Origin of the sequence: Streptococcus parasanguinis (assembly GCF_032163505.1) — a bacterium.
GTDB classification, from domain to species: Bacteria; Bacillota; Bacilli; order Lactobacillales; family Streptococcaceae; genus Streptococcus; species Streptococcus parasanguinis_V.
This window is the reverse complement of record NZ_CP134147.1, coordinates 784134-899476: the sequence shown is the minus strand read 5'-3', so window position 1 is coordinate 899476 and position 115343 is coordinate 784134. Positions and strand designations below refer to the sequence as shown.

Below are 115343 nucleotides of genomic sequence, written 5' to 3'. Positions count from 1 at the left end.
GTACCAGAGTTAGAACTTCTTCTGTCTCACCGCTGACACTTAGAGCAATAACCAAAACATCCTCCAAATTAGAATGATGCAATTTCAGAGAATAAAATGGATTAGTAATAGCAAAGCTAAGAATACCGATTCCAGAAAAAAGATATGAGCCATATTCTGCCAAACTTAGACTAGTACCCACCCCTAAAAAGATAACTTGTTTGGCTTGAACGATCAAGTCTGCTATCTCTGATAGTTGTTTTTTTAAAGCTTCATCTTGGACACTAGTCTGTAAAAATTGTATTGCTGGAATATCAATAGGAAAGTAGTGACGATGTTTATTTTCCTTATCTTCCGACCTTGACAAGGCATATTTTAAATCATTGTAGCTATCAAATCCCATCTTTTTCGCAAAACGAATGATGGTTGTTGTCGATAGATTTATAGATGTCGATAGCTCTCTGATAGTCATCGTAGCAACTTTATCTCTATGTTGCAATATAAAATTATACACGCTTAATTCACTATTATTTAGCCCTTTTGCTTTATGATAATCAAATAAATTCATAGACACCCTTATGCTTTTGTAGTATATAGTTGTTTCATTAACATTTCAATAATGAGAATAACAGGTACCTGCGTCGTAATATTAAACCCATTTAAAAATAATTGAGGAACATGATAGGTTATGGAGCAATCAGATAGCCTTGACAATGTTGATTCCAATGTATTTGTGATGGCAATAACTGGACAACCTTTTTCCTTTAATTTTTGTACAATTTTCAATGTTTGAGAAGTCTCACCAGATTCGGATAAGGCAATGACACAAGTTTTTTCCATACTGTTTTGTAGCACTGGTTGCCAAGGATCTTCAATACACATACTAAATTTGCCAATATTTGAAAAATAGCGCGCTCCATATCGACCTAAAGTTCCAGAGGAACCAATTCCGACAAAAACAATCTGTTCAACGTTCTTTAAGATTGCCACAGCCTCCATAATCAGCTGCAAAAAAGTATCTTGCTCAGTATAATCAATGAATAGCTTCAAAGAATTATTGTCTTGATTGTTTAAAATAATTTGCTCATTTTTTAAATATTCTTTATAAGCAATCTTAAAATGGCTATATCCATCAAATCCTAGATGCTTGCAAAATCGTTGTACGGTTCCAACTGATACATGTGCAAGTTGGGCCAATTCCTTGATTGTCATAGAGGATATATTTTCATTTTCTAAAATAGTTGTATAAATAGCATTTTCTAAGTCGTTAAAACTTGCTACAACCTCATAACTAAACATATAATCCCTTTTTCTATCTCTATTGATTTGCTTACAATGTAACAAAAAACTAATAACCAAAGTGTTCTACACTAAAATAATGGAGAGCATAATGGCTATAAAACCAAGTCAGCATTAAAATCTATTAGAAAACCAGACGAATCAGATTTGTCTAACGAGACATGGTTAAGAGAAAATACTTTAAAACAGTATTGCCTTATGTTCTAGATTATATCATATTTTTGAGCATACTTTGAGTATTGTTAGTTTATTGACTTAAAAGAAACATAACAAGAGCTTATCTCTATTAAATTGTCTCAATTTCAATCGTCCATTCTGGAGATATGTAAGGTGGGGACGTTTCTATTCCCATAAACTCCTTGTCAATGGAAACAAACACGTACCCACAGGGTAAATGGAAATAGAAACTGATAATTTCTAGCTATCACTTCTATTCATTCCAAAAATTTTCTCACTCTGATACTTCCCCACGCCAATACAAAAAGCCTTGCAATCAAGGCTTTTCAAACTCCCTTGCGTTCAAAGGTTTCTAGGTTTTTACGAGCAGAGCAACACACTCCACGTGTGCTGAGAGCTTTCTTCTATACTAATAGACGAAAGGGTGTGAAAATGATTTTTAAATGATACTGTGGAACGGAACAGTAGCCCTAGTATTGACTACTGTCGTTTCTATTCATATTGGCTATTCTAGGACTGAGATGAAAAAATCTATAAATGCTCAGAATAAAATTGAACCCGCAAATCTCCCCAAAACAATGGTGAGTCATGTACTTGTATTATTCCGAAAAAATACACCTCTGGTGCAGTGAGACAAATTGGTGTATCTTATAGTGGCTTCGTAGATGAAAGCTATACTCTACTATCACTCTTTGATGATGTAGAACAAATTGAAAAAGATAATAGACTTCAGACAGCTATTGATGTTGTCAGAGAACAGTTTGGTTTTTTAGCCATACAAAAAGGAACCGTCCTAACTGAAGGTTCCAGAAATATTGAACGCAGTAAACTTATCGGTGGTCATTCCGCGGGTGGATTGGAGGGATTAAAATGAAACAAGAAAAAAATACAGTACAATTTTCAGAAATCCGTAGCAAAGGATGTAATGATATTGAAATGCTTGAAAGATTTTTACATGGAATCGTTGAAACAGCAACTTCAAAACTTCGTCAGAGAAAACTCAAAACAACTGAAATATCGATACGACTAGTACATGCTAAATCTGAAAACCGATTACCATTGGAATTTACATTTAGCATTAAGCCAACAAGCTCATCTGTGATAATCTATACTGAGGTAATCAATCGCTTTAAAGAATGTTACACAGGTGGGGGAATTCAAGGTTTTACGATTCAATTTGATAAAAATACCCTTGCCTCTGCATAGAAAGGATTTGATATGATTGACCGTTCATATTTACCATTTCAATCAGCAAGAGAGTACCAGGATACAAAGATGCAAAAATGGATGGGCTTTTTCCTATCTGAACATGCATCAGCACTCTCTGATGATACAAACAAAGTAACGTACATGTCTGACTTATCACTAGAGAAGAAATTATTACTCCTCAGTCAAGTATACGCCGGGCAGCTACGCACACGCATTCAAGTGATTGAAAAAAACAAGCGTGTTTCCTACACTGGAACAATACCAAGTCTGACCAAAGATTTCATTTTGATAAAAACTACAACAGGTCACATCAATTTGAAATTAAAAGACATTATTAGTATTGAACTTGTCGAGGAGGTGCTCTATGAATCAGCTTGAGTTTCAGCGTAATCACCTACAAATGGACTATTATAGCGAGAGCTACCAAGATTTTGAACGTGACTTCTACCGCTACTCTAACATGAATATTCCATTGACCTTCCTAACTGATGATATCCTAAAAACAATGGCGACTTCACGTAAGAATTACTTTGTCCTCAATAAGGAAAAGTCCAGAGATAACCGCGATCACTTCTTCATATTTGAAGTAAGTACCGTAGATGAGAATCCGCTAATCTATCATTATACATATAAGAAAACTACAATATATTTAGCAGAAAAATAGGAGCAGTTCAATTGACTGTTCCTATTTTTAATATTCATAAAATCTAAAGTCTTTATACTCTTTAACAATGGAGTCGCCAACCAGAACAGACTATACTGACCAGCGACTACCTTAAATTTAATGTTTCAGATTTATTTTCTTATCTCTAATTTCATAAACTACATCTGCTACATTTTCGAGTAATCGTTTATCGTGGGTGATAAACACGATAGTTCCGGTGTACTCCTTCATTAGTATTTCCAAAGCCTCTAAACTTGGTATGTCAAGGAAGTTACTGGGTTCATCCATTATTAGGATGTTATATCTACCCATGAGCATTTTAGCAAGCAACAATTTTATAATTTCTCCACCGCTTAAAACAGATAAACTTTTTCCAATATCGTTCTGTTTGAACCCCATAGATGCTAGCACTGAACGAATTTCTGATATATTGTAGTCACAATCCTTCTGCATAAACTCCATAACATTCTGATTACTGTTGTACTTGTAACCATTCTGTGCAAAGTAACCTATTTTTGCCTTAGGCGAAATAGAAATTCCTTCTTCATGGTTTAAGATCATTTGGATTAAAGTTGTTTTTCCGATTCCATTACCACCAGTTAACGCCACTTTTGCTCCTAACGGAATTTGAAAAGATGCATTTTCAAACAGAGCCTTATCCCCAAATACTTTATTAATTTCTGCACCGACTATAGGGTATGGATTATGGAGCTCCAATGCTTTACTTTGCCTGAAACGAATTCTGCGAATGCCTTCCGGAGCTTCTACTTTTCCTAAGGCCGCAATCCTGTGCTCTAGGGTTTTAGCAGCATTATACATCTTTTTTTCCTTACTTCCTATTGATTTTTGATGAGCTAAACGCCCTCCGTCTTCAGTACTTTTTTTCTTTGAAGAACCTTTTGCCTTCTGTTCTATTTTACGAGCCTGTTTTCGCTTTTCCTCCGCAGCCCTTTCCAATCGGGCACGTTCCGCAATAAATTGTTCGTATTCTGCAGCTTGGCTCTTACGTTCTTCCTCTTTCTGACGAAGATAATCAGAATAGTTTCCCCAATACTCAGTGATTTTGCCATCTTTCAGTTCCCATATTTTATCTACTATTTCATCAAGAAAATAGCGGTCATGGCTAATAACTAACAGTGCACCTGTAAAATATTTTAGCTGTCCTATTAGAAAATCAATTCCTTCACGGTCTAAATGGCTCGTAGGTTCATCCGCTAAAATACCATGAACCTGTGCCGATAAGGCCTGTGCTATTTTAAGCCTTGTTTCTTCACCACCGCTCATAGTCTGTATATTTAATTGCTCAACACCTAGCTTGCCTACAAGTGCAAAATCTTTTTCCTCCTGCAGAGTTACTTCGTCCAACTGGGGAATATAGGCAAGTTCACCCAGACGATTCATTTTACATCCTGGGGGAGTTAATTCTCCTAAAAGTACCCTGAGTAAAGTGCTTTTTCCAGCACCATTTGCTCCTACTAAACCAATACGGTCATAATCATATACTTCTAATTCATTTATATCTAAAACATCGCGTCCTTTGAATTCCACACGAATGTCTTTTGCTTTTAATATTAATTCCATAACATTTCCTCCTGTCTATAATCGCATGCTTTCATTTGCTTGTATGCAGGGAAAACCCTGCGATTTTAGCAGGAAGAGTTACATGAAAATAAGATACATAAATATTCCTCCAATATTGTTTATTTTAAATCTAATTTTCTAACCTCAGTTATCATTTGGCAAACTATAGCAATGCCAATAATTAAAATACCTGATAGTAAAAACCAATGATTTACACCGATTTTATCAGCAAAGAATCCAGAAAGAATTAACCCAATTGGCATAGCAAGTGACATGATACTTCCGATCAAAGAAAATACACGTCCTAAATATTCAGGCTTAATTTTCTCCTGAAAAAGAGCTGTTTGCACACCGCTATAAAATGGCACCGAAAGCCCCATTATTGCACAGCAAACTACGAATATTACAAATCCATTTGGAGGAAGTATTCCCGAAACGGCTAAACTGGTCCCCATTATAAAAAATGAACTTGTTATTAGTAATACATGCTTTTCGAAGCCCCCTAATCTTCCTAATAATAAGCCTCCTGCTAGCATCCCAAATGCAAAGGAAATTTCCGTAATAGAAATATGCACAGGCGTTCCATTAAAGTGTTCCATGCTTATTAAAGGAAATAGTGCATTGATTGGCATATAAACAAAAGTATATAGTGTTCCTAAGAGTAATAAGGCAAACAATCCTTTGTTTTGTCTCAGAACCACAACTCCTTCTTTCATCTCCCTTATGAAATTTGGTTCTAAACTTTGCACTTGATTACCCAGCTTAGGTATACGTACAATTGCTACCGTAATAGATGCAATCACAGCACCCAATACGTCGATGGCAATAATAGCATTTAAATCCCAAACGGAGTATAAGAGTGCTGCAACTGCCGGACTAACAATATAGCTTATAGACTGCAAAGACTGACTATAGCCTGCGCATTTCGTTAGCTGTTCTTCTGGTACTAAAAGTGGTGTAACCGCATTGAGTGCTGGGGTATGAAAAGCTGTTCCAATGCTACGGATAAACAATACTATCATAATCATCCAGACAGGTAGCTCCATACAGAATGCAACAATAGCAAGCACTGCACCAGCTGCTGCGATAATTAAATCGGCACCAATCATTATCTTCTTCCTATCATGACGATCCACTAGCACACCAATGGCAGGTCCCAAAATCGCATAGGGTAAAAAACCTACTAATGAAGCCATAGACAAGACCATCGCAGATCCTGTTTTTTCTGTAAGGTAAAAAATAATCGCCATTTGCAGGATGGCACTAGTGATTAATGATACTGCTTGCCCTGCCCATATTGCATAAAATTTTCGTTTCCAATTGTTGTATTTTTCCATTTATATTATCTCCTGCATATTATTTTGCTTGAATTTCTATTTTGAATAGCATTCTAGGCAATAAAAAATGCAGGCCAAACCCCACAATGTGGCTTTTGGTCTGCATACATACAATTTGGAAACATTCATATTAAAGACATAGTTAAATAAAGGTATAGTTAAATAACCAATATCCTCACCGTAACTAATGAATGCTCAATATCGTATAAATAAGCACAACAAAAAAGCCTATCATCGGGTATAGATTCTGCTTTTTTTATTGCCAGCTTATCTTAAACGCATTGAGGCTGTCATAGTTTCGGTTCCTCCTACATCTTTGTTTATATCAATTTATAGTATAACACAACAAGATGATATGTTCAATATAAAAGTTATGGAATGAGACTCATACTTCCAATTCGATGCCAGATTTAAAGGATATGACGAAGTTTTCTTCATAGACTGTAACGCTCTGGATTATCTTCCTTAGTAGCAAGCGATTAGCTTTCACAAAATCTTCTGTTTGTAGTTTTAAAAATTCATCAGGATTTTCTAACTCAACCTCAAAATATTTCATTTTACATTCCCTCATTTCATTTATTGATAAATTGAGTTTGCAAAAAAGAGTGGACAATTTTTGTCTACTCTTAACCTTTAAAATAGTTTTTTTTAATCGATTTGAAGTTGCCTAAATTATTACTTATTCGGTAAAATGAAGTATTGCTTTCAACAGATTTCCTTCAACTACACTTCACTTGATTCAAACAAGGTGGGTACATTTCTATTCCCACAAACTCCTTGTCAATGGAAACAAACACGTACCCACAGGGTAAATGGAAATAGAAACTGATAATTTCTAGCTATCACTTCTACTCATTCCAAAAATTTTCTCACTCTGATACTTACCCACCATAAAGCAAAAAGCCTTGCAATCAAGGCTTTCATTATCCCTTTCGTTCAAAGGTTTCTAAGCTTTTACGAGCAGAGCGACACACTCAGCGGTTCGCTATCTCCGTTCTGTCTGCGTGCTAGCACTTGTCAATCACGGACAGCTATCGCATGGGCGGAAGTAAATGCTAATCTTCGTCGTTTTACTCCTTGACTAGCAAACTTACCGCCTCAACATGATGCGTTTGTGGAAACAAATCCACCGGCTGGACTTTCTTTAATTCGTAGCCCAACTCTTGGTAGAGTTTGATATCACGCGCCATGGTGGCGACGTTACAGGAGATATAGGCGATACGGTCAGCTCCTGTTTGGGCGCTTGCTTTGATAAAGCTTTCGGTCAAGCCCTTGCGTGGCGGGTCAACTAGGATGGCGGTTGGTTGGATGCCTTCCTTGAGCCAATTCTTCATGGCATTTTCAGCTGTGTCACAGACATAGTGGGCATTGGTGATATTGTTTAATGCAGCATTCTTCTGGCTATTCTCTACCGCTTCTGGGATGACTTCGACCCCGTAGACTTCCTTGACATGCTTGGCAACTGATAGGCCAATGGTCCCGATTCCTGAGTAGGCATCAATCACCACATCATCTTCTCTTAACTCCGCAAAGTCAATGGCTGTCTGATAGAGCTTCTCTGCCATTTCGGTATTGACCTGATAAAAGGCTGGTCCAGAGATTTGGAAGCTATTGCCCAACATTTGATCCGTAATATAGTCTTGACCATAGAGAACCCGCCATTCTTTTCCAAAAATGGCATTGGTATTCTGATCATTAATATTTTGCATGACGGATTTGATGGCTGGGAATTGCTTGATCAACTGCTCGATCAACTGGTCCACACGGAACACCTTGGGACGAGTGGTGACCAAAATGACCATGATTTCTCCTGAATGATGTCCTCGACGAACCACAAGATTTCGAATTAAGCCAGATTGTTCCTGCTCATCATAAGGCTTGAGGTCAAAACGACGAATCAAATCCCTAAGTGCCAAGACCACTTGGTCAATGACGGGATCTTGGATATAAAAGTCTTCAATCGGCATCAAATCATGAGAGTTCTTCCGAAAGAAGCCTGTTTCGACCTGACCATTGACACGACGGACAGGAACCTGAGCCTTGTTGCGATACTGGACAGGATGGTCCATCCCCAAGGTCAGGGGTACTTCGATATCAGAGATTCCTGCCATCTTGTAGAGGCTATCCTTGACCTGTTTGGCCTTGAATTTCAGCTGCTCCGGATAAGCCAGGTGCCCCAAATCGGCAATGCCGCTTCGCAAGTAAGCTAGGTCTAGCTCTTCATTGCGGTGAGGTGATTTTTCCAAGTACTCCTCTACTTTTCCGTAGCCGATCTTCTTGTTGACCTTGAGCACGCGCATGCGGATGACTTCTCCTGGCAGGGCATTCTCCACAAAAAAGACCAGGCCATCGACCTTAGCCACTCCTGCTCCTTCGTGTGTCAAATCGACAATTTCAACCGTTACAATTTCATTTTTCTTTAACATCGTTTTCTATCTTTCTACAAATTAAAAGGGGTGGAGTCCAAAACTCCTATCCCCTTATTATATCATCTCAGTCCCATTTGGTACAATTTCTTTTTATAAGCATCGAAATCGACCAGCAGGCCTTGGCCACCGTACATATCGTAGGAATCGACCCAATCCCCATTTTCTGGGATGGTCACTCGTTCAATTCCTTTTCCAGCACTTCCGACTAGTCCAAGTCCATTGGTCAATAGGAAAGAGAAAGGAACATTGGTGGACGTCATAGCAAAGACTTTCCCTAGGGCTTCTGATCCCGTAAAGAGTTTGGTTGGATCCTTGATCTGATGCATGATAGCGGACATGACCTCTTGCTGGCGACGGGTCCGACCAAAGTCTCCTTCATCATCCTTACGGAAACGCGAGTAATTGAGAAGGGTCCGGCCATCCATCCGTTGTTTTCCAACCTTGATGGTTTGTTGCGGAACGACACCGTCTTTCATGTTCAAATCATCTGGTACTTCTACTTCACTGACCTTTTCGCCGTCAACCGTTGAAAACTGCGCATTCATCTCGACCCCATTTGGGAAGAGGGTATCGATCGCTGTCGCAAAGGTCTTGAAATCGACCATAGCGTAATATTGGATATCAATGTCAAAGTTGTCTTTGAGCATCTGACGCACCAATTCAGCCCCTTGGTTGTTATTTTGCTCCCCGATGGTGAAGGCAGTATTGAGCTTCTGGTCGTAGTAGCCATCATATTCAGGAATATTTTGCTGGCTGACACCATCGATATGGACCAATGTATCCCTCATGAAGCTGACCATCTTGATCTTGCCTTCTTTGTTATTGACATTGACTACCATGATGGAGTCTGTCCGGGTCTCATCTGATTTCTCACCGATCCGACCATCTGTCCCCAAGATCAGGATATTGACCCCATCTCTTGACTTCTTGCCGTTAAATTTCTCAACGACAGCCGGTTTGGCATCTGGACCTGTCGGCTTGCTGTTGAGGCCTTTTACAAACATGAAGACCATGCCACCGATAATGAGCAAGAAAAAGAGAGCAATCCACTTGAGAATCCGCTTGACGCGAATTTTTTTCCGTGGTTTCTTAGGTATATCGCTCGTCGCAGCAACTGCTTTCTTCTTAGACTTTTTGCTACGTGATTGGTAAACAGGGAGATCCCCAATCGGTTCAGCAATCTCTCCTTGCACTTCTTCTGTAGCGTCTACCTCAGGTTGAAGGGCTTCTGCTTCCTCATAAGCTCCTTGGCTCTTCTTGAGCAGGTAATTGTATTCTAGTTGTTCTCGTTCATTTAAATAATGAAAATTTGAGTATAAGTACTCTAATCGCTTTCGCTCGTGGTGAGATAGAAAGTTGGATTCGTTACTCATCTTTTCTCCATTCCGTTATCTTTTAAGGTATAGACCTGATACTGACCCAAGACTTTTGTCTGAATGCCCAAACTGTCTAATTCTTGATAGGCAAATTGCAGAAGATCAGGCGCTTCGTTTAGGAGGTCAATAATGAAAAAGTATTCTCCTAAAGCTGTTTTTAGGGGGCGACTTTCAATCTTGGTTAAATTGATCCCCCGCCAAGCAAAAGTAGACAAGCCCTTATAGAGGGCTCCTGCCAAGTTACTTGGTAAGGTCAAGGCCAAGCTAACTTTTTGAAGGGCTGGACTTAAAGTTTCTGAGATCGCTGGCTCTTTGGCCCCTAAAATCCAAAAACGTGTATAATTGTCCTCGATTTCTTGGATGTCTTTGGCCTGGACTTCCAAGCCGTATTCACTGGCTGCTGCCAGAGGGGCAATCGCTGCAATTTCCAAGTCTGGATGCTCTGCTACATAGCGAGCCGCATAGGCTGTTGAAGCCGTCATTTCCATAGCCGCATCTGGATAATGGGCTCTTAAAAAAGCCTTCCCTTGGGCCAAGGCCTGTGGATGCGAATAGACCGTTCGAATGGGCCGGTCTTTTTTAGCCACCAAGAGCTGTTGCTTGATGGGATAGACCACTTCTGCAACGGCCTGGATGGTCCCTTGGTGAAAGAGGTAATCAAGGGTCTCATGGACACTGCCTTCAATCGAGTTTTCAACTGGGACGACTGCAAAATCAATTTCTTGATTCTCATAAGCCTTGATGACATCTGTGATCGTCTGATAGGCGATGCGTTCAGAAGTTGGAAAGCTATGAGTGGCCACATCATGGGTAAAAGATCCCTTAGGACCAAGATAGCCTACAAGCATCGAATGATCTCCGCAATTTCTTCAGGTGTTTTGTCCTCGACATCCACAATATGGGTAGCAATCGCTTCATACAAAGGCAAACGACCATCAAAAATCTTCTTAAATTCTTCTTTTGTGTTGTTTAAAAAGAGGGGACGTTGCATAGCTTTGTCATTTTGAATTCGTCTGTACAAGGTTTCAAAATCTACCCGCAGATAAATGTTGTGAGGATTTTTTTCCAAGAGCGCACGGTTATGAGGATTGACCACAATCCCACCTCCGGGGGAAATGATGGCCACTTCATTTTCCAATAAACGCTCTAACATTTCAGCCTCGCGACGACGAAAGGCAGCTTCTCCTTCCACTGAGAAATAATCATTGATCGACATGCCGATCTCTTCAACAATTAATTCATCCATATCATGGAATTTTGGATCAAGAATGCGACCAACGGTCGTTTTACCTGTTCCCATAAAACCAAGTAAAATTTTAGCCATGCAGTAAGGTCTCCAAATCTTCAAAAAAACTAGGGTAACTGGTGTTGATGGCCTCTGCCCGATCCAACACCACATTTCCATCTCTCACCAATAAGGCAGCAATGGCAGCCATCATCCCAATCCGGTGATCTCCAAAGGTCTCTAAGTCAGCTCCATGTAGAGGAGTCGGTCCAGTGATGATCATGCCGTCTTCCGTTGGCACGACATTGGCTCCCATAGCATTGAGGCTATCTGCTACGACCTGGATGCGGTCCGTTTCTTTCACACGAAGCTCCTCAGCATCCGCAATCACGGTTTGACCATTTGCTTGTGTCGCTAGTAAGGCAATAATCGGCAATTCATCAATCAAGCGTGGAATCAACTCCCCATCAATCCGAATCCCTTTTAAGGACGAAGTCTTAACAGTGAGACTTGCAGAGACCGCTTTTTCATCGCGATCCTCCATGGTGAGATCTCCCCCCATTTCTTGAATCACTTCGAGAATCCCTGTCCGCGTTTGGTTGATGCCAACATTTTCAATCTTGATCACACTATCTGGAAGGATGAGGCCGGCCACTAACCAAAAGGCTGCACTGGAAATATCTCCAGGAACGATGACTTCTTGACCTTGGAACTCTTGTCCACCTTGGATGCGGATGGTTTTTCCATCCACCTGGATCTCTCCACCAAATTGGCGAATCATATCCTCCGTATGGTCACGCGTCTTTTCCTTCTCGATAATCGTCGATTCACCTTCAGCTTGTAGAGCGGCAAAAATGAGAGCAGACTTGACTTGAGCCGATGCCACTGGTAAACGGTAATGAATCGGTTGGAGCTGATGGGTGCCTTTTTCATGTAAAGGCGGGCAATCGCGCTCTCCCTGACCAGCAATCTCTACTCCCATCTGACGCAGTGGAATCGCGACACGATCCATGGGCCGTTTGGAAAGACTATCGTCTCCGACCATGGTCACTGCAAAATCCTGACCTGCTAGGACACCTGATATCAAACGAATAGAAGTCCCTGAATTGCCCATATCAAGGGGAGCTGACGGAGCTTGAAGGCCCTGAAAGCCTACTCCTTGAATCCGAATCACATCCCCGTCATCTTGGATGGAGACTCCTAAATCTCGAAACACCTGGATGGTAGAAAGCACATCTTCGCCTCGCAAGATATCATAGACCTTAGTTTCGCCCTTTGCAAGACTTCCAAAAATAATGGATCGGTGACTGATGGATTTGTCACCAGGGACTCGAATGGTTCCCTTTAGACCCTTGCTATTGGTTCTTAATTTCATTGCCATCTCCAGAGTGCTTTTCCACATATTCTATCATAAATAGGACATGAATTCAATTTTTGATCAAAAATTTGGAACAAAAAACGAATGTTTCCAAGCATTTTTTGAGCTTGTTTTCCTCTAGTGGCGAACGAAAATACCAGAGTCGAAATGACAACTCTGGTAGAAATTTCTACTTGTATAAATCTTGAATCGGCTCAAAGATGATCTTTTCAAGATCTGCAAGATAAATAGACAATTGCTGTTGTTTGGTGAAAAATTCATTCACAATCGGACTTGCTTGGATTTTTTCCATATAGTCTTTCATTTCTTGTTGCACAGCTTCTGTTGGAAGTTGACCGGATTGCATCAAGCCTTGCAGTTGATTTTGGAAAGCGACGTATTCGTCAAACAGCGTTTTCGCTTCTGGATTTGCTTCGATCGCTTGCTTGCTTTCTACGACAGCCTTGTATTCAGGAAGGTCTCGCAGGGTCCGAGAGAGTTCGTTTGCTACATCATAAATATTTGCCATTTTCTAGGCTCCTTTACTGATAAGATACTTCTATTATACTGCTTTTCCTTCAATATTCCTAAAATGAAGCAGGCATTTTGATGCAAATCCTTCTTAAGACCTAGCGAGCAAGGACGGTATAAGACGTCGCCTGGCTGATCAATTCTTGGGCCTGTTCCTGATCCTCTGCATTTTTAAAGGTCAGTTGCAAAATCCCGTGGATATCTTCCCGATTCTCTTCATTGATGTGAATATTAACCAAGGAAATCCCTTGTAGGAGTTGTAAGATTTCGAGGATCACACCTTCCTGATCGGGGACATCGATAAAGAGATCATAGGCACTATCGCGTCCAGCACGCTGATGGATTTGCATTTCTTTTCGGTGCTTCCGCCCTTCATGGAAAAAGGACCAAATAGCCTTCTCGTTATCTGCTTGAATGGTCTCAGCTACCTGATCCAATCGCTCTTTGAAATCTGCAATCCGCTCCAATATCGCTTGAGGGTTGGACAAGAGAATAGAAGTCCACATACCTGGCTCACTTTCCGCGATCCGTGTCATATCCCGAAAGCCACCAGCCGCAAAACGGCGAGTCATTTCATGCTCTTCCCCATAAGCTACAGCCTGCTCGACCAGAGTCGAGGCTAAAATATGAGGAAAATGGCTGATCTGGGAAGTCACCCGATCGTGTTCCTCGGCATCGATTTCAATAAATCGAGATCCCAATCCACTCAGAAGCTCTTTCAACTCTTCCATGGCACCTCCTGTCGTCAAGCTGGAAGGAGTAAAAATATAATAGGCATTTTCAAATAAGGTTGCATCTGCTGCTGCGGCACCTGTCTTATGACTACCAGCCATGGGGTGTCCTCCCACAAATCGTACGGCCTTGTCTGTAAACACTTTTTCAGCTTGTGCGACAATTTCTGCCTTGGTAGAGCCTGCATCTGTCACCAGTACCCGGTCTTTCAAATGCAAGCTAGCTAAGGTTTCTAAGTAAGACTTGGTTTGCTTGATGGGAAGGGCCAAAATAATGATATCTGCTAAAGGGGCAAAGGCTGCGAAATCATCCGTCACTTGATCCACCATTCCTCTTTCAAGGGCGATGGTTCGAGAGGCTTCACTACGATTGTACCCAAGAACAGTCACGTTTGGGTGGGCTCTCTTAATGCCTAGCGCAAGTGAAGCACCAATCAAGCCCAACCCTGCAATATAAACAACTTTCTTCTCCAAAGGAAAACTCTTTCTCTTAAAAATTCTTCGTAAAGTCCCGGTGCTTGGCAACGGCTTCTTTCAATTCTTCCAAGTTATCGGATGAGAATTTTTCAAGCACTTCTGTCGCAAGGACCGTTGCGACCACTGCTTCCATTACCACTCCTGCAGCAGGTAGAGCCGTTGGGTCGCTGCGCTCAACCGTCGCCTTATAGGGTTCATGGGTTTCAATATCCACACTCATCAAGGGTTTGTAGAGAGTCGGAATAGGCTTCATGACGCCACGAACCAGAATGGGCTCACCATTGGTCATGCCCCCTTCAAAACCACCAAGATTATTGGTGCGACGGGTATAACCGGTGTCTTGAGACCAGATGATTTCATCCATGACTTGACTACCTTTTAGGCGACCTGCGTCAAAACCAAGGCCTAACTCAACACCCTTAAAGGCATTGATAGAGACTACTCCTTGAGCGATTTTGGCATCCAATTTCTTGTCCCATTGTACATAGGAGCCTAGTCCAACAGGCACACCGCCAACCAAGGTTTCCACAATCCCCCCGATGGTATCGCCATCTTTTTTCACTTGGTCAATGTAGGCCTTAACAGCTTCTTCTTGTTCTGGCACAACGATCGAAACTTCCGACTTCGCTGCCTTTTCCTTGATTTCTGAAACGGTTAGATTCTCGGGAATTGCAATCTCGATTCCCCCAAAATTAACAATGTGGCTGGCTACTTCAACGCCAATTTCTTCTAAAATCCGTTTAGCAACTGCACCAACGGCTACACGCATGGTTGTCTCACGGGCAGAAGAACGCTCTAAGGAATTTCGAAGATCGTCAAAACGGTATTTGATCCCTCCGACTAGATCGGCATGACCAGGACGTGGCTTGGTGATCTTACGTAGATTCTTCTTTTTCTCTTCGACCGGTGCTACATTCATGATCTCCAGCCATTTTTGGTGATCCAGATTGGTCACGTTCAGCGTAATCGGACCTCCCATGGTCAAGCCATGACGGACCCCTGATGTGATCTCGACACGGTCACTCTCGATTTTCATCCGAGCACCGCGACCATAGCCACCTTGTCGACGTTTGAGCTCTTTATTAATATCCTCTTCAGATAAAGGAAGGCCTGCCGGAACTCCCTCGATGATGGCTGTTAGTCGAGGTCCATGGGACTCTCCTGCTGTTAAATATCTCATACAACCTTATTCCTTTCTTTTTAAAAAGTCCTTCATTTCTTGAAGAGGGATTTGATGAATCGCTGCTTGCCCTAACTCTGGAACAATCACCAATTTCAAGCTGGTCCCACGCGCTTTTTTGTCATGGGTCAAGGCTTGATAAAGGGCTTCTTTATCCCACTTCTCATAGTCCACCGGAAGGCCAAATTTCCGACACATTCCTTCGATTTTTTGAGTGATTCCCTTTGGCATCAAGCCCTTTTCTTCTGCAACTCGGGAGAGCTGCACCATGCCCATACTGACGGCTTCTCCATGCATGACCTGCCCATAACCAGCTGTCGCTTCAATGGCATGACCAATGGTATGACCAAAATTAAGATACAGTCGAATACCATTGTCCAACTCATCTGCCACCACATGGTCTCGCTTCACCAGGCAAGAATGAGAAATGATGCTCTCTGCATGCTCTAAAATACTCTGGACAGAACCATCCATGGCTTCTAATTCTTCCCAGAGTTCCGTATCTTGGATGAGGCCATACTTGATGACTTCGCCCATCCCCTCGATCAATTCACGTTGCCCTAAAGTGCTCAACACTTCAGGATCAATAAACACACCATCTGGTTGAGCAAAGGTCCCTACCATGTTTTTAGCAAGTGCTGTGTTGACTCCGGTCTTTCCCCCGATAGAGGAATCCACCTGTGCGGTCAAGCTAGTCGGAATCTGAACAAAGGAAATTCCCCGCATATAGGTCGAGGCAGCAAAACCAGCCAAATCACCAACTACGCCACCCCCAAGAGCAACGATTCCATCACTGCGCGTCATGCCCTGGGTAGCTAGAAAGTCATAGACTTTTGAAACAGTGGTTAGATTCTTACTGGCTTCTCCTTGAAGAAACTCAAAGCGCACCACTTGAAAACCAGCTTTCTCAAGGCTCTTCTCTACGATAGAGGCATATAGCTTAGCCACGCGGTTATCGGAAATAATGGCGACTTTTTTATCGCCCCAAAGAGTGCGCAACCAGTCTCCAACCTGGTTGAGACCACCTCTTTCAATCACAATCTCATAGGAATGTCCTGGAATAGGTACCGATACGTTCATAGGAATCTCCTTCACGTTTTTCTTTGATTCTATCTTATCATGAAATAGGACACATGTCTCAATCAAAATGAAAAAGAGACTAGAGCAAGACTGTTTTTTTTTAAATCAGGTCTTGTTCTAATCTCATAAAGCTTTTTCAATAGGAAAAGGTAAACCCCTCTCTTAGTCACATACAAATTGGCGATATTCTGTTGTCAATGCTTCCCATACAGACTCTGTAGGAAATACTTTCCCAGTCATTAATTCAAAGGCTGCTTCAGCTTGATAAAAGAGCATTCCCAGCCCATTTACCCTCTGGTTTCCTTGATTCACTGCTAATTGCAGAAAGGGGGGCACTGCCGGATAGTAAGCCATCTCTACGATTAAGGCCTGTGGGGGAAAGGTCAAGTGACTCGCTATCGGAAGAGACTGACCATCCATCCCAACACCAGTCGCATTTAAGATGAGATCGGCTTGATTAAAGGAGCTTTGAACGTCTTCATCTTTCTCAATCGCATACAATTCTATCAAGAAATCAAAGCCTTCTTCAATCAACTGAACTATTGAACGATAATGAACCAATCTTTCCTCTCTCACAAAGACAAGGATACGTTTTACACCTAGATGAATCGCCTGTGCAATAATCGCTAAAGCTGCACCACCTGCACCTAAGAGAACCATTGTTTTTCCCTTAATAGAGAAAGCAGGAGGTAAACTACGAAAGAAACCAATCCCATCCGTATTATAGCCTTTAAGTTTACCATCGCGGTGAACGATAGTATTGACAGAACCGATCTTTCGGGCCATCTCATCCACTTCATCTAAGTAAGGAAAGACCTTCTGCTTGTAGGGCATGGAGATATTGGCCCCAATCATATCCAACTTACGAATTTGGCTGATGGTGCTTTCTAAGTCTTCTTCAGCAATATCCCAAGCTAGATAAGCAGCATTGGTCGCTGTTAATTCATAGGCTAGATTATGAATGAAAGGAGAGATACTATGACGAATGGGATGGGCAATGACAGCTGCCATCCGAGTATATCCGTCAATCTTCATTTAATAACTCCCGAATTCTTCTCATATTTTCAAGAGGAATTTGACCTGGGGCACTTTCATCTCCAACTCTAGCATAAGACCAGGAAGAACCTGTCAAATCAGCTGTCAAGCGCGAAATCTTCCCGACCTTGCCCATGGAAATCGTTACATATTCTTGCTCAGGGTTCAGTGTCTTGAAACCACGCGTATAATTCATCAAGTCAAGAACATCTTGTTCATTGTGGGCCATGACAGATACTTTGACTAATTTTGGAGAAAAGCTGGTCAATTCCGATAAGATCTCCATCATATTTTCCGGAGTTTCTTGGAAGTTATGGTAGCTGAGAACAAGATTTGAAAATTCCAACATCTCTTCAAAGACTTCACGGTGACTATAATACTCGAAATCGATATAATCCGGATGATAGATGGATTGAATATCTTTCAGGATTCCAACATATTCCTCGTTGGTCAGCTCCATCTCTCCCCCTTCAGCTCGAGTCCGCAAGGTGAATAAAATCTCGCGTCCAGCAAATTTTTCAAAAACTGCAGGAGCAACAGTTAAGATCTCGCTTTTTTCTAAAAAGTCCGCACGCCACTCAATAACATCTGCATCCTCGTAACGCGAACTATCTAGTTGTTGCGCCTCTTCTAAGGAGCGAGGCATAATCGAAACAACTAACTTCATACATCCACCCTAATCGTAAATACTTTCAAGTAATTACTACTTTCTTCTTTCTTGTTCCATCGAAAATCTCCCGGAAGTCCGTATTCCGCTAGATAGCGATGCTTACGGCCTTGAAATCCCTTTTCGATTTGTTTTTTAAATTTTTCTTTGGTCACATTTGCCGCATTGGTACTGAGAATCAAGGTCCCACCTGGATTTAAAATCTCAAGGGCCTCGCTGACCAACCGATGGTAATCTTTAGCGACTGAAAATGTCCGTTTTTTATTCCGCGCAAAGCTAGGCGGATCGAGCACGATCACATCATAGCTTAAGTCATGGCGTTTGGCATATTTGTAATAGTCAAAGACATCCATCACGACAAAACGATGAGCATCCAGCGCCAAGCCATTTGCCACAAAATGCGCTTCTGATAGTTCTCTACTTCTCTTAGCCAGATCGACCGATGTTGTCTCAACTGCTCCACCCATTGCCGCAGCCACAGAGAAGGCCGCCGTATAGGAGAACATATTGAGCAAGGACTTGCCAGCTGCTAAGCCCTCTACCAAGCCACCTCGAACTTCATGCTGATCCAAAAAAATCCCCGTCATCAAGCCATCATTGAGAAAGACTTGGTAAGAGACCCCATTTTCAAGAATCAAAAATTCTTGCGGAGCTTCTTCTCCATAGACATGAGCCGATTCATAGTCCAAGCCTTTAAAGCGAATCTTTTCATAGCCACCTCGGACTTCTGGAAAAGCTTCTTGAAAGGCCGCTAGAATGGTTTCCTTGATCTGAAATACGAAGGGATTGTACCAAGAAAAGACAACAAACTCACCATACAAGTCAACCGTGAAGCCACCAAAACCATCTCCCTCTTGGTTAAAAAGACGAAAGGCTGTCGTCGTTTCATCCGCATAATAAGAACGACGGTATTGCTTGGCTTTGATGAAAAGCTTTTTAAAAAAGTCTTGATCAAAAGCGACCAACTCTTGCGAAACAAACCATCCAATCCCTTTATTTTGTTCAGATAAGTATCCGACCCCGAGGGATTGTCCATCTCCTGAAAGCAATTGAACCGCTTGATCCAAAGCAGGAAGTGAGTCAAAATCTTGCTTTTCAAGAAGGGATTGTCCTTGTTTGATTTTTGTTGCGACTTGGCGACTGACTGTGAGTTTTTTCATACCCTCTATTATAGCAAAAGTCTACAGTTTTCACAAAGGGAGGCTTTATTTACTGGAACTTTTTTTACCATTTTATCCTAGCTCTCATCATTTAGCTTCAAATGATATAAAATGCCGGATCTTTCCTATTTCTTTCCTCTCCTTTACAGTCATTTTTTTCTTTCTCCATAAAATTGTGGTATACTTGTATATGAAAATTTTTAGGAAATAAGACAAGGAAGTAACATTTTGTGAAAAAAATTACGAATTCGATACTCAATTTCATGAGTACCAGACTAGGATTTGTCTTGACCCTTCTGTTGCTCTACTGGTTCAAAACCATGTGGGCCTATTCAGTTGATTTTAATTTAGACATTCAGGGACCGTATCAGATTTTTCTAGCAGTGATCAACCCATTGCCGATCAGTCTGCTCTTCATTGGTCTTGCACTTTATATCAAACGAACCAAGCTCTTTTATAGTTTGGCCTTTGGGATCTACCTTCTCTTATTTATTTGGTTGATTTCCAACTCCATCTATTATCGAGAGTTTACAGACTTCGTAACGGTCAATACCATGTTGGCTTCCAGCAAGGTTTCTGCCGGTCTCGGAGCTGCTGCTTTAGAATTGTTCCGACCTTGGGATGTGATCTACATTCTAGATTTCCCTATTCTAGCTTTCTTCTTCTTTAAGAAATGGATTCGAATGGACAATCGTCCCTTCAATAAACGAGCTAGTTTTGCGGTTACCTCTTTATCGGCTATGCTCTTTTCGGCCAACCTTTTCCTTGCAGAAATTGACCGACCTGAGCTCTTGACTCGTGGGTTCTCAAACTACTATGTCGTTCGTGCCCTAGGCTTACCAGCCTTTCTGGGGTATAGCGCTAATCAGACCTATGCTGCCAACAAAGAACGTTCCAAAGCCTCCGAAGCAGATTTAAAACCGGTGGAAGAATATATCCAACAGCATTATGCCAAACCTAATCCTGAGTACTTTGGAATGGCCAAAGGCCGTAATGTCATCTACATTCACCTGGAAAGTTTCCAACAATTCTTGATCGATTACAAGTTGAAAGTAGACGATAAAGAATATGAAGTGACACCTTTCTTAAACTCACTTTACCACTCGAAAGAAACCTTTGCCTTTTCAAACGTCTTTAACCAAGTCAAGGCAGGGAAAACGTCCGATGCTGAGACCATGATTGAAACAGGCCTCTTCGGACTCAACCAAGGTTCCTTTATGGTGAACTATGGTGGAACCAATACCCAACAGGCTGCACCATTTATTCTTTCAAAAAATGGTTACAACTCGAGCGCTGTTTTCCACGGGAATGCTGGAAGTTTCTGGAACCGAAATACCGCCTATAAACAATGGGGCTACAATTACTTCTTTGATGCCAGCTACTTCACCAAACAAAACAGCAGCAATTCCTTCCAGTATGGTCTTAATGACAAATACATGCTCAAGGATTCCATCAAATACCTAGAAAGATTGCAACAACCTTTCTATACGAAGTTCATTACGGTTTCCAACCACTATCCTTATACGACCAGCTTGTCAGGAGATGATCTTGGCTTCCCTCTAGCTAAGACTCAGGACGAAACCATAAATGGCTATTTTGCGACCGCTAACTACCTAGATTCTTCGATCAAGGCCTTCTTTGATTACCTAAAAGAATCTGGTCTTTACAAAAATTCCATCATCGTTCTCTATGGGGACCACTACGGAATTTCAAACTCCCGCAACCCAGCTCTTGCCCCTCTACTTGGTAAGAACTCTGAAACGTGGTCAAGCTATGACAATGCCATGTTGCAACGCGTTCCTTATATGGTAGTTATTCCAGGTATGGATAAGGGTGGCATCATTGATACCTATGGTGGCGAAATCGATATGCTCCCAACCTTGGAACATTTGCTAGGCATTGAATCCAACAAATTCCTCCAAGTTGGTCAAGATATGCTCTCACCAGAACATGATCAAATCGTCGCCTTCCGCTCCGCTAACTACTTTGTAACTCCAGAGTATACAAGCTATAGTGGCCGGACCTATTACACCAAAACAGGTGAGGAAATCACCAACCCAGACGAAAAAACCAAGGAAGAACTGGACAAGATCAGGGAAGCTGCTAACCTGCAATTGAAGATTAGCGATAGCATCCAGACCGGTGATCTCCTTCGCTTCTTCAAGGGCAATGATCTTGGAAAAGTCAATCCAGAAGATTATTCCTACACCAATTCCTTCAAGGCATTGAAGAAGATTGAAAAGGAAAAAGGTGACAAATCAACCAGCCTTTATAACCAACGTGGCAACCAGTCTACCGTTGATCTCTTCAAGGCACCAACTTATAAAGAATTGCACCCAGAAGACGATAGTTCTTCCTCAACAGAGACCAGTAGCAGTTCTTCTAAATAAAGAGAATCCCTGAGTTTTCAAACTCAGGGATTTTGTGATTTCTTTAAAAAGAACTTAATCTAGGACTTCAAAAACAGAAGCTGTTAAATTCTCCACGTAGAATGGTCGTTTATGACGACTATTCCCAACCATCAATGTCAATTTATTTGAATTTTGGAGGTAATATGGAAGCCCGCTGACGTTGAAGATGACCAAGTACTTCTTGTCTCCTGTTAGTTCATAGATGACAAGACCGCTGGTATCAGTTGCAGATTGGATAAAGACTTGTTGATAGATTTTATCATAGCTTTCAAGCTCTAAGACAGGAAGACTTGTCTTCAAATTGATCAAGCTTCGGATATAGGCAATTGATTCCTTGTTTTGACTGACCAGATCCCAATTGACCTGATTCACAAAATCTGGAGCATTGTAGGAATTCATGGCCCGTTCACGATCCAAAGGGGTGATCTCACCATCAGGACCTGTCGCTACCAATTTAGTCCTCATGAACTCTTGACCCAATTGCATAAAGGTCATGCCCTGGAAGAGTAGATTCATGGCTGTAGCAAACTCTGAGCGCTTGACCAAGCCTGCTACTTCTTCATTCGGATGAAGGGTCTGAAGCAAGTCATAAAGATTATAATTATCGTGAGCTTCCACATAATTCAAGACCTGATTGGGACTTAAATAATTGCCAAGCTCCGCACTACCTAAAGCAGCACGTGCAACGATATTCTCCGTCGATTTTCGACTGACGAAGCCACGTTTGATGGAACCATAAACCTCAGCCCCTTTAATGGCATCGCGCTCCGTATCATTAAAGAAACCAATTCGAGGCAATTGCGCTGCATTGTCTTTCTTAGCCTTGTCTTCTGGTGCGAGACCTGTCCCCATGTCCCAGCCTTCTCCGTAAAGAAGAATGCGAGGATCTAGAGCATCCATAGCCTCCCGAATAGCATTCATCGTCCTTACATCATGAATGCCCATCAAATCAAAGCGGAAGCCATCGATCTGGTACTCCTTGACCCAGTGTGTGAGGGAATCAATCATGTACTTGCGGTACATTTCATGCTCACTAGCTGTTTCATTACCGACACCTGTCCCATTTTGGAAGCGACCATCTGGCTCCATCCGGTAATAATAATCGGGTACTGTATTTTGGAAAGGACCATGCTCGGTCGAGTAGATATGATTGTAGACCACATCCATGACCACAGAAATTCCTGCCTCATGATAAGCCCGGATCATGGTTTTGAGCTCTTTCACGGTTTGTTTCGGATTGGATGGATCCGTCGAAAAACTCGTTTCTGGTGCGGAATAATTTTGAACATCGTAACCCCAATTGTAGGTCACACGGCCTTCTTCGTCGTACTGTTTAAAGCGATCAGAAATGGGCTGCAGTTGCACGACATTGACTCCTAACTGACGGATATAATCAAAGGCAGTTGCATCACCATGGCTATTGACGGTTCCTTCTTGGCAAGCGCCCAGATAGGTTCCACGCAAAGACTCGTCCACACCTGAAGTCGGTGATTTGGTCAAATCTCGAAGGTGCATCTCATAAATCACTGCTTGACAAGGATTGTCCAAGCGCCAAGGAGTCGCATCGGCTCCTTTTTTAGGACCCCAATCAAACTGACGATCTGCTCTTGAAAGAATGGCAGTGCGCATCCCGTCCGCTGTCGTTGCAATGCTATAAGGATCGCTCGTCACTTGAGTATGGTGTTCAAAATTCACACGATATTGATAAGCCATGCCACTTAAATTTCCTAGAAAATCTAAAATCCAAACACCATGGGTATTTTCTGGGTGGTAGCTAGACTCTTGTTTGCCACGCATCATCGGAATAGTTTTCCAAATAGGCGCATCCAATTCTGTTGATTGATAGAGTAACAATTCAACTTTCTTAGCAGTAGGAGCCCACAGTTTAAAGCAATGCTCTCCTTCTTCCTCCCGATGACCGAGCCATCCTTGATATGCCCACTTGGCATCAAACTCTCGAGGGCGCATCGCCATATCGTAGGCATGAGGCTGACGATGGCTGTATGCATGACTCGTCAAAGCAGCTTGCAAAGAATAATAGACTGTATCGTCTCCATCAAGAATCCACACTTCTCGAACATGCCCTTCTGGTAAGAGTTCGATTTCAAAGTCCCGGGTCTTAGTGAGCCAATCCCCTTCTTTAACTAGGACATGGCCCCGGTTCAAGGCATCCTTACTCTCGTATACCAGATTTCCCTCCACTCCAAAATAATCCAACTTGGAGAAAGAGACTGATTTTCCTTCTACTTGATCCTGCCATTGCCACATATCATAGGCAAAATAATTTCCTTTTTGCTTATGAAAATGAAGCTTTACATGGTATTGTCGCATAACATTTTCCTATTTCCAATTTAATACCGAAGGAACCATCCGCTTTCAAAACACGTAATGGACTCCAACTATTTGTTTTTATTCTTCAGATGGGTGAACCAAAGCATCGTTGTTGATTTCATCAATATTTGCAAAGAATTCCAAGTGATTATGGAAGACTTCCAATTCAACCGGAGTATCTCCCCCGTATTCCCCATCTAGATTGATGCGGAACGGTTGAGCATTTTTTCCTAACATTTCGATCGTCAACTTCTTGGTCTTGAGATATTCTACATTTTCATCGTGCACATGCTTGCCTCCATTAATGGCCTGAATCATCAGGGACAACATGTTAAAGAGCTTAGCAGTTTTTACGATAATCAAGGTAAAGTTCCCATCATCAAGCTTAGCATCTGGCGCGACACTTTCAAAACCAGCAATCGAGTTGGTCAAGGCCACAAAAATCATAGACGCTGGCCCTTCAAAGACACCATTGTCGTGCTCAATCCGCACCTTACGAGCCTTGTTTCGTGGCAACATTTTAGCAGCTTCTGCCACATAGGCAAAGTAACCCAAGCGAGATTTAACACTACTTGGAACACTGAAGGTCAATTCTGTCATGGTTCCTGCTGCAGCAATATTGATGAAATACTTGCTGCCATAGGCACGACCAATATCCATCTGAATGGTTTGATTCTTTTCGATAATGCGGGCAGCCGCCACAGGATCTCCCATCGGGATCTTCAAGGCACGCGCATAGTCATTGGTGGTACCGGTCGGAATAAAGGCCATCTGCGGACGATTTTCCAGACCTGCGACCCCATTGACCACTTCGTTAATCGTACCATCTCCACCAGCGGCAATGATTAAATCAAAGCCTGCTTTAGCGGCTCTTTCTGCTTCATTTTGGGCAGAAAATGGTTCTGGAGTCGTTTGATAAGCGCTGGTTTCATAGCCCACGTCTTCGAGTACGTCCAAGACTTCCGCAATATTTTTCTTGATAATTTCTTGCCCAGAGGTCGGATTATAAATTAAACGGGCTTTTTTGATTCGTTCTACCATAAAGATCCTCTATAAACTTTCAAGCCAGGCCTCATCTTCTACCTGGATTCCTAATTCTTGTGCTTTGGTTAACTTGCTACCAGCGTCACTGCCTGCAACGACTAAATCTGTTTTTTTGGAAACCGATCCAGTTACCTTAGCGCCCAAACTTTCTAATTTTGCCTTAGCTTCTGAACGCGTGAGTCGCTCTAGCTTCCCAGTCAAAACGACTGTCATTCCTGATAGGGCCGCATCAGCAGCGACTTTCTCACCAAGATAAGCCATATTGACGCCAGCTTCTTTAAGCTCTTGCAGTAGGCGCTTGGATCCTTCTTGCGCGAAATAACGCTTGAGGCTTTCAGCCACGACCATACCGAGACTGTCAATGCCAGCAATTCGTTCTGGATCAGCTGTAGCCAATTGATCGAGGTCATGGAATTCTTGGAGCAAGATTTGACTAACCTTGCTACCGACATGGCGGATCCCCAAACCAAAGAGTAATTTCTCAGCTGAATTCTCTTTTGAAGCTTGAATGGCTTCATAGAGTTTTTCAGCAGATTTTTCTTTAAAGCCTTCTAAGGTCAATAGATCCTCGACTGTCAGACGATAGATCCCAGCTACATCCTCTACCAACTGAGCGGCGAAGAGTTTCTCTACAACAGCTGGACCCAAGCCTGTGATATTCATAGCATCCCGACTTGCAAAGTGGTTCAATCCTTCCTTGATCTGCGCTGGACAGAGTGGATTGATACAGCGAAGGGCCACCTCATCCTCGAAATGAAGCAACTCACTCTGGCAGCTTGGACAATGAGTTGGAATGGCTAATGCTTGATCAGAGACTCGCTTATCTTTAACAACACGTAAGACCGCAGGAATGATATCACCCGCCTTGTAGACGATGACGGTATCATCCTGATGAATATCTTTTTCAGCAATATAGTCCACATTGTGCAAGGTTGCCCGACTAACGGTAGTTCCTGCTAGCTGGACTGGAGTTAGATTGGCAGTTGGCGTGACAACACCGGTCCGTCCAACCGTCCAATCCACCGATAGGATTTTCGCTTCTTTTTCTTCAGCTGGAAACTTATAGGCGACAGCCCATTTAGGAGCCTTAACGGTAAAGCCTAGTTCTTCTTGAACAGCTAGGTCATTGACCTTGATGACGATCCCATCGATATCGTAGGGAAGATCCTCTCGAAGCTGAGCTACTTTTTGGATAAAGTCCCAAATTTGCTCCATATCCTCAGCCAGCACTCGCTCTTGGTTCACGACAAAGCCTAACCGGGCTAATTTCTCAAGCACGCCTTCCTGACTGCTTTGATCTGTCGGGCTCACTTCTTGATACAAGAAAGTTGCAAGATTTCGCTTGGCCACGATTTTCGTATCCAATTGGCGAAGCGTTCCTGCAGCAGCATTCCTCGGATTAGCAAACTCCGGCTCGCCGTTTTCTTGACGGATCTGATTGACCCGATCAAAGGAAGCCCGTGGCATGTAGCACTCGCCTCGAACTGTAATGTTCACTGGCTCTGGTAACACCAAAGGAATATCCTTGACCCGCTTGAGGTTCTCTGTAATATCCTCACCGACAGAACCATCCCCACGTGTCGCCCCCGTTACGAGGACTCCATTTTCATAGGTGAGGGAAATGGACAAGCCATCGATTTTCAGCTCACATACATAGCTGATAGAAGGAAATTCCTTACGGACACGCTGATCAAAGGCTTCTAATTCTTCACGCGAAAAAGCATCCTGCAAACTATAAAGGGGATACTGGTGCTGGTATTTGGTAAAGCCTTTTAAAACCACCCCACCTACACGGTGAGTTGGACTCTCTGGTAAGATCTCATCAGGATGAGCGGTTTCTAGTTCCACCAACTCCCGATATAATTGATCATATTCACTATCTGAAACAGATGGAGCGTCTTTTGTGTAATACTCGTAAGCATATCGATTGAGTAATTCCACTAATTCTTTCATTCTGGTTTTCATGTTCTTATTTTATCATAAAATCTTAATTTAGCCTTGAATTTACTGCATTCTTAGCATTAAAAAAAGGAGCCAAAGCTCCCTTTTCTTATTTTGTAAAATCGATCCGTTTAGAAAGTTGATTGATCACAATCGCTCCAAAAATCAAGGATGCAAATTCGCCCAATCCCATGGTCAACCAGTTATAGAAGAATGGTTGGCCTTGAAGGTAATAAAGTTCCAAGGCAATCGTAAACATGGAGATGGAAAAGAAAATCGCAAACAAGAAATGGTCTAACCGAATAAGGCCGTTGAATACGAACTTGTTTTTGAACCGACCAAATAGAATAAGTCCAAGTCCTAGGAAGACAAAGGTTGAACCTCCACCAACAAAGACATCGATCCATCCAAAACTAAATAAGTTAGCAATCATACAACCAAGCGTCACCCCAATCAGATACTTCTTATTGTAGAAGGCTAAGAAATTCATCATCTCCGAAACGCGGAATTGATAGCCATAGTAGGCCATAGCGTTAAGAGGTGGGGTAATGGTCAATACGATATAAATCGCAGCAACAATGGCAATTTGTGCCATATCACGAGCAGTTAACTGTTTCATCTATTCTCCTTTAGCGGTTTTCCCGCGTGTAATATGCTTGGCGAAAGGATCTTAAGCACCAAGGGTTGAAGGTTTGATTCTTCAACCTTTCAAGTATAGCATATTTTGAGGTTTTATGGTAGACTGAATTTATGAAAATACTAATTAAAAAATTTTTTGATAATGAAATTTTATCCTATCTCTTTTTTGGGGTTGCCACAACCATTGTTTCCGTCGGAACCCGCCTCTTCATCTATCAAGTGTCTCGTGATGAACGATTAGCGACCGCGATTGGAAACATCGCTGGGATCCTCTTTGCCTTTGCGACCAACGATACCATTGTCTTTAAACAAGAAAGAAAGGGCTGGTTTCAGCGCTTGATTCGATTTGCAATTGCGCGCTCTGGGACCTTTATTCTAGATATGGCCTTGACTGAGATTTTTGTCAAGCAATTCCCAGGAATTATCGGGCAATTTGTCAACAATAACAAGAGTCAAATCAATCTGATTGAAACCCTCTTTGCACAAGTGGCCATTGTGGTCCTCAATTACGTCTTTAGTAAACTCTTTGTCTTTAAAAACAAAAATAAGGCTTGAAACGATTGTTTCAAGCTTTATTCTTTTAAACTTCTATACTTGCATGCTCTGCACTTAATTGATGGATGGTGCCTTCAACCCCAAAATAATCCTTGGCTAGATCTTTCAATTCCTGCATGGCTGTCTGGGCTCGTTTGGCCTGCTCCTCGTTGATGGCTTCAATGACCAAAATAGCGTCCTTGGTATCTTCCGTTAGCATGGTTCTTTGAGCCTCACGCCAATTCAAACAACGGCAAACGGCGCCTTCTTGGTCGTAGTAGATGATCTCCCCTTCCAAAGCTGGCGCATCTTCGTCAGCTCCTAATGGAAAGAAAGGTTCGCCTCCTTTCGCTTGACCTAGAGAGAGGCCACCCACCAATTTATCCATATCTTCTCCCCCACAAGGAAGGGCATAAGCCATAGACACACTATTGTAAAGATCCACCAACGGATTAATCGGATAGAATTCACGCCCCTGGTGAACCCGTTTTAAGAGTGCCTCGATGGAAGATCGGGCTCCTTTTTTTGTTTTAAACTTGCTAAAAGCTTGGCGCCACTCTTGGACAAATTCACTCTGGGTATAGTTTTCTTCATCGATAAATTCCCATGCTCGCTTGGTACCCTTGTCCAACAATTCTTTGAAATAAGGATCCTTGGCTTCATCTACTGTATTATCAATGCCATACAAAGACATCACTGTAATGCTAGCTGTTGGAAATAAATCCCAAAATGCTTGATCGACTGTCACTTTCATTGCTTTACCTCACTGTAATTTCTTTTTTGACCTTTTTTGACTAGCTCCCAATCCAAGGTGATATTCTCTCGAACTCGGATGAGATACTCCTCTAACTGTGCGACTTCTTCTTTGGAAAATCCTTTTAAGGCAGTTGTCTCAGAGTAAAGATGCTCCCCTAAAATGAAGGGGTAAATCTGCTTACCTTTTTCAGTTAATTCCCATTCCTTGATTTTAAGGTTTTCACCCCTTGGACGCTGTTGAATCAAGCCTCGTTCTTCTAGTTTTTTTACAGACCTTGCAACGGTGGATCGATCTACTTTCAAGACTTCAGAGAGTTCTTCCTGAATCATTCCAGGTTGCTCGGCAATTCGCACCAAGTAGAGGTATTGACCACGCGCCAGATCCAAATCTCGGAATTCAATATTTGCTATAGAATCCAGTGCTCTCGCAATGATTCCAATCTCACGCAAAATACTCATCTTACTCCTCCTTTCCTATTGACAATAGCATAACACATTTTTATTGCAAATGCAATAAAAATAGATAACAAAAAAGAGGCTGGGACAAAAGTCCTAGCCTCTCAATTATTTTTGAATTGTCGAGCAAGACGCAGTGGTTGAGTGGGCTCTACTACGCTGATCCCATCAGCTTTTACAGCCCTACTCAACTGTGCGGAGGTGGGACGACGAAATCGAATTCTAACGAATTACCGATTTCTGTCCCACTCTCCCTTATTCCGTTTTTTCTTTTTTTATCAAGCGTAACCGACGCTTTAATTTTTGTGAAACTTCTCTATGCCGAAAGTCCACTTCTTCTGATTTTAACTTAGAGACAATTTCTCCACTGCGCGTTTGGAACTTGGCTTCTCTGGCAAATTGGATACTGGCGTTTAAAATACAACCAATAATCATGATTTTTGCCACCAAGATGAACCAGAACATGATGACCGCTAGGACGACCGAACCGAAGAAACGAGCATCTAAGAAATGACTCACATAACGATCCACATATTTCCAAAAGATATTCAAGATCGCATACAGGACAGCAACAACAAAGGTCGCCCCTGGCAATACATATCTAAATTTTGGAATTTTGACATTTGGAAGGGTGTAATAGAGCAAGACCAGACTGACAAAAAGTAAGAGGTAGATGGTCGGCTCTGTCAAATTCAGTAAGCGCACATAAATCGTCCGATCAAATGAAAAGGTCTGATAGAGATAACGAACGATCATTTTCCCAAACATGGAAAGGATCAGCGAGAGTCCAAACAAGCCCTGCAAGGCAAAACTGATCAGAAAGCTAAAGAGTCGCCCCCAGATAATACCACGCTCCTTTTCCACCCCATAACTCTTGTTATAGGCTTTTTGGAGGTAGGCAATGCTCTGTGAGAAGATCCACAAAGCGGAAACAATCGAAAAACTCAGTAAGCCTGTTGACGGTTTGGTCAACACACTCGAAATCATCTGTGCCACTATTCGATATAAGGAGGCTGGCAAGACTTTTTGTAAGCTCAAAAGAATTTGGGTAGGACGAATATGAAAGTAGGGTAAAATATTGGCTGCAATCAGCATCAAAGGGAAAATGGAGATCAGCAAATAATAGGCAACCGCAATGCTAGTGATATCAGACTCTGCACTCTGATAAAATCGCACGAAGCCTTTTATAAATGGCTGTCCCAGTATTTTTTGTAGGACCTTTTTCATTCGTCACCTCCCCATTTTACTAAAAAAGAGCAAAGAGCGAAACCAGACAACTTGCCTTCAGCTCCATTCTTTCCTCTCTATTTTTTAGTATGTTCCTTCCTCACCTTGACTAGTTAGGATCACTGGACCATCTTTTGTAATCACAAATTGATGCTCGTATTGACAAGAAAGGCCACCGTCGAGGGTCTTATGGGCCCATCCAGTTTCCATATCCGTATCAATCTCCCAAGTACCGGTATTGATCATTGGCTCAATCGTCAAGACCATACCTTCACGCAAACGAAGACCGCGTCCAGCACGACCATAATGTGGGACCATTGGTTCTTCATGCATGGTAGGCCCGACACCGTGTCCGACCAAGTCACGCACCACGCCATAGCCTTTGCTTTCTGCATACTCTTGAATCGCTGCGCCAATATCTCCCAAGCGGTTGCCTACGACTGCTTTCTCAATTCCTTTGTAAAGACATTCTTTAGTCACGTCCATCAAATCTTTAACTTCCTGAGAAACATTTCCAACCGCATAAGCCCAGCAAGAGTCCGCCAAGCCACCAGTATAGGACTCCGTGTATTTCTTCACTTGGGCTACATTATCAAAATCTAATTTTGAAACATCCAGAACAGACTTGTCGAGTGGCTCAGATAAGACCATATCTACCTTGAGGAGATCACCATCTTTCAGGATAACATGACGGGGAAAGGCATGGGCAACCTCATCATTTAAACCGCAACAAGTCGCGTAAGGATAGTCCATGAGACTACCTTCTACTCCGATTTGAAGTGGTAAGACATTGGCTTCTTTACAGCGACGGCGGACATATTCTTCTACTTCCCAAAGGTCGAGCCCTGGCTTGATCAAGTCACGCAATCCAATATGGATGCTGGCAAGGAAATCTCCTGCACGATCCATTGCTTCAATTTCACGTTGTGATTTTAATGTAATCATTGTCTCCTCATTTCTCTTGTTTAATTAATCTTAATGGTAATGGTTGCTTTTGCGACCAGCTGCAAATCTAGATACAAGCTAAAATCAACCAAGGCTGAACGTCTGGTTCGCCGAACAAGTTGTGGTTCAATGCGGATCACATCGTCCACCTGCACAGCTTGTAAAAAATTGATGATCAGCTGTTCGACGATCAAGCTACGCCCACTGTGTTGCATCATCTTGCGAACAACCTTCATCAGCACTTCGATCATGACCCCATTGGCCAAAACACCACTTTTCTCCAACATACTTGGCTCCACTGTAAATTGGTAATGGTCGTTTTCTGTTTGAATCTTTTGACCAATCTGCTCACTAAAGGTTGGTAAGCTCGAAAACTGCACCTTGCTAATCCGATCCATGACATCCCGACGCGTAATAACACCCAGCAAGGTCTGGTTATTACGAACAACAGGAATCATTTCATAATCTTCAGCGATCATCCGTTGGCTAATCGTTGCAATGCTGGTGGACAAATTAGTGGTAAAAATAGTCCGTGACATCACCTTATCAAGGGTCGTCTGAGGTGCCTTATCTCCAGCATCTCTCATGGTTACGACGCCCACTACCATCTGGTGCTGATTGACAACCGGAAAACGACTAAAGCGATTCTTTCGAACCAAATCTAAATAATCCCGGACCGTATCCGTCTCAGAAAGATAGCCGTACTCATGGAAGGGCCGATAGACCTGTTCCACTGTCAAGATATCCGTCTTGATCTGCATGTTGGACAAGGCCTTATTGATCATGGTCGCGACGGTATAGGTATCGTGTGAAGTTCGGATGACTGGGATTTGCACCTGATTGGCCAGATCAATCACATCTTCACTCACCTCAAAGCCACCTGTCACCAAGACTGCATTGTCATGCTTTAATGCCAATCGTTGAATGCTGGTGCGGTCTCCCACGATCAAAAGGCCCCCTTCAGACACATAGTCTAGGACGTGCTTCTCCGTCATGGCACCGATGTAGAATTTATTAAATTCTTTTTCGAGCCCCTCTTCACCAGCTAAAATTTCCGAACCGGTAATTTCCTGGATTTCTCGATACGTCAAATGCTCTAGTACAGCCTTTTTCGATTTAACACGGATGGTCCCACTTCTAGGACGCGTTTCTACAATTCCTTGATTTTCAGCTTCTTTAATGGCACGATAAGCTGTTCCATCACTGACATTCAAAAAATTGGAAATACTCCGAACACTGACCCGTTTTCCAATCGGTAATTTTTCGAGATAGTCTAAAATCTCTTGGTGTTTACTCATAGAAGTCCCCTCTACCTAGGCGGAAATCATAATAATCGCGCATTTTACGCGTATAACGGTCACTCCCTTTAAATTGACGAAAGAGACGAAAGCCAGCCTTTAAAGCGACCTTTTGACTCCCTGCATTTTCAACATGGGTGACAATCTTAAGCTCCTTCAGTTGAAATTTTTCAAACGATAGAGAGACCAACTCTTTGACCGCTTCTGTCATCAGACCCTTTCCCCAAAAATCTTTGTGTAAAAAGTAGCCTAACTCAGCCTCTCCCTTAATTTCATCCAACTTTTCAAACTTGATGGAGCCAATCATCTGATTGGTTTCCTTATCACAGATCGCCCAAACCCCCAAAGGATTTTTCATGAAATAGTTGGCTAGTACATATTGAGTTTCAGCAAGATCGGCTTGTGCAGGGAAGATAAAGTGTAAATTTTCAGGATTCGAAGCAATCTTATAAAAATCTTCCGCATCCTCAAAGAGAAAAGGTCGTAAATACAACCTTTGTGTTTCAATTAGTGAATAGGCAGCTAAGTTCGTCCAAATATTCATTTCAAACTCCATTGTTCGTGTATCCAGCCGCCACTATCAGATCCCAAGTTCTGTCACTATTCCTCTACCAACTGGATGTCTGCTCCAAGTTGGGTCAATTTATGAATAATATCTGAATACCCGCGAAGGATGTATTCCACATTTGTAATTTCTGTTGTTCCAGAAGCCATGAGACCTGCGATCACTAAAGCCGCACCAGCTCGAAGATCCGTCGCTTTCACACTGGATCCTGTCAATTGATTTGGCCCTTCATAAATAATGTGGTCGTTCAAGGTCGAAATGGTGGCCCCCATTTTAGCTAATTCTGGTACATGGTTGACCCGTTTTTCATAAATCGTATCAACAATGCGACCACGTCCTACAGCCGTTAAGAGCAAAGGCGTGATCGGTTGTTGCAAGTCAGTCGCAAAACCAGGATAAGGAGATGTTTTGATCTGGATGGCCTTCAAGCCTGTTTGCTTTTCTACAAAGATACTATCTTCAGAAATGGTCATGCGCACACCCATTTCCTCTAACTTAGCAATATAGCTCTCTAAATGCTCATATAGGACATTATTGATCTGGATACCTTCCCCAATAGCAGCTGCAAGGGCAATATAGGTTCCTGCTTCGATACGATCTGGAATCACCTGATGTCTCGTTCCATGCAATTGTGGAACACCATCAATGATAATAATATCTGTCCCTGCTCCACGAATATGGGCTCCCATGTTGTTGAGCAAGGTCACCACATCGATAATTTCAGGTTCCCGCGCCGCATTTTCGATCACTGTCCGACCTTCAGCCTTGACTGCTGCCAAAATCGTATTGATCGTTGCACCGACACTAACAGTATCCATGTAGATGTTTGCTCCTTGAAGAGGCTTGCCATCAGTCTCAAGTTTCATACTAGAGCCATCCATGGTCATAGCAGCTCCCATCGCTTCAAAGGCCTTCAAATGCAAATCGATCGGACGTGGGCCAAGGTCACACCCACCAGGAAGTCCAACAGTTGCTTGACCATAGCGTCCTAACAAACTGCCATAGAAATAATAGGAAGCTCGCAGACTGTTGATCTTTCCAAATGGCATGGGCATATTCTTCACCCCACGTGGATCAATGACCAAACTGTCTTCTTTGCGCTCGATCTTAGCCCCCATGATGGTCATGATTTCAATCAGACTCGCCACGTCGGAGATATCCGGTACCCCATCAAGGGTCACGATATCATCCGCCAGAATGGTCGCCGGAATCAGGGCTACTACACTATTTTTTGCACCACTAATGGTCACCTCTCCTTTTAGAGGGTGACCACCATTTATTACAATTTTTTTCATCTTAATAATTTATTAGCTCTTTCAAGTCTTTTTCCTTTTACTATCGTTTTTTGTAACGAAAATAAAAGGGACAACGTATTCAAAATACTGCATCTATTATACCACAGATCGACCTATTTTTCCATCTGAAGGAATTTTCAAAACGAAAAAAAGCTAGGATCAACTTGACCCTAACTTTTCCATTTCAACGAATTATTTTACAGCTTCTTTCAAGGCTTCTACCTTGTCCAAACGTTCCCATGGAAGGTCAATATCTGTCCGTCCCATATGGCCATAAGCCGCTGTTTGACGATAGATTGGACGTTTCAAATCCAGCATTTGGATAATCCCTGCAGGACGAAGGTCAAAGATTTGACGCGCTGCTGCTTCTAATTTGCTTTCAGCAACTGTTCCCGTACCGAAGGTATCGATCCGAACAGAGACAGGTTGAGCCACCCCAATGGCATAAGCCAATTGCACTTCTGCTTTCTTAGCAAGACCTGCTGCTACGATATTTTTGGCAATGTAGCGAGCTGCATAAGAAGCGGAACGGTCCACCTTAGTGGCATCCTTACCAGAGAAGGCACCACCACCGTGACGTGAGTAACCACCATAAGTATCCACGATAATCTTACGACCTGTCAAACCTGAGTCCCCTTGAGGTCCACCAATAACAAAGCGACCAGTAGGGTTGATGAAGAATTTGGTCTCAGCATCTAGATAAGAAGCTGGAATCACCTCTTTGATGACCTTGTTAATCACATCTTCGTGGATTTGTTCATTGCTGACATCTGGATCGTGTTGAGTTGAAATAACGACTGTATCCACGCGCACAGGGCGGTCGTTTTCATCGTACTCAACAGTGACCTGTGATTTAGCATCTGGACGAAGATAGCTGATTTCACCAGACTTACGAAGCTCTGCCAAACGACGAACCAACTTGTGGCTGAGTGAAATTGGTAATGGCATGAGTTCTTCTGTTTCATCCACCGCAAAACCAAACATAAGACCTTGGTCTCCTGCTCCAATCAAGTCAAGTGGATCTTGATCTTCATTTCCACGTACTTCCAAGGCTTCATTAACCCCTTGGGCAATATCAGGAGATTGTTCCACTAAAGATGGGTGTACTCCTACCGTCTCAGCAGAGAATCCATATTCCGTATTAGTATATCCAATTTCTGCAATGGTATCACGAACCACACGGTTAATATCCACATAAGCAGTCGTTGAAATCTCACCGAAGACATGCACGGAACCAGTATAAACAGCTGTTTCGGCAGCCACGTGAGCTTCTGGATCTTGCTCTAAAATAGCATCTAAAATAGCATCTGAAATTTGGTCTGCAATCTTATCTGGATGCCCCTCAGATACAGATTCAGACGTGAAAAGTTTACGTTCTGACATAAAAATGTCCCCCCTTAAAAAATATTGTTATAGAGTTACAAAGTACTGATAGAAGATTTCTACCACCTTATCGGGACCATATAACACTTCATTATAACACATTACAAATGATATGGAAAATGATTTTTCAAGAAGCCCATTAAATCAGCTTTTTCAGGCTATGCGCTATCTAATTAAATCGACTTAAACAGTCCTCAAAGTTCCTAAAAAGTTCACAAAAAAATACCCCGTAGGGTATCGATCAATTTACGAGTTCAGCAGGTAAGATCTAGCACCCTCACACGATGCTTTTTTATCTTCAAAAATGGTAGGTGTCCGCGTACCAATGGGTACTCGAAAACCTACCACCTACATAAATGATAACATATCTTTAAAAATTTTCAACCCTATCTACTTTAATCAGTCTCCATTTTTAAATAATATAGTTCCAATAAATACCAAGACCCCAAGAATAAAGGATAAAATATTTGGACCTATCCAATAAGTATCTGGCGTACCTATAATGGAAATAACAAATAAGATAGCTGCCGCATTTAGGAGTCCTTTACTTCCTTTTCTCATACCAATGAAAAGTAATATAGTCGCAATCATAAAACAAATATAATGGATGGCACCAATATATAAGATCAGTAGATACATGGGGTTTCCTAAAAATAAAGGAAAAATCATAATACCAAGGTGACAGACTGCTATTATAAGGGCGCTCCATAACCAAGATGACTGAAGAATAATTCTTTTTGGCGAATTTTCTTTATCATTGTTTGATCGTATCTCAGCATTCAACTGATCGTTTACATCTATCTCTCCTTCTACTTGAGAGTTTTCCATCTCTGATTTAGTTTCAATAGATGATAGATCTTGTACTTTCACCTTGGACTCCCAGCTATCTGCAACTTTCTCAAACAAACCAAAAACACGACAAGCAATATAAATCGATAAGAGAAGATAAAAGAGACCGTAAAAACTTATACGAGTGATGAAAGAGTATACTGCACCTATCTCAACAAGAGAAGATAAAATGAGCAAGAGAGAAAATACTTTCTGAAGTTTCTCACTTGTACTTGTGATCATAACATTAATCAGAAGTAGAAACATTAACTCCATTACAATGTATCGAAGTGTAAAAGCGTAAATGTCACTCGTTCTATCCATACCAATCAATATAAATAGTGGAGAAATATTTGTAGAGGCAACAAATAGTACTAAATAAGCTATCGATGATTTCCAACTATCTTTACTTTTCCAATTGTTTAAAAGCTCCCTCATTTCTACATTCTTTATAAGCAAGCAAATCCATATTAAACAAATGATATTTAGTACAAAGGAAATGTTCATCAGATTTGTTGGGGAGAAAGGTGGTAAAAAAAACATCAGTAGTTGGGTAATTGAGAGGAGAAGAGCAGCTATCAATCCTTCAACATTTAAACGTTGCTTCATGATTCTCCAAATTACCCAGCAAATAATCATTCCATTCCAGATAGAAAAAATACTAGAGGCAGTGAACAGTGGTGTATTTCCATTTAGATTTCGGGAACTATAGCTCACTACTAGACTACTACCATAAGAAACAAGATAAAGAATTGCTTCAAGAATTAGCAGTATATAATACCATGTTTTTCTAGACATATATTACCTCCACTTTCATAGTATTGTATTAAACGATTTATTAACTCTAATTATACCACAGTTTGTAATCGCTTTCTCTGGGTGTAATCAGTATTTAGCAAAAAAGATAGGACTTTTGGCCCTATCTACTATCATCATTATTCATTTGGAAGCAATAACGTTCCAATAAAAACCATTCCAGCCATTAAAAGTGATGAAAACAGATTAAAATGCCACTTCGGATCATTGGCAGCAATTACAGCAATAAAATAAAAAATTGTCGCTGCATATAGAGTTGTTTTATCTCCCTTGTTTTTCCCATTCCGTAGTAGGATGGTTGCAAGAATAAAACAAACCATATGAGGCAATATGTTAAGTAGGTACAAAATTACCCATGGTCCTACTGCGATAGCACCACATAAAACAAAGCCAAGATAGCCGAGAGCTAGGTAATATGCAAGAGTTAGAATAGCTGAAGTAGGGACAGATTTTTGTTGATCTTGCTCAACAATTGGTTGCTGAACAGGATTTTCTTGGCCTTGTTCCGCCATTGGTGGCTGAACATATTCTTCTAGCATTCCCTCTTTTTCTTGGTTTGTTTCAGAATGTAGATGTTTATCTGTCATAACTTTCTCCTAACATTTTTAGTTATTCTTTCAAATAATAGCGCTTAAAATAGAGCGGAAGAACTGATTTAACTATCTCTTTGATCGACCCGAATACTTTTTATTGAGTAGAGTTGACCATACCCATTATTTGATTAAGAGCTTTTCTCTTCTTTAACCAGGAGTGTTCCGATTAAATTCAAAATACCTAAACATAAGGGAGCAATTCGAAATATTTCCCAGTCCGGATCAAAAGCCAAGATGATAGACAGCAGATAGAGTCCAATACTCGCATAGAGAAGGCTTTTATTCCCCTTCTTCATCCCTAGTCGAATTAGAAAGGCTCCAATCGCAAGACTTAATAAGTTTGGACCAAGGAAAATCAAAACGACAAATCCCCAACCATCACCCCAAGGTGCAAAGAAAAAGACAAACAATACAAGATAGATAATGGATAGGTAAAAGGTTACTGAAAGAAGAATAGAATGTAAGCTATTTTCTTTTGGAGGATTCTGAACAGATACAGAATTGGGATAATCTTCACTGATCTTACTATGTTCTTTATTTTCCTCAAGATGTTTCTCTTGGTTTGTCATCACTTTCTCCTACCTTTCTTATATTTTTATGTTTTTCCGTTAACACCATTATACTTGATTCCATTATTCTTTTCATGATAGCCATCTATTCAATGCTATCTCTTAAACATTAATTTGGACAGGTTTTCAATTAGATTGCTAATATATCATGAAATAGTTGGGAAGCCTTCCCTAAATAAAATCAGCCTCAGCAATAGCTCGTTTCACTTCTTCAATTGGTAAATTGACCAGTTCTACTTCTTTTTCACGGTAAAGATACTCGGCATATTCATCAATGCGGTACTGATGGATATACACCACCCGCTTGCAACCGACTTGAAGCAACTGCTTGGTACAATTGAGACAAGGAAAATGCGTCACATAAGCTGTAAAGCCTTTAGGAATTCCACGTTCAGCTCCTTGCAAAATAGCATTGACTTCCGCATGAATCGTCCGGACACAGTGTCCCTCGACCATGAGGCATCCATCCTCTAGACAATGATCTGTCCCAGAAACGGATCCATTATATCCGGTTGCAATGACCTTATTATCCTTTACCAGTACAGCCCCTACTTTCGCCCGATTACAAGTTGCCCGATTTGAAATTAGTAAGGCCTGTGCTGCAAAATATTCATCCCATGCTAGTCGATTGTGTGTCACCTTTGTATCCTCCATCTCTCCTCATATCGGTTACGACTATTTTCATTATAGCATGAAATCAACAAGAAAAAAAGGGAGTGGGAAAGAACTCTGACTAGTAAAAAAGAGTTCGTTTTCCCACCCCCGCACAGTTGATTAGGTCATCTTTAGAGCTTAAAAAAGCGAATAAAGATACCAATCAACCACTGCGTCATACAGTTATTTCTATCATACATCAAAGGCTGGACAACTTTTGCCCAGCCTATTATAAACATTATTTACCAAGTTTTGCTTTAGCTGCGTCTGCAAGAGCTGTGAAAGCTGCTGCATCGTTAACAGCCAAGTCAGCAAGCATTTTACGGTTAACTTCGATCTCAGCCAATTTCAAACCATGCATCAATTGTGAGTATGAAAGTCCGTTCAAACGAGCTGCCGCATTGATACGTGTGATCCACAATTTACGGAAGTCACGTTTCTTTTGACGACGGTCACGGTATGCATAGTAGTAAGAGTTCATTACTTGTTCTTTTGCAGTACGAAACAAGATATGTTTAGCTCCATAGTAACCTTTAGCTAATTTAAGAATACGTTTACGACGTTTGCGTGATACAACGCCACCTTTAACACGTGCCATTTATATTTCCTCCAATATTTCCTAGAATTCTTTACTTACGAATACGCGATTATTTCAAGCGAGTAAGCATTGCTTTGATACGTTTGAAATCTCCTGCATGCACCATAGATGCTTTACGAAGATGACGACGTTGTTTCTTAGTTTTTCCGTGGAAACGGTGAGAAGTGTAAGCACGGAAACGTTTAAGTCCACCAGAACCTGTACGTTTGAAACGTTTAGCTGATGCGCGGTGTGTTTTTTGTTTTGGCATGATATTTTCTCCTTTTTTTAACTTTCTGACAGATTATTTCTTGTCAGTTGCTGGTGCCAACTGCATGAACATTTGACGACCATCCATTTTAGCACGTTGTTCGATGATCGCCACATCTTGTGTCGCTTCAGCGAAGTCGGCTAAAACTTTTGCCCCAATCTCTTTATGGGTGATCATCCGACCCTTAAAGCGAATGGAAACCTTCACTTTGTTCCCTTTTTCAAGGAATTTGCGAGCATTGCGAAGTTTTGTATCGAAATCACCCTTGTCAATCACTGGGCTCAAACGAACTTCTTTCACGGTCACAACGCTTTGTTTTTTGCGTTGTTCTTTTTGCTTCTTCTGGTACTCAAATTTGAACTTACCGTAGTCCATAATTTTCGCAACAGGAGGTTTAGCTTGAGGTTGAATGAGCACCAAGTCAACATTAGCGTCGTCCGCAAGTGCTTGCGCTTCGCTAAGTGGTTTGATACCCAATTGCTCACCTTCAAGACCGATTAAGCGAACTTCACGTACACGAATTTCATCATTGATGAATAAGTCTTGCTTTGCTATGGTTTTCACCTCTTTTTTATTATTCGAGAAAAACAAAGAACGGACCTGCAAAACAGGCCCGAACTACATGATGTATTTCATTACTGAAACTTGATCCGTAGGGGCCAGGCAACTTGCGTCACAAGGCGAGAAGTTCTCACTTCTGCTTTTCTCAACTTTTATATGATATCAAGTTTTTTATTCTTTGTCAAGAAGTTTTTTTGCTTTTTCTTCAATAAAGGCAACAACGTCTGCAATTCCAACACCCGTCGTATCAAAATGAATGGCATCAGCTGCAGGTTTCAAAGGAGAAACGGCACGGTGGCTGTCCTTATAGTCCCGCTCAGCGATTTCTTTTTTCAACAATTCAAGATCTGCTGTGATGCCCTTTTCAACATTTTCCTTGTAGCGACGTTCCGCCCGCTCCTCAACCGAAGCAACCAAAAAGATCTTCAACTCTGCATGTGGAAGGACGACCGTCCCAATATCGCGTCCATCCATAACGATGCCCCCCTCTGCTGCAATTTCTTGCTGTAGAGAGACAAGTTTTTCACGGACTGGCGCAAGCGCTGCAACCCATGAAACATTGTTGGTCACTTGGTTATCGCGAATTGGGTGGGTAATATCCACGTCTGCTACAAAGACAAGCTGCTCTCCTTCTTCTGAACGACCGAAACTAATTGGATACTGATCTAAAAGGGCTAAGAGGTCATCAACCTGTTCAGCTGTCAGATTATTTTGCAAAGCTAGATAAGTCGCCGCACGGTACATAGCTCCTGTGTCTAGATACGTATAGTCTAGATCCTTGGCAATGATCTTTGCAACCGTGGATTTTCCACTGGAAGCCGGTCCATCAATGGCAATTTGAATTTGTTTCATGCTGTCCTCAACTCCTACTGAATCTTAACGACATCACCAGGATTGGCATACCAAGATCCTGTAGACATATGAGAAGGATTTAACTGTTCCAATTGGGCAATGGAAATACCAGCACGCGCAGCGATCGCTGCTTCCCCTTCACCTGCTTGAACAGTGATCGTGCCTTCTTCAGAGTTCTCATCTTTTGAACTATCGTCTTTAGCCGCTTGGTCAGTTTGTGCTGCAGGGGCTGATGATTTCTGTTCAACCTTAGTCTCTCCATTGTAGAAACCAGACATTTGTTTTGATTTATTGCTGCCACCTGTTGAAAGGAAGATCAACAAGCAGACCATCGCCACTACTACTACAAAGAAAATAATCGCTAAAATCGTCAATAGACGATCTGCCTTGATTCCGTTTAACTTACTCGTTCTTTTCAATGTTTCTTCTCCATCATCGTAAATATCTTCTTCCCATGGTTCTTTTGCCATGACTTCCTCCTTGTTTTTTCTCGTAAAAATCATTACAATAGAAGTATGAAAGTTACGTTAATTCCAGATCGTTGCATCGCTTGCGGTCTCTGTCAGACCTATTCTGAATTATTTGATTACCATGACAATGGCATCGTTAAATTTGCTTCTGAAGAGGACGACCTCCTTGAAAAGGAAGTTCCTGTCACAAACGATGTTCTCGAGGCTATCAAAGAATGCCCCACTCATGCTCTCTTAAAAGATTAAGAGGGCTTTTTATTTGTTTGCATAATACATCTCGTAGTAATCCACATGGATGAAATTGTCCGTCAGGATTACTTCTCCCTTAAAATAAGGATTTAAGGCAAGTGCATTGATAAAATATTTCTTCGGCCACTTACGCATACAGAAGGTCCGACTTCTTGATCCATCATTAAATATGAGCTTGATCGATTTCTTATTTACTTCGACCTTTTCGATCGAGTCAATCTTCACCTTGATTGGAGTAAAAGGATTGGCAGTAATAATCCGCAAGATCCCATCCTCATAGATCGTGAAGTAACGATGGACCCCAATCGCAAGCAAGACCATAAATAAAAAGAACGAAAACAAAACTAGCGTTGGCACACTAGAGCTCTCATACATCAAGGCCAGTCCAATAAAGACCGGAATCACTGCAATGGACCAATAAGTCACAAGAATAGATAAGTCCGGTTGCCAATGATAATGGACCTTTCCAAATATCTTAATCATGAGCGTACCCCCATCTAATAGTTTAGCATAAAAAACAAAAAAAAGGGAGCCAGACAGCCAAAATCACAAAGATTTTTACCTGCTAGCGCTCCTTTTAATTGGATTTATTAGTTGGAACTTTAAAGAAGTCTTTAGAAAGGTAACCTTTCCCACTAATCAAGTCGTATTCAACCATTTTCAAATCCTCTGCAATTTCTTGCGCTTCCCCTTCTAAGGCCTTTTTATCGACACTTGCTTTTTTCAGCACTTCCGTCAACAAAGCATAGTAAGGCGAAACTTTTGAATTGGTCTGTTCAAAGACCATAGCAGAGAAATCACTTGAATTGACCAAAGGATAGTTCAATTTCGGTGCATCAAAATTACTCCAAATGAAGTAATCTGTCTGATACTGACTCTCCGGATTATTCTTAAAGGCCGACTCAGGATAAAGACCTGGCAAATGATCCCCATAAAATACCACTGTAATCTTCTTATCGATTTTAGAAAGACTTTCAAGGAAGGATTGGGTGGCGGTGTCGGTAAAGGTTAAAAGACGTGAATAATTCGTTAACTTGGTATTTTCATCATCTGAAAAACCATTGCCTGTTGCTGTTAAGTCTGAAGGTTCTCCTGCTATAAATGGGGAGTGATTTTGAATCGTAATGACAGAAAAGAATTGATTCTTTTTAGCATCCATCTCTTTTAATACTGCCTTATACGTAGATTCATCGCTTATATGTACTTCTTGATAACCTAAATCATAATTCTTTTTATCATCAATGCTTATAAATTTATTGAATTTCAATCTATTGTAAATTACATTTCTAGAATAATTAATTGGAGATTCGAAATGAATAACTTCTTTATTATTAAACGAATCACTAACTGAAATTAGTCTTCTCATTTTAGGAGCGACCTCTGAGTACAATACAGAAACTGTAGGATTAATATTATAAAAAGGTAACCCCGTCAATGTTTGGAACTCCATATTTGCAGTTCCACCACCATAACCATCCGATTGCATTAATCCACTTGTAACCTTTGTCTTAATTTCTTGAATTTTTGGTATAGGATTTCTAGATAAATTTACCCCTTCAATTCTTGATGGGTCAGCAAAACTCTCACTTAAAACATAAACAATCGTTTGATTATCAATTAACTCATTTCTATTTTTATTAATTGTTAAAGCTACTTGATTGTATTTCTTCTCGATTTCCTTAATTTTTTCTTTACTATATCCTTTAGGTTCTACTATTGGATCACTTGTTAATTGATTTAACCATACATATGACAACGAACGATATCTAGCGTTTATGGAATTTCCTAACCACTTTGTATCTTGGAAATTATTTAACAAGGTAATAATCGGAACATCATCAATAATTTTTCCATTATCTTTTCTTTTAAAAATAGAATAAACATTAATGGACAATAAGAACATAAATCCTAATAAAACAAATCTTAGGATCGTTGCACGAATAATTCTACCTGGATAAATATATCTCCGTCCTATTATATAGATAAACGTAAAAATGACTAAGGAAATACTCACAGTCATTAAAACCGAAGCATCTACAAAACTAAATAAAACAGAAGGTTGAAATACCCAGACCAAATCACTTGGCAAAATTGGTTCCGCACGCATACTAAATTTTATAGCATTCGCAACAATAAACAGAACACCACCAAATAAAATTAATATTGTCGTAAATAAATATCTATTAAGAAGTATGTATAGAAAAATAAACAGATAAGATAAGCATAATATCTGAAAGATTACACCTCCAGGAAATATTGAGTATCCAACCAAAGGTTCCCCATGTCCTAGACCCAATTGAATCCCTGTATTAAATAATATTGCAAGACTAATACTTGTAAATACAGCTAGCGAAAAACTAGACCTATTTTTTACTACATCAACTTGTCCTTTTACAAAAAGCAAGCCAACTAAAGTCAGGAAAATACTTAAGAGTAGCAAATAAAATTCTAAAATCCAAAATTGGCTCAAGGAGTACTTTCCTGCTCCTAATTTCTCAAAATTTCCAGATACATACCATGATGTACGATACAAAAAAGAAAGAATTTTAGAATCAGTAAAAATGAACGAACAAACTATGCTAGAATGCAAGACATATTCGAACAGTTTCCCAATAGGTTCTAATTTTTTTCTATTCGCTTTATTATCATATGATTTTTTGATCTGACCCAAAACATAAGAAATCACTAACAATGATAAAATAAATACTAGAGAATTAAATTGCCAAAAATTATTTTTTTGGAAATGATCAATCTTATAACTAGGATTATTAATATTAAGCGAAATATCAATCGAGTATGATAGTATTAAATAGATTACGTATGAAACTAAAATTTTAAGGAAAAAAATCCATTTTAAAGCGTATTGTGAAATTAGTAAAACTAGAATTAAGAATGCACTTCCAAACCAAATACCAAACTGATTAACTATGAACAATACAGATCCTGTTGATTTGATCTCTTTAGAAATCAAATTTTGTGTTAAGAAAGTGTTGCTTATAAAAAATAAAAGAAAGAGAGTTATACAGTACTTTTGTGTTCTTGTTATTTTATTATAAATTTTAAAAAGAAAATCTCTAAAATCTAATTTCCTCTTTCTCTTCATTTTTTATCCTTTCTAAAAATTTTTTTATCCCTGCAATTGAGTGTATATTCCGATACTAATTGTTAAAATATTTAAATACACTAACATATATTGCAAACTACATTCAAAATTCGAATCTTCATTTTGAATGGTCATATCTAAAAAACCAAATAATTTTCTAAACCATGATCCACAAAAAAGTGGCAAAAACATCAGAATAAAATAATAATAACGACCTTGTACACCACCTACAGTAATATCACCTTTGTGGTATACCCTAGGATCTCCTGAAATAGCAATTACTATTAATGAGGCAATACCTGCAAGTAAAAGAAGACAGTAATATTTAAAAAATGTTGGCATTTCAATTTTATTTTTTAATGCAATGACAAACATAGCGAAAAAGAAAGTAACTATCGAAATTGCAATTAAAAACGGAGACGATTCTGAAACATATTTCAATGGTTCAGAAACAAAGTCATGAATAATACCGTATGGCGCTAAAAGTAAAGTTCTAATTAATGGTAATGGATGTGTTACAAAATATAATAGTCCTGGTCCTTTGCCTGACAAAGCATTGTCTGAAGCAAACAATTTAATGATTCCAACGTATGTAAAGGAAATTAACAAATTTAAACCAAACAGGATTGAACTGAATTTTCTTACTGATTTATCCTGGTAATACTTATTTGGCAATATTGAAAATAGACTTCCAATTAATACAAACGGAAATTTTGCAAATGAAAATAATAATGTAGAGAATTGAAATGCAAAAGCATATTTTCTATCAATTTTACGTTCACCTGATAGAATATTTGTCAATAAAGCAAGACTAATTAATGTTGCTCCAAAATATAAATAATCATAATGATAACCTGCTATGATGTACAATACTGCAGGGAATGTAGAAAATAAATATATCGCTTCTCTATAAACTTTGCTGATTTTTAATGCAATAAATACTAGAATGGCATATGCTATGACTTCGAAGATTCTTCCCAAATAATAGGAAACAAACACTTTTTTAGAGATTAATCTACCTATATTCCATCCAATTGCACTAGGAATAAAGGCTGGATTATCAAATCCAACTCTTACTCCTTTAATTTTACTTTCCTTATGCTCAACATTGAACCAATAATTTTTATCTTTTTTACTAGGATTTCTTAGTGCATCATATTTAAAAACTGAATTATAATCTTCCAATTTCTCATTAGAATATTTAAAAATAGGACTATCCGAAATACTGATTACGTTTGGTAAATGAGACTCTTCATCTAATCCATATTGGACTGGTTTCACTACTGAAATTACACTACCGAAAATAATTATCAGAAAAAAAGCATTAATTGGCAATTTCTTTTTATCTTTTGGATCAAAAAGAATAAAATAAATTACAATACTAATAATTAATAGTATAATTTTGAGATTGATAGTAAACTGAAATAAACTGGCCAAAAACACTCTTGAAAATAATACTAAAAATATAGCGATTAAAATATTTCTAATTTTAGTCTTATCAATAACTCCCATATAATTCACTCTACTTTCTTTTTATCATTCTTTTTAGTATATATTTCACAGCTCTTGCAGGCCCTATCACGATATACTTCAAGGCTCCTTTGATCCCTCCAATTTGATTAAAGTCTACAAAGGTATGGGGTTGAAGATCTTCACGATTGTTCAATTGCTTATTATCAATAAATGGTGTCAGAACATGTGGGTTTTGAGAGATCCTAAAGTCATATTTTTGGTCCCAAGCAATGTAGATCAACAAACGTTCGATCGCATGCAATATCGAATTTTGAGGTAGAGGTTCAGCTGGAACATCTGCTGCTGTCAAATTCAAATCAAAGAGTGGTTTCAAAGCATCATATTTAAACCAAACAAAGGTCCCATAACTCATGACAAAGGTATTGAGATTTTTGAAGTCAATCGTCTTGGTCGCTCCCATCCGTTCCCAGAGCTTGTTCATCTCTGGCGAAATAAGAGCCTCATTCCAAGCAACCACTATTCGATTGTAACGGAAGAAAGTTGGAATATCTGCGATAGTGATTCCGACTTTTGGATTGGCTTCCATATTGGCTAGGATTTGATCAGCCGGTTTGACCAACATCTCGATCAATTCTTTCCGCCAAGATTCACCTGCCCAGAAATCTGCTTCTTTGGATTTCTTGGTATGGAAATGGCCTACATAGTCATAACGAGAGAGTTGCTCTTTTAAGAGCAACATTGGCAACACATCTCGTCCAATATTTCCAGTCACCACAACCGTCGCATCTTGTGCTCGATTAGAAAGGATTTGTTCAATAGCCTGCTTCTTCTCTTCTACATCTGTCGTAATCCATAAGTCATAAGCGAAATGAAAAGCTTGGAAAGCATCTAGAAATTCTTCCAAGAGGTCCACATAAAAGACATGAAGATGAACCGCAACTTTTTTACCGAACTCTCCAGCTAATTCCTGGTTTTTCAAGTACTTACGAGACAAGAGATAAGGATAGTCCGGACGATCAATCATAGACATGTGGTTGAGGATCAAGTCTAATGGATAGTTCGATACACGCTCCAACTCGTCAAAAATATAAGGCATAATTCCTTCATTATTTGCAATGGTTTTGACTTTGATGAAAGGAACCTTATGATTGAGAATCGCTGTAGGATTATAGTAAGAAAAGTCTGGATAGAGCATTCCTGTGGTGTCTTCATGAATGGTATCAAAGACCGTCTTATAGTGAAAACCAGCATCCAAGAAGTTCGTTGTGACCTTGGTCTCGTAGTTATCGATCACATCCTGAACATTGGTAAAGTCTTGAACTCCCTGCCAAAATTCATGGAAAGTACTTGATTCAATAACCTGTTTTTTAAAGCTGAGATAATAACTCTGAATATGCTCGTTAAAATCCTTGTCTTTCCGGTAATTGGTCATTCCCCAGAAATCAACCTCATCATCATTCTCAAATTTTTGGTAGATTGGTTCTAGATCCCAAAGAGGTCCAAAGCAGGTATCATTCATGAGGGTAACCGAATCAAAATGAGCCAGTTGGTCAAAGCCAACTGTCTTCATTCCATCCCGCCAAGCCGCAAAGTCAAAGCCAATATTTTGGCGCTCTAGAATATCGTCTACCAGATGCTGTGCTACTAAATTAGACTTCACATCTTCTGGTAGTTGACTATTGGAGATAAAGACCACCCGTGAATACAAGGGACGAATGTATTCTAATTGGTAAAGTACATGTCCACTAATAAAATTAAACTTATTATAGTGAACATATAAAAGTAAACGTTGCATATTATTTCCTTATTCTAAAGAATTTCAAGATCTTTGTTGGAATGGTCCAACGGCGAGAATGGATGACTGTATTATATGCTTCTTTCGTAGCTTGTAACTCTGCCTCAAGATTTTTCAAACTATTTTGACAATCTAACATTTCGGCAGCAAAAACTTTTCCAATATAATCCGGTGCAGAGGGATTATCTATAGAAATCATTTTATAGCTCAGTTGATACACACCTTCTTCTTCAACTTCATAAATCAATTGAGGATCTGGTTCACTAAAAAGAAACAAATTATCTGTAACGATACCATTACTATAAACTGGCGAGCAAACCTTTCCGTTAGAATCTCTCAATTCAACATCAGAGTAATAACTTGGACTTTCAGACAGATCAACTCGGATAACAGAAGTTCCCTTCGGAATTTCGATTGCCAGACTATCTTCTTTTTGAAGAAGTTTGGTCATGGTACGATCTTCCGAATAAGTATTTTCTTCGTAACCAAAATAAATTGTAACAGACTCCATTCCGATGTGTGAAAGAGAATCCATTGGTTTGGAAAGACGAATCTCATAAGTATTATTACGATCTAAAAGGATCTTCGTCATCTCTTTATAATCGGCATTTGGATATTTATCAAGATAGTCAAGTTGTGTTTTCAACAACTTATGAAATCGGCGTTCTAGTTTTCTGAAATCAGTTGGACGAGAATCCGATCCTTGATTAATGGTATAAGCAACTGTCGCTTCATCCAGATAGGCTAAAGAAGTCCGTTGAAAGAGTTCCAATTGGAGGTTGAAAGTATCATCTGATGTTGTTAAGTCTAACTCTTGATTTACTTCTAACATCAGATCTCTATCAACTAGCCATGTAGAGGCCATGGTAAACCCTCTTGTTGCAAGCATCTTTTCATAGGTATCTGCTAATGGAATCGTATGATTAGCAAAGCCGGCCTTAGAAACGAGGGTTCCTTGTTCATCATAAATATCAAAATCTGTATTGGACCATTTGCAATCAGGTTCACTTTCTAATAAGTCAACCTGTTTCTGAAGTTTTAAAGGGTCTAACCAAAAATCATCTCCATCACAGCGGGCAATATACTTTCCACGTGCTTCTTTACAGATAGAGACCCAGGTTTTAGAAATTCCCTGATTCTCATCCTGATAAAAGGCACGAATCAGATCAGGGTAGTTGGCTTGATAATCATGAATGATAGAACGAGATCCATCGCTTGAAGCATCATCCACCAAGATAATCTCATAATCAAACTCTGTTTGTTGGGCTAAGAAGCTATCAATCGTCTTCTTTAGCCAGGGCTCTTTATTAAAAACCGTACAAATAATCGAAACAAAAGGCGTCGTTTTCATATTTCCCTCAGTCTAGTCAGTCATTGACCATGTTCCATTGCGTTGGATTAAGCCACTTGCCGAATCCATTGCTGATTTATCATCCAAAGCGATATCATCTCGATTGATAAAGATCAGTGGAGTCTGGGTGGCATCTGAAAAGGCCAACATCTGCCCTTCCTCATCCCTTACTGTCACTTCCAATTTCATTTTTAAGTCATTTACAGTTGGCAGTGAACAAGTATAATGAACTGTTTTATGTCCAGCTCCACTCATCAGTTGATTCATAGAATTATCATTGTAGATCCAAATGTTCCGATCAATATCCGTTAAAGACAGAGCGATATAGGTCCTGATATCTTCACGAACATCAAAATCAATCTGGAACTGAATAGGATCTTGAGGACGTAATTTGTTTGAGCTTAACAACTGAAGCTGAAAATTTTCAACCAAGACTTTTTCTTCCTGGTTGGAATTGCCTGCTCCATTAGCTTCTCCTCCCTGTTGCAAAGGAGCTGTATTATCAAAACTGTACTGATTGGCAACATTTTCTGGACTCCCTAAAGCCTTCACCAATCCATTTTCAATCAAAACAGCCTTGTTACAATATTTCTTGACAGCTCCCATATCATGGGTAACCAGGATCGTGGTTTTCCCTGATTTCTTGCGTTCTTGGAAGTAATCGTTACACTTGCGCTGGAAGGCCTCATCTCCTACTGCTAGGACCTCATCCAAAATCAAGATATCCCCTTGGGCCTTAATGGCAACCGAAAAGGCTAGACGAACCTGCATGCCTGATGAGTAGTTCTTGAGCTTTTGGTTCATGAATTCATGCAACTCAGCAAAGTCTACGATATCATCATACATGGCATCAATTTCAGCTGTCGAGAAGCCCAGCATAGCCCCGTTCATATAGACATTTTCACGACCAGTCAGCTCTGGGTTAAAGCCCACTCCAAGCTCGATAAAGGACACCAATTTCCCATCGATGGTGACGGTACCTTTTTCCGGCACATAGATTTCAGAAATAATTTTCAAGAGAGTCGATTTTCCAGAACCATTTCTTCCGAGGATCCCGAAAAAATCACCTTTTTCTACTTCAAAAGAAATATCCTTAAGCACATGTTGTTCTTTGTAGCCTTTAATGCCTTTGAAGCGATTGACCAGGGCAGTTCGAAGACTGTTGGTTGCCTCTGTTGGCAACTTAAAGTACTTGCTGACATGGTCTACTTTTACTGCAATTTGTTTATCTGTCATTAGAGAATCTCCGCAAATTTCTTAGCATGTTTGTTAAAGTAAGCATAGCCAGCGACAAAAATAAGAATTGGTAAAACATAAGGAATCAAAACCAAGAACTTATTTTCCACCAAAAGCCAGACAGGGGTGTTGGCCTTATCAATCAAGAAGTATCGCATGTCTTGAATAATTTGGGCCAAAGGATTCATCATGACCAACTTAGCAGCCCAGGGATTGCGGTCTGCAATAAAGGTAATTGGATAGATAATTGGCGTCGCATACAGGCCGGCTTGCAGGAGTACTTCCCAGACTTGACCTAGGTCACGGAAACGGACAAAAAATGTCGCTAAGATCAATGCACATCCTGTCGCCATCAAGAACAACTCAAAGAATAGCGGAATCACCATCAAAGCTGTCCAAGAGAATGTCACCCCATTAAAGAATGAAAAAATCAAGACAACAACCAGGTTAATGACAAAGTTAATCGCTGCTCCTGAAATCGCAGACAAGACAATGATGTGTTTGGAGAAGTTCAATTTTCGCAACAAGTCGCCTCGACTAACAATAGACACCATCCCCATAGATGTTGCTTCTGAGAAAAAGCCCCAGATTACATTGGCCAACAAGAGGGCAACTGGGAAATGGGGCACATCTCCACCCAAGCGTAAGAATCGGATGAAGACAATATACATGATCGTAAAGGTCATCAGGGGCTTTAAAATCGACCAAAGATAACCGATTGCTGATCCTTGGTAACGTAATTTAAAGTCTGTTTTGATTAATTCTCTTAATAAAATTCGATTTTTCTGACTAAAAACGTCAAACATTATTTTTTACCTCGATATGCAAACTTTGTCAGAATCAAGCTAGTAAACACAAAGGTGTGAAAAGCTCGGTTCTTACGATAACCATACTGACGAATCCTTCTCAAACGTTCTCTTAGCGGAACGTCCATGATGGTCACAAAGTTTTCAATAATTTCTTTATTTTGGGGACTGACAGGCAGATCCAATAAATTTTTTGCTTGTTCTTGACTGGACTCGATGAGATTCCAATATTTAGCAAAAAGAATATGAGGGCGAACCCAGTTTTTAACCCGTTTTCTAAGGGTACGAGCCCCCAGAACATTGCTACTGTGCTGACGGTACAACTCTGTCGGCTGATCGATATAGATGAGCTTTCCAAAGGCAGTTGCTAGTAAGGCCAAATACCAATCATGCATAAGGAGTGCATGCTTTTCTTGACCTGTCCACAATTCCGCCAGGTCATGGTTAATCATGGCTACCCCACCAGTTACCGTATTTTCCGTCAGCTCTTGAATCAGTTCTGTATTGGCATGATCAGACTGGGTGCGAATCATACTTTCATGCTGCACGTGCAAGTTTTCATCGACCACTTTTAAATCTGTGTAGACCAGCAAAGGTACTTCTTGAGGATGCTTCTCGGCTTCTGCTACTTGAAGAGTAATTTTTTCAGGAAGCCAAACATCATCTTGGTCACTGAAGCAATAAAGATCTGCTTTTTCATATTTCAAGAGGGCATGGAAGCTCTTGATAACACCGAGATTTTCGATAGCTCCTTGATTGATAAAACGAATGCGCTCATCCTGGGCCACCAACTCTTGAATAATCTTCACCGTACCATCTGTCGACCCATCATCTCGGATCAAGAGTTTCCAGTCTTGATAAGTCTGGTCTTGGATACTTTTGACCTGCTCTTTTAGATACTGTTCACCATTATAGGTGGACAACAAGATATTTACTTTCATGATAAGAATAATTCCTCGTACTCACCTACAATTTTTTCCCAGGTAAAGTTTTGCTTCATATTGGCCTTGGCACGTTGACCCCATTCAGATACATCTTCTAAAGGATCGACCTGATCAATCAAATGCGCCAAATTTCCAGTTTCTTTAGTCCAATAGTGAGCTGTGTCCTTGGCAACCGTTTGGTTAAAGGAGACTCCTAAAACTAAATTCAGATCCGTGTGAGCAAGAGCCTCTAAGAGACCCGGATTGGTTCCGCCCACTTCATGACCATGGATATAGGCAAAGGCTTCTTTACGGATATACTTCAACAGGTCTTGGTCATAGACCGTTCCTACAAACTTGACGCGTGGATCCTGATCAAATTCAGTACAATCTCGGAGCTCCTCAAAATAAGGATTGCCTTCCTGGTTACAAATGATCACCAAATCCCTTTTGGTGGAAGAGGCCATAAATTCACGAATGGCGGTCTCGTAATTATTTTCTGGGACAAAACGGCCCAAAATTAGGTAATAGTTTTTCTCCTGAGTCTGCCACTTGTGATAGAATTCTCGGACCTTATTATCCTGACTACTTAGGCTGGTTGGAGACAAGTCCGTCCCATAGGCAATATAGGTCGTCTTGGACCAAGGATAGGCTTCCTTGATATAAGACTCAATACCCGGGTTGTCAGAAATCACCAAGTCAGCATGGCGCGTCATGATTTTTTCAGAATACTTGAGATAGGCTTGGATCGGTTTGGCCCACTTGGCCCGCTTCCACTCCAGTCCATCTGGATTGATATAAAATTGGCCACCCATTTTATGGATCTTGCGCGCAAAAGGTGCTACGAAAGCACCAATGGTATTGCCCAAAACATAAAAAATCGGCTTTTCAATTCCTTGCTTCTCGATGACCTTCAGGGCATAGCTGATGGCCATCATATCATAGGCAATGACCCGTGCAGGCCCAAGCTTGGGTGCTTTAATCGTAAAACAATCGACACCCTTATAGTCAAAATGATGATAAGCTTGATCATTAGAAAGGCAAGCAACATGGTACTGGATTTCCGAAGACACTCGATGGGAGACCAATTGGTCCACAAAAGTCTCAAAACCGCCATATTGAGCCGGAAGCCCACGACTTCCGATAATAAAAACATGTTGCATAATATTCCCTTTCTAACAATTTACAGTCTACTCAATTATACCATTTTCTAGGCTTTTTGCCTATTCCAAACAGAAAAGCGACCCTAGAGGGTCGCCAACATTATAATTATTTCACTTCTTGTTTATAGAACTCTTTTAGAGCATCCTTCCATGACGGAATGACGAATCCTGTGGCCTTAGCCTTAGCCAAGCTCATCGTTGAGTTCAGTGGACGTTTTGCCTTAGCTGGAAATTGGCTAGAATCCACTGGCTTCACTTCTACATCCGTATCTTTGAGGATCTCAACCGCAAAGTCATACCAAGTTGTATCTTCTTTTGCATCATTTGACAAGTGATAGTAACCATATTCTTTACGATTTTCAGCTAGATAGGTCATAAATTCTGCTAAAGTACGTGTCCAGGTTGGACGACCATGTTGGTCATTAACAACTGTCAAAGTCTTGTGAGTCTTGGCTAGGTTTTGCATCGTGAAGACAAAGTTTTTACCATAATTTCCAAATACCCAAGCTGTACGGATGATATAGAAGTTCGAAACATGCTTCTCAACCAATTCTTCTCCCATGCGCTTGGTACGACCGTACTCTGTTTGGGGATCTGGTTGATCGTCTACTTCCCATTCTTGGCCCACTGGCTTATTCCCATCAAACACGTAGTCCGTTGAGATATAGACTAAGGTCGCTCCATGCTTTTCAGACGCCTTCGCTACATTTTCCGTACCAGTCACGTTGATGGCGTAGTCCAACTCTTTCCCTTCATCTTCAGCAGCATCAACGGCTGTATAGGCAGCACAGTGGTAGACTAGAGTTGGCTTCACTTCCGCAAAAACCTCATCAACTTTCTCTGCATTTGTAATGTCCATCTCAGCCACATCAACAGCTACATATTCTTCATTTCGTTCATCTAACAAATGGCGAAGTTCTGTTCCAAGCTGCCCATTTGCTCCTGTAATTAAAATCATGTTACGTTCCTTTCGAATGCTTTTTCTCTATCATTATAGCAAAAAAAGCAGAAGTTTTCTGCTTTTTACTTACTTTTCTCTTTGATGACATAGATTGGACGTTTCTTGGTTTCCATGAATATCTTACCGATATATTTCCCTAAAATCCCAATGGTTAGTAATTGGAACCCTCCTAGGAAAAGAATCACTGTCATAAGGGATGGCCAACCTGAAGTAGGATCCCCAAAGACTAAGGTACGGATCACAATCAGAATCACCATGATAAAGGCCAAGATCCAAGATAAAAGTCCACCAATAAAGGCAATGTTTAATGGGGCATCCGAAAAATTGACAATCCCTTCAATCGAATACTTAAAGAGGGACCAAAAATTCCAAGACGTCTCTCCTGCCACGCGCTCTACATTTTTATATTCGAGGTATTCTGTCTCAAATCCTACCCAAGCAAAAATTCCTTTTGAGAAACGATTGTACTCCGAGAGCTCAAGAATCGCATCGACCATAGGACGACGCATCAAACGAAAATCACGCGCCCCGTCAACCATTTCCACTTGGCTAATATGATTGATCAATTTATAAAACATCCGTGCAAAGAAAGAGCGGATCGGTGGTTCCCCATCCCGGGTTACGCGTCTCGTTCCGACACAGTCTAAATTCGGCTGTTCCTCCAACTTCTGCTTCATTTCGATCAATAACTCAGGAGGGTCCTGCAGATCTACATCCATGACGGTCACGTATTCACCACTAGCACGCTCAAGTCCAGCGTACAGCGCCGCCTCTTTCCCAAAATTTCGAGAAAAAGAAAGGTAGTGCACATTTGAATCTGTAACATGTAGCTTTTGAAGAACAGATAGCGTACCATCTGAAGAGCCATCATTTATAAAAATATATTCAAACTTTTCTCCCATCTTCATCCGAACACGTTCCATTTCTCGATAAAACAATGGAATCGATTCTTCTTCGTTAAAACATGGGACTACAACTGATATAACCATTCATTGCTCCTATTAACATCTGCTACTAAATTATCAGTAAACTGTATATCTTCTAACTACCCTTTACAATACAGTTTTGCAAACAGTTTTAATAAACCGAGCTTTTCAATCAAGTTCATTGTAAAGATAGCTAGTTTAACCATAAACCTCTCATCTCTAATTTCTCGATCAAAAACAGAAAGAGTGGACTTCATTCCATTTATCCTGATCCAATCATTAATTTCTTTATATTGACGTAAAAACTCTGCACTTGTAGAATGTCTCCCACCGTCCAATAACCAATAAAGAGTAAATTTTTTTATAAAAAATTTAATTAATTTAGTTTCAGAAAAATCTTTAGGGATAATCGCTGCAATTTTATCAAGTACATTCTTGATATCTAAATTTGGGTTAAATCCTTTATTTAATGTATTAGAGGCACTATTCTCATTATAAAACCAATTATATCCACAATATGGGATAGTTCTTATATTTTTAGATTTTGTATATACCGTTAAGCTGAATAACAAGTCCTCAGCCAGCGGAATATCTGGAAAAGAAAGTTCGTGATCTACTAAAAATTTTTTTCTATAGATGCGAGCACATGGTGAAATCGATCTATATTTCGACCATTTATCTTTACCCAATTGGATAGAAAATAGTTGTTTACCATCTTGGTTTACTCTCTGAAGGCCACCAATAACTGCATCATCTATCCCACTTGATATTTCATCATAAAACACCTGCAAGTAATCTGGGTTTATATAATCATCACTATCGATAAACATGATGAATTCACCTTTTGCAAGCTTGATACCTTCATTTCTAGTATAGGCTGCACCTTTATTTTCTCGACTCAAAGTTCTAATATTTGGAGAAAATTGTTGGTATTCATTCAATATTTTAAACGAATTATCCTTTGAACCATCATCAATTGCAATAATTTCAAATGATTTAAAACTTTGATTCAAAACGGAATCTATACATCTTTTGAGATATAATTCTGCATTATATACTGGAATAATGACACTAATCTTAGGCGCTTCTTTCACAATCTTATCCTTTATATATTTTAATAGAACCCATAGTTTTTCAAATAATTAAGATATTCATACTTTTATATTGTTATCAAACCTCGAGCACGCAAACTTTAACCATTCGTATCCTGACTCTTTTTATAAAAACGATTTAAACATTTCGCTAATCCGTTTGGCCAAAAGAGTTTAAACATCATGTAATCTTCCTTTGTTCGAGTATTGTCACTAATGGTATTACTCGTTTCAGAGTCTTCATGAATACGATGGCACATTAATTTTTTTGGAACATATACAAATCTGCCATCAAATTTAGCCAAATGGTACCAGGCAAGCCAATCTAGACTAACTCTCCATTCCTCATCAAATCTAAAGCCCTTAACCAATTCTAAATTATAAGTTACAGCAGGGCAACAAATTGGATTTCCAAAAGCAAGAATCCGATTTCTCCACCACTTAGTTTTAGGGAATAATGAGATTGTTTTTAACATTAATGATTTGATTTTTAGATTTGAAGTCGGTTTAATGACCTCCCCATTTTTTTCTTCAAAATAATCAGAATAAAGAATGATAGCATCTTGATGCTTCTTTATCCTGTCTTTAATCTCCATTAAATAAGTTGGTTCATAATAATCATCCTGGTGGGCAATTGTAGCATATTGGGTAGTAACAAAAGATAAAGCATTATTCCAATCTTTCCCAATCCCACCACCTACACTTGTATTAAACGGAATAGCATATTTTTGGCAAATACTTTCGATAAATACACTTGGAGTAGAAGTATACAAAATAATATTACTTTTTACGGTTTGGCTTAATAACGAGTTTATACAATCCTCTAAAAAAGGACTATCCCCATAAGCACAGATTACAAATGTATGATCATTCCACTGATTCATATTTTTGAATCTCCTTCCTTCTCATAATTACAAAGACAATCCAACTCGCAACTGTGTAAAATAACATAACCATAACAAAACTAAGCCCTGCTCCAAATAAGCCAAACTCCCTCATCGCTAGAGGCGTAAGAAGATTTGTTAACAACGCCATTGCGATATAAACATAGAGTAGATAGACTTGCTTCCTCAATATAATTAAAAAATCACCTATGACAGAAGCTATAGAATATAAAAAGCCGGAAAGCACTAAAATAGTAAGTAATAAACTATAATTTGATAAATCAATACCACTTATAATATTCAGAATTGGAATCCCTATCAAATAGGCCAGTATTGATACTACTAGTCCCAAAATCATAAGTAATAATAAAATCTTTCGAACCATAGCATTAAACGTATGAAACTTTTTTTCTGACCATTGTTTTGCCAAATCGGTAATTAACGGTCTTAATGCTAATACAAATAAACTCATAAAGAAAACAGGCATGAATAGAATACTGAAATCCCTTTGAGCACCTTCACGTAATACACCCTCGACTAGCAACTTATCAATCACTTGTTTTGGATAATTCAAAACATATACCAATAAAAATCCGTTAACAAACAAGGGAAGGCAAGTTTTCATGATACTAATTGATCGCTTAAATGTAGCATATGAAATCTGATTAAAAGGTATCGTTCTTATTTGTTTGGATTGGATGTAATCACCCCCAAAAACAAAAAGAACATTAAAAAAACATAAACAAATTAAAGAAAAAATTAAAGAATTTGAAAGTAACAAACTAATTAGGAGAATGATTGTGCTTAAACTATAACGAAGCACCATTAATTTCCCTGCAATATCTAAACGTTCATGTTGTTGAAATAATCCTTGGAATAAATCAGAAAAAGCATCACATGAACGATAAATAACTGTTAGGATGATAATTAAAAATAAATCCCCTTTTCCAACATTATTTCCACTAAAAAATAAATACGGAAATAGTGAAACTAACATTAAACAAACTGTAATAACCCTAGTTAGCCAATATTCCAAATACGAGTACGTTTCTTTCAAATCAGTCGCCTGATAATTTCTAACTTGAAAAATACCAATTACAACCCATAGGTTTCCAATTGCATAAGCCAAACTAAAATTATCAGCATCACTTGCGGAAGTATAACGAGAGACAATAATCAAATACAATATTGAGACTGCAGCTGCTGCTATATTTCCTGCAAAATTCCAAAAATAAATACTCCTATTTACTTTATTGTTCATTTTCATTCTCACTTCTTAATAAAGCAATCGTTTGTGACAATTTCTTAATCTGTACTGATTGTTTTGATACAGTACGAGTTAATGAAAAAATTAAAAATATTAATAAAAATGTACTTAATAAAAAAATAAAGTTACTTAGTGTCTGAATACCAAGAAATAAAGATATTGCTCCAATCAAATTAGGAAACCAAATGACTGGCAACGATAGCAAACAAAGAATGAGCCAAGAAATGACATTTCTCAGTTCAACGACTTTCTTTGCAACTAGGCGTAGAATATAAACGATAAAAATAATTACAGTAAGGGTTAACCAAATATTTAACATGTTATTTCTTATATCCTCCACCAATTCTAGCCAATAGCATTGCCATTGTCACTTTGATCATATAGTAAACAGACTTGCTTAATGTGATGGACGATTCTCCGTGTTCTCGTTCATTCATTAATACAGGCACTTCTGCAACGGAATAGCCTGAGGTTAAGAGGGACACAATCGTCTCTGGTTCTGGATAATCACTTGGATATTGTTTAGCAAATTCTTCAATCACTTTTCGATCAGCCACCCGCAATCCTGAGGTTGGATCTGTTACCTTTTGACCGGTTAAAATCTTAATTAATTTTTCAAAAAATGAAATTCCAATCCGTCGCGCGAAGGAGGATTGGAAACCTTGATTTTCAATGAAACGAGAGCCAATCACCATATTCACATTCTTCTCTTGAAGGACTTGAAGCATCTTTCTGATAAATTCAGGATTATGCTGACCATCTCCATCCACTTGAACAGCATATTGATAGCCATTTTTAACTGCATATTGATAACCAGTCTGGACAGCACCACCAATTCCTAAATTAATCGGTAAATCGATAACGTTAAAGTTGTTATTGCGACAAATTTCAAGTGTATGATCTGTAGAACAATCATTGATAATGACATAATCAAATTCAGGTGTATGTTCTTCAATCATCTTGATTGTTTTTTCAATATTTCCACTCTCATTATAAGCAGGAATAATGATCAGTAATTCTGAATTTCTCAATCCTATTGTTTTCCCTTCTAAGCATATCACTTCATTATACAATAATCAGTGCATATTTTCTACTTTATACTGTCCCCTCCCCCTTTTCATGGTATAATAGAGTGAATCGATTACGGAAGGACACCTTATGTTAAAGCTGGGAATTATTGGTACGAGTTGGATTTCACATGAATTTATAAATGCTGCTCACCAAACGGGTCACTATCACTTGCAGGCTGTGTATTCGAGAAAAATGAAGACGGCTCAAGATTTTTGTGAGCCTTATGGGGTGATCTCTTGCTACACAGACTTGGTCGATTTCCTAGATAGTGAGCTGGACGTGGTCTACATTGCCAGCCCCAATTCTCTTCACTTTGCTCAGGCCAAGCTTGCTATTTTAGCAAAGAAGCATGTCATCATTGAAAAACCGGCTGTGACGAAGCCTTCTGAATGGAAGGAACTGGTCAAGCTCGCTAAGGAGCACCAGGTCTATCTCTTTGAAGCTGCCAGAAATTACCAAGAAGCAGCATTTCAAGTAGTTAAAGACTTCCTCTCTAATCAGGAAATACTGGGCGCCAACTTCACCTTTGCCAAATATTCTTCCAAATTGCCAGCCCTTCTTGCAGGTGAGATGCCCAATATTTTCTCAGATGTCTATGCAGGTGGAGCTTTGATGGATCTGGGTGTCTACTGCCTCTACTTGGCGATTGGCTTCTTTGGAGAACCGATCTCCAGTCACTATTGCGCTCAGCAATTACCCAATTCGGTTGATCTCTATGGTCAAGGTGTCTTGATTTATCCAGAGTTTCAGGTTGCCATTCAGGCAGGGAAAAATATCACCAGCCATCTACCTGCTGAAATCTACACCAAGACTGGAACACTAACTCTCAATGCTGTAGCAGCCATCAACCAGGCTCGCTTCGTCAGCTATTCTGGGGAGGTTATCGACCTTCCGATCCAGCCCTGCCCACACCAAATGCAAGAAGAGGAGGAAGCCTTTGCCCTTGCCATCACTCATCAAAAGCCAGCTGCTTATCTTGAATGGTTACAAACAGCTGAGCAGGTCCATAAAACCCTCTACCAGATGCGTCAAAGCGCTGGAATACAATTTAAGGATGAAAAAGAATGAAAGAAAAATTTCCACAAAGCTGGAAAGACCAGTTAGAAACACTCGGATTTGATACATTCACTGAAATTCAGGAACAGATCTTCTCCCCTATCTATGAAGGAGAAAATGTCCTCGGGATCAGTCCTACCGGTACTGGTAAGACACTCGCCTACCTCTTTCCGAGCTTGCTCAAACTCAAACCGAAGAAGGCCCAACAACTCTTGATTCTAGCTCCTAATACAGAGTTAGCAGGACAAATTTTTGATGTCACCAAGCAATGGGCAGAGCCTCTTGGGCTCCAGACCCAACTCTTCCTGTCAGGATCCAGTCAAAAACGACAAATCGAACGCCTCAAAAAAGGACCCGAAATCCTGGTTGGGACGCCTGGCCGGATCTTTGAACTGATCAAACTGAAAAAGATCAAGATGATGAATGTGGAAGCCATCATTTTAGATGAATTTGACCAATTACTGAGTGATTCTCAGTACCACTTCGTCGACAAGATCAGCCACTATGCTCCCCGCGACCACCAACATATCTACATGAGCGCTACAGCCAAGGTCGATCTAGATCAGCTAGAGGAAAATACTCTTCGCATTACGGTTGATGGAGTTTCTTTGGACAATATTCAACATTTTTATATGCAAGTGGATCGGCGTGACAAGGTCGAATTGCTCCGCAAACTCGCCTACGTCGAAGATTTTCGTGGTCTGGCTTTTTTCAACAGCCTATCTGATCTAGGTAGTGCGGAAGAAAAACTACAATACCGGGGTGTTGAGGCCGTGTCACTCGCCAGCGATGTCAATGTCAAATACCGCAAGGTCATTTTGGAACGCTTCAAAGACCATCAGCTAACCCTCTTACTGGCCACCGATTTGGTCGCTCGTGGAATCGATATTGAACATCTTGAATGTGTGATTAACTACGATATCCCCCGTGATGTGGAGACCTATACCCACCGTGCTGGTCGAACAGGTCGAATGGGGCGTGATGGCTATGTGATCACCTTTATCACCCAGCCAGAAGAACTCAAATCCTTGAAAAAATACGCTTCTGTCCGTGAACTTGTTTTAAAAAATTCCGAACTATTTTTAAATGAATAAGAAAATCCTCTGCTAGTAAATTTACTGCAGAGGATTTTTTAGTTAATTTCCATTGTAATAAATGCGATGACTTTCAAGTTGATAATCCAACAATTCATCTACCGTTACAAAGGTATAGCCTTGTGATTTAAGGTAGTCAAGGACGGTCGGAAGAGCATCAATCGTGGTTTGATGGATATCATGCATGAGGATAATCGAACCCGGTTTGACTTCTTTTTTTACTTCATTGAGAATAGCCGTCGTATTATGAGTTTTCCAATCCAGGCTATCCACATCCCACATGATGAAAGACTGGTCTACACTGTATTGGATGGCGTTATTGATGGCTCCATACGGAGGGCGCGTGATCTTAGTTTGAACGCCTGTCGCTTTTTGAATAGCTTCTTGAGTATCCAAGATCTCTTTTTTAGCATTATCCAAGCTCAATTTTGGCAATTGAGGGTGATCCCAGGTATGGTTCCCGATTTGATGACCTTCTTTGCGGACTTGCTTAGCAATATCAGGATTCGCACTGACATTTTTTCCGACCATAAAGAAGGTAGCTTTGGCATTGTATTTCTTCAAGATAGCCAGTGCCTGAGGAGTCGTCGTTGGATCCGGTCCATCATCAAAGGTCAAGGCAATCATCTTACGATGGCGTTCTTCAATATAGGATTGGTAAGAAGCTAGATCATCAGGAAGCAAGCGCTCTGTATCAATCACGTCATAGAATTTAGATAAGGGAACAGTAAAGGTATCGTCGCCTTTAACCTTGCTTGGAAATGGAATGGTGAAATTCCCTTTTTCATATTGGAATTCCCATTGGCTCAAGTCCAACTCTGAGAAGTGGGCAACCATTTGATCAATGCTTTCCTCATCTAGCTGACGAAAGGATAGATTCCCTCGTAATTCCTCCAAAAAGATCTGCTTGGCTCCATCTGGATCCGCAAAAACCTGGCTGAGGGTCAGAGGGTTACTCTCATCATCCAAGTAAAAGAGGGGCAACTTCACCGTCTCATCTTTAATGAATTTTCCTTTTTTGTACTGGTATTCAGCCCGTTTGATTTGGATTGGGTGATAGCCAACAAAAGGCGCTTCTGCTTCTTCACTATGGTAGAAGGTCAGATGCTTAGGCTCTTTGGTTTTTTCATCGGTTCCTAGACGCTGAAGGTCTTCTTGGATCTTCTCTTTAATAATCTCAACAGGCTGTCCATCCTTAGTAGGATAAAAAGCGGTCACATAAGAAGTTCCTAAAATTCCTTCCTGAACCTGGGCATCTTTTCCTTTTTCAGAGCTTTTCTCTAATTGGGTGACCTTGGCAAACTGATCCTGATAGGCTTTTTGTTCACGAAGCCTTTGAATCTTTTGATACCCGATATACAAAAGACTCAGAAAAAGGAGATTTATAATGATTAATAAAATAGTTTTCGTGTGTTTGAATCTCATAACTTTATTATAGCAAATTTCTCTCGAAAAAACATTCCTTTTTTGAAAATGGTTTCATAAAAAAGAGAGAGTGGGACAGAAATCGGTAATTCGTTAGAATTCGATTTCGTCGTCCCACCTCCGCACAGTTGAGTAGGGCTGTAAAAGCTGATGAAATCAGCGTAGTAGAGCCCACTCAACCACTGCGTCTTGCTCGACAATCCAAAAATAATTGAGAGGCTAGGACTTTTGTCCCAGCCCCCTAATTTTTAATCACTCTTATTTTTCGCGAATGACTTCTACCTTATAACCATCTGGATCTACAACAAAATAGTAATTCGGCTGTGTTCCTGGAAGACCTTTTGGTTCCGTCACTTCATAGCCTTTAGCCTTGTGTTCGGCATTCAAACCTTCTAGATCAGGAGTACTCAATGCGACGTGAGCATAGCCGTCTCCGATCACATATGGACCATGATCATAATTGTAAGTCAATTCCAACTCATAGTCATCTCCAGGCAAGGCCAAATAGACAATCGTGAACTTGTAGTCTGGGAAATCTTTCCGACGTTTTTCTTCAAAACCAAAAGCATCTTGGTAAAAAGCGATTGATTTTTCTAAGTTTTCCACACGAAGGCAAGTGTGCAACATTTTTGAACTCATAGGTATTCCTCTTTTCTATTTTTAAAAAATTATGAACGATTTTTTTTACGACTTTCCGTCTTAATGGATAATTTCACTTCAAAGATGGTCCCTTTGGGTTTATTATCTTTGACTTGAATGGTCCCTTTGAAGGCTTCTACAATCTGCTTAGCGAGGGATAACCCCAAACCAAATCCACCTTTTTGACGGGTTCTGGCCTTGTCGACCCGGTAAAAACGATCAAAGATCCGTTTCTTATCCTCATCTCGAATCCCTGGACCATTATCCAGCACCCTCAAAAGTAGATTTTTGTCCTTCAATTGAACTTCAAACTGGATCTCGCCATCTTCATCGGTATATTTCAAGGCATTATCATAGAGAATGGTCATCAATTGCTTGAGGAGCGTTCTATCAGAACAAATGACTTTGTCCACCTGATTGTCTCCTCGGAAGATTTTGTCATTTTCTTCCGCAATGATCTCAAAATTCGAGAAGGTCTGATCGAAAAAGCTTGGTTCGATGTCTTCCATCTCTGGCTTCAAGCCATCATCTCTTCGGGCGATATTGAGAAGGTTGGTGGTCAAGAGCTTCATATTTCGAACTTCATCTAAGCTAGATGCAATGCTCTCGCTCGATTCCATAATGGTCGCTTCAGGCTTTCTAAAAAGCGTTTCGAGGCGATTTTGTAAGACTGCTAGAGGCGTCCGCAACTCATGAGAAGCATTTTCTACAAAAGACTTTTGCTTTTGCATACTCTCAAGCAGCGGCTTAACGCTAAGACGGGCAAGGAAGAGACTCGCAAACAAGGAGATTCCCCAGAAGCAAATCATGACAAGAGCGATCTGGCTTTCATGTTCCTCACTGGTCTGCTCTAGCTGACTAATATTGGTCATGATGACCGCATACTTGATATTACTTTCATCTTCATCATCAGATAGACTCAACTCTGCCATATAGGCCCGATAACTTTCTTTTTTCCCATAGCTATTGGTAATTTGAAGCTGAGAAACCTTATTGAGAAGTTTTCGGCCAAACGTCACTGTTTTAAAGTTTAGAAACCCGTTACCAGTTGTCAAGTTTTCATATTTTTTATTGAGCAAAACAACAGTGGTATTGGATGTGACATCTCCTTTAGGTTCTGATTTGTCATGGTCAGGTAACATCATCCCATGATCGTTATCATCATCTTTATTAGTTGATTGTCGCTGATCTCGATAAGCAATCGCTACAAGTGAGTAAGGATCCTGACTGAGAGTCCTGAGGTTCTCATCGACGGTTGTATAGAGACTCGAGCGCATGACCTGAATGATAATCAAGGTCATGGCCGAGAATATCAAAGTAAAGAGTCCAAAATATCGGATGAAGTAGGAAAAATCATCTTCTCCGACGGTTTTCTTAATCCTTGTTAGCATCTTTTAAGATATACCCCACACTACGCAATGTTTGCAAGCTCTCAACAAAATCAGTACCTTTTAATTTCTTACGGATTTTTGAAACATAGACTTCAACCACTGAGATAGTTGTGTCACTGTCAAAGCCCCAGAGACGATCGAAGATCTGTGTTTTTGGAAGGATGACATTTTGGTTTTGAAGGAAGTAGACCAAGAGATCAAATTCCTTCCCAAGAAGTTCTACTTCCTTATCGTCCACGTAAGTCGAATTGGTAGATAAATTGACCTTCAAATTGCCATAATTGAGGGTGTTTTCATTGACCTTACCTGACCGCTTCAAGAGAGCTTGGATCCGCATCTTAAGCTCTTCAAGATAGAAAGGCTTGGTGAGGTAATCGTCTGCACCTAGCTCAAAGCCGTGCCCTTTGTCATCCAGACTTTCTTTAGCTGTCATGATCAAAACAGGGGTTGTCACGCCTTTTTCACGCAATTCTTTCAAGACATGGAAGCCGTCTTTTTCAGGAAGCATGAGATCCAGCAGAATCAAATCATAGATCCCGCTTTCTGCTTCGTAAAGACCTTCTTCTCCGTCAAAGACCTGCATGACATCCGCAAAATCATCTAAAAAATCAAATACTGAATTTGATAAACCAAGGTCATCTTCGACCAATAGAATTTTAATCATCGTCGTATCCTCTTCTCTTTCGTGAGTGAGTCTTTCTAATCTATTCTTAACCATTATAACACGACTTGCCTTCATTTCCTATAGTTTAGAACCTGGTTTTATGATCAAATACAGCCTGCCTGAGGAAGGCTAATTCTATGAGTTTGTCGTGTTTTCTTTGTTACTTTGACTGTCACTCGTCTTGTTTTTATTTTTTGAATTCTTCTTATTGGACTTTTTAGAGGACCCCTGGTTCCCTTCTTGTCCGCCAGATTGGTTCATGCCATTATCTGGACCATTCCCTTGTGGGCCACCATTGCCTTCTTGTGGCATTTGAACCGGACCGCCACCTTGCGGGCCACCTTGGCCTTGGCCACCACCTTGTGGACCACCGCTTTGAGGTCCGCCATCCTGTGGGCCACCAGTTTGCTGGTTTCCTTGTGAAGGATGGCCAGTTTGACTATTTTGTTGCTGATTGGATCCTTGGTTCTGACCCGTTTGGACCTCTTGAGAAAATTGTTGGTTATTGGAGGATTGAGAGGCGATGACACCGATACCAAAGCCGCTTCCAGCACCAACTAACAATCCACCAACTGCTGCCATGCCAATCCACCACTTAGGACTTCGTTTTAGGACAACCATTTTTTCTTTGGATTCTTGCGTTTCTACTACTTGTTTTGTTTCTTTTTGATTCATCTTTTTACCTTTTATCTTTTTGTACAAGTACTTGTCTTTTATAATTTAAAGGGAGCTCGATCCTTTAGTAAGGCGATTATACTTCAGGAGTCTTAAGCCTGCCTAAATTTTTACTTAAAAAATCCTAAAACAAGCGTGGGCTATTGACAGGATGAACCCCTTATTGTAGAATAGTTACCATAAAATAAATACGAGGTTAACTGTTATGAAGAAAATCTTTCCCTTAGTTCTCATCTCCATTGGAGTGGCCATGATCTCCGTCCTATCTCAATTCACCATTCCCTTTGGTCCAATTCCTTTGACCCTGCAGACACTCATGATCGGGATCATCGGGACCATCTATAAACCCAGCCATGCCTTTGTCACAGTCTGTCTTTACCTGCTTTTAGGCTTCTTAGGTTTTCCAGTATTTGCCGGAGGTGCTGGTGGTGCTTCGCATTTCCTTGGTCCTACTGCTGGTTTCCTCCTCTTCTTCCCATTCCGAGCATGGATCACGTCTCTGTTCACGAGTGCTAAATCCAGCCTTGTCACTATCTTTTTGGCCAATCTCCTCAGTAGTGCTCTCCTCTTTGTGTCAGGAGCTATCGGCTTTATGCTGGTCACGCATACCGATCTCCAAAAAGCATTTACTTTGGTCGTTGCTCCCTTTATCCTTGCCGACCTCATCAAACTGGTCATCATCACTATCACCAGCAAGGCGATTTTTGCCAGCCTCAAACACCACTGGTATTTCAAATAAGATTCAAAGGACGCTAAAAAATCGATACAGAAATTTCTGTATCGATTTTTTTAAATCTATTTTGTCGCAAGGATAGCGGCTTCTACTGCTGCTTTCTCCCGCTCGATAAGATCAATACGAGCTGCAATTTCTTTAATTCCCATCTTGATATTACGGCTGATCGCCATATCATCCAATTGAGGCTCAAAGAAGGCCTTGTATTCATTCAACCGTTCACGGGTCTTGAAACAGTTAGCTGGGTAGATGACAAACTTATCAAAGCTCATATCACCACCGAGGGCTTTCTTGATCCAATCCCAGTTTTCACGCGCCCAAGTCCAGGTTCTACCTTGGGTAAAGTCATCATGCAAGAAGTTGTAATACCAGCTCATAGCCAAGTCCTGAGGTTTCACCACATCCTTGTTCTTCCACTCCTTCAATAGAGCTTCCAAAGTTTCCTTATCCTTGGTATAAGAAAGTGCAGCCGCCAACTGGCGTTTAAAGTTTCCATCAACTGTCTTAACATAAGTATCCAGGTATTGTTGGCTAAGCTCCTTGGTTTCCTGGTGCTTGATTTGGTTGACCAAGATTTGCAAGCGGATGGCCGCTGGAAGTTTTTCCAAATCATCTGCATGCGCTTCAAAGATAGCGCTCGCTTGAGCTTTTGCAGCTTCATCATTGGCCTTGATCATATTAGCAATCATTAGTTGACGAACTTTTTCGTCTTCTTCTGTTTCACCAGGCTTAGCTTCTAGACCCAAGCGTTCAAAGTTGTAACGGTTCAGGCGTTTCAACAACTCATGGAAGGCCGCTTCTGTTTCAGTTCCTTCATCCACAAAGAGACTGATTCCAGCTAAGACGCTCGAAACAGCTGAAACAACCAAGTAGGAACTTTCTTCTGTCAAGTGTTCAATCACTGGCAAGAGGCTTGCATAAGAAATTTGACCACTTTCCGCTAAGAGACGGCGTTCTTGAACCACTTGTAGTTTCGAAGTGCTATCCAAGCTAGCAAGTTCAGCAAGGATGTCTTCCAACAATTCCCCACGATAGTCACTGATATAATGAGCTGTATTTTCTGTATTGAAGCGAAGAGCTCCGCTGTTAGCTGCTTTCAAGGCACTGTAGTTTGGAATTTCTAAGACTTCAGTTTCCAAAGTATCTGGAATACCTGTCCAGTTGCTATTTAAAGGAACAACCCACTTGCGACCTTTTTCTTCTCTTTCTCCGATGAAGAACTGCTCTTGACGGATGATCAAGGTATCGTTCTCCACAGAAGCTGAGACAACAGGGTATCCTGGTTGCTCCAACCAAGAATCCATAAAGGCTGCGACATCACGACCTGAAGCCTGCCCAAGAGCATCCCAAAGGTCACGACCGATGGTATTGCTGTATTGGTGTTTTTCAAAGTAGATCTTCAAGCCTTTACGGAAGGCGTCATCGCCTAACCAACGGCGAAGCATGTGCATGAGACGGCTACCCTTGGCGTAAACGATTGCTGGGTCAAAGAGGGTGTTGATCTCATCAGGGTGTTTGACTTCCACATGGACGGATTGAACGCCATCTGTAGCATCGCGTTTCAAGGCAGCAGGCACACCGGTTGTTTGGAAGTCTTCGAAGATATTCCAGCTTGGTTCGATAGCATCTAAGCTGACATATTCCATCATATTGGCAAAACTTTCATTCAACCAGAGGTCATCCCACCATTTCATGGTCACGAGGTTTCCGAACCATTGGTGAGCCAATTCGTGAGCCACCACCAAGGCCACTGTTTGACGGCTTTGGGCAGTCGAGTTTTCATCTACAAGGAGATAAACTTCACGGTAGGTTACCAAGCCCCAATTTTCCATCGCTCCTGAAGAGAAGTCTGGAAGAGCGATATGAAGGGATTGAGGGATTGGATACTTAACGCCATAGTAGTCTTCGTAGAATTCAATAGCACGAACGGCAATATCTAATGAGAAGTCCAAATTTTCTAATGGGTGAGCTTTTGTTGAGTAGACTCCGACAAGGGTTCCATTCTTAGTCTTAGCTGTCACTCCTTGGAGGTCTCCAGCCGCAAAGGCCAAGAGGTAAGAAGACATGCGAGGAGTTGTGTCAAACTTCCAAATACCTGTTTCTTTACGGTTTTCCACATCAATTTCAGGCATGTTTGATAGGGCAATTTCACCTTCTTCTTGGTCAAATTTCAAAGAAAGATCAAATGTTGCTTTAGCTTCTGGCTCATCCACACTTGGGAAGGCTTCACGCGCAAAATGGCTCTCAAACTGAGTAGAGAGGACTTCCTTCTTCACACCATCAATACTGTAGTAAGATGGGTAAATCCCTGTCATATTGTCTGTGATCTTACCAGAATAGGTCAGAGTAACTGTCACTTGACCTGTGCTTTCCAATTCAACATAAACCGCTTCATTGGCATCATCAACCGTAAATGGACGAGCTTGACCTGCTACTTCTACTGTTTCGATGGTCAAATCCTTTTGGTGAAGCGAGATCTTGTCCTCCTTGGCTTGACCTGTAATCACCACACGACCGCTAAAGGTCTTGGTTTTACGACTTAAATCCAAAAATACTTCATAATGTTCTGGAACGAATGTTTCTACAAAATGTGCAACTGCTTGCATAATTTCCTCCTTTAAATGTTTCACGCTTTTCCAATCAAAAGCCCTAATAAAACTATTTTATCACAAAGTTGGGATAAAAGAAAAGACAAGCATGACAATGCCTGTCTGATATCGAAAAGACTCCATGATCTTACATTTCGATAATTTTACCTGTTTCAAAGTAAACTACCCATTCACAGATATTTTTTGCATAATCTCCGATGCGTTCCAAGAAGTTGATCACTTGGAAATAATCACGACCCGTCACGATGGACTCTGGATTTTTCCGAATTTCTTCTGTTGCTAATTCTTGGATACTATCAAAATAATGGTTGATGACTTCATCTCGTGAAGCAACTTCATAGGCCAAATCCACATCACCTTTGAGGTAAACATCTAGTGTCGCTTCGACAAAATCTTTGACTTCACGGCCCATCTTGCTGATTTCTTCCTCAACAGATTGGATACGGACTTCCCCTTTCATGCGAATCGTTGCCTTGGCAATCGATACTGCGTGGTCCCCCATCCGCTCCAAGTCAGAAACTGCTTTTAAGACGGTCATCACGACACGAAGGTCTTGTGAAACCGGCTGTTGAAGGGCGATAATCTCAAAAGACTTACGCTCTAGCTTCACTTCGTATTCGTTGATCTCCGCATCATCTTCGATGACCTGACGGGCCAATTCACGGTCATGGGTCACGAAAGCACGAACCGTACGGTTGATCTGACTCAACACTTCATTTCCCATTGCATAAAACTGGTTATGCAACTTCTCTAAATCTTCTTCAAATTGAACTCGTAACATTTTATTTTCTTCCTATCCAAATTTACCAGAGACATAGTCTTCTGTTTCTTTCTTAGCTGGGTTCAAGAACATTTCATTGGTATCATTGTACTCGATCAAATCCCCATCCAAGAAAAAGGCAGTTTTATCGGAAATCCGACTTGCTTGTTGCATGGACCGTGTCACCAAGAGCATGGTGTAGCGGTCTTTTAGTCCATACAAGGTTTCTTCAATTTTCCCAGCTGAAATTGGGTCCAGCGCTGAAGTTGGTTCATCCAAAAGAATAATCTTTGGACTGGTCGCAAGGACCCGCGCCACACAGACCCGCTGCTGCTGACCACCGGAAAGCCCAATAGCTGAATCATACAGGCGATCCTTGACTTCATCCCAGATGGACGCGCGTTTCAAAGAGGTTTCAACTGCTTCATCCAAGACAGCCTTGTCCTTGACACCATTAATCATCAATCCATAGGTCACATTATCATAAATGGACATAGGGAAAGGATTGGGCTGTTGGAAGACCATTCCGATTTCCTTACGCAATTCGACCGTATCGGTCCGTGGTCCGTAGATATTATGTCCATTGTAGAGGATAGTTCCTGTAGTGGTGACCTCATGGTTGAGGTCGCCCATGCGGTTAATGGCTTTTAAAAGGGTAGATTTCCCTGATCCTGAAGGACCAATCAAGGCTGTAATCTCCTTTGGAGCAAAGTCCAAGGAGACGCTATTTAGAGCCTTCTTTTTATTGTAATAAACCGACAAGTCCTTGACTTGCAAAATTGGTTCTGTCATTCTATTTTCCTTTTTGTTGTCATTTTACTTTATCCAAAGTGACCAGATACATAATCGTTGGTCGATTGCAATTTCGCATTTTGGAAAATATTCGAAGTCTTATCGTACTCGATGAGGTTTCCAAGATAGAAGAAACCGGTATAATCGCTAGCACGGGCTGCTTGTTGCATGCTGTGGGTCACGATGACAATGGTATAATCCTTCTTCAACTCAAGCATGGTTTCTTCTAATTGCGCTGTCGCGATCGGATCAAGCGCTGAAGCAGGCTCATCCATGAGTAAGATATCTGGTTTCACAGAGATAGCCCGCGCGATACAGAGCCGTTGCTGTTGGCCACCTGAAAGTGTCAAGGCTGATTTATGAAGGTCATCCTTGACCTGATCCCATAGGGCTGCCTGTTTCAAAGAAGTTTCGACCAATTCGTCTAAGATCTTCTTGTCTTTGACTCCAGCGCGTTCATGCGGGAAGATGATGTTTTTATAAATCGATTTGGCAAAAGGATTGGGCCGTTGGAAAACCATCCCAATGTGCTTGCGCATTTCATAAACATTGATATCTGGACGATTGACATCGATTCCTTCATACCAAATTTCACCCGTTACACGCGCAATATCGATGGTATCATTCATCCGGTTCAAACTACGGAGGTAGGTTGATTTCCCAGATCCTGAAGGACCGATCAAGGCTGTAATCTTATTCTTTTCAAACTGCATGTCAACGCCTTTAATGGACTCGTTTGTTCCATAATAGACATGCAAATCTTTGGTCGATAGGACCACCTTTTCTTCAGGAAAAGTAATGATGTGTCTCTCATCCCAATTGTATTTTGACATTTCTTCTCCTTTAAGCAGATGTTAGTTTTTTATGGAGGTAACTTCCGAGTTTGCGTGCTCCAAAGTTAAAGATCAAGATAAAGATCAAAAGAACTGCGGCAGAACCGGCTGAGACTTCGATCGAGTCTGGAATAGTTCCTTCACTGTTGACCTTCCAGATATGGACGGCCAAGGTTTCAGCCTGACGGAAAATCGAAATTGGACTGGTTACACTAAAGATATTCCAGTTTGACCAATCAAGGGCTGGAGCCGATTGACCTGCAGTATAGATCAAGGCAGCGGCTTCCCCAAAGATCCGTCCAGAGGCCAAGACGACCCCGGTGATAATACTTGGAAGAGCTTCTGGTACCACGACATGGATCACAGTTTCCCAGCGAGACAAGCCCAGAGCTAGACCTGCTTCGCGCTGCGTATGGTGGACGTGCTGCAAGCTATCTTCGATATTGCGGGTCATCTGTGGCAGGTTAAAGACAGTCAAGGCCAAGGCCCCTGAAATGATCGAAAATCCGTATTTGAACTGGACAACGAAGACCAGGTAACCAAAGAGACCTACAACGACAGATGGCAAAGAAGACAAGATCTCAATACAGGTCCGAACCAAATTGGTCAAGCGACCTTTTTTAGCGTACTCAGAGAGGTAAATCCCAGCTCCAAGAGAAAGTGGGAAGGAAATCACCAAGGTAATGACCAAGAGGAAGAAGGAATTATACAATTGAATTCCGATCCCTCCTCCTGCTTGGTAAGAAGAAGATTTCCCAGTCAAGAAGTGCCAAGATACATGGGGCAAGCCACGGACCAAGATATAAAGGATCAATGAGGCAAGAATCGCAACGATGATCCCTGAAATAGCATACAGCACTCCTGTCGCAATTTTATCCATTCGTTTAGCGTGCATAGTTCTTCTTACCTCTTTCTTTCGTAATCAGTTTAATCACACTGTTAAAGGCAAGACTCATGAGGAGCAATACCAAGGCGAGTGACCAAAGAACATTGTTATTGACCGTACCCATGACGGTATTTCCGATTCCCATGGTCAAAATAGAGGTGAGGGTGGAAGCTGGTGTAGTGAGCGAGGTTGGTACCACTGCCGAGTTTCCGACCACCATCTGGATAGCCAAGGCTTCCCCGAAGGCACGCGCCATACCAAAGACAACCGCTGTAAAGATTCCTGAGCGGGCTGCCTTGAGCGTGACATGCCAAATCGTTTGCCAGCGTGTCGCACCCATGGCCATACTAGCTTCCCGGTAATGACGGGGCACAGCTCGGAGGCTATCGGTCGTCATAAAGGTGACAGTTGGCAGGATCATAACAAAGAGGACAAAAACCCCTGAGAGGATCCCAAAACCAGTCCCTCCAAAGAGACTACGGGTGAAAGGGACAACGACTTGAAGACCAATGAATCCATAAACAACTGAAGGAATCCCCACTAGGAGCTCAATGGCTGGTTGCAAGAAACGAGCTCCTTTAGGAGAGACTTCTGTCATGAAAACTGCTGCACCAATGGCAAACGGCGTTGCCAAGAGGGCAGAAAGCAAGGTTACAATAAAGGAACCTAGAATCATTGGTAGGGCTCCGAATTCCTTTGCAGCAGGATTCCAAGTACTCCCAAATAGAAAACTAAAGATATTGACTTTATTGACAAAGAAAGTCGATAAACCTTTTTGGGCCACGAAAATCAAAATCATGGCAACGACGACAACAATCAAACTCATACATAAAAAAGTAATGGTTTTCCCAAATTTTTCTAGGCGGGAGTTTTTTGATTTCGTCAGCATTTTTTTTGCTACTTCGTTCATTTTTTACCTAATTCTTTTATTTTTTTGTCACATTCCCTTTTAAATCACGGGTGACTTTCATATCATTGATTGGGATATAGCCCATCTTACCAACAACCTTTTGCTGGATCTCATCGGTCATCATGTAGTCAATGAATTTTTTAGACAACTCATTGGGTTTTCCTTTGGTATACATGTGTTCATAAGACCAGATTGGCCAGTTATTGTTGACAACATTGGCTTTGGTTGGTTGATAGCCATTAAGCTTCATGGTTTTGACACTGCTATCCAAGTAGGTAAAGGCTAGATAAGAGATGGCTCCTGGCGTTTGAGAAACGATGTTTTTCACCATTCCATTAGAGTCTTGCTCTTGGGCCTGCTTGGGTTGTTTGCCATCCATGATAATGGCATCAAAGACAGCACGGCTACCAGAACCAACTGCACGGTTCACAATCGTGATTTCAAGATCTGGGCCTCCCAATTGCTTCCAATTGGTATATTCACCCGTAAAGATCTTTCGCAATTGCTCCGTTGTCAAATTGTCGATTGAGATATTTTTATTGGCAATGATGGCTGTTCCTGCTACGGCTACCTGATGGTCGACCAGACTAGAGGCATCGATCCCAGATTTTTCCTCTGCAAAGAGGTCACTATTTCCGATGTCCACAGCGCCTGATTGAACTTGTGAAAGTCCTGTACCAGAACCTCCTCCTTGTACATTCACAATCTTACCAGGATGTTCTTCAATGTAGCGATCTACTACTCCTTCAACCAAGGGTTGTAAGGCAGTCGATCCGACAGCAGTGATGGATTCTCCGCGATTGATCCAAGAAGCACAAGCAGATAAACTTCCTGCTAATACGATCGTTGCTAGTCCTAGGATCAGCTTTTTAGACTTTTTCAAATCATGTCTCCTTGATATTTCACTATTTCACTTATGATTTTGACAAGTTTTTTTCAAAAAAACCTGTACTTCCACTATATCATAGAACAAGTTCTTTGCCCAGCATTTTACCTAAAACGAAGCCCCTTTGGATAGAAATTTTTCAGGGTCTGTCCGGTCACTTTGGCAAAGCCCAAACCATTGCCTTCAACCAGGACCTGGTACCATCCATTTGGATGCGTTTCCTTCAATTGAACTGTCTCTCCCGCAACATAATGAACAAAGTCCTCAGGAGTGATCGAAACGGTCTCTTTGACCTCACTCGGTTTCAGAGCAAGACCTAGGGCAAAACTAGGTTCAAATCGATTTTTCTTGAAGGTCCCTAGGTGCAAACCATTTCGGGCGATTTTTACTTTGCGCAAATCTGGTAAACCAAGTGGAACCAAGTAGAGTTCGTCCCCAAAGGTTTCGAGGATTCCTTCTAGAGTAATCTTCAAGTGTTTTTTAGCAAACTCCTGCCACCATTTCTTTTGCTCCGCAGATAATTGGTCCTTTTTGGAAGGGATTTTGGCAGGACGATTCTCTCCTAGATAACGGAACTTAGCAACAAATTGTCCCTCCCCTTTAAAGAGATGTGGATACATGCGCGCCGTTTCTGGAAAGTCGATGCCTTCTGCCATACCATTGATCTTCTCGATCGTTTCCAGCTCCAGATCATAGTTTTCCAAAAGCCAGGATACGATCTCTTCATTTTCCTCAGGAGCCCAGGTACAGGTTGAATAAACCAAGGAACCACCTGGAACCAACATCTTGAGAGCATCCTCTAGAATCTCTCTTTGAAGGAGACTGCATTCTCGAGGATAATCGACAGACCAATAGTCCATGGCATCTGGTTGCTTACGGAACATCCCCTCACCTGAACACGGGGCGTCTAGTACAATCAGATCAAAAAAGCCTGAGAAAACTTTGGCCAGACGATCGGCAGACTCATTGGTTACTAGCACATTTCGCGCACCAAAGCGTTCTACATTCTCTACAAGAATTTTCGAGCGGCCCTTGTGGATCTCATTGGAGACCAAGAGTCCCTGATTGTCCAAATAAGACAAGAGCTGGGTAGTCTTGCCACCAGGAGCTGCGGCCAAGTCTAAGACCTTCATCCCTGGCTTCGGCTGAGCGACTTGGGCCACTATCTGTGCAGCTGGCTCTTGCGAATAGACCAAACCCGTTGCGTGCTCGATGGATTTTCCTGAGACCTTTCCATAATGTCCCCAAGGAGTATTGGGAATCGGATCATCAAATGCTTTTTGAGCTTCTTTCAAAGGATTAGTCCGAAAGGCCGATACTGCTTCTTGTTCAAAGGTCGCAAAAAAAGCAGCAGCATCCTCACCTAGAAGATGCTGGTATTTTTCTTTAAAACCATTGGGAAAATTCATTTAACTTCTCCCTTTCTTAAGATAGGTTTGAATTTCTGTTAACTTCACTTTTGGAACCATCATAATGGGTTCCACTGACTGGTAATTAGGTTTATCTCCATTTAGATTTAAAACGGTATAGCCCAACTGTTCCCCCATGATCGCAGCTGCGGCATAATCCCAAGGCCAGATGTAGCTAAAATAAGCTAGAATCCCACCTGAGAGAATTTTTGAAAAACTAATACCGGCACTTCCGTAGACCCGAATGCCCAGGGAATCCATACCAAGATCTGCCATGCCCCAGTCATTTTTCTCAAGCATACCGACATTTGAAGCAATCAAAAAGTTTTCCAGAGGTTGGTCCACAAAGGGTGTCAGTTCAACCTCATTGCGATAAACAGGGAATTCTCCACCCCCGTAAAAAAGGTGATCCCGCATCACATCGTAGATCAGGCCAAACTGACCAATTCCGTCTTCAAAATAGGCCACCATCACCGCAAAATCTTCCTTTTGGGTCACAAAATTATTGGTCCCATCAATTGGATCAATCACCCAAACAGATCCTTCTGAAATCGGTGAACGAAGGCCATCTTCCTCCGCAAAAATCCGATCTTCTGGGTAGCGATGTGTGATTTTATCGACCAAATCCTTTTGAACCTGTTGGTCCATCTGGGTTACTAAATCTGTCGGCCCTGTCTTCTTTGAGATCATCAAGTCATCATGGAGATGAAGACGCAAGTAGTCTCCAGCCTCTAAAACGATTTGTTTGGCAAACTCTAATTTATTCTTCAAGAGAAAACCATCCTTCCTCTTTTTGCTTTGCAGCCTGGGTCGCACGATAGAGAGAATAACCGCTCACTTCTTCGAACTCCCGTCCAAGACGCTTTTCTTCTCCGATACTAGGCACGACCTTCTTAAAAGCGCGGTAGGCTTCCATGTATTCTTTGGCCTCTACCTTACTTTCATAGGCTTCTTCAACTTTATTGAAAAAAGAAAGCACTGAAGCAAGCTCTTCAGTGCTCCACGATAAGTCCAGTGGGTAACTATAATTTTTTTGCATTCGACATACTTCTTAGTTTATTTCTGCTCTTAGAGTGGCAGAGCGTAACTCTTGTTTGCGATAACTCCGTGGCAAGAAGGCCCGAATTTCGTCTTCGTTAAAGCCAATCTGCATGCGTTTGTTATCTAAAATAATCGGTCTCCGCAAGAGACTTGGATTTTCCTCAATCAGATGGATCAAGGCTGAGATGGATAAATCTTCAACATCAACATCCAATTTTTGAAAAATTTTTGAACGAGTTGAAATAATGTCGTCTGTTCCGTTTTCGGTCAAGGCCAATATACTTGTCAACTCCTGTTTGCTCAAAGGACTTGTCATAATATTGTGTTCTTTAAATGGAACATCGTGCTTTTTTAACCAAGCCCGAGCTTTTCGACATGATGTACAACTCGGCGATAAAAATAATGTAATCATGTGGTTCACTTCTTTTTTTATATATAACTATCTGACTCTATTATACAAAAAAAATAGGTGCTTGAAAAGCGCTTTTTTGATTTCTCGACGATTTTTCTGAATTTCAGTGGAAAAAAGAAATCCCTTTCATTTTTCCCAAGAAGAGGCCCGAAAAAAGAGAGTGGGACAGAAATCGGTAATTCGTTAGAATTCGATTTCGTCGTCCCACCTCCGCACAGTTGAGTAGGGCTGTGAAAGCTGATGAAATCAGCGTAGTAGAGCCCACTCAACCACTGCGTTTTGCTCGACAATCCAAAAACAATTGAGAGGCTAGGACTTTTGTCCCAGCCTCTTGGTCCAGTTTCGTGAAACTGCTTCATCTTCTTCTAGTTGCGCCACTAGTTGATCGATCCCATCGAATTTGACCATTTCTCGAATCTTATCTAACCAATGAATGGTCAGGGTATGACCGTAGATATCTCCTGTAAAATCAAAGAGATTGACTTCGAAACGAAGCTCTTTCCCATCAAAGGTGACATTTTTCCCGACAGAAGCCATCCCACGGTAGGTCTGCCCTTTAAAATCGACATTGACTACATAAACGCCATCTGATGGGAGATAGGTCCGATCAATCGGTGCTAGATTAGCGGTAGGATAGCCAATGGTACGGCCACGTGCATCTCCGTGCACGACGATTCCCCGACTGGATAAAGGGTGACCAAGTAGACGGGCAGCTTCTTTGACGCGTCCTTCTAGGATAGCTTGACGAATGCGGGTTGAACTAATCTTTTCCCCCTGATCCAATACAGGAGAAATGACTTCCACTTGACCATCAAAATAAGCAGCTAAGTCAGAGGCCGTTTTCTTATCAGAGCCAAAACTATAATCAAATCCAGCAATTAAAACTCGGGCTCTCAAGGCTTTGACAAATTGATCGACAAATTCTTTGGCGGTTTTAGAAGCAAAATCGGTCGTAAAATCAATGAGGAAGAGCTCATCCACACCTAGTTCGTTTAATTTTTGGAACCGATCCTCAGGACTCTGCAAATGAAGCAGTAATTCTGGTTGGTAGCGAACAAAGGCTAACTTAGGAGATTCAGGAAAGGTTAACAAAGCGACCTTCAAGCCTTTTTCATCCGCGATCTGACGCGCCTTTTTAAAGAGTTCTTGATGCCCCAGATGCAGGCCATCAAAGTAGCCCAGAACCAAAACTGTCTCATTCTCCAAATGGATCTGGTTAGCAGTAGTTATCGTACGAATATTCATGAATTTATTGTAACACACTTTCTGTTAGAAAGACTTTTCGAGGTTTGTAAAGTTCTTCTCTTTTTTCTAAAATGGCTACCAATTTTCCTTGGTAAAAAGCAGCTAACTCTTTGGAGTCACTCTCAACTGGAATAAAGCGTCCCACTTGGACTTCGCCAACCTCTTCTACTGTCAGCTCTACTTTTTCCAGATCCCCGGTGCCAATCTCAAGTGGGTGAAGGAAGCTCAAATCTCCTTGTGCTACTTTTTCAGCCACTTCTTCTAAGGTCAGGGCATCTTCCAGTGACAAACCGGCAGCACTGGTCCGTGTCAGATGAGACATATGGGCTGCGTAGCCCAGTTTTTGACCCAAATCCACCGACAAGGTCCGGATATAGGTGCCCTTGCTGCATTTAACCCGGAAACGAAAACGGGCTAGAATTTCTTCATAGCTAATCTCACTGGTGCGCGTAAAGTCATAAATGGTTACCTGCCGGACAGGCCGTTCCACTTCTTCTCCTGCCCGCGCATATTCATAGAGCTTACGTCCATTGACTTTGACCGCTGAATACATAGGTGGTACTTGCTCGATTTCTCCCACCATTTGGGCAATCATGCGATCGACCTCTGCTGCATCTAAAGAGGCTTCCACTGGAGTCCGCTCTACGACTTCCCCACTGGCATCCTCCGTCGTGGTAGAAAATCCCAGAGTGATTTCTCCCTCGTAGACCTTGCCTTCATCTTGCATAAATTCCACCATCCGAGTCGCCTTTCCAACTGCAATCGGAAGCACTCCCACCACATCTGGATCCAGCGTTCCCCCATGGCCGATCTTCTTAGTTCCTAAGATTTTTCGCAGTTTAAAGACCACATCATGTGAGGTCATGCCTGCTTCTTTTTTTACATTGATAATTCCGTCCATCTGATTTGCTCTTTCTAACTCTTGTGTGACCATCCGGGCCACCGACCCTTTATTATACCATGAAACAAGACTTCTTGTCCCTCTTTCCCCCTTCCCATGAACCCCAAAAAATCCCGTAGCAGATTTCAGACTTTTTAAAATGGGTTTGATACAATAGAAAGCGAAAGAAGGTGTAACATATGTTAATGTATGATGTTATTGTGATTGGATTTGGTAAAGCTGGTAAAACACTCGCAGCGAAATTATCAAGCCAAGGAAAAAAAGTTGCTCTGATTGAAAAGAGCAAGTCTATGTATGGTGGTACTTGTATCAATATCGCTTGTATTCCAACCAAGACCTTGATTGTTGCAGCAGAAAAAGGCTTGGATTTTGAACAAGCCATGAATGAGAAAAATGCTGTCACCACTCGTCTCAACGGAAAGAACTATGCAACTATTGCTGGAACCGGTGTAGACATCATCGATGCGACAGCTCGTTTCGTTTCTAACAAGGTCATCGAAATTCAAGCTGGAGATGAGAAGGAAGAATTGACAGCTGAAACCATTATTATTAATACTGGTGCTGTGCCAACTATTCTTCCAATCCCAGGTTTGGCTGAAAGTAAATTTGCCGTGGATTCAACCGGTATTCAACGTTTGGAAAACCTACCTAAACGCCTGGGTGTCCTTGGCGGTGGACCAATTGGATTGGAATTTGCTCATCTCTATAATACCTTGGGCAGCCAAGTAACGGTGCTGGATGCTTCTGAAACATTCTTGCCACGAATCGAGCCAAGCATTGCAGCTCTTGCAAAAAGCTACCTTGAAGAAGACGGTATTCAATTCTTGCAAGGCGTTCATACCCAAGAAATCAAAGATGGTGACCATAGCTTAACGGTTGTCACGGATAAGGGAGACTTCGAGTTTGATATCCTTCTCTACGCAACAGGACGGAAGCCAAACACAGCTGGACTTGGTCTTGAAAATACAGACATTCAAGTCACTGATCGTGGAGCGATCCAAGTCAACCGTCATTTGGAAACCAGCGTCCCTGGTGTCTTTGCAGTTGGGGATGTCAATGGTGGTCCTCAATTCACCTACATGTCACTCGATGACTTCCGCATTGTCTTCAACTACCTTACAGGCGATGGTAGCTACAATCTCGAAACTCGTAGAAATTATGCGACAACACTCTTTATTGCTCCTCCACTTGCCCAAGTCGGCTTGACCGAGCAAGAAGCACGCGACAAAGGGCTTCCAGTTGCTGTTAAAGAATTGCCAGTTGCTGCCATGCCTCGCGGACATGTCAATGCAGACCTCCGAGGTGCTTTCAAAGCCGTGGTCAACCCAGAAACCAAAGAAATTCTCGGAGCGACCCTCTTTGGGGAAGCTGCAGGCGAACTCATCAACCTGATCACCATGGTCATGGACAACAAGATCCCTTATACTTACATCGCAAAACAAATCTTTACCCACCCAACCATGGCAGAAAACCTAAACGATCTCTTTGCGATTTAACTAACATAAAAAAGCTGGAAAATATTCCAGCGTTTTTTAGTTTAAGAATTCACAGACGGCCTCTTGAAATGCTTTATTTTCTTCATAAAGAGCATGCCCAGAATGCTTAAGAATAAGGAGCTGACAGCTCGAAATCGCTTTTGCTAGTTCCTTAGATCCGTCCACACCAATCACATCATCTTCAAGCGCACCAAGAACCAAAGTCGGACATTGAATTTCTTTTAAGACCTCAAGGCTATCATGAGTAAGGCAAGACTGAGACTGAATGGCAATTCGTTTCTCATCTTTGATTCGTCCCAAGCAACCCATAATATTATAAAGCAACCGCCACTTTTGATAACTCTTTTGCGTATAGGAATGCTTTGCAATATCCAGCATGAGATGCTTAAAATTTCCAGATTGACTAAGTTTTTGCCAATGCTCAATTCGTTCTCTAGCAAGTTGACTAGGTTTTGCAGTGGTCACGGCTAAAATGAGCTTTTGAACCTTTTCAGGGAAATCCGCCACCAACCATTGGGCAATCATTCCACCTTGTGAAATCCCCATAACATAAGCGGTATCTAGGTTTAGTGTCTCCATTGCTTCTGCTACATCTGCTGCCATATCCCGCGTCGTATAGCCCTGTCTCAACTCATTGATTCGAGAAAAAACATAGATCTTATATCGCTTAGCAAGTAGACGATACGAGAGAGAAAAGAGTTGTGCCTTTCCTTTAACGGTCTGTAACCCATCCCCCAAGCCTGGTATGATCACTAATGGCTGTTTACCTTTACCAAATGTTACATAGTCCTTGCTCTTTTCGTTAAAATATAAGGTTTTCACTTTTGTTGAAGACATTACTTCGTTCCCTCTACTATTTTTTCATGATTTATTTAGGTTGAGTTTTTAAATGCAAGGCAAAGCCAGCAGTCACTTTTTCAAATCCAACTGCCTGATAAAACTGATGTGCAGCATTTCGTTCAGCGGTTAATCCACTATTTAGAGCCAGTGCCTCAACTCCTTCTTTTACCGCTTGTTTTTTCAATTCATCGATTAGCCTACTAGCAATTCCTTGTCGTCTTGTTTCTTTTGCAACTGACAAAGCTAAAATACGATAGTAAGATCCATCTGCTTCAAAAAAGAAGAGCTTTGCATAACCTAAGAAACCTAAAATTTCTCCGTTTCTTTCAGCTAAAAGACAGCCATAATGCGGCTGAGAAAGAATCATTTCTAAACGTCGAGACAGCTTAGAAGCGGTCGTTGGATAGCCCAAGTCTTCGTATAGAGACAGTAGGGCTTCAGCATCTTTCATGGTTGCTTTTCGTATCTGCATAGGATTCTCCTATTCTTCCTTCAAGGCATCAAACTTAGCCTTCATGGTTGGATTTTTCCGTGTCAATTTTTTAACGGAAACATCATCCAACTTGTTGTTAGCAAGACGAAGTTGATTTTCTGATGTAGTCAAGAACTTCTTAACTTCTTCCATCCGTTTAATAGCCTTGTCAATTTCATCGATGGCCTTACCGAAGTTGACGGAAGCTGAGTTGTAGTTCTTAGCAAAGGCAACTTTGAAAGCATCCAGGTCTTCTTCAAAGTGGGTGATGTCGATATTTTGTTCACGAACAAGCGCCAATTCCTGCTTGTATTTGAGGGAATTGAGGGCCGCATTACGCAGGAGCCCAATGATCTGGATAAAGAACTGAGGACGCACCACATACATCTTCTCATACTCGTGGCTAACATCGACAATCCCTGTGTTGAAGTAGTCATTATCTGCCTCAAGCATGGTCACCAAAACCGCATATTCACAGTTCTTTTCTCGACGGTCCTTGTCCAATTCCTTGTAGAAATCCGCATTCTTATGCTTCTTCTCGGTCCCGTCGGCTTCATTCTTCATCTCAAACATGATGGAGATAATCTCCACTCCATTTTCATCACACTCGCGGAAGATAAAGTCACCTTTAGACCCACGTGCAGAGACCTTGTTGTCCTTTTCAAAATAGGCATTTGGGAAGGCAAAACTGCGAACCTTGTTGAATTCACTTTCCGCATACTGCTCCAGACTTTCACCGATAGCTTTTGTAGATTGTTGGGCCTTGAAATTCTTGTAGAACTCGACCTGTTCATTGGCCGCCTTTAGCTGGGCTTCATAATTTTGTTTAACAGAAGCTAGGGACAGTTCATTTTCCTTCTCTTGAAGGAGCAATTGGTTTTGTACCTGATCACGCTCCTTCTCCAAATTAGAAAGCGTCTTTTGCAGTTGGTTCTCATGCTCCAAGCGCAAGGTGGCCAATTGATTTTCCAGCGCTTGCACTTCTTTTTCTTTCTCTAGCAAGCTTTGGCTAGCGGTTTGCTCCACCTCTTTTTTAGCCAATTCTTTTTCAGTATCAAACTGTTGAATCTGGTTTTGTAACTGGGCAATTTCTTGATCCTTCTTGGCTAACTTCTCTTGTTGCTCATTAAGGGCCTTTTGCTCAGCCAAAGCCAACTCTTGCCGAATTCGCTCATGAATTTCCTTGTCAAACTCTGCTGTCCGTACCTGTGACAAGAGTTCGCTGTATTGACTTTCATTGACTGTAAAGACTTCCCCACAGTTGGGGCACTTGATTTCGTTCATAGCATGCCTCTTTCTCTATTCTTAGTATATTATATCATGCCACTTGGAAAATCAAAACCAGCAAGCTAAGCTTGCTGGTTTCAACTGAATATTCATTTCTCTATAGAGACTTTCCTTAGGTGAGGATGGACGGTAGCGACTCCCTTTGGGATTCCATACCTTAGATTTGAGTCTTACGTCTCAAATCTACCGAGCACCAGAAACTAATGCGTTTCTGATGCTTTCCTCACGGCGAAAGGTCTCAATCTATTTTGCACTAGTTCCAAAATATTTTTTTCAATAGTCTCATTCAGTAATAATTTTAGATTTCTGAAAAGATGTTGCTTATTTATAATCTGAAACAGTGGACTTAGCTTACTGGTCTCCACTTATTTCTTTTCAATCGGAGCGACACTGGCTAAGAGTTTCTTGAGACCCACTTCTGGGAAGTTGATCTTGAGCTCTTGGGTACTGCCACTACCAGAGACTTCTAGGACAGTCCCTTCGCCCCACTTCTTGTGAATGGCAATATCACCAATGGCCCAAGCGACACTTTCTTTGGCGCTAGAACGGTTGCTATTGCCAAAGGGGAGGCTTGATGACGTGAGGGCACTTGGAGCTGCTTGTCTCTTGCGCTCTTGAAGGGCTTGTGACAGGCTCATTCCTTTTCCAAAGGTCGTTCCGCCTCCATTGCTATAAGAAGCCTTAAAGCTAGTGTTGGCTGGACGGGCTAATCCTTGATAGGTCAATAAATCCGAGCTAATTTCATTGATGAAACGCGTCGGACGGTTGTAGCTGGTCCGTCCAAAGAGCAAACGAGAGTTGGCATTGGTCAAGAAGAGAACCTTCTCTGCCCGCGTGATTCCTACATATGCTAGGCGACGCTCTTCTTCCAATTCATCCGGATCCTCAGCTGCTCGACTAAGAGGAAAGACATTTTCTTCCATCCCAATCAGGAAGACGACTGGAAACTCCAATCCTTTAGCCGCATGTAGAGTCATCAAGGTCACTTCTGAGGTTTCTTGGGCCCCATCGTCTGTATCGGCTATCAAAGCCAAATCGTTTAAGAAACGACTCAAGGTTTCCACACCTGATTCGTCTTCGAGGGTCTCTCCATTTTCATCAAAATTCTTAGTAACAGACAGAAACTCTTGGATATTCTCGATGCGGGCCTGACTTTCTAAATTCCCCTGATTGGTTAGGGCCGTCATGTAACCTGTCTTGTCAAGGACCTCTTCGACCAACTCTGTAATGGTCAGCTGGTCCAATCTTTCTCTCAAATCAAGAATGAGATTGGCAAAGTCCCAGATGGCTTGAGCAGCCTTTCCTTTGATACCAGAGAGCATGATATTGGCTGAAGCATCCAGGAGTGAGGACTCTTGCATTTGGGCAAAGTCACGAATCTTATCCACTGTACCTGGCCCGATTCCCCGCTTGGGTTCATTGATAATGCGCTCAAAACTGATATTGTCACTGAGGTTAGCAATCAAGTTCAGATAAGCAATGACATCCCGAATTTCCTTCCGGCTGTAGAACTTGGTGCCCCCTACCATGGTATAGGGAATGTTGGACTTGAGCAGCGCTTCTTCAATGGTCCGTGACTGGGCATTGGTCCGGTAGAGAACAGCAAAATCACGGTGTTTGTAGCCAGCTTCACGACTGAGCTCTTCAATCGTTTTAGCAACAAAGACTGCTTCATCCTGCTCGTCATTAGCCCGGTAATAGACAATCTCTTCCCCGTCAGCATTTTGGGTCCAAAGATTCTTAGGACGACGATTTTTATTGTTTTTGATGACATCATTGGCTGCTTGCAGGATAGTTTTAGTGGAACGATAATTTTCCTCTAACAAAACGACCTTGGCATCAGGATAATCCTTCTCAAAGTCCAGGATATTCTGCATATCTGCTCCCCGCCAACCATAAATAGACTGGTCCGCATCCCCAACAACACAGATATTTTTAAAGCGAGAAGCCAAGAGTTTGACCAATTGGTATTGAGCATGGTTGGTATCTTGGTACTCATCCACATGGATGTATTGGAACTTCTGCTGGTAGTAGGTCAGCACATCTGGATGCTGATCAAAAAGACGCAAGGTCAGCATAATCAAATCATCAAAGTCTACTGCTTCTGACTGACGGAGTTCCTTTTGGTAAGCCTCATAGCACTTGGCGACAATCTGGGTATACATATCTCCAGCCTGGGCAGCATAGGCCACTTCATCAATCAAGTCATTTTTGGCATTGGAAATGGTCCCCAAGATGGTCCGTTCATTCCATTTCTTAGGATCCAAGTTCAAGGACTTCAAAATCCGCTTCATCAAGGTCCGTTGCTCACCTGGGTCGACAATGGTAAAGTTGCGATTGTAGCCAATATGATCCGCATCTCGACGGAGGATACGCACACACATGGAGTGGAAGGTGGCAATCAAGCAATCTTGAGTCGCTGGGTTTAACTGATAGGCCCTCTCCTTCATCTCCCGAGCGGCTTTATTGGTAAAGGTAATGGCCAAAATATTCCAAGGATTGACCATTTTTTCATCGATCAAGTAAGCGATCCGGTGGGTCAGGACACGTGTCTTACCAGAACCAGCTCCAGCCATGATCAAAAGGGGGCCTTCTGTCGTTTGGACCGCCTCTGCCTGGCGATCATTCATACCATTCAATAAAGGATTCATCTCATACTCCTCATTCATTCAATCGTTCTATTATACCACATTTTCGCCCTTTCTCCTTTTGGAAACAGTTGGCATCATTTGAATTTTGCACTCAAAAAGGCTATAATAAAGGCTTAAGAAGAACGAATATTTCCTCATCAACAACGATCCAAGTTTTTCGCTTAGGAGGAAATCTACAGAAGTCTGGAGGAGTTATCAGTGAATCAATCACAAAGTAATTTAAAACTAGCCGAACGTGGAGCCCTGATCAGTATTGTCGCCTACCTGATTCTTTCCGCAGCTAAATTAGCAACAGGACATCTCCTTCACTCCTCCAGTTTGGTCGCGGATGGTTTTAATAACTTATCCGATATTATCAGTAACGTCGCCCTTCTCATCGGCATTCGCATGGCCAGCCAGCCAGCTGACCGCGACCACCGATTTGGTCATTGGAAGATTGAAGATCTAGCTAGCCTGGTAACTTCCATCATCATGTTTTATGTGGGCTTCGATGTCCTACGAGATACCGTTCAGAAAATCCTCAGTAGGGAAACCACTGTCATTGATCCTTTAGGGGCCATTGTCGGAGTTGGATCAGCCCTTGTCATGTTTGCGGTCTATCTTTATAACCGGACTTTAGCTAAGAAAGCTCAATCCAAGGCCCTCAAGGCAGCTGCCAAAGACAACCTGTCTGACGTGGTCACTTCTTTAGGAACCTCTGTTGCGATTGGAGCTAGTGCTCTTAACTATCCGATTGTGGACCAATTAGTGGCCATCGTTATTACCTTCTTTATCCTAAAAACTGCCTACGACATTTTCATTGAATCCTCCTTCAGCCTCTCCGATGGTTTTGATGAAAGTCTCCTGGATAAATACAAGGCGGCTATTCTGGAATTGCCAAAGGTCAGCCGGGTCAAATCCCAACGGGGACGGACTTACGGAAGCAACATTTACCTAGATGTCGTCATCGAAATGAATCCAGACCTCTCTGTTTATGAGAGCCATGCTATTACCGAAGAGGTCGAGCGCCTTCTCAAGGAACAGTTTGGCGTCTTTGATATCGATGTCCATGTGGAGCCAAGTTCTATCCCTGAAGATGAGATTCTGGACAATGTCCTTCTCAAATTAAAGACCTATGAGGAACGCTTGCAGGCTCAGCAGGAATACCAAACCCTCCTAGCAGACAACTTCACCCTCATCAATGAGTATGGCCAAGAAAGCCACAAAGAGGACCTGGTCCGTTTGCAGGAAGAACATCAAATTCCCTTTAAGAATTTCGAAATTGAATCTATCAGTCAAAAGACCAAATTGATTCGCTATGAGTTAAATGACCAGATCCATACCAGTCTCTGGCGGCGTCATGAACACTGGCAAAAGGTCTTTCACCAAATTACCAGTAAACAGAAAAAATAGAACCCTCTACCTCAATCTAACCAGAATAAAAAGCTACTGCAATTCTTTTTTGCAGTAGTTTTTTTGTAAGAAAAAATAGCCTTTCGGCTATTCTTCCACTTTTATAAATCCAAATTTATTGAGGGGATAGAGACGCAGATTCACGACTCCTTCGATCTGATTTTTATGGATATAACCAAACTCACGGCTATCTTCTGTATCTCCACGGTTATCATTTAAGACTAGATAAGTATCGGATGGTACACGACCAGCCTTGGTCCCTTTTAACTCTGATAAGAAGAAATCATCCGTATAATACCCATTACTCGTTGGAGCCGCCAAGTGTTTATTCAGCATTTTATTTAGGTAAGGTTCTGGTGTTGCCTGTCCATTCAAATAGAGGACGTCATCTACGTAGCTGACTTCATCGTTTTCTTTGGCAATGACACGTCCAAGGTATTCTTTTCCACCGACCTTGTATAAGACCAAATCACTGCGATCTACCTGAGCATTTCTAGTCGCTACCACAAGATCTCCAGTTTTCACAGAAGCATTGGCCATTTTATCATTGATACTAAATGGATGAAATACAAAAATTCGAAGCAAAATCAGTGCCAAAACCAGTACACCGACAATGATGACATTTCTAATTAAATCTCTCCTTGGCATGTATGTCTCCCTTCCTTTTTATTTATTATACCATGTTTTTGATCTTTAAAAAAGAGAAAGTAAGCATTAGTGAGAATTCTTATCAACACAAACCAGAAGAAAAAGAAAAACCTCGCGGTCAATCCTTTCAGATCAACCAACAAGGCTTTCAGATATAATTGTCTATTAACGTACTGTACGGATACGCATTGTGTTTGTACGAACAGCTTCACCAAGTGGCACACCTGCAACGATAACAATATCATCACCAGATTGTACAAGACCAGCTTCAACTGCTTTACGTTCAGCAATTTCAAACATGTCATCGGTTGATGATGGAGCTTCTGTCAACATTGGGATAACACCCCAGTTCAACATCAATCCACGTTCTGTCAATTCGTCAAATGTCAATGCCAAAATATCAGCATTTGGACGGTATTTAGAAATCAAACGTGCTGTGTGACCAGTCTTAGTAAGAGTTACAACCAATTTGATGTCCATTGAGTTTGTAGCATCTTTAACAGCTGAAGCCATAACTTCTGTCTTAGAGTTACGTTCAAATGAATCTGAGTTCAAACGTCCATATTCTTTAAGAAGAGTTTGAGCGTTCTTGTCAATTGTAGCCATTGTTGTAACTGACTCAAGTGGGTATTTACCGTTTGCAGATTCACCTGAAAGCATTGTAGCATCAGTACCATCGATAACAGCGTTGAAAACGTCAGATACTTCAGAACGAGTTGCACGTGGTTTTTCAGTCATTGTTTCAAGCATGTTTGTTGCAGTGATAACAACTTTACCAGCAGCATTCACTTTAGTGATAATCATTTTTTGGTAAACTGGAACCATTTCAAATGGTACTTCGATACCCATGTCACCACGAGCAATCATAATACCGTCTGCAGCTTCAATGATTTCATCTAAATTATCGATACCTTGTTGGTTTTCGATCTTCGCAAACAATTGAACGTGACCGTTACCAGTTTCTTCACAAATTGCACGAACTTCATTTACGTCTTTTGCAGTACGTACGAATGAGATCGCGATGAAGTTGATACCTTGTTCCAAACCGAAGCGGATATCGTCGTTATCGCGTTCAGCAAGTGCTGGGAAAGGAATCTTAGTGTTAGGGATGTTGACACCTTTTTGTTTAGCGATGATACCATCATTTTCAACTTCAACGACAAATTCACGTTTTGCAGCGTCTTTTTCTACAACACGAAGACCCAATTTACCATCGTCAACCAATACTTGGTGTCCAACTTCAACGTCATCGAAGATGTCAAGTCCACCAGCAACGTTCAATGCGATAACATCACGAGTTGATTTGATGCCTTGTTTTGTAGCAACGCGGATACGTTCACCAGTTTTGTATGAATACTCTTTAGCTTCACCTTCAAACAATTCAGTACGGATTTCAGGACCTTTTGTATCAAGAAGGAAACCAACTTTTTTACCAGCGATTTCTTCTGCACGTTTAACAGTTGCCATACGTTCACCTTGTTCTTGGTGGTCACCGTGTGAGAAGTTGAAACGGAAAGTGTTAGCGCCAGCTTCGATCAATTTAGCAATGTTTTGTGCTGAAGCTTCAACGTCAAGGTTTTCAGCCCAGTATCCATCTTCACCAAATTTTTTACCACCACGGATTTCTACCGCAGGACCCAAAGTTGCAACGATTTTTACACGTTTGTTCATGATATATATGACTCCTTTTTAAATATATCTGTCTTTTTAAGACAAGGTTAACGAATTTATGAAATAAAATTAAATTGAAGACAAGCTACGGTTCAACTCGGCAAGACCAAGATCAGCTTTATGTGGATTGTTTACCACAATCTTACCATCTTCTGTCAAGCTAAAGAGGGCTCCTTCTTCTGCGTTACCAAGGATTGGATTTTCCACCATTTTTTCATTGCGGATACCAACGGCTACACCACCGATTCCTTGTTTCAACAATTTAACTGCGTGTGCTCCCATACGTGATGCAAGAACACGGTCACGCGCTGTAGGTGAACCACCACGTTGGATGTGGCCAAGCTCAGTCACACGAAGGTCACTTTCATCACCAGCTTCTTTCAACGCTTTACCAAATTCATCTGCAGACATCACGCCTTCAGCCAAGATGATGATGTTGTGGGTACGACCTTTTGCGTAACCTTCTTTGATGCTCTCAACAACTTCTTCGATCTTGAATCCTTCTTCAGGAATGATGATTTCATCTGCTCCAGATGCAATCCCTGCCCAAAGAGCGATATCTCCAGCATTACGTCCCATCACTTCAATTACGAAAGTACGGTGGTGACTAGATGAAGTATCACGGATCTTATCGATCGCGTCCATTGCAGTTGTGACTGCCGTATCAAAACCAATTGTAAAGTCAGTTCCGACGATATCGTTGTCGATCGTACCAGGAAGACCAACAGCTGGGAATCCAAGCTCAGTCAAGCGCATCGCACCATGGTAAGAACCATCTCCACCAATAACGACAACACCTTCGATCCCGTGTTTCTTCAATTGCTCGATCCCTTTTAATTGACCTTCGCGTTGTGCGAATTCAGGGTAACGAGCTGAATGAAGGAAGGTACCACCACGGGAAATAATATCTCCAACAGATGAGGCGTCAAGCGGCTGAATTTTACCAGCAACCATTCCCGCATATCCATCATAGATACCGAAAACTTCCATTCCTTCTGAAATTGCTTGACGAACAACTGCACGGATAGCAGCGTTCATGCCAGGGGCATCTCCACCACTAGTTAAAACAGCAATACGTTTCATTTCGTTGTTTGCTCCTTTTTTTCTTTTACATTCTACGTAATTATAACACAAAGAAGACTAAAATTCTCGTATTTTTCGCAGTTTTTACCGATAAATCGTTTTCATAACGAGATTCTTTAATTCATCTTCCAATTCTTTGTTTTTCTGGACTGTATAGCCCTTCAATTGAAGAGTTTTTTTCTCGTCTTCATAGCGTAATATCACAGGATATGGGCCCGGATATTTTTTCAAGATAGAAAGAATTGTTTTATCCTGACGATGATCGAGCAACTGGATCCAGAACTTTTCATTGGTTGCAAGTTGCACCTCTGCTAGAATCATCTGCAAGCGCCCATCACGCTCTTGTATCTTCCCTGTCAAGTAATAAAAGCCACCTTCTTTTATCAAAGAGGAAAATCGATTGTAGGTTTCAGGGAAAAGGGTCACATCCAATTTTTTCTTGGTATCACTGACTTGTAAGAAAGCCATGAGATCACCCGACTTGGTTCGAATCGTTCGAATGTTTTGTATCTCAATGAGAATGCGTGCCTGCTCTCCTTGAACTAATTGAGAAATTGGTTGGATCTCGTAGGGACTCATTTGCCCAATCGCAACCAATGGGTGAGTACTGAGCCCGACGCCAATAATGGCCTCTTCCTTCTCATATTTTTCAGCCTGGCTAAAGTCCTCCGTTTCTGTCCAGGAATAGTTAGAATCCGCAAACAAACTGCCTAGCTCATCAGCAAAGACAAACAAATTCGGCAAATTGTGAAGCACCTTGCGCCTATTTTTTTCAAAAATGTCAAACAATCCAAGCTCCACTAAAGGTGTTAACAAAGGCAATTTATGATACTGATTGGGTAGTCGTAAAATAAAATCTTCGACACTTTCAAAGGGACGATTGTCAATGATCCAATATGCTAAATCTCTTGGGAGTCCCTTGATATTTTTCATTCCCAAGTAGATTTTCCGATCCTGGAACTTATCTCTGTAAGGGATGGTGTTGATGGATAATGGCGCGACTTTAAAATCAAACTGGAGAGCATCTGTCAGATAATCGCTACTCGAATAATTGAGCATGACATCAAAGAAAACATCTGGATAATGGACCTTGAAATAGGCCATCTGAAAGGCCAAGGCAGAATAGGCATAGGCATGAGAACGGTTAAACCCATAGCCTGCGAATTTTTCCATGATCGCAAAGACCTCTTTGGCTTTTTCTTCCGTATGCCCAAGTTTAAGAGCACCTGCGACAAAATCGGCTTCCATCTTGTGCATTTCAGCCACATTTTTTTTGCCCATAGCCCGACGTAAGATATCGGCTTTCCCTAGGCTAAAACCTGCAAAACGCTGGGCAACCTGCATGACCTGCTCTTGGTAGAGCATGATCCCATATGTGGGCCGTAAGATTGCTTCAATAGCTGGATCTAAAATCTCAACTTTTTCCTGGCCGTGCTTTCTTTTGACGAAATTGTCAATGTAATCACTAGCGCCTGGACGATTGAGAGAGGTGGTCGCTACCACTTCTTCGAAATGATTGGGTCTCACTCGTCTCAAGAGGCGAATGGCTCCAGCCTGTTCAAATTGGAAAATCCCCTTGGTATCCCCAGCAGCAAACAAGGCCAAGGTTTCTGGATCTTCTAAATCAATGGCTTCAATCACGATCTCTTCTTGGTACTTTTCATAGACGGCTTCCTTCATTTTCTGAACAAAGGTTAAATTTCGCAGACCCAAAAAGTCCATCTTTAACAGACCATTGGCTTCAACCGCATGGGCATCATACTGGGTGACAAACATGTCTTCTCCATACTTGAGAGGAATGTGATCCGTCAAATCCTGGTCACTCATCACAACCCCAGCCGCGTGGATCGAGGTTTGTCTAGGTTGGCCTTCTATTATTTTGGCAATTTCAAAGCCACGTTCAAATTCTGCTCGGCTATGAATCACTTGTCGAAAAGCTAGATTCTGTTCATAAGCTGTCGTCAGTGTATCCCTAAACCCAATCCGCTTGGTAATGGAGGTCAATTCATACTCTGGTACCCCAAAACGTTTGAAGACATCTCGAATGGCTTGTTTGGCCCCAAAGGTTGAAAAGGTCACGATTTGAGCTGCATGGTAACTCCCGTAACGGTCTCGCACATAGCGGATAAATTCTGGACGATAGATATCAGGAATATCAATATCAATATCCGGCATGGTGTAGCGCTCCACATTTAAAAAGCGCTCAAATAGGAGGTTCTTCTCCACAGGATCAATCCCTGTAATCCCTAGGGAATAGGCTACCAGTGAGCCTACAGCAGACCCACGTCCCATTCCCATATAATAGCCTTGACTCCGTCCGAAACGAAGAAGGTCCCAGACAATCAAGAAATAATCATCAAAGCCCATCTGGTGAATAATGTCTAATTCATGCTCCAGACGTTCTTGATAGACCGGACTGGTCAAGTTCTTTCGAAGGAGACCCGCTTGAGCTAATTCTCTCAGTTCCTCAACAGCTGGTTTCTGAGGATTGAAGCGAGGCAATTTCAACTGGGTGTCAATATCATATTGAATCCCTTGGACTAGTTTTTCCAGATTTGTGATGGCTTGAGGAAATCGCTCTGCAAAATCATTCTTTAAATCCTGAGGAGTTTTTAGGACTGTTGTCGGATCAATTGGTCCTGTTTCCGTCAAGCTTTGATTGTCCTTGATGGCTGCCAGCATCTGCATGGCTTCCACATCCCCAGCCTCAAAAAATCGAACGGTATGAAGAGGGAGCACAGGGTGGCTAAACTCTTGGACCGGCGTATCCGCAAAAACTCCGATGAAGTAATCTAGATCAAGAGGCAGGTCTCTGCTAGCAAAAGGAGCTGGGACAATGACTGCTACTCCTTCTGTTAGGTGCTTCACATCCTCCCAATTGCTCTTCCCCATCATTTTAACAGTTGATATCTTCATCAGATTTTGGTAGCCCTTAGTAGACAAAGCCAGCATCCGAAACGGAATCATTTCATTATCTAGTTTTAGTTCAACCTCCAAACCAACTAAAGGGGTGATATTATGCGACTGACAGACTTCGATTAATTCATAAGCACCATACAAATTATCTACATCCATGATTCCCAATGCGTTATAACCCATGCTTTTAGCCACTTGTACATAGTCTTTTATGGTCACAAGACTTTCCATAAAGGTATAGACTGATTTGGTATCTAGCTGTGCAATCACTTTTCTCTCCTCCCTCACTAGTCTATTTCGAGGACTCATTTTTGAACAAAAAAACACCACTGCTACACAATGATGTCTCAACAACGGAAGACATGGGATTCGAACCCACGCACGCTTTTACACGCCTACCGCGTTTCCAACACGGCCTCTTAAGCCTCTTGAGTAATCTTCCATGAATAAAAATATGGAGCCGGTGGGAGTCGAACCCACGTCCAAACACCTGCCAGCATATTTGTCTACAACCATAGGTTATGTCTTCTTTTAACAGCTACATGACACATAACTCAAGCCCTGTACCTGCGAGTCTATCAATCTCTTATCTAACTCCTAGACCAAGCTAGATCGTATCTCGCTAAAATTAAGACCTGTCATCAAACACGAGCGATTCGAATCGGGTCACGCCTGCTGGTGTTTAGGCAGCTAAAGCGTATGAATTATTATTTTTTGCAGTTATATTTAACTGGCGTTTTACATCCGCTAGATGAGTTGCAAAATATGCCTCATAATGCCTGTCGAATCCGTAACGACCCCAAAACGAATACAATTAGTATATCAAAATGTAGCTAAAAATGCAAAAAAAAAAATTGAACAAGAAGGCTTCCACTGGGGAGCTCCTTGTTCAATTAACTGTTTTTATTGAAGATTCAACTTATACTTGCTGATATAGTGAATGGTGAAGTACATAGAAACAATCTTGATGACTTCATAGATGAGGCCTGGGATGAAGTTAGGTCCAAAATCATCAATATTTCCATAAACCAATGCATATCCGACAGCATATGAATCTTTTAATGGATTGACTGCTGTACCGATGATACTTAAAACAATGCACAAGAGAAAGAAAAACAGAATAGCCTTAAATCCACGACGATTTTGGAAGAGTTGGCCAAGTGCGATCGATACATAAAATAGGAAGATCCCTGAGGCTGTGGTAAAAATCCACCAAACGATAATCCAATAAGCAATAGAATGACTAAAAGCCTCAGCGATAATACTAAATACAGGAGAGAGGTCTTGTCCAATGACAGCACCCATCACAATAATTGTGATAAAACCACTAAAAAATAGAAGGAATAGGCAGTAAAGACTCGCTACTAAAGCTCCCACAAATTTAGACAAAATGATCGCATGCGGGCTAGCTGGAAGGGTCCAGGTCAAGTAACCTTCACGTCCGTATATGTTGGAATAGAAACGACGGATAATAATATAGTAGTTACTAAGATAAAGACCAATGACTCCTCCAAAAATGAGAATCCCAAGAGTCCCCGTTATGATTTGCATACTATTGGTTTCCATATCCACAAAACCGTTTGTAGCACTTCCACCAATAACACCTGTAATCACTGACAAACCTAGTGCGATCAGGGTGATCAATAAATACCACTTAGCTGTCGATTTAAATTCATATTTTAATAATTTACCAAACATGGGGTCCTCCTAATAAACACGGAATTGATCACGGAAGATCTCATCGATTGATTTTCCGTGTTGATTGCGCATAACAGTCGTATTTTCATGCAAGAGGATTCTTCCTTGGTTGATGAAAATGGCCTCATCCAAAACTTGCTCAATATCAGCAATCAAGTGAGTAGAAATCAAGACAGAAGAGTTTGGACGTCTGTTTTGAATAATGGTCCGCAAAATATAATCACGCGCTGCTGGGTCAACCCCACCGATTGGTTCATCAAGAACATACAAGTCCGCTTCACGACTCATCACCAAAATCAATTGCACTTTTTCCTTGTTCCCTTTTGAAAGGCTGTTCAATTTTTGATTTGGATGCAAATGCAAATCGTTGAGCAATTGGTAAGCTCGTTGGACATTAAAATCTGCATAAAAATCTTGAAAATAGCGAATAGCATCAATAATTTTCATATTTTCATTCAGATAAGTTGTATCTGGCAAATAGGAAACTACTTTTTTAGAAGCAGGGGATGGTAATTGCCCATGAATATAGATATTTCCAAGGCTTGGTTGCAACAAACCATTAATCAATTTAATGATGGTTGTTTTCCCGCTACCATTGGGCCCCAAAAGGCCAATAATACGGCCAGGTTGGATGTTCAAACTAACATCCATGAGAGCAACTTCATGCCCATAATTCTTTGTCACATGGTCCAAGTAGACCAAAGGATACTGATTCATGTAAATCTCCTTTATTTTCTATTTATGCTATTATACCCTGTCCCCTTGATGATTGCAACTTTATCTGAAAATTTGCTAAGAATTTGTAAATACTTGTTCAAAAAAATAGGGATAAATAAATCAGAGGTTAGGGAAACCCCAACCTCTGATTTATTTTGATGCATAGAATGTTTAACTAATTCCAAGTGCGATCCGTGCATAACGGCTCATCTTTTCAACCGTCCAAGCAGGGTACCAGACCAACTTCACATCCACTGATGTCACTTCTTCTACTTCTGCTAAAACATCATGAATCTGATCTGTCAGAAGATCCGCTAATGGACACCCCATGGTCGTTAGGGTCATATCAATGATGGTTGCTCCAGTTTCACCGTCAAAATGGATCTCGTAGACAAGACCTAAATTGACAATATCAATCCCAAGCTCAGGATCGATTACCTCTTCCAAAGCATTTAAGATTTTATTTTTAATTTCTTCAATTTGCTCAGTTGTATATGCCATATGACTTCCTTTTTCTGCTATTTACTCTCGATAGAATTTCTTGGCTCGGGTTAAAAAGGTCCGCAGGACCTGGGTCGCTTCTTCATTTCTAGGCGACCGTTAAAAATGTCCACTGGACATTTTTAATCCTCTATAAAGTCACGCAATGGTTTGCTTCTGCTTGGGTGGCGGAGTTTACGGAGGGCTTTGGCTTCGATCTGACGGATCCGTTCACGGGTCACGTTGAAGACTTTACCCACATCTTCCAAGGTCCGCATTTTTCCATCATCCAAACCGAAACGTAAACGAAGTACGTTTTCTTCACGGTCTGTCAGGGTATCGAGGACTTCATCTAATTGTTCACGTAGAACCACACGAGTGGTGTAGTCTACTGGATTTTCAATCACTTCATCTTCGATGAAATCTCCCAAATGGCTATCGTCTTCTTCCCCGATTGGCGTTTCCAAAGAAACAGGCTCTTGGGCAATCTTCAAGATTTCGCGTACCTTATCAGGCGTCATATCCATGCGTTCAGCGATTTGTTCAGGCGTTGGGTCTTGTCCCAATTCTTGCAAGAGATTGCGTTGTTCACGAACCAACTTGTTAATGGTTTCCACCATGTGAACAGGGATCCGAATGGTCCGTGCTTGGTCTGCAATGGCACGAGTGATAGCCTGACGAATCCACCAAGTAGCATAGGTAGAGAACTTGAACCCTTTGGTATAGTCAAACTTATCAACGGCCTTCATCAAGCCCATATTTCCTTCTTGGATCAAATCCAAAAATTGCATTCCACGACCAACGTAACGTTTCGCAATGGATACAACCAAACGAAGGTTGGCTTCTGCAAGACGTTGCTTGGCTTCCAAGTCACCTTGTTCCACTAAGATAGCCAATTCTTGTTCTTCTTCATTTGTCAAAAGAGGAACAACCCCAATTTCTTTCAAGTACATCCGTACTGGGTCGTTGACCTTGGCAGAGTTGCTTCCAAGCAATTCCTCATCTGACAATTCTGGCTCTTCTTCATTGTTCAACACACGCGCACTTGGGTTACCATCTTTATCCGTGATCGAAATTCCTGCATCTTGAATCCGTTGCAAAAGATCTTCAATCCCATCTGCATCTAGTGTGAATGGAATAACCAACTTGTCATTAATTTCATCATCTGTTGCAGTTCCACTTTTCTTGTGGCTGCGAATAAACTCTGCAATTTGAACGTCCAATGTTGTAATATCTTTTTGTTCTTTAGCCATTCCTACTCCATTCTTCTTTTTTGAGCGATCAAACGCTCGAGTTCCAATAAAGCTTTTTCCGCATCCCCTGTCGAGGAAGCTTCCTTCACTTTATTTCCAATTTGTTGACTTTCTTTGCGAAGAAGCTCACGATTTCGCGTTTCTTCCACTTCTTCTAATTCACCATCCGCTATCTCTTCTGGCAAATCTTCTTCTACCATCCGGTACCAGGCGTGCTGGACCCCTTCAGGTTGCTCGGACAAATCCTGAGATGTGACTTCTCCATTTTGACAGAGTAATTGGTACAAGATCTGTAACTCCGGTGTGTCAAAGACAAAATCAGGTCGCAAACGGTAATCATTAAGCACCATTGGAAAATCTTTCATCCTACTTAATAAATGATTTTCCGCCTTGATCAAGCGCGTCATCCCACGATTAGGCAGGAGATCGACTGAAAAATTCGACGTTCTTGATCGTCCACCACTTTGATCCTCCTGCCGTTGATGCAAGCGACTATTATTGACAATCTGCTCAATCTGCAAATAATCAAAGTCTGGCAATAAATCTGCCAACTTATAAATATAGGTGTTTTGCGCTGTGATGGAGCGCGTCTGGGCGATCATCGGTGCCAGCTTCTCGACAAACTCAATCTGTGCCTGTAAGTTCTCAATATACTGGGGTTTCCAGTAGTGCATCAAGAATTCAACCTTACTGATCCGCGAATTCTTCAAGAGGGAAGCTAGATCTTCTGGGGAGGTCTTTTTGAGGTACTCATCGGGATCCATCTGATCAGGGATACGGACGATCTCCAACTCCAGATCCTGCAAGATATCCAAGGCCTTAGCGGTTGCTTCAAGTCCCGCCTTATCCCCATCATAGGTCAAAATGACCTTTTTGGTAAAATGAGACAGGTGCTGGACGTGCTCTGGTGTCAAGGCTGTCCCCATAGAGGCGACTGCATTTTCAATCCCAGCTCGATAAGCCGCAATGACATCCATAAAGCCTTCCATGATATACATTTCATGTTGCTTTTTGGCGCTCGTCTTAGCTTGATCCAAATGATAAAGTTCATAACTCTTATTAAATAGACGGGTACTTCGACTATTCTTATACTTGGCTTGATGACTGCCATCATCCGTTAGTTTCCACAGTCTACCAGAAAAAGCAATGACACGTCCACTATCATCCGTCAAAGGAAACATAATCCGATCCTGAAAGGCATCAAAAACTGTTCCAGCATCTGAGATTGTGAATAACCCCGAATCGGTAATCACTTTCTCAGAGAACTTCTCAGAGAGATTTCGATAGAGATAATTCCCTTCTGCTGGGGCTAAGCCCAATTGAAAATGTCGGATGACCTCATCCGTCAATCCACGTTCATGCAGATAATTTCGCGCTTCTTCTCCCATCTTTGTCGTCATCAGAATCGCCTGGTAGAACTTACTGGCTTCCTGATGAATCTCATAAAGTTCTTGGTTGGGATTGATAGACGTTGGTTGAGCCGGCCTTGCTTGGTACTGAAGCGCAATACCCGCTTTTTCTGCTACGATCTGGACCGCATCCATAAAAACGACTCCACGGTATTCCTCAATAAACTTAAAGACATCTCCCGAGCGACCACATCCAAAACAATGGTAAAACTGCTTGTCTTCAACGACATTAAAAGAAGGAGTCTTTTCACCATGAAAAGGACAGAGCCCTAAAAAATTACGGCCAGCCTTGGTCAAAGAAACAACTTCACCAATAACTTCAACAATGTTTACACTGTTTTTAATTTCTGCAATTAGCTCTTTATCAACCATAAACAGTGCCTCCATTTTACCATAGATTATCACTTTATATTTTATACTAAAAGTTAGTAAAAGTAAATTTTTTCCTACCGATTTCACACATAAAAGAAAAGATTTTCAACCTTTATCACTAATTTTAAAAAAATGAGGCATATTCCTTGTCAGTCGAATATTTTTCCGTTATACTATCATAGTAAAAAATTATTATGAAAGGACATATTTAGGATATGTTAAAAGATTTGAAAGCTTTTCTCCTTCGTGGGAACGTTGTTGACCTTGCTGTTGCAGTCGTTATCGGAGCTGCATTCGGAGCTATCGTAACATCATTTGTTAACGATATCATCACTCCACTTATTTTGAACCCAGCTTTGAAAGCTGCTCATGTTGAAAATATTGCACAATTGTCATGGAACGGTGTTGCTTACGGTAGCTTCTTGAGCGCTGTTATTAATTTCCTTGTTGTTGGTACTGTTCTTTTCTTTGTAGTGAAAGCTGCAGAGAAAGCTCAAAACCTTGGTAAAAAAGAAGAAGCTGTCGAAGAAGAAGCTCCTGCTCCTACTCAAGAAGAGTTGCTTACTGAAATCCGCGACTTGCTTGCAAACAAATAATCAGATAAAAAGATCCGATCTTCTAGCTAGAAGGTCGGCTTTTTTGTCTTCAATTTTTCTAGAGAAACAAAAAACAGACCGAAGTCTGTTCTTGTATTCAATTAGAATTTTTTACGTTTACGAGCTGCTTCTGATTTACGTTTACGTTTTACAGAAGGTTTTTCATAGAATTCACGTTTGCGTGTTTCTTGAAGAGTACCAGCTTTAGTAACCGCACGTTTGAAACGACGAAGAGCATCGTCAAGAGATTCATTCTTACGTACTACTGTTTTTGACATATTTTTCACTCCCTTCAAGTCTAAAATCTTAATAATTTTATCACACTTTAAGGACGCTGTCAAGATCTTTTGAAACTTTTCTAGCCCTCCTAGCCTTCATGTCATTTCTTTTTCCAACTTTTTCATTATTCCCATTTTATGATACAATGGAAACAAAGAAAACCCTGAAGGAGATACCATGTCAGAAATTTATGATATTACGATTGTTGGGGGCGGACCAGTTGGTCTGTTTGCTGCTTTTTATGGCAATATGCGCCAAGTAAAAGTCAAACTGATTGATTCCTTACCTCAACTGGGAGGGCAACCAGCTATTCTCTATCCAGAAAAGAGTATCCTCGATGTACCTGGCTTTACCAATTTGACTGGTGAAGAATTGAGCAACCGCTTGATCGAGCAAGTCAAACGGTTTGATACACCGATCTTTCTCAATGAAACTGTAGAGGATATTCGAAAAGAAGGCGACCTCTTCACCATCACTACTTCTCGCCAAGTGCATCAGTCTAAAGCAGTCATTATAGCCATGGGCGGTGGTGCCTTTAAGCCACGTGCCCTTGACATTGAGGGAGCTGAAGACTTTGATAACGTCCACTATCATGTTTCGAACATCCAACAATATGAAGGACAGCAGGTGACCGTCCTTGGTGGTGGAGACTCTGCTGTAGACTGGGCTCTTGCTTTTGACAAGATTGCTCCAACTACGATCATTCATCGTCGGGATAACTTCCGTGCTTTAGAACATAGTGTAGAAGAACTCAAACAATCTTCTGTTAGCATCAAAACACCATTTGTTCCTAGCCGCTTGATTGGCGAAAATGGTCATGCCACTCATCTTGAAATCACAAAAGTTAAAACCGATGAAACCGAACTCATTCCGATTGATCACTTATTTGTCAACTATGGCTTTAAATCTTCAATCGGAAACTTGAAAGAATGGGGTGTAGAATTGCAACGCCATAAAATCAAGGTCAACCAAAAACAAGAAACCAGCCTTCCTGGAATTTATGCTTGTGGAGACTGCTGCTTCTATGAAGGAAAGATCGATCTCATCGCTACAGGCTTAGGGGAAGCCCCAACAGCTGTAAACAATGCCATCAACTACATCTATCCAGATAAGAAAGTCCAACCAACCCACTCAACAAGTTTATAATAAAAAAGGCCTTTGGCCTTTTTTAAATTGAAGTCAAACTATTTTAAGTTAATCGATTCTGCAAAGAAGTAAAAATGAGTTCCTATTTTTAGTTTGAATCAAGAAAATACAAAAACTTTCCGCTGTGAGAAAAGTGCCTGAAACAATACGTTTCAGGCACTCGGGAGTTTTGAGACATTAGGCTCAAAACTAAGTCATGGAACTTCTATGAAGTTCGCTGACGTCCGTACTCACCTAAGGAAAGTTTTTAAAAAGACTTTATCCTCATTATGAAAGACCTTTGGCCTTTTTTATTTGTCTAAATCGTCTGCGATCTTATTGATCTTACGTAAGCGGTGGTTAACACCGCTTTTTGAAATAGGTTGTTGCAAACTATCAGCGATCTGCTGGATGGAATAATCTGGATGGTTCATTCGAATATAAGCAACTTCTTGTAGGTCACTTGGTAAACTTCCTAGACCGACTGTATCCACAATTTTACTGATATTATTGATGGTTTTCATACTAGCTGTGACCGTGCGTTGGATATTGGCCATCTCGGCATTATTGGCCCGATTGAGGTCATTGCGCGTCTCTCTCATGACCTTGATGGACTCAAATTCCTGCATGGCTTGCATGGCCTCTACGACAATTAGAAAATCAATAATATCTTCCGCTCGTTGCAGATAGGTCACCACTCCTTTTTTCCGCTCGATGGTTTTCGCATCTAGTAAAAATCCTTGCATGAGAAGGGCAATTCCTTCCGCGTGGTCTGTATAAACAGAATGAATTTCCAGCTGGTACTTCCCTTTTTCAGGATCTTTTATTGAACCACTCGACAGAAAAGCTCCCCGAAGGTAAGCACGACTGGCTACTTCATCCTCTAAAACACTAGCATCAATGCCTGTCTCAATCCCAAAGAAGGCATCTGCCAAATGCAAGTCAGCTAAAATTTCTTCTACCTTTTCATCCAAGAATACTGTGTAAACACGATTCTTTTTCAAATTGGTTTTTTGATGGTGGCGAATATCTGATTTGGCCTCATAAAAATGATGCAACAATTCATAGATATGGCGAGCGATCTTGGCATTTTCTGTCGTCACCGAGAGCGTCAAGCCCCCCATTGAAATCCCAAGACTTCCAGACATCTTGATAATGGCAGCCAATTCACTCTTTTCAAATCGCTTGAGAGACAATAATTCTTCTTTTACACGAACCGTAAAACTCATTTTCTCACCTGCACGATCTGCATCAACTCTTCGACTACTTTTTCGCCATCATGAAAGGCTCCTCCATTGACCAGCTTTAAGAAATCGGAAGAAATCACTTGGGGAACTTGCGAGTGCAGCCCCTTGAAATCGTGCTCTACCTGCACCAAGTATTCATCAAATTTGTTACTGTTCATGTAAGCTGCGGGAACCTGATTGATATTGACAAGGACCGTATCGATGAACTTCTCTCCCAAATGTTTATGGAGAACGGCAACGTGGTCACTGTCTGTGAAATGCTCGGTTTCTCCTCTTTGGGTCATGATGTTACAAACATAGGCTACCTGAGCCTTGGTTTCAAGGATGGCTTTCCCAATCTCATCGATCATCAAATTAGGGAGGATCGAGGTAAAGAGCGAACCAGGACCTAAGACGACCATATCACTTTCAAGAATAGCTTCCACCACTTTCTTACTAGCTTTTGGACGCTCTTGATCAAAGGTATTGGTCACATAGACATGATCAATCATGCCGGTGTAGTTAGCAATGTGGCTTTCTCCTACCACTTCTTTTCCATCTTGAAAGACGGCATGAAGGGTCAAGGGACTATCACTGGAAGGATAGATCTTGCCGGTCGTATGAAAGAACTTGGTTAACAACTGCATGGCATTATAGGTCGAGCCTTGCATCTCTGAAATCCCTGCAATGATCAAGTTTCCCAAAGGGTGTCCGGCCAAAGGTCCATCATCGTCTGCAAAGCGGTATTGAAAGACCTTCTCATAAAAACGAGGCATATCTGACATGGCAACCAGCACATTTCGAAGATCTCCAGGTGGTGTCAATTTTTGGATGTTCTTCCGCAATTCACCTGAACTCCCGCCATCATCTGCAACGGTTACGATGGCAGTAATATCGACCGGTTTCTTTCTCAGACTATCGAGGATAACAGAAATCCCTGTTCCTCCTCCAATAACGGTTACTTTAGGTTTTCTCATGAGCGATTCACCGTTTCTTTCCGTCTGTCCTTGTCTCTATGACTGCAATTGACCTGCCAATTTTTTTCTAAATCATGCGCTAAGCGCTCTGCAAAGGCTACTGAACGGTGTTGCCCACCGGTACATCCCATAGCAATGGTGAGAACGGATTTACCCTCCCGTTTATAAGACGGTAAAATAGGAACGATCAAGTCATGGAGGTGACGATAAAAGTCCTCTGATTCAGGGTGATCCATGACGTAATCATAGACAGCTGGATCTTGACCGGTTAAATTCCGAAGTTCCAATTTGTAGTAGGGATTTGGAAGGAAACGCACATCAAAGACAAGGTCAGCATCGATCGGAAGGCCATATTTAAACCCAAATGACATGACCTCAACCCGAAAATCTGGCTGATTATCTTGACTGGCAAATTGTTCTGCGATCGTTTTTCTCAAATTACGAGGTGTCAACTCAGTCGTATCCACTACATTTTGACTGATATTTTTTAAAGGGGACAAGAGTTCGCGCTCTAGGGTAATCCCATCTAAGACACGGCCATCTGCCGCTAATGGATGGCTACGACGGGTTTCCTTGTATCGTGCTACCAACTCACTGTCAGTGGCATCCAAGAACAAGACTTTGAAATCCAGGTCTTCTTGATTGTCCAATTCATCCAAAATGGTGCGAATTTCATTGAAAAAAGAACGGCTCCGCATGTCCACAACAACGGCTAATTTATTGTTATCTGGGCTGTGGCGCATGAGCTCAATAAATTTCAGCAAGAGCGCCGGTGGCATATTATCGATGGTAAAGTAACCCAAATCCTCAAACGATTGGATGGCAACGGTCTTACCCGCACCGCTCATCCCTGTTACCATGACCAGTTGAATCTTACTTTCTGTCATTTTCTCCTCCCATAAATAAAACAGAGTGGCCTACAGTTTCCTGCTCTCCACTCTGTCTTTTTGTCTTTGAATGGTTATTTGGCTTTGATTTCCGCAATAACTTCAATTTCAACCTTCACATCACGTGGCAGGCGTGCTACTTCAACAGCAGATCGAGCTGGAAACTCTGTGGTAAAAACTGTTTTATAGACCTCATTAAAAGGTACAAAGTCATTCATATCACTTAAGAAACAAGTGGTTTTCACCACGTGGTCAAAGTCTGTCCCTGCCTCTTCCAAAATAGCCCCAATGTTCTTTAAGACTTGCTCTGTTTGTTCTTGGATGGTTTCTCCAATGATTTCACCTGTTTCAGGTGACAAGGGAACTTGTCCACTTGCAAAGAGAAGATTCCCTACGATTTTCCCTTGAACATAAGGTCCAATTGCTGCAGGTGCTTTATCTGTATGAATTGTTTTTGCCATAGTATTCTCCAAGTCTATTTACTTCTGCTGATTTTCTTTTGCTAATTTTTCCCTTTGTAAGCGCAATTTGCGCTTAGGATTTAGCGTATTAAAGAGTTCTTCTAGTTTTTCAGCATTCCAAACATCGGCTGCTGAAACAAAATTTCCATTTTCATCTCGAAAAGATATTGGTTTATCTCCCACTGAAAAAGCCTCACTTCTTATTTGGAATCCTTGATCCGCTGGGGATCTATCCTAATCTACAAACTCAAATTCAAATTTACCGATCCGGACGATATCGCCATCTTTTGCCCCACGCGCACGGAGAGCTTCATCAACACCCATGCCACGCAATTGACGAGCAAATTTCATGACCGCTTCATCACGATCGAAATTCGTCATATTAAAGAGTTTTTCAAGTTTTTCACCAGACAAGACCCAAGCGGCATCGTCATCCCGACTGATGTCAAAGGCTGGCTGGTCTTCATCAAAGCCATAGTAGACTTCTTCTTGAGCCATTTCGTCTTCTGAATACAAGAGGAATTCTGGTGTTTTGTCTAACAATTCTGCCGTTGCTTCTAACAAATTGTCCAAACCTTGATGCGCCAAACTAGAGATCGGGAAAATCTGTGGCAGTTCATCAAACTCATCGTAATTGGCTGCCAATTTCTTCTTGAACTCTTTCAAGTTTTCTTGACTCTCCGGCATATCCATCTTATTTGCCACGATAATCTGAGGACGTTCCATCAAACGAAGATTATAGGTTTCAAGCTCTTTATTGATTTGAATATAATCTTCGTAAGGGTCGCGTCCTTCACTGGCTGACATATCAATAACATGCAAGATAACCCGGGTGCGCTCGATGTGACGAAGGAACTGGGTTCCGAGTCCGACACCTTGGCTAGCCCCTTCGATCAATCCAGGAAGGTCCGCGACTGCAAAGGATTCACCTGACGGTGTCCGAACCATGCCCAAATTTGGAACGATGGTTGTAAAATGATAGGCACCAATTTTTGGTTTGGCTGAAGTAATGACACTAAGAAGGGTTGATTTCCCAACAGAAGGAAAGCCAACCAAACCAACGTCTGCCAAGACCTTGAGTTCTAATTCGAGTTCGCGTTCCTGACCAGGCTCCCCATTCTCAGAAATCTCTGGGGCTGGATTTTTAGGAGTGGCAAAACGAATGTTTCCACGTCCGCCACGGCCACCGTGGGCAACAATGTACTCTTGTCCATCCTCGACTAGGTCCGTAATGACCTTGCCAGTCTCAGCATCTCGGACGGTCGTTCCTTGAGGGACTCGTACATAGAGATCTTCTGCTCCCCGTCCGTGCATCCCTTTGGTCATTCCTTTTTCCCCATTTTGGGCTTTGAAATGCCTGTTATAACGGAAGTCCATCAAGGTACGCAAGCCTTCGTCTACTACGAAGATGACATTGCCACCACGACCTCCATCACCACCCCAAGGTCCGCCATTAGGGACATATTTTTCGCGACGAAAAGCCACCATGCCATCGCCGCCATTTCCAGCCTTGACCTTAATCTTGGCTGTATCTAAAAACATACTCATAAATAGATGATTTCCTTTATTTCTGTGTGCGTCTTAGTAAGAAAGAGCACCAATTGCGGTTGCAAATATTGCACCAACCGTTACAATCAACATAATCACAATGACCACCATCGTGATCATTTCAAATGGTGTTTTTTTACGTTTTCCGTTATCTCCAAAAGCCACTTCTAATACCTCGATTACTATAAATTCATTAGCCCTATTTTACCACGAAATAGGGGATTTTTCAAATCGAGCCTACACAAAAAGACCAGACAGAAGTCTGATCTTTCATTGATCATATTAAGAATCTTTTCTTACACGTAAAATACCAACCGATAGAATTGCTAGGAAGACACCCATGACAAGAACTACCGGTGTCATCTTTTCACCTGTACTTGGAAGAACTTTTTTCTTACCAGGTTTTGGGGCTTCTTCTTTAACAGAAGATGAAGATGATTTCAATGAAGAACTTGATGTGGATGTTGAGTTCGATTTAGAACTGGAACTCGTTGAAGATGATGAGCTTGATGAAGAACTAGAGCTTGATGAAGAACTAGAGCTTGATGAAGAACTAGAACTTGATGAGGAGGTTGAGCTAGGTGTCGGTGGTGTTTGTTCTTTCTCACCTAATCCCTCTCCGGTTCCTGATTCCAATCTCAATTCACGGGTTAAACTACGCGGTGCTGGGAAATTGGTTGCTGTCCATGTTAATGTATTATGGACAACATCACCGACTTTCGTTCCAGGTGCCACTTTTGTAGAATATTCAATATACATTGGCCAATTGTAATTATCACCAAATTCAATTGTAAAACCAGTGATCTTTCCATCTGCATTCTTATTGAAAACAGCTTTTTTAGTAAAGTTATCCAGAACTGGGAGACTTAATATCTGAGCTTCGTTCTTAATCCCACCTTCTACAGGAGCATAACGAACAGCGCGTAAGCTACCTTCAACCAATGTTAAGCCATCTCCGAATTGGTCTTTAATGACCATTCCACGAAGCATATCTTGGCGAGCATTTAAGAGAATCCGCCATTTGATAATGGTTGGATCAGACTTATCTTGGTAACCGTATTTCATCTCATAGTCTCCAGCTTCTCCAGCTGTTTTTTCATAATTAAATGAAAAATCTGTATTTCCTAGTTTAAACTGGATTGGAGAAGTTTTTGTAACTACTTCTGAGTCTACTTTTACATCAAAATGAAGAGCAACTCGTTTGTTGAGTGGATGAGATGCGAAATAATCATTAAAGGTAACGGTCACTGTTTTCTTAGCTGTATCAACGACAGCTTTCCCCACCGTCTGACCATTTGATTGACCTTCCTCAAGAACATTGAATTCCAGTGCTGTGTAGAGGGCTAATTCTTTTGGCAAACTAAGAGTTAAGGTATCACCAGCTTGAATAGTTTGCGAATCTGGAAAGGCTAAATAAATACTTGCTGACAATTTTTCATTTGTCAACACCTTGCTCCCATTTGTTAGCGTGTTACCGTCTTTCGTTAGACGTGCTGTCTGTGTATATGATGAGACTTCTGCAGCATGTATTGTTTTAGTCAAACCAGCTGTGAATAGAATCGTTAGCACTAAGGCAAGTGCCCATACAATTTGACGAACCTGTTTCATATATACCTCCTCTGCTCGCCTATTTGCGAGCCATGTTTTTTACAAGGTTAAAGTCCGATTTCTGCTTGAACAACTGCAGCAATGGTATCTACATAGTAGTCCACTTCTTCATGGGTTGGTGCTTCTGCCATCACTCGAAGGAGGGGTTCAGTTCCACTTGGACGTACCAAAATACGTCCATTTCCTGCCATCTCCGCTTCCATTTTTTCAATGATTTCACGAATAGCAGGTACTTCCATCGCCTTATCTTTCATGCTATTTTCAACCCGGATATTGACGAGTTTTTGTGGATAAATGGTTACTTCAGCAGCCAATTCAGATAATTTCTTGCCGGTTTCTTGCATGATTTTAGTCAATTGAACTCCTGTTAATTGACCATCACCAGTCGTGTTGTAATCCATGATGACGACGTGACCGGATTGTTCACCACCAAGGTTGTAACCAGACTTGCGCATCTCTTCGACCACATAACGATCTCCAACAGCTGTGATTTCTTTTTGAATTCCCTTCGCATCTAATGCCTTGTGGAAGCCGAGATTGGACATGACGGTTGTGACGATCGTATTTTTTTCGAGCAAGCCTTTGCTTGAAAGATAAGAACCGATGATGTACATGATCTTATCCCCGTCAACGATCTCTCCATTTTCATCCACTGCAATCAAGCGATCGCTGTCTCCGTCAAAGGCTAGACCAATCGCTGCGCCTACTTCTTTGACTTTCTCTTGCAAATGCTCTGGGTGAGTAGAACCAACCCCATCATTGATGTTCAAACCATCTGGGTTTTCACCGATGACGGTCAATTGAGCTCCCAGATCTGCAAAGATTTGACGGGCACTAGTAGAGGCTGCACCATTTGCTGTATCTAAGACTACGTGCATGCCCTCGAGTTGGACACCTGTCGATACAAGGAATTCTTGATACTTACGCAAGCCTTCTGGATATTCCATGACCGTTCCTAAACCTTGGGCACTTGGACGTGGAAGGGTATCTTCAGCAGCATCAAGCAAGGCTTCAATTTCAAGTTCGCGATCATCATCCAATTTGAAGCCATCACCACCAAAGAATTTGATGCCATTGTCCAAGGCTGGATTGTGGCTAGCAGAAATCATAACTCCGGCACTGGCTTTTTCCGTACGAACTAGATAAGCAACACCTGGCGTTGCAATCACACCCAACTTGTAGACGCGAATTCCAACAGATAAGAGGCCAGCAATTAAGGCATGCTCTAACATTTCACCAGAAATACGCGTATCACGTCCAACAAATACCAAGGGTGTTTCTTCTTCATGTTGGCTCAACACATAGCCACCGAAACGGCCTAGTTTAAAAGCCAATTCTGGCGTTAATTCTACATTTGCTTCTCCACGGACACCGTCCGTCCCAAAATATTTACCCATTCTTCATTACCTTTTTTACTTTCTAATTACTTGAACTGGAGGAGGTCGACGACGAGCTGCTTGAGCTTGACGTAGACGAGCTACTCTTTGTGGTCACTTGAATCCGTGTTTCACTCGGCTTGACCAAACCTGGTAGAACATTTCCTTGGGCATCTACTGCATTTAAGGAAATAGTTCCGCTATAATTTCCACTAATGATCTCACTGGATGGGAAGACCGCTTGGACATGATCAATGCGACTCAAGGTTTCTTGATCGCTGGTCACTTCTACCTTGGTGGTTTCAAGAGAAATATCCGAAACCGTTATTCCATCCACAATTTGATTGTCCGGGATCGTAGCCCTGACCGCAAACGATTTTTTCGCTTTCTTCCCGATTTTTACAGAAACTTTCTGAGGCTCTACGGTTGCGGTCAAACCAGCCGGAAGATCTTCCACAATCAACGGCACTTCAACGGTACCTTCCTTGGCCTTACGAAGATCCGCTACCACGCGAAACTTCCGAGTTCCCGGCTGCATTTCGCTTGCTAGAGCGACCCGGTTTGAACCCTTTAGAAAGACTGTTACTTCCGATGTTAACCCACTGACAAAGTATGTCTTGTCATTGTACTTGGCATCAATCGGAATATTGGTCAAGGTATTGGTGTAGGTCTCTGAACTTACTTGTCTAGCGCTGCTATTATTTTGAAAATTAAAGGATGACGCATTAATAAACAAGATAAAGGACAATAAGACGGAGGCAAAAACATAAAGAAATTCTTTTTTCGATCTCATTTTGTCACCCTCCCAAATAGACGCTCTTTCCAACTACTCGTTTTATTCTCTTCAGGAACCAAGAAGGATCTCAATTCTGCCTCGAACTCTTCTAAAGTTAAATCGTGTCGGAAGGTTCCATTATAGGTCATAGAGATCCCGCCCGTTTCTTCTGATACCACAAAGGTAAAGGCATCCGAAACTTCAGACAAACCAATGGCTGCGCGGTGACGCGTTCCGAACTCTTTTGAAATTCCGGTATTTTCCGTCAAGGGCAGGTAGGCACAAGAAACGGCAATTTTATCATTGCGGACAATGACCGCTCCATCGTGCAAAGGAGTATTAGGAATGAAGATATTAATCAGCAATTCTCCTGAAATTTCCGCATCTAGTGGAATCCCTGTGGAAATGTATTCCTGAAGGGTTCTGGCCCCTTGAATAGCTACCAAGGCACCAATCTTACGTGGGCTCATATAAGCCACTGCCTTGACATAGGCCTGTACCATTTTCTCTTCCTGACTGACTTCACTCGTCGTAAAAAATTCTGTCGCCCGACCTAAACGCTCTAAGCCAATCCGAATTTCAGGGGAGAAAATCACAACCAGCGCGATAACCCCATAGGTAATCACTTGATTGATCAGCCAAGAAATAGTCGTTAAACCCAAAAAATTGGCTAAAAATTGAGCCAAGAAAAAGATAATAACTCCACGCACCAAAATCATGATCTTGGTCCCGACGATGGCCTTGATCAAAAAATACAGCAACCAAGCCACCAGGGCAATATCGATGATATTGATAATAACACTCCACCAATTTGGGAACAAACTGGTCCAAAATTGTGGATTTGAAAACTGTTGAATATTCATATTCTCATACCTACCACTTCTCTAAAAGACATCATCTTATTATAACACGTTTCAACAGATTTTTCTGTAACCTTCTGATGCTTTTTATGATAAAATATGATTTATGAAGATAAATACAACCTTGGGCCTTCTGGCAGGAAAGCTTTCCGGCTCTATTCTAGAAAAGATGGGGCGGGGATCAACCCTACCAGGTAAAGTAGCCCTCAAATTTGATAAAGATATTCTCAGTCAACTGGCAAAAAACTATGAGATTGTTGTGATTACAGGGACAAATGGAAAAACCCTGACCACTGCGCTAACAGTAGGTATTCTCCAAGAAGCTTTTGGACCTATTTTGACCAATCCAAGTGGGGCCAATATGATCTCTGGGATTACAACGACCTTCTTACGTGCTAAGCATTCGAAAGCAAATCGACCGATTGCGGTACTTGAAATTGACGAGGCCAGCCTCTCTCGGATTTGTGATTATATTAAGCCCAGCCTTTTTGTGGTCACTAATATTTTCCGGGACCAGATGGACCGCTATGGAGAGATCTATACGACCTACCAAATGATTTTGGATGCTATTCACAAGGTCCCAACTGCAACAGTCTTGTTAAATGGTGATAGTCCGCTCTTTAATAGTCAGACCTTATCCAATCCGATCCAATATTATGGATTTGATACTGACAAATCAGAGCCACAACTAGCTCATTACAATACGGAAGGAATCCTGTGCCCGCATTGCCACAACATCCTCAAGTACAAGCTCAATACCTATGCTAATCTTGGGGATTATATCTGTGAGCACTGTGGTTTCCACAGGCCTTCTCTGACTTATGCCGTATCGGATCTCCTCTCATTAACCCAGCGCTCTTCCCAATTCCGGATCCAAGGGCAAGATTACCACATCAATATCGGTGGTCTCTACAACATCTATAATGCCTTAGCAGCTGTTTCCGTTGCTGGATTCTTTGGGGTTCAACCTGAAGTGATTAAGCAAGGATTTGATCGCAGTCGCGCTGTCTTTGGTCGCCAGGAAACCTTTAAGATTGGGGATAAGGAATGTACCCTAGTCCTGATTAAAAATCCGGTTGGTGCGACCCAAGCCATTGAAATGATCAAACTAGCCCCTTATCCCTTTAGCTTGTCGGTTCTCCTCAATGCGAATTATGCAGATGGGATTGATACCAGCTGGATTTGGGATGCCGACTTCGAGCAAATCACTCAGATGGACATTCCAGAGATCAACGCTGGCGGGGTGCGCCACTCTGAGATTGCTCGGCGACTTCGGGTCACTGGCTATCCTGCAGAAAAGATCACAGAAATGGCTGAATTAAAAGAGGTTTTCCAACGCATCCAGCAACAGGAAACCCCTCACGCTTACATTTTAGCTACCTATACAGCCATGCTAGAATTCCGTGAACTTTTGGCCCAAGAACACCTGATTGAAAAGGAGATGCACTAATGACTTATACTTCCCTAGAATCTTCTGATCAGGCACAGTATCCCTACAGCCTGCGTATTGCCCATCTCTATGGCAACTTAATGAATACCTATGGGGACAATGGGAATATCCTCATGCTCAAGTACGTTGCGGAAAAGCTTGGAGCCCATGTCACTGTTGATATCGTCTCTCTCAAAGACCGGTTCGACCCTGATGCCTACGATATCGCCTTTTTCGGCGGCGGGCAAGACTACGAACAGACCATTGTATCCGAGGATCTACCAGATAAAAAAGAAGACCTCGAACGCTTCATTCATGACGATGGTGTAGTCCTTGCTATCTGTGGTGGCTTTCAGCTTCTAGGCCAATACTACATTGAAGCTTCTGGCAAACGCATTGAGGGACTTGGCATTATGGGCCACTATACGCTCAACCAAGTCAACAACCGCTATATCGGTGATATCAAAATCCATAACGAAGAATTTAACGAAACCTATTATGGTTTTGAAAACCACCAAGGTCGGACCTTCTTGGCTGAGGATGAAAAACCGCTGGGTAAGGTCGTCTATGGAAATGGGAACAACAAAGAAGATGGGTGCGAAGGGGTTCATTACAAGAACGTCTTTGGCAGCTACTTCCAC

At 41.4% G+C, this 115343-nt stretch carries 113 protein-coding genes, 1 tRNA gene, 1 other RNA gene, 1 riboswitch and 1 other annotated feature (2 of these 117 cut by a window edge); of the genes, 16 read left to right on the top strand and 99 right to left on the bottom strand.

Going from position 1 to position 115343, the window contains the following annotated elements:
* Window positions 1-547, bottom strand: partial view of a MurR/RpiR family transcriptional regulator gene (locus tag RIN70_RS04600; protein ID WP_003014478.1) — the 5' portion only. It extends 206 nt beyond the left edge of the window; only the first 547 of its 753 coding nucleotides appear in the window; it begins with the start codon at window positions 545-547; its stop codon lies off the left edge, out of view.
* 8 nt (window positions 548-555) lie between these two features.
* On the bottom strand, window positions 556-1278 hold the full coding sequence (locus RIN70_RS04595) for a MurR/RpiR family transcriptional regulator (RefSeq protein ID WP_003014472.1): 723 nt from the start codon (window positions 1276-1278) through the stop codon (window positions 556-558).
* A gap of 805 nt (window positions 1279-2083) precedes the next feature.
* On the opposite strand from RIN70_RS04595, the gene RIN70_RS04590 reads away from it, so the two are divergent.
* From RIN70_RS04590 to RIN70_RS04575, 4 genes are read left to right on the top strand one after another with little or no spacing between them, the layout of a single operon-like run.
* A complete protein-coding gene (locus RIN70_RS04590) occupies window positions 2084-2329 on the top strand; it encodes a hypothetical protein (RefSeq protein ID WP_001813542.1) in 246 nt (81 codons plus the stop codon).
* Entirely contained in the window at window positions 2326-2661 is a 336-nt protein-coding gene (locus tag RIN70_RS04585) for a DinB/UmuC family translesion DNA polymerase (protein ID WP_000806926.1), read from the top strand. Before RIN70_RS04590 ends, RIN70_RS04585 begins: the two co-directional genes overlap by 4 nt.
* Before the next feature lie 12 nt (window positions 2662-2673).
* On the top strand, window positions 2674-3042 hold the full coding sequence (locus tag RIN70_RS04580; RefSeq protein WP_000567222.1) for a hypothetical protein: 369 nt from the start codon (window positions 2674-2676) through the stop codon (window positions 3040-3042).
* On the top strand, window positions 3029-3328 hold the full coding sequence (locus tag RIN70_RS04575) for a DUF5960 family protein (RefSeq protein ID WP_001072467.1): 300 nt from the start codon (window positions 3029-3031) through the stop codon (window positions 3326-3328). Before RIN70_RS04580 ends, RIN70_RS04575 begins: the two co-directional genes overlap by 14 nt.
* 117 nt (window positions 3329-3445) lie before the next feature.
* Here RIN70_RS04575 and msr(D) read toward each other — a convergent pair whose 3' ends face one another.
* From msr(D) to RIN70_RS04500, 15 genes are all read right to left on the bottom strand, one after another.
* Window positions 3446-4909 (bottom strand): ABC-F type ribosomal protection protein Msr(D), encoded by a 1464-nt coding sequence (msr(D), locus tag RIN70_RS04570; protein ID WP_000420313.1) that lies wholly within the window; start codon window positions 4907-4909, stop codon window positions 3446-3448.
* Between the two features lie 119 nt (window positions 4910-5028).
* The gene (gene mef(A), locus RIN70_RS04565; protein ID WP_000417519.1) at window positions 5029-6246 is read right to left on the bottom strand and encodes a macrolide efflux MFS transporter Mef(A); all 1218 of its coding nucleotides are present in this window, start codon (window positions 6244-6246) and stop codon (window positions 5029-5031) included.
* Between the two features lie 385 nt (window positions 6247-6631).
* The gene (locus tag RIN70_RS04560; protein WP_000873143.1) at window positions 6632-6802 is read right to left on the bottom strand and encodes a hypothetical protein; all 171 of its coding nucleotides are present in this window, start codon (window positions 6800-6802) and stop codon (window positions 6632-6634) included.
* 514 nt (window positions 6803-7316) lie between these two features.
* On the bottom strand, window positions 7317-8672 hold the full coding sequence (rlmD, locus tag RIN70_RS04555; protein ID WP_129824163.1) for a 23S rRNA (uracil(1939)-C(5))-methyltransferase RlmD: 1356 nt from the start codon (window positions 8670-8672) through the stop codon (window positions 7317-7319).
* Window positions 8673-8734: 62 nt separating this feature from the next.
* Window positions 8735-10048 carry an LCP family protein gene (locus tag RIN70_RS04550; protein ID WP_045759339.1) on the bottom strand — a complete coding sequence of 438 codons (1314 nt, stop codon included), beginning with the start codon at window positions 10046-10048 and terminating at the stop codon, window positions 8735-8737.
* Entirely contained in the window at window positions 10045-10899 is an 855-nt protein-coding gene (gene pheA / locus RIN70_RS04545; protein WP_070595228.1) for a prephenate dehydratase, read from the bottom strand. Before pheA ends, RIN70_RS04550 begins: the two co-directional genes overlap by 4 nt.
* The gene (locus RIN70_RS04540) at window positions 10890-11375 is read right to left on the bottom strand and encodes a shikimate kinase (protein ID WP_070595227.1); all 486 of its coding nucleotides are present in this window, start codon (window positions 11373-11375) and stop codon (window positions 10890-10892) included. Before RIN70_RS04540 ends, pheA begins: the two co-directional genes overlap by 10 nt.
* On the bottom strand, window positions 11368-12651 hold the full coding sequence (gene aroA / locus RIN70_RS04535; protein WP_070595225.1) for a 3-phosphoshikimate 1-carboxyvinyltransferase: 1284 nt from the start codon (window positions 12649-12651) through the stop codon (window positions 11368-11370). Before aroA ends, RIN70_RS04540 begins: the two co-directional genes overlap by 8 nt.
* A gap of 172 nt (window positions 12652-12823) precedes the next feature.
* Window positions 12824-13162, bottom strand: a complete 339-nt coding sequence (locus RIN70_RS04530; RefSeq protein ID WP_003014453.1) for a YlbF/YmcA family competence regulator — start codon at window positions 13160-13162, stop codon at window positions 12824-12826.
* A 100-nt stretch (window positions 13163-13262) separates the two neighbouring features.
* A complete protein-coding gene (locus RIN70_RS04525) occupies window positions 13263-14369 on the bottom strand; it encodes a prephenate dehydrogenase (RefSeq protein ID WP_070595223.1) in 1107 nt (368 codons plus the stop codon).
* A gap of 16 nt (window positions 14370-14385) precedes the next feature.
* A complete protein-coding gene (gene aroC, locus RIN70_RS04520; protein WP_272143634.1) occupies window positions 14386-15552 on the bottom strand; it encodes a chorismate synthase in 1167 nt (388 codons plus the stop codon).
* A 6-nt stretch (window positions 15553-15558) separates the two neighbouring features.
* Window positions 15559-16632 carry a 3-dehydroquinate synthase gene (aroB, locus tag RIN70_RS04515; RefSeq protein WP_003014392.1) on the bottom strand — a complete coding sequence of 358 codons (1074 nt, stop codon included), beginning with the start codon at window positions 16630-16632 and terminating at the stop codon, window positions 15559-15561.
* Window positions 16633-16794: 162 nt separating this feature from the next.
* Window positions 16795-17667: a shikimate dehydrogenase gene (gene aroE, locus RIN70_RS04510; protein WP_003014367.1), complete on the bottom strand. Its 873-nt coding sequence runs from the start codon at window positions 17665-17667 to the stop codon at window positions 16795-16797.
* Window positions 17657-18334 (bottom strand): type I 3-dehydroquinate dehydratase, encoded by a 678-nt coding sequence (gene aroD / locus RIN70_RS04505; RefSeq protein WP_003014374.1) that lies wholly within the window; start codon window positions 18332-18334, stop codon window positions 17657-17659. Before aroD ends, aroE begins: the two co-directional genes overlap by 11 nt.
* Window positions 18331-19494, bottom strand: a complete 1164-nt coding sequence (locus RIN70_RS04500) for a class I SAM-dependent rRNA methyltransferase (protein ID WP_061590959.1) — start codon at window positions 19492-19494, stop codon at window positions 18331-18333. The genes aroD and RIN70_RS04500 overlap by 4 nt, the downstream gene beginning before the upstream one ends.
* Window positions 19495-19724: 230 nt before the next feature.
* Here RIN70_RS04500 and RIN70_RS04495 point away from each other — a divergent pair, with 230 nt between their 5' ends.
* Entirely contained in the window at window positions 19725-21884 is a 2160-nt protein-coding gene (locus RIN70_RS04495; RefSeq protein ID WP_049497311.1) for an LTA synthase family protein, read from the top strand.
* Window positions 21885-21938: 54 nt separating this feature from the next.
* Here RIN70_RS04495 and pulA read toward each other — a convergent pair whose 3' ends face one another.
* The 4 genes from pulA to RIN70_RS04475 form a co-directional block, all read right to left on the bottom strand.
* The gene (gene pulA, locus RIN70_RS04490) at window positions 21939-24236 is read right to left on the bottom strand and encodes a type I pullulanase (RefSeq protein WP_254727734.1); all 2298 of its coding nucleotides are present in this window, start codon (window positions 24234-24236) and stop codon (window positions 21939-21941) included.
* Between the two features lie 78 nt (window positions 24237-24314).
* Window positions 24315-25277 carry a diacylglycerol kinase family lipid kinase gene (locus RIN70_RS04485; protein ID WP_003006748.1) on the bottom strand — a complete coding sequence of 321 codons (963 nt, stop codon included), beginning with the start codon at window positions 25275-25277 and terminating at the stop codon, window positions 24315-24317.
* A gap of 9 nt (window positions 25278-25286) precedes the next feature.
* Window positions 25287-27245: an NAD-dependent DNA ligase LigA gene (ligA, locus tag RIN70_RS04480; protein WP_129824170.1), complete on the bottom strand. Its 1959-nt coding sequence runs from the start codon at window positions 27243-27245 to the stop codon at window positions 25287-25289.
* An 85-nt stretch (window positions 27246-27330) separates the two neighbouring features.
* A complete protein-coding gene (locus RIN70_RS04475) occupies window positions 27331-27840 on the bottom strand; it encodes a QueT transporter family protein (protein WP_049474757.1) in 510 nt (169 codons plus the stop codon).
* A riboswitch (PreQ1 riboswitch) is annotated at window positions 27838-27943 on the bottom strand. Its footprint overlaps the gene before it by 3 nt.
* 28 nt (window positions 27944-27971) lie before the next feature.
* On the opposite strand from RIN70_RS04475, the gene RIN70_RS04470 reads away from it, so the two are divergent.
* Window positions 27972-28415: a GtrA family protein gene (locus tag RIN70_RS04470; protein WP_003006737.1), complete on the top strand. Its 444-nt coding sequence runs from the start codon at window positions 27972-27974 to the stop codon at window positions 28413-28415.
* A 25-nt stretch (window positions 28416-28440) separates the two neighbouring features.
* Here the strand turns inward: RIN70_RS04470 and RIN70_RS04465 are convergent, their stop codons facing one another.
* The 17 genes from RIN70_RS04465 to RIN70_RS04385 form a co-directional block, all read right to left on the bottom strand.
* Window positions 28441-29148 (bottom strand): B3/B4 domain-containing protein, encoded by a 708-nt coding sequence (locus RIN70_RS04465; RefSeq protein ID WP_195623072.1) that lies wholly within the window; start codon window positions 29146-29148, stop codon window positions 28441-28443.
* Window positions 29145-29609, bottom strand: coding sequence for a MarR family winged helix-turn-helix transcriptional regulator (locus RIN70_RS04460; protein ID WP_070589239.1), 465 nt, complete (start codon window positions 29607-29609; stop codon window positions 29145-29147). Before RIN70_RS04460 ends, RIN70_RS04465 begins: the two co-directional genes overlap by 4 nt.
* Window positions 29610-29861: 252 nt before the next feature.
* A complete protein-coding gene (locus tag RIN70_RS04455; protein ID WP_195623073.1) occupies window positions 29862-30833 on the bottom strand; it encodes a YihY/virulence factor BrkB family protein in 972 nt (323 codons plus the stop codon).
* Window positions 30834-30917: 84 nt separating this feature from the next.
* Window positions 30918-31778, bottom strand: a complete 861-nt coding sequence (locus tag RIN70_RS04450; RefSeq protein ID WP_003015764.1) for a methionyl aminopeptidase — start codon at window positions 31776-31778, stop codon at window positions 30918-30920.
* A gap of 20 nt (window positions 31779-31798) precedes the next feature.
* A complete protein-coding gene (gene spxR / locus RIN70_RS04445; RefSeq protein WP_195623074.1) occupies window positions 31799-33076 on the bottom strand; it encodes a CBS-HotDog domain-containing transcription factor SpxR in 1278 nt (425 codons plus the stop codon).
* Complete coding sequence (locus RIN70_RS04440; protein ID WP_195623075.1) at window positions 33069-33620, bottom strand: GNAT family N-acetyltransferase; 552 nt, start codon at window positions 33618-33620, stop codon at window positions 33069-33071. Before RIN70_RS04440 ends, spxR begins: the two co-directional genes overlap by 8 nt.
* A 56-nt stretch (window positions 33621-33676) precedes the next feature.
* A complete protein-coding gene (locus RIN70_RS04435) occupies window positions 33677-34936 on the bottom strand; it encodes a UDP-N-acetylglucosamine 1-carboxyvinyltransferase (protein ID WP_195623076.1) in 1260 nt (419 codons plus the stop codon).
* Between the two features lie 192 nt (window positions 34937-35128).
* A complete protein-coding gene (metK, locus tag RIN70_RS04430) occupies window positions 35129-36319 on the bottom strand; it encodes a methionine adenosyltransferase (protein ID WP_070673920.1) in 1191 nt (396 codons plus the stop codon).
* A 399-nt stretch (window positions 36320-36718) separates the two neighbouring features.
* Window positions 36719-37945 (bottom strand): ABC transporter permease, encoded by a 1227-nt coding sequence (locus tag RIN70_RS04425; protein WP_195623077.1) that lies wholly within the window; start codon window positions 37943-37945, stop codon window positions 36719-36721.
* 137 nt (window positions 37946-38082) lie between these two features.
* A complete protein-coding gene (locus tag RIN70_RS04420) occupies window positions 38083-38550 on the bottom strand; it encodes a hypothetical protein (RefSeq protein ID WP_195623078.1) in 468 nt (155 codons plus the stop codon).
* A 134-nt stretch (window positions 38551-38684) separates the two neighbouring features.
* On the bottom strand, window positions 38685-39125 hold the full coding sequence (locus tag RIN70_RS04415) for a hypothetical protein (RefSeq protein WP_195623079.1): 441 nt from the start codon (window positions 39123-39125) through the stop codon (window positions 38685-38687).
* Window positions 39126-39296: 171 nt separating this feature from the next.
* Window positions 39297-39764, bottom strand: coding sequence for a deoxycytidylate deaminase (locus RIN70_RS04410; protein WP_049490930.1), 468 nt, complete (start codon window positions 39762-39764; stop codon window positions 39297-39299).
* 253 nt (window positions 39765-40017) lie between these two features.
* Window positions 40018-40377 carry a 50S ribosomal protein L20 gene (rplT, locus tag RIN70_RS04405; protein ID WP_000124830.1) on the bottom strand — a complete coding sequence of 120 codons (360 nt, stop codon included), beginning with the start codon at window positions 40375-40377 and terminating at the stop codon, window positions 40018-40020.
* A 49-nt stretch (window positions 40378-40426) separates the two neighbouring features.
* Window positions 40427-40627 (bottom strand): 50S ribosomal protein L35, encoded by a 201-nt coding sequence (gene rpmI / locus RIN70_RS04400; RefSeq protein WP_003003453.1) that lies wholly within the window; start codon window positions 40625-40627, stop codon window positions 40427-40429.
* A gap of 33 nt (window positions 40628-40660) precedes the next feature.
* The gene (gene infC, locus RIN70_RS04395) at window positions 40661-41191 is read right to left on the bottom strand and encodes a translation initiation factor IF-3 (RefSeq protein ID WP_003003721.1); all 531 of its coding nucleotides are present in this window, start codon (window positions 41189-41191) and stop codon (window positions 40661-40663) included.
* Window positions 41192-41207: 16 nt separating this feature from the next.
* Window positions 41208-41336 (bottom strand) — a sequence feature (ribosomal protein L20 leader region).
* Window positions 41337-41359: 23 nt separating this feature from the next.
* Window positions 41360-42040 carry a (d)CMP kinase gene (gene cmk / locus RIN70_RS04390; RefSeq protein ID WP_049490929.1) on the bottom strand — a complete coding sequence of 227 codons (681 nt, stop codon included), beginning with the start codon at window positions 42038-42040 and terminating at the stop codon, window positions 41360-41362.
* A gap of 14 nt (window positions 42041-42054) precedes the next feature.
* The gene (locus RIN70_RS04385; RefSeq protein ID WP_003006692.1) at window positions 42055-42510 is read right to left on the bottom strand and encodes an SAG1386/EF1546 family surface-associated protein; all 456 of its coding nucleotides are present in this window, start codon (window positions 42508-42510) and stop codon (window positions 42055-42057) included.
* Window positions 42511-42555: 45 nt separating this feature from the next.
* Between RIN70_RS04385 and RIN70_RS04380 the strand changes: the two genes are divergently transcribed.
* A complete protein-coding gene (locus RIN70_RS04380; RefSeq protein WP_031574174.1) occupies window positions 42556-42756 on the top strand; it encodes a ferredoxin in 201 nt (66 codons plus the stop codon).
* 9 nt (window positions 42757-42765) lie between these two features.
* Here the strand turns inward: RIN70_RS04380 and RIN70_RS04375 are convergent, their stop codons facing one another.
* The 16 genes from RIN70_RS04375 to RIN70_RS04300 form a co-directional block, all read right to left on the bottom strand.
* A complete protein-coding gene (locus tag RIN70_RS04375) occupies window positions 42766-43242 on the bottom strand; it encodes an EbsA family protein (RefSeq protein WP_023917814.1) in 477 nt (158 codons plus the stop codon).
* A gap of 94 nt (window positions 43243-43336) precedes the next feature.
* A complete protein-coding gene (locus RIN70_RS04370; protein WP_313790722.1) occupies window positions 43337-45862 on the bottom strand; it encodes an LTA synthase family protein in 2526 nt (841 codons plus the stop codon).
* A gap of 24 nt (window positions 45863-45886) precedes the next feature.
* The gene (locus RIN70_RS04365; RefSeq protein ID WP_313790721.1) at window positions 45887-47374 is read right to left on the bottom strand and encodes a DUF2142 domain-containing protein; all 1488 of its coding nucleotides are present in this window, start codon (window positions 47372-47374) and stop codon (window positions 45887-45889) included.
* A gap of 10 nt (window positions 47375-47384) precedes the next feature.
* A complete protein-coding gene (locus RIN70_RS04360; RefSeq protein ID WP_313790720.1) occupies window positions 47385-49130 on the bottom strand; it encodes a rhamnan synthesis F family protein in 1746 nt (581 codons plus the stop codon).
* A gap of 1 nt (window position 49131) precedes the next feature.
* Entirely contained in the window at window positions 49132-50481 is a 1350-nt protein-coding gene (locus RIN70_RS04355; protein WP_313790719.1) for a glycosyltransferase, read from the bottom strand.
* A 12-nt stretch (window positions 50482-50493) separates the two neighbouring features.
* Entirely contained in the window at window positions 50494-51717 is a 1224-nt protein-coding gene (locus RIN70_RS04350; RefSeq protein WP_049482481.1) for an ABC transporter ATP-binding protein, read from the bottom strand.
* On the bottom strand, window positions 51717-52523 hold the full coding sequence (locus tag RIN70_RS04345) for an ABC transporter permease (protein WP_313790718.1): 807 nt from the start codon (window positions 52521-52523) through the stop codon (window positions 51717-51719). Before RIN70_RS04345 ends, RIN70_RS04350 begins: the two co-directional genes overlap by 1 nt.
* Complete coding sequence (locus RIN70_RS04340; RefSeq protein ID WP_313790717.1) at window positions 52523-53464, bottom strand: glycosyltransferase family 2 protein; 942 nt, start codon at window positions 53462-53464, stop codon at window positions 52523-52525. Before RIN70_RS04340 ends, RIN70_RS04345 begins: the two co-directional genes overlap by 1 nt.
* Window positions 53461-54609: a beta 1-4 rhamnosyltransferase Cps2T gene (gene cps2T, locus RIN70_RS04335; RefSeq protein ID WP_313790716.1), complete on the bottom strand. Its 1149-nt coding sequence runs from the start codon at window positions 54607-54609 to the stop codon at window positions 53461-53463. The genes RIN70_RS04340 and cps2T overlap by 4 nt, the downstream gene beginning before the upstream one ends.
* Before the next feature lie 106 nt (window positions 54610-54715).
* Window positions 54716-55567 (bottom strand): dTDP-4-dehydrorhamnose reductase, encoded by an 852-nt coding sequence (gene rfbD, locus RIN70_RS04330; RefSeq protein WP_313790715.1) that lies wholly within the window; start codon window positions 55565-55567, stop codon window positions 54716-54718.
* 65 nt (window positions 55568-55632) lie between these two features.
* Window positions 55633-56559, bottom strand: coding sequence for a glycosyltransferase family 2 protein (locus RIN70_RS04325; RefSeq protein ID WP_049522876.1), 927 nt, complete (start codon window positions 56557-56559; stop codon window positions 55633-55635).
* Between the two features lie 56 nt (window positions 56560-56615).
* Window positions 56616-57590 carry a glycosyltransferase family 2 protein gene (locus RIN70_RS04320; protein WP_239683028.1) on the bottom strand — a complete coding sequence of 325 codons (975 nt, stop codon included), beginning with the start codon at window positions 57588-57590 and terminating at the stop codon, window positions 56616-56618.
* Between the two features lie 98 nt (window positions 57591-57688).
* Entirely contained in the window at window positions 57689-58471 is a 783-nt protein-coding gene (locus tag RIN70_RS04315; RefSeq protein WP_313790714.1) for a glycosyltransferase family 2 protein, read from the bottom strand.
* Window positions 58455-59732, bottom strand: a complete 1278-nt coding sequence (locus RIN70_RS04310) for a lipopolysaccharide biosynthesis protein (protein WP_313790713.1) — start codon at window positions 59730-59732, stop codon at window positions 58455-58457. The genes RIN70_RS04315 and RIN70_RS04310 overlap by 17 nt, the downstream gene beginning before the upstream one ends.
* On the bottom strand, window positions 59722-60057 hold the full coding sequence (locus RIN70_RS04305) for a DUF2304 domain-containing protein (RefSeq protein ID WP_313790712.1): 336 nt from the start codon (window positions 60055-60057) through the stop codon (window positions 59722-59724). The genes RIN70_RS04310 and RIN70_RS04305 overlap by 11 nt, the downstream gene beginning before the upstream one ends.
* Before the next feature lies 1 nt (window position 60058).
* Complete coding sequence (locus tag RIN70_RS04300; protein ID WP_049490916.1) at window positions 60059-60769, bottom strand: glycosyltransferase family 2 protein; 711 nt, start codon at window positions 60767-60769, stop codon at window positions 60059-60061.
* Window positions 60770-60896: 127 nt separating this feature from the next.
* Here RIN70_RS04300 and RIN70_RS04295 point away from each other — a divergent pair, with 127 nt between their 5' ends.
* The gene (locus tag RIN70_RS04295) at window positions 60897-61877 is read left to right on the top strand and encodes a Gfo/Idh/MocA family protein (RefSeq protein ID WP_313790711.1); all 981 of its coding nucleotides are present in this window, start codon (window positions 60897-60899) and stop codon (window positions 61875-61877) included.
* Window positions 61874-62959 carry a DEAD/DEAH box helicase gene (locus RIN70_RS04290; RefSeq protein ID WP_070589290.1) on the top strand — a complete coding sequence of 362 codons (1086 nt, stop codon included), beginning with the start codon at window positions 61874-61876 and terminating at the stop codon, window positions 62957-62959. Before RIN70_RS04295 ends, RIN70_RS04290 begins: the two co-directional genes overlap by 4 nt.
* A gap of 42 nt (window positions 62960-63001) precedes the next feature.
* On the opposite strand, the gene RIN70_RS04285 is transcribed toward RIN70_RS04290, so the two are convergent.
* From RIN70_RS04285 to RIN70_RS04265, 5 genes are all read right to left on the bottom strand, one after another.
* Window positions 63002-64384 (bottom strand): polysaccharide deacetylase family protein, encoded by a 1383-nt coding sequence (locus RIN70_RS04285; protein ID WP_070666109.1) that lies wholly within the window; start codon window positions 64382-64384, stop codon window positions 63002-63004.
* Between the two features lie 258 nt (window positions 64385-64642).
* The gene (gene gloA / locus RIN70_RS04280) at window positions 64643-65023 is read right to left on the bottom strand and encodes a lactoylglutathione lyase (protein WP_003006623.1); all 381 of its coding nucleotides are present in this window, start codon (window positions 65021-65023) and stop codon (window positions 64643-64645) included.
* Between the two features lie 29 nt (window positions 65024-65052).
* Window positions 65053-66414 (bottom strand): sensor histidine kinase, encoded by a 1362-nt coding sequence (locus tag RIN70_RS04275; RefSeq protein WP_313790710.1) that lies wholly within the window; start codon window positions 66412-66414, stop codon window positions 65053-65055.
* Window positions 66398-67078 (bottom strand): response regulator transcription factor, encoded by a 681-nt coding sequence (locus tag RIN70_RS04270; protein ID WP_003003305.1) that lies wholly within the window; start codon window positions 67076-67078, stop codon window positions 66398-66400. Before RIN70_RS04270 ends, RIN70_RS04275 begins: the two co-directional genes overlap by 17 nt.
* Window positions 67079-67213: 135 nt before the next feature.
* Complete coding sequence (locus RIN70_RS04265; protein ID WP_313790709.1) at window positions 67214-67753, bottom strand: hypothetical protein; 540 nt, start codon at window positions 67751-67753, stop codon at window positions 67214-67216.
* 205 nt (window positions 67754-67958) lie between these two features.
* On the opposite strand from RIN70_RS04265, the gene RIN70_RS04260 reads away from it, so the two are divergent.
* Complete coding sequence (locus RIN70_RS04260) at window positions 67959-68492, top strand: biotin transporter BioY (RefSeq protein ID WP_003006609.1); 534 nt, start codon at window positions 67959-67961, stop codon at window positions 68490-68492.
* Between the two features lie 56 nt (window positions 68493-68548).
* Here RIN70_RS04260 and RIN70_RS04255 read toward each other — a convergent pair whose 3' ends face one another.
* The 13 genes from RIN70_RS04255 to truB all read right to left on the bottom strand — a co-directional run bounded on the left by RIN70_RS04255 (window position 68549) and on the right by truB (window position 81170).
* Window positions 68549-71092, bottom strand: coding sequence for a M1 family metallopeptidase (locus RIN70_RS04255; RefSeq protein ID WP_195623089.1), 2544 nt, complete (start codon window positions 71090-71092; stop codon window positions 68549-68551).
* 130 nt (window positions 71093-71222) lie between these two features.
* On the bottom strand, window positions 71223-71876 hold the full coding sequence (gene phoU / locus RIN70_RS04250; RefSeq protein ID WP_003006603.1) for a phosphate signaling complex protein PhoU: 654 nt from the start codon (window positions 71874-71876) through the stop codon (window positions 71223-71225).
* 12 nt (window positions 71877-71888) lie between these two features.
* Window positions 71889-72647, bottom strand: a complete 759-nt coding sequence (gene pstB, locus RIN70_RS04245) for a phosphate ABC transporter ATP-binding protein PstB (protein ID WP_061591385.1) — start codon at window positions 72645-72647, stop codon at window positions 71889-71891.
* A 29-nt stretch (window positions 72648-72676) separates the two neighbouring features.
* Window positions 72677-73480 carry a phosphate ABC transporter ATP-binding protein PstB gene (gene pstB, locus RIN70_RS04240; protein ID WP_195623090.1) on the bottom strand — a complete coding sequence of 268 codons (804 nt, stop codon included), beginning with the start codon at window positions 73478-73480 and terminating at the stop codon, window positions 72677-72679.
* A gap of 10 nt (window positions 73481-73490) precedes the next feature.
* Window positions 73491-74375 (bottom strand): phosphate ABC transporter permease PstA, encoded by an 885-nt coding sequence (pstA, locus tag RIN70_RS04235; protein WP_003006597.1) that lies wholly within the window; start codon window positions 74373-74375, stop codon window positions 73491-73493.
* Complete coding sequence (pstC, locus tag RIN70_RS04230) at window positions 74365-75276, bottom strand: phosphate ABC transporter permease subunit PstC (RefSeq protein ID WP_003003307.1); 912 nt, start codon at window positions 75274-75276, stop codon at window positions 74365-74367. The genes pstA and pstC overlap by 11 nt, the downstream gene beginning before the upstream one ends.
* Window positions 75277-75292: 16 nt before the next feature.
* The gene (locus RIN70_RS04225; RefSeq protein ID WP_003006593.1) at window positions 75293-76159 is read right to left on the bottom strand and encodes a phosphate ABC transporter substrate-binding protein PstS family protein; all 867 of its coding nucleotides are present in this window, start codon (window positions 76157-76159) and stop codon (window positions 75293-75295) included.
* Between the two features lie 107 nt (window positions 76160-76266).
* Window positions 76267-77571 (bottom strand): RsmF rRNA methyltransferase first C-terminal domain-containing protein, encoded by a 1305-nt coding sequence (locus tag RIN70_RS04220; protein ID WP_195623091.1) that lies wholly within the window; start codon window positions 77569-77571, stop codon window positions 76267-76269.
* Complete coding sequence (locus RIN70_RS04215; protein WP_125826259.1) at window positions 77572-78342, bottom strand: inositol monophosphatase family protein; 771 nt, start codon at window positions 78340-78342, stop codon at window positions 77572-77574. It abuts the gene before it with no gap.
* A complete protein-coding gene (locus tag RIN70_RS04210; protein ID WP_003003480.1) occupies window positions 78332-78610 on the bottom strand; it encodes a UPF0223 family protein in 279 nt (92 codons plus the stop codon). Before RIN70_RS04210 ends, RIN70_RS04215 begins: the two co-directional genes overlap by 11 nt.
* Window positions 78611-78622: 12 nt before the next feature.
* On the bottom strand, window positions 78623-79024 hold the full coding sequence (locus RIN70_RS04205) for a Spx/MgsR family RNA polymerase-binding regulatory protein (RefSeq protein ID WP_009732658.1): 402 nt from the start codon (window positions 79022-79024) through the stop codon (window positions 78623-78625).
* 309 nt (window positions 79025-79333) lie between these two features.
* Window positions 79334-80269 (bottom strand): bifunctional riboflavin kinase/FAD synthetase, encoded by a 936-nt coding sequence (locus RIN70_RS04200; protein WP_125826258.1) that lies wholly within the window; start codon window positions 80267-80269, stop codon window positions 79334-79336.
* Between the two features lie 4 nt (window positions 80270-80273).
* Window positions 80274-81170 (bottom strand): tRNA pseudouridine(55) synthase TruB, encoded by an 897-nt coding sequence (gene truB, locus RIN70_RS04195; RefSeq protein WP_195623092.1) that lies wholly within the window; start codon window positions 81168-81170, stop codon window positions 80274-80276.
* Window positions 81171-81349: 179 nt separating this feature from the next.
* Between truB and RIN70_RS04190 the strand changes: the two genes are divergently transcribed.
* Entirely contained in the window at window positions 81350-82666 is a 1317-nt protein-coding gene (locus RIN70_RS04190; RefSeq protein ID WP_313790708.1) for an FAD-containing oxidoreductase, read from the top strand.
* A gap of 36 nt (window positions 82667-82702) precedes the next feature.
* Here the strand turns inward: RIN70_RS04190 and RIN70_RS04185 are convergent, their stop codons facing one another.
* From RIN70_RS04185 to pcrA, 4 genes are all read right to left on the bottom strand, one after another.
* A complete protein-coding gene (locus RIN70_RS04185; RefSeq protein ID WP_195623094.1) occupies window positions 82703-83503 on the bottom strand; it encodes an alpha/beta fold hydrolase in 801 nt (266 codons plus the stop codon).
* Window positions 83504-83534: 31 nt separating this feature from the next.
* Window positions 83535-83978 (bottom strand): GNAT family N-acetyltransferase, encoded by a 444-nt coding sequence (locus RIN70_RS04180; RefSeq protein ID WP_118095669.1) that lies wholly within the window; start codon window positions 83976-83978, stop codon window positions 83535-83537.
* A gap of 9 nt (window positions 83979-83987) precedes the next feature.
* Window positions 83988-85262, bottom strand: a complete 1275-nt coding sequence (locus RIN70_RS04175) for a DUF2130 domain-containing protein (RefSeq protein WP_048789667.1) — start codon at window positions 85260-85262, stop codon at window positions 83988-83990.
* Between the two features lie 368 nt (window positions 85263-85630).
* Complete coding sequence (gene pcrA / locus RIN70_RS04170) at window positions 85631-87916, bottom strand: DNA helicase PcrA (protein WP_195623095.1); 2286 nt, start codon at window positions 87914-87916, stop codon at window positions 85631-85633.
* 198 nt (window positions 87917-88114) lie between these two features.
* Here pcrA and RIN70_RS04165 point away from each other — a divergent pair, with 198 nt between their 5' ends.
* Entirely contained in the window at window positions 88115-89308 is a 1194-nt protein-coding gene (locus RIN70_RS04165) for a cation diffusion facilitator family transporter (protein WP_313790707.1), read from the top strand.
* Between the two features lie 87 nt (window positions 89309-89395).
* On the opposite strand, the gene lepB is transcribed toward RIN70_RS04165, so the two are convergent.
* The 11 genes from lepB to dnaG form a co-directional block, all read right to left on the bottom strand.
* Entirely contained in the window at window positions 89396-89956 is a 561-nt protein-coding gene (gene lepB / locus RIN70_RS04160) for a signal peptidase I (protein ID WP_003006560.1), read from the bottom strand.
* A gap of 165 nt (window positions 89957-90121) precedes the next feature.
* Window positions 90122-91627, bottom strand: coding sequence for a pyruvate kinase (gene pyk, locus RIN70_RS04155; RefSeq protein ID WP_070589328.1), 1506 nt, complete (start codon window positions 91625-91627; stop codon window positions 90122-90124).
* Between the two features lie 69 nt (window positions 91628-91696).
* Entirely contained in the window at window positions 91697-92710 is a 1014-nt protein-coding gene (gene pfkA / locus RIN70_RS04150; RefSeq protein ID WP_118397106.1) for a 6-phosphofructokinase, read from the bottom strand.
* 84 nt (window positions 92711-92794) lie between these two features.
* Window positions 92795-95896 (bottom strand): DNA polymerase III subunit alpha, encoded by a 3102-nt coding sequence (locus RIN70_RS04145; protein ID WP_313790705.1) that lies wholly within the window; start codon window positions 95894-95896, stop codon window positions 92795-92797.
* An 84-nt stretch (window positions 95897-95980) separates the two neighbouring features.
* Window positions 95981-96068 (bottom strand) — tRNA-Ser (locus tag RIN70_RS04140).
* Window positions 96069-96078: 10 nt separating this feature from the next.
* Window positions 96079-96427: a transfer-messenger RNA gene (gene ssrA / locus RIN70_RS04135) on the bottom strand.
* Between the two features lie 102 nt (window positions 96428-96529).
* On the bottom strand, window positions 96530-97324 hold the full coding sequence (locus RIN70_RS04130) for a hypothetical protein (protein WP_195623097.1): 795 nt from the start codon (window positions 97322-97324) through the stop codon (window positions 96530-96532).
* 9 nt (window positions 97325-97333) lie between these two features.
* On the bottom strand, window positions 97334-98041 hold the full coding sequence (locus tag RIN70_RS04125) for an ABC transporter ATP-binding protein (protein WP_049522645.1): 708 nt from the start codon (window positions 98039-98041) through the stop codon (window positions 97334-97336).
* A 171-nt stretch (window positions 98042-98212) separates the two neighbouring features.
* Window positions 98213-98542 (bottom strand): metal-sulfur cluster assembly factor, encoded by a 330-nt coding sequence (locus RIN70_RS04120; protein WP_004220168.1) that lies wholly within the window; start codon window positions 98540-98542, stop codon window positions 98213-98215.
* A 122-nt stretch (window positions 98543-98664) separates the two neighbouring features.
* Window positions 98665-99774: an RNA polymerase sigma factor RpoD gene (gene rpoD, locus RIN70_RS04115; protein ID WP_021152924.1), complete on the bottom strand. Its 1110-nt coding sequence runs from the start codon at window positions 99772-99774 to the stop codon at window positions 98665-98667.
* A gap of 2 nt (window positions 99775-99776) precedes the next feature.
* On the bottom strand, window positions 99777-101555 hold the full coding sequence (dnaG, locus tag RIN70_RS04110) for a DNA primase (RefSeq protein WP_195623098.1): 1779 nt from the start codon (window positions 101553-101555) through the stop codon (window positions 99777-99779).
* 215 nt (window positions 101556-101770) lie between these two features.
* Between dnaG and mscL the strand changes: the two genes are divergently transcribed.
* Window positions 101771-102151, top strand: a complete 381-nt coding sequence (gene mscL, locus RIN70_RS04105) for a large conductance mechanosensitive channel protein MscL (RefSeq protein WP_003006532.1) — start codon at window positions 101771-101773, stop codon at window positions 102149-102151.
* Between the two features lie 101 nt (window positions 102152-102252).
* On the opposite strand, the gene rpsU is transcribed toward mscL, so the two are convergent.
* Window positions 102253-102429 (bottom strand): 30S ribosomal protein S21, encoded by a 177-nt coding sequence (rpsU, locus tag RIN70_RS04100; protein ID WP_000048054.1) that lies wholly within the window; start codon window positions 102427-102429, stop codon window positions 102253-102255.
* Window positions 102430-102607: 178 nt separating this feature from the next.
* Between rpsU and RIN70_RS04095 the strand changes: the two genes are divergently transcribed.
* The gene (locus tag RIN70_RS04095) at window positions 102608-103576 is read left to right on the top strand and encodes an NAD(P)/FAD-dependent oxidoreductase (RefSeq protein ID WP_049490569.1); all 969 of its coding nucleotides are present in this window, start codon (window positions 102608-102610) and stop codon (window positions 103574-103576) included.
* 290 nt (window positions 103577-103866) lie between these two features.
* Here the strand turns inward: RIN70_RS04095 and whiA are convergent, their stop codons facing one another.
* The 11 genes from whiA to cdaA form a co-directional block, all read right to left on the bottom strand.
* The gene (gene whiA / locus RIN70_RS04090; protein ID WP_003006525.1) at window positions 103867-104784 is read right to left on the bottom strand and encodes a DNA-binding protein WhiA; all 918 of its coding nucleotides are present in this window, start codon (window positions 104782-104784) and stop codon (window positions 103867-103869) included.
* The gene (locus RIN70_RS04085) at window positions 104781-105758 is read right to left on the bottom strand and encodes a YvcK family protein (protein ID WP_003017791.1); all 978 of its coding nucleotides are present in this window, start codon (window positions 105756-105758) and stop codon (window positions 104781-104783) included. The genes whiA and RIN70_RS04085 overlap by 4 nt, the downstream gene beginning before the upstream one ends.
* Entirely contained in the window at window positions 105755-106645 is an 891-nt protein-coding gene (gene rapZ, locus RIN70_RS04080; protein WP_009732574.1) for an RNase adapter RapZ, read from the bottom strand. Before rapZ ends, RIN70_RS04085 begins: the two co-directional genes overlap by 4 nt.
* A 74-nt stretch (window positions 106646-106719) precedes the next feature.
* On the bottom strand, window positions 106720-107106 hold the full coding sequence (locus RIN70_RS04075) for a RidA family protein (protein WP_049472168.1): 387 nt from the start codon (window positions 107104-107106) through the stop codon (window positions 106720-106722).
* A gap of 18 nt (window positions 107107-107124) precedes the next feature.
* Entirely contained in the window at window positions 107125-107289 is a 165-nt protein-coding gene (locus tag RIN70_RS04070) for a hypothetical protein (protein ID WP_003006512.1), read from the bottom strand.
* A gap of 51 nt (window positions 107290-107340) precedes the next feature.
* Entirely contained in the window at window positions 107341-108654 is a 1314-nt protein-coding gene (gene obgE / locus RIN70_RS04065; RefSeq protein WP_313790703.1) for a GTPase ObgE, read from the bottom strand.
* A gap of 33 nt (window positions 108655-108687) precedes the next feature.
* Window positions 108688-108819 (bottom strand): DUF4044 domain-containing protein, encoded by a 132-nt coding sequence (locus tag RIN70_RS04060; RefSeq protein WP_003011566.1) that lies wholly within the window; start codon window positions 108817-108819, stop codon window positions 108688-108690.
* A 117-nt stretch (window positions 108820-108936) separates the two neighbouring features.
* Entirely contained in the window at window positions 108937-110262 is a 1326-nt protein-coding gene (locus RIN70_RS04055; RefSeq protein ID WP_313790702.1) for an Ig-like domain-containing protein, read from the bottom strand.
* 47 nt (window positions 110263-110309) lie between these two features.
* On the bottom strand, window positions 110310-111659 hold the full coding sequence (gene glmM / locus RIN70_RS04050) for a phosphoglucosamine mutase (protein WP_023917722.1): 1350 nt from the start codon (window positions 111657-111659) through the stop codon (window positions 110310-110312).
* Window positions 111660-111681: 22 nt separating this feature from the next.
* Window positions 111682-112431: a CdaR family protein gene (locus RIN70_RS04045; RefSeq protein WP_023917720.1), complete on the bottom strand. Its 750-nt coding sequence runs from the start codon at window positions 112429-112431 to the stop codon at window positions 111682-111684.
* A complete protein-coding gene (cdaA, locus tag RIN70_RS04040; RefSeq protein ID WP_023917718.1) occupies window positions 112428-113276 on the bottom strand; it encodes a diadenylate cyclase CdaA in 849 nt (282 codons plus the stop codon). Before cdaA ends, RIN70_RS04045 begins: the two co-directional genes overlap by 4 nt.
* Before the next feature lie 103 nt (window positions 113277-113379).
* On the opposite strand from cdaA, the gene murT reads away from it, so the two are divergent.
* Window positions 113380-114723 (top strand): lipid II isoglutaminyl synthase subunit MurT, encoded by a 1344-nt coding sequence (murT, locus tag RIN70_RS04035; RefSeq protein ID WP_201087659.1) that lies wholly within the window; start codon window positions 113380-113382, stop codon window positions 114721-114723.
* A protein-coding gene (gene gatD / locus RIN70_RS04030; protein ID WP_009732567.1) for a lipid II isoglutaminyl synthase subunit GatD crosses the window boundary here: on the top strand, window positions 114723-115343 show its 5' portion. It continues 168 nt past the right edge of the window; 621 of the gene's 789 nt are visible here — the first part of the coding sequence; the start codon lies at window positions 114723-114725; its stop codon lies off the right edge, out of view. The genes murT and gatD overlap by 1 nt, the downstream gene beginning before the upstream one ends.

Excerpts from the sequence above, each read along its gene's own strand:
- RIN70_RS04595 (WP_003014472.1), bottom strand. The coding sequence starts at position 1,278 with ATGTTTAGTTATGAGGTTGTAGCAAGTTTTAACGACTTAGAAAATGCT.
- RIN70_RS04585 (WP_000806926.1), top strand. The coding sequence starts at position 2,326 with ATGAAACAAGAAAAAAATACAGTACAATTTTCAGAAATCCGTAGCAAA.
- RIN70_RS04580 (WP_000567222.1), top strand. The coding sequence starts at position 2,674 with ATGATTGACCGTTCATATTTACCATTTCAATCAGCAAGAGAGTACCAG.
- RIN70_RS04575 (WP_001072467.1), top strand. The coding sequence starts at position 3,029 with ATGAATCAGCTTGAGTTTCAGCGTAATCACCTACAAATGGACTATTAT.
- RIN70_RS04560 (WP_000873143.1), bottom strand. The coding sequence starts at position 6,802 with ATGAAATATTTTGAGGTTGAGTTAGAAAATCCTGATGAATTTTTAAAA.
- rlmD (WP_129824163.1), bottom strand. The coding sequence starts at position 8,672 with ATGTTAAAGAAAAATGAAATTGTAACGGTTGAAATTGTCGATTTGACA.
- RIN70_RS04550 (WP_045759339.1), bottom strand. The coding sequence starts at position 10,048 with ATGAGTAACGAATCCAACTTTCTATCTCACCACGAGCGAAAGCGATTA.
- pheA (WP_070595228.1), bottom strand. The coding sequence starts at position 10,899 with ATGCTTGTAGGCTATCTTGGTCCTAAGGGATCTTTTACCCATGATGTG.
- RIN70_RS04540 (WP_070595227.1), bottom strand. The coding sequence starts at position 11,375 with ATGGCTAAAATTTTACTTGGTTTTATGGGAACAGGTAAAACGACCGTT.
- aroA (WP_070595225.1), bottom strand. The coding sequence starts at position 12,651 with ATGAAATTAAGAACCAATAGCAAGGGTCTAAAGGGAACCATTCGAGTC.
- RIN70_RS04530 (WP_003014453.1), bottom strand. The coding sequence starts at position 13,162 with ATGGCAAATATTTATGATGTAGCAAACGAACTCTCTCGGACCCTGCGA.
- aroC (WP_272143634.1), bottom strand. The coding sequence starts at position 15,552 with ATGAGATATTTAACAGCAGGAGAGTCCCATGGACCTCGACTAACAGCC.
- aroB (WP_003014392.1), bottom strand. The coding sequence starts at position 16,632 with ATGAACGTATCGGTACCTATTCCAGGACATTCCTATGAGATTGTGATT.
- aroE (WP_003014367.1), bottom strand. The coding sequence starts at position 17,667 with ATGAAGATTGACGGATATACTCGGATGGCAGCTGTCATTGCCCATCCC.
- aroD (WP_003014374.1), bottom strand. The coding sequence starts at position 18,334 with ATGAAGTTAGTTGTTTCGATTATGCCTCGCTCCTTAGAAGAGGCGCAA.
- RIN70_RS04500 (WP_061590959.1), bottom strand. The coding sequence starts at position 19,494 with ATGAAAAAACTCACAGTCAGTCGCCAAGTCGCAACAAAAATCAAACAA.
- pulA (WP_254727734.1), bottom strand. The coding sequence starts at position 24,236 with ATGCGACAATACCATGTAAAGCTTCATTTTCATAAGCAAAAAGGAAAT.
- RIN70_RS04485 (WP_003006748.1), bottom strand. The coding sequence starts at position 25,277 with ATGGTAGAACGAATCAAAAAAGCCCGTTTAATTTATAATCCGACCTCT.
- ligA (WP_129824170.1), bottom strand. The coding sequence starts at position 27,245 with ATGAAAACCAGAATGAAAGAATTAGTGGAATTACTCAATCGATATGCT.
- RIN70_RS04475 (WP_049474757.1), bottom strand. The coding sequence starts at position 27,840 with ATGAAACAGTTAACTGCTCGTGATATGGCACAAATTGCCATTGTTGCT.
- RIN70_RS04470 (WP_003006737.1), top strand. The coding sequence starts at position 27,972 with ATGAAAATACTAATTAAAAAATTTTTTGATAATGAAATTTTATCCTAT.
- RIN70_RS04465 (WP_195623072.1), bottom strand. The coding sequence starts at position 29,148 with ATGAAAGTGACAGTCGATCAAGCATTTTGGGATTTATTTCCAACAGCT.
- RIN70_RS04460 (WP_070589239.1), bottom strand. The coding sequence starts at position 29,609 with ATGAGTATTTTGCGTGAGATTGGAATCATTGCGAGAGCACTGGATTCT.
- RIN70_RS04455 (WP_195623073.1), bottom strand. The coding sequence starts at position 30,833 with ATGAAAAAGGTCCTACAAAAAATACTGGGACAGCCATTTATAAAAGGC.
- RIN70_RS04450 (WP_003015764.1), bottom strand. The coding sequence starts at position 31,778 with ATGATTACATTAAAATCACAACGTGAAATTGAAGCAATGGATCGTGCA.
- spxR (WP_195623074.1), bottom strand. The coding sequence starts at position 33,076 with ATGAGTAAACACCAAGAGATTTTAGACTATCTCGAAAAATTACCGATT.
- RIN70_RS04440 (WP_195623075.1), bottom strand. The coding sequence starts at position 33,620 with ATGAATATTTGGACGAACTTAGCTGCCTATTCACTAATTGAAACACAA.
- RIN70_RS04435 (WP_195623076.1), bottom strand. The coding sequence starts at position 34,936 with ATGAAAAAAATTGTAATAAATGGTGGTCACCCTCTAAAAGGAGAGGTG.
- metK (WP_070673920.1), bottom strand. The coding sequence starts at position 36,319 with ATGTCAGAACGTAAACTTTTCACGTCTGAATCTGTATCTGAGGGGCAT.
- RIN70_RS04425 (WP_195623077.1), bottom strand. The coding sequence starts at position 37,945 with ATGTCTAGAAAAACATGGTATTATATACTGCTAATTCTTGAAGCAATT.
- RIN70_RS04420 (WP_195623078.1), bottom strand. The coding sequence starts at position 38,550 with ATGACAGATAAACATCTACATTCTGAAACAAACCAAGAAAAAGAGGGA.
- RIN70_RS04415 (WP_195623079.1), bottom strand. The coding sequence starts at position 39,125 with ATGACAAACCAAGAGAAACATCTTGAGGAAAATAAAGAACATAGTAAG.
- rplT (WP_000124830.1), bottom strand. The coding sequence starts at position 40,377 with ATGGCACGTGTTAAAGGTGGCGTTGTATCACGCAAACGTCGTAAACGT.
- rpmI (WP_003003453.1), bottom strand. The coding sequence starts at position 40,627 with ATGCCAAAACAAAAAACACACCGCGCATCAGCTAAACGTTTCAAACGT.
- cmk (WP_049490929.1), bottom strand. The coding sequence starts at position 42,040 with ATGAAACAAATTCAAATTGCCATTGATGGACCGGCTTCCAGTGGAAAA.
- RIN70_RS04385 (WP_003006692.1), bottom strand. The coding sequence starts at position 42,510 with ATGGCAAAAGAACCATGGGAAGAAGATATTTACGATGATGGAGAAGAA.
- RIN70_RS04380 (WP_031574174.1), top strand. The coding sequence starts at position 42,556 with ATGAAAGTTACGTTAATTCCAGATCGTTGCATCGCTTGCGGTCTCTGT.
- RIN70_RS04375 (WP_023917814.1), bottom strand. The coding sequence starts at position 43,242 with ATGATTAAGATATTTGGAAAGGTCCATTATCATTGGCAACCGGACTTA.
- RIN70_RS04370 (WP_313790722.1), bottom strand. The coding sequence starts at position 45,862 with ATGAAGAGAAAGAGGAAATTAGATTTTAGAGATTTTCTTTTTAAAATT.
- RIN70_RS04365 (WP_313790721.1), bottom strand. The coding sequence starts at position 47,374 with ATGGGAGTTATTGATAAGACTAAAATTAGAAATATTTTAATCGCTATA.
- RIN70_RS04360 (WP_313790720.1), bottom strand. The coding sequence starts at position 49,130 with ATGCAACGTTTACTTTTATATGTTCACTATAATAAGTTTAATTTTATT.
- RIN70_RS04355 (WP_313790719.1), bottom strand. The coding sequence starts at position 50,481 with ATGAAAACGACGCCTTTTGTTTCGATTATTTGTACGGTTTTTAATAAA.
- RIN70_RS04350 (WP_049482481.1), bottom strand. The coding sequence starts at position 51,717 with ATGACAGATAAACAAATTGCAGTAAAAGTAGACCATGTCAGCAAGTAC.
- RIN70_RS04345 (WP_313790718.1), bottom strand. The coding sequence starts at position 52,523 with ATGTTTGACGTTTTTAGTCAGAAAAATCGAATTTTATTAAGAGAATTA.
- RIN70_RS04340 (WP_313790717.1), bottom strand. The coding sequence starts at position 53,464 with ATGAAAGTAAATATCTTGTTGTCCACCTATAATGGTGAACAGTATCTA.
- cps2T (WP_313790716.1), bottom strand. The coding sequence starts at position 54,609 with ATGCAACATGTTTTTATTATCGGAAGTCGTGGGCTTCCGGCTCAATAT.
- rfbD (WP_313790715.1), bottom strand. The coding sequence starts at position 55,567 with ATGATTTTAATTACAGGAGCAAATGGGCAGCTTGGAACAGAACTTCGC.
- RIN70_RS04325 (WP_049522876.1), bottom strand. The coding sequence starts at position 56,559 with ATGGTTATATCAGTTGTAGTCCCATGTTTTAACGAAGAAGAATCGATT.
- RIN70_RS04315 (WP_313790714.1), bottom strand. The coding sequence starts at position 58,471 with ATGAATCAGTGGAATGATCATACATTTGTAATCTGTGCTTATGGGGAT.
- RIN70_RS04310 (WP_313790713.1), bottom strand. The coding sequence starts at position 59,732 with ATGAACAATAAAGTAAATAGGAGTATTTATTTTTGGAATTTTGCAGGA.
- RIN70_RS04305 (WP_313790712.1), bottom strand. The coding sequence starts at position 60,057 with ATGTTAAATATTTGGTTAACCCTTACTGTAATTATTTTTATCGTTTAT.
- RIN70_RS04295 (WP_313790711.1), top strand. The coding sequence starts at position 60,897 with ATGTTAAAGCTGGGAATTATTGGTACGAGTTGGATTTCACATGAATTT.
- RIN70_RS04290 (WP_070589290.1), top strand. The coding sequence starts at position 61,874 with ATGAAAGAAAAATTTCCACAAAGCTGGAAAGACCAGTTAGAAACACTC.
- RIN70_RS04285 (WP_070666109.1), bottom strand. The coding sequence starts at position 64,384 with ATGAGATTCAAACACACGAAAACTATTTTATTAATCATTATAAATCTC.
- gloA (WP_003006623.1), bottom strand. The coding sequence starts at position 65,023 with ATGAGTTCAAAAATGTTGCACACTTGCCTTCGTGTGGAAAACTTAGAA.
- RIN70_RS04275 (WP_313790710.1), bottom strand. The coding sequence starts at position 66,414 with ATGCTAACAAGGATTAAGAAAACCGTCGGAGAAGATGATTTTTCCTAC.
- RIN70_RS04270 (WP_003003305.1), bottom strand. The coding sequence starts at position 67,078 with ATGATTAAAATTCTATTGGTCGAAGATGACCTTGGTTTATCAAATTCA.
- RIN70_RS04265 (WP_313790709.1), bottom strand. The coding sequence starts at position 67,753 with ATGAATCAAAAAGAAACAAAACAAGTAGTAGAAACGCAAGAATCCAAA.
- RIN70_RS04260 (WP_003006609.1), top strand. The coding sequence starts at position 67,959 with ATGAAGAAAATCTTTCCCTTAGTTCTCATCTCCATTGGAGTGGCCATG.
- RIN70_RS04255 (WP_195623089.1), bottom strand. The coding sequence starts at position 71,092 with ATGCAAGCAGTTGCACATTTTGTAGAAACATTCGTTCCAGAACATTAT.
- phoU (WP_003006603.1), bottom strand. The coding sequence starts at position 71,876 with ATGTTACGAGTTCAATTTGAAGAAGATTTAGAGAAGTTGCATAACCAG.
- pstB (WP_061591385.1), bottom strand. The coding sequence starts at position 72,647 with ATGACAGAACCAATTTTGCAAGTCAAGGACTTGTCGGTTTATTACAAT.
- pstB (WP_195623090.1), bottom strand. The coding sequence starts at position 73,480 with ATGTCAAAATACAATTGGGATGAGAGACACATCATTACTTTTCCTGAA.
- pstA (WP_003006597.1), bottom strand. The coding sequence starts at position 74,375 with ATGCACGCTAAACGAATGGATAAAATTGCGACAGGAGTGCTGTATGCT.
- pstC (WP_003003307.1), bottom strand. The coding sequence starts at position 75,276 with ATGAACGAAGTAGCAAAAAAAATGCTGACGAAATCAAAAAACTCCCGC.
- RIN70_RS04220 (WP_195623091.1), bottom strand. The coding sequence starts at position 77,571 with ATGAATTTTCCCAATGGTTTTAAAGAAAAATACCAGCATCTTCTAGGT.
- RIN70_RS04210 (WP_003003480.1), bottom strand. The coding sequence starts at position 78,610 with ATGCAAAAAAATTATAGTTACCCACTGGACTTATCGTGGAGCACTGAA.
- RIN70_RS04205 (WP_009732658.1), bottom strand. The coding sequence starts at position 79,024 with ATGATTACATTATTTTTATCGCCGAGTTGTACATCATGTCGAAAAGCT.
- RIN70_RS04200 (WP_125826258.1), bottom strand. The coding sequence starts at position 80,269 with ATGAATATTCGTACGATAACTACTGCTAACCAGATCCATTTGGAGAAT.
- truB (WP_195623092.1), bottom strand. The coding sequence starts at position 81,170 with ATGGACGGAATTATCAATGTAAAAAAAGAAGCAGGCATGACCTCACAT.
- RIN70_RS04190 (WP_313790708.1), top strand. The coding sequence starts at position 81,350 with ATGTTAATGTATGATGTTATTGTGATTGGATTTGGTAAAGCTGGTAAA.
- RIN70_RS04185 (WP_195623094.1), bottom strand. The coding sequence starts at position 83,503 with ATGTCTTCAACAAAAGTGAAAACCTTATATTTTAACGAAAAGAGCAAG.
- RIN70_RS04180 (WP_118095669.1), bottom strand. The coding sequence starts at position 83,978 with ATGCAGATACGAAAAGCAACCATGAAAGATGCTGAAGCCCTACTGTCT.
- RIN70_RS04175 (WP_048789667.1), bottom strand. The coding sequence starts at position 85,262 with ATGAACGAAATCAAGTGCCCCAACTGTGGGGAAGTCTTTACAGTCAAT.
- pcrA (WP_195623095.1), bottom strand. The coding sequence starts at position 87,916 with ATGAATCCTTTATTGAATGGTATGAATGATCGCCAGGCAGAGGCGGTC.
- lepB (WP_003006560.1), bottom strand. The coding sequence starts at position 89,956 with ATGCCAAGGAGAGATTTAATTAGAAATGTCATCATTGTCGGTGTACTG.
- pyk (WP_070589328.1), bottom strand. The coding sequence starts at position 91,627 with ATGAACAAACGTGTAAAAATCGTTGCAACTTTGGGTCCTGCGGTAGAA.
- pfkA (WP_118397106.1), bottom strand. The coding sequence starts at position 92,710 with ATGAAACGTATTGCTGTTTTAACTAGTGGTGGAGATGCCCCTGGCATG.
- RIN70_RS04130 (WP_195623097.1), bottom strand. The coding sequence starts at position 97,324 with ATGTTTGGTAAATTATTAAAATATGAATTTAAATCGACAGCTAAGTGG.
- RIN70_RS04125 (WP_049522645.1), bottom strand. The coding sequence starts at position 98,041 with ATGAATCAGTATCCTTTGGTCTACTTGGACCATGTGACAAAGAATTAT.
- RIN70_RS04120 (WP_004220168.1), bottom strand. The coding sequence starts at position 98,542 with ATGGCATATACAACTGAGCAAATTGAAGAAATTAAAAATAAAATCTTA.
- rpoD (WP_021152924.1), bottom strand. The coding sequence starts at position 99,774 with ATGGCTAAAGAACAAAAAGATATTACAACATTGGACGTTCAAATTGCA.
- dnaG (WP_195623098.1), bottom strand. The coding sequence starts at position 101,555 with ATGGTTGATAAAGAGCTAATTGCAGAAATTAAAAACAGTGTAAACATT.
- mscL (WP_003006532.1), top strand. The coding sequence starts at position 101,771 with ATGTTAAAAGATTTGAAAGCTTTTCTCCTTCGTGGGAACGTTGTTGAC.
- rpsU (WP_000048054.1), bottom strand. The coding sequence starts at position 102,429 with ATGTCAAAAACAGTAGTACGTAAGAATGAATCTCTTGACGATGCTCTT.
- RIN70_RS04095 (WP_049490569.1), top strand. The coding sequence starts at position 102,608 with ATGTCAGAAATTTATGATATTACGATTGTTGGGGGCGGACCAGTTGGT.
- whiA (WP_003006525.1), bottom strand. The coding sequence starts at position 104,784 with ATGAGTTTTACGGTTCGTGTAAAAGAAGAATTATTGTCTCTCAAGCGA.
- RIN70_RS04085 (WP_003017791.1), bottom strand. The coding sequence starts at position 105,758 with ATGAGAAAACCTAAAGTAACCGTTATTGGAGGAGGAACAGGGATTTCT.
- rapZ (WP_009732574.1), bottom strand. The coding sequence starts at position 106,645 with ATGACAGAAAGTAAGATTCAACTGGTCATGGTAACAGGGATGAGCGGT.
- RIN70_RS04075 (WP_049472168.1), bottom strand. The coding sequence starts at position 107,106 with ATGGCAAAAACAATTCATACAGATAAAGCACCTGCAGCAATTGGACCT.
- obgE (WP_313790703.1), bottom strand. The coding sequence starts at position 108,654 with ATGAGTATGTTTTTAGATACAGCCAAGATTAAGGTCAAGGCTGGAAAT.
- RIN70_RS04055 (WP_313790702.1), bottom strand. The coding sequence starts at position 110,262 with ATGAAACAGGTTCGTCAAATTGTATGGGCACTTGCCTTAGTGCTAACG.
- glmM (WP_023917722.1), bottom strand. The coding sequence starts at position 111,659 with ATGGGTAAATATTTTGGGACGGACGGTGTCCGTGGAGAAGCAAATGTA.
- RIN70_RS04045 (WP_023917720.1), bottom strand. The coding sequence starts at position 112,431 with ATGAGATCGAAAAAAGAATTTCTTTATGTTTTTGCCTCCGTCTTATTG.
- cdaA (WP_023917718.1), bottom strand. The coding sequence starts at position 113,276 with ATGAATATTCAACAGTTTTCAAATCCACAATTTTGGACCAGTTTGTTC.
- murT (WP_201087659.1), top strand. The coding sequence starts at position 113,380 with ATGAAGATAAATACAACCTTGGGCCTTCTGGCAGGAAAGCTTTCCGGC.